94 protein-coding genes, 1 tRNA gene and 1 pseudogene (1 of these 96 only partly in view) are annotated in these 115,343 nt (G+C 43.4%); 46 read left to right on the top strand and 50 right to left on the bottom strand.

Going from position 1 to position 115,343, the window contains the following annotated elements; genetic code table 11:
* From AB8P72_RS08740 to AB8P72_RS08720, 5 genes are all read right to left on the bottom strand, one after another.
* Positions 1-891: the 5' portion of an ABC transporter permease gene (locus AB8P72_RS08740; protein ID WP_068404436.1), read on the bottom strand. 9 nt of this gene lie to the left of the window's left edge; the window shows 891 of its 900 coding nt (coding positions 1-891); it begins with the start codon at positions 889-891; the stop codon falls past the left edge of the window.
* Between the two features lie 341 nt (positions 892-1,232).
* Positions 1,233-2,261: an ABC transporter substrate-binding protein gene (locus tag AB8P72_RS08735; RefSeq protein WP_193029990.1), complete on the bottom strand. Its 1,029-nt coding sequence runs from the start codon at positions 2,259-2,261 to the stop codon at positions 1,233-1,235.
* A 166-nt stretch (positions 2,262-2,427) separates the two neighbouring features.
* On the bottom strand, positions 2,428-3,477 hold the full coding sequence (locus tag AB8P72_RS08730) for an ABC transporter substrate-binding protein (protein WP_193030040.1): 1,050 nt from the start codon (positions 3,475-3,477) through the stop codon (positions 2,428-2,430).
* A gap of 308 nt (positions 3,478-3,785) precedes the next feature.
* Entirely contained in the window at positions 3,786-5,903 is a 2,118-nt protein-coding gene (gene metG / locus AB8P72_RS08725) for a methionine--tRNA ligase (protein WP_197488861.1), read from the bottom strand.
* A 408-nt stretch (positions 5,904-6,311) separates the two neighbouring features.
* Entirely contained in the window at positions 6,312-7,727 is a 1,416-nt protein-coding gene (locus AB8P72_RS08720; protein WP_193029988.1) for a GntP family permease, read from the bottom strand.
* Positions 7,728-8,053: 326 nt separating this feature from the next.
* Between AB8P72_RS08720 and AB8P72_RS08715 the strand changes: the two genes are divergently transcribed.
* The 8 genes from AB8P72_RS08715 to dcd all read left to right on the top strand — a co-directional run bounded on the left by AB8P72_RS08715 (position 8,054) and on the right by dcd (position 15,716).
* Positions 8,054-8,770, top strand: a complete 717-nt coding sequence (locus AB8P72_RS08715) for a CoA transferase subunit A (RefSeq protein WP_193029987.1) — start codon at positions 8,054-8,056, stop codon at positions 8,768-8,770.
* A gap of 68 nt (positions 8,771-8,838) precedes the next feature.
* Positions 8,839-9,468 (top strand): CoA transferase subunit B, encoded by a 630-nt coding sequence (locus AB8P72_RS08710; RefSeq protein WP_193029986.1) that lies wholly within the window; start codon positions 8,839-8,841, stop codon positions 9,466-9,468.
* 67 nt (positions 9,469-9,535) lie between these two features.
* Positions 9,536-10,336: a 3-hydroxybutyrate dehydrogenase gene (locus AB8P72_RS08705; RefSeq protein ID WP_198328682.1), complete on the top strand. Its 801-nt coding sequence runs from the start codon at positions 9,536-9,538 to the stop codon at positions 10,334-10,336.
* 172 nt (positions 10,337-10,508) lie between these two features.
* Positions 10,509-11,861: a magnesium transporter gene (mgtE, locus tag AB8P72_RS08700; protein WP_198328681.1), complete on the top strand. Its 1,353-nt coding sequence runs from the start codon at positions 10,509-10,511 to the stop codon at positions 11,859-11,861.
* Between the two features lie 260 nt (positions 11,862-12,121).
* Positions 12,122-13,345, top strand: a complete 1,224-nt coding sequence (gene apbC / locus AB8P72_RS08695; RefSeq protein ID WP_068404422.1) for an iron-sulfur cluster carrier protein ApbC — start codon at positions 12,122-12,124, stop codon at positions 13,343-13,345.
* Between the two features lie 91 nt (positions 13,346-13,436).
* A complete protein-coding gene (locus AB8P72_RS08690; protein WP_306495179.1) occupies positions 13,437-13,859 on the top strand; it encodes a hypothetical protein in 423 nt (140 codons plus the stop codon).
* Between the two features lie 26 nt (positions 13,860-13,885).
* Positions 13,886-14,989 (top strand): DUF2804 domain-containing protein, encoded by a 1,104-nt coding sequence (locus tag AB8P72_RS08685; RefSeq protein ID WP_369957619.1) that lies wholly within the window; start codon positions 13,886-13,888, stop codon positions 14,987-14,989.
* 151 nt (positions 14,990-15,140) lie between these two features.
* Positions 15,141-15,716 carry a dCTP deaminase gene (gene dcd / locus AB8P72_RS08680; RefSeq protein ID WP_102076576.1) on the top strand — a complete coding sequence of 192 codons (576 nt, stop codon included), beginning with the start codon at positions 15,141-15,143 and terminating at the stop codon, positions 15,714-15,716.
* A gap of 148 nt (positions 15,717-15,864) precedes the next feature.
* On the opposite strand, the gene AB8P72_RS08675 is transcribed toward dcd, so the two are convergent.
* The 7 genes and pseudogenes from AB8P72_RS08675 to AB8P72_RS08645 all read right to left on the bottom strand — a co-directional run bounded on the left by AB8P72_RS08675 (position 15,865) and on the right by AB8P72_RS08645 (position 23,407).
* The gene (locus AB8P72_RS08675) at positions 15,865-16,302 is read right to left on the bottom strand and encodes a ClpXP protease specificity-enhancing factor (protein ID WP_068404415.1); all 438 of its coding nucleotides are present in this window, start codon (positions 16,300-16,302) and stop codon (positions 15,865-15,867) included.
* Between the two features lie 133 nt (positions 16,303-16,435).
* Positions 16,436-17,050, bottom strand: coding sequence for a glutathione S-transferase N-terminal domain-containing protein (locus AB8P72_RS08670; protein ID WP_068404413.1), 615 nt, complete (start codon positions 17,048-17,050; stop codon positions 16,436-16,438).
* A 194-nt stretch (positions 17,051-17,244) separates the two neighbouring features.
* Positions 17,245-17,964: a cytochrome c1 gene (locus AB8P72_RS08665; RefSeq protein ID WP_369957618.1), complete on the bottom strand. Its 720-nt coding sequence runs from the start codon at positions 17,962-17,964 to the stop codon at positions 17,245-17,247.
* On the bottom strand, positions 17,964-19,184 hold the full coding sequence (locus AB8P72_RS08660; RefSeq protein WP_369811263.1) for a cytochrome bc complex cytochrome b subunit: 1,221 nt from the start codon (positions 19,182-19,184) through the stop codon (positions 17,964-17,966). Before AB8P72_RS08660 ends, AB8P72_RS08665 begins: the two co-directional genes overlap by 1 nt.
* Positions 19,185-19,191: 7 nt before the next feature.
* Complete coding sequence (petA, locus tag AB8P72_RS08655; RefSeq protein WP_068404407.1) at positions 19,192-19,776, bottom strand: ubiquinol-cytochrome c reductase iron-sulfur subunit; 585 nt, start codon at positions 19,774-19,776, stop codon at positions 19,192-19,194.
* A 465-nt stretch (positions 19,777-20,241) separates the two neighbouring features.
* A complete protein-coding gene (locus AB8P72_RS08650) occupies positions 20,242-22,191 on the bottom strand; it encodes an ATP-binding cassette domain-containing protein (RefSeq protein ID WP_193029980.1) in 1,950 nt (649 codons plus the stop codon).
* 50 nt (positions 22,192-22,241) lie between these two features.
* Positions 22,242-23,407: pseudogene (locus tag AB8P72_RS08645) on the bottom strand (RNA-guided endonuclease InsQ/TnpB family protein).
* A 217-nt stretch (positions 23,408-23,624) separates the two neighbouring features.
* On the opposite strand from AB8P72_RS08645, the gene AB8P72_RS08640 reads away from it, so the two are divergent.
* The 4 genes from AB8P72_RS08640 (at position 23,625) to AB8P72_RS08625 (ending at position 28,510) form a co-directional block, all read left to right on the top strand.
* A complete protein-coding gene (locus tag AB8P72_RS08640) occupies positions 23,625-23,906 on the top strand; it encodes a SlyX family protein (RefSeq protein WP_193029978.1) in 282 nt (93 codons plus the stop codon).
* Between the two features lie 234 nt (positions 23,907-24,140).
* Positions 24,141-25,604: a hypothetical protein gene (locus AB8P72_RS08635; RefSeq protein ID WP_369957617.1), complete on the top strand. Its 1,464-nt coding sequence runs from the start codon at positions 24,141-24,143 to the stop codon at positions 25,602-25,604.
* Positions 25,605-25,827: 223 nt separating this feature from the next.
* The gene (locus tag AB8P72_RS08630) at positions 25,828-26,709 is read left to right on the top strand and encodes an IS982 family transposase (RefSeq protein ID WP_369957616.1); all 882 of its coding nucleotides are present in this window, start codon (positions 25,828-25,830) and stop codon (positions 26,707-26,709) included.
* Between the two features lie 253 nt (positions 26,710-26,962).
* A complete protein-coding gene (locus AB8P72_RS08625; protein ID WP_193030434.1) occupies positions 26,963-28,510 on the top strand; it encodes an outer membrane protein transport protein in 1,548 nt (515 codons plus the stop codon).
* Positions 28,511-28,704: 194 nt separating this feature from the next.
* On the opposite strand, the gene AB8P72_RS08620 is transcribed toward AB8P72_RS08625, so the two are convergent.
* The 3 genes from AB8P72_RS08620 to AB8P72_RS08610 all read right to left on the bottom strand — a co-directional run bounded on the left by AB8P72_RS08620 (position 28,705) and on the right by AB8P72_RS08610 (position 32,839).
* The gene (locus AB8P72_RS08620; RefSeq protein ID WP_369957615.1) at positions 28,705-29,586 is read right to left on the bottom strand and encodes an IS982 family transposase; all 882 of its coding nucleotides are present in this window, start codon (positions 29,584-29,586) and stop codon (positions 28,705-28,707) included.
* Between the two features lie 353 nt (positions 29,587-29,939).
* Positions 29,940-31,439: a sodium/proline symporter PutP gene (gene putP / locus AB8P72_RS08615; RefSeq protein WP_191692492.1), complete on the bottom strand. Its 1,500-nt coding sequence runs from the start codon at positions 31,437-31,439 to the stop codon at positions 29,940-29,942.
* Positions 31,440-31,966: 527 nt separating this feature from the next.
* Positions 31,967-32,839, bottom strand: coding sequence for a LysR family transcriptional regulator (locus AB8P72_RS08610; RefSeq protein ID WP_068407658.1), 873 nt, complete (start codon positions 32,837-32,839; stop codon positions 31,967-31,969).
* Positions 32,840-33,219: 380 nt separating this feature from the next.
* On the opposite strand from AB8P72_RS08610, the gene leuC reads away from it, so the two are divergent.
* The 5 genes from leuC (at position 33,220) to AB8P72_RS08585 (ending at position 39,061) form a co-directional block, all read left to right on the top strand.
* On the top strand, positions 33,220-34,638 hold the full coding sequence (gene leuC, locus AB8P72_RS08605; RefSeq protein ID WP_193030869.1) for a 3-isopropylmalate dehydratase large subunit: 1,419 nt from the start codon (positions 33,220-33,222) through the stop codon (positions 34,636-34,638).
* A gap of 54 nt (positions 34,639-34,692) precedes the next feature.
* Positions 34,693-35,343 (top strand): 3-isopropylmalate dehydratase small subunit, encoded by a 651-nt coding sequence (gene leuD / locus AB8P72_RS08600; RefSeq protein WP_102077110.1) that lies wholly within the window; start codon positions 34,693-34,695, stop codon positions 35,341-35,343.
* Between the two features lie 157 nt (positions 35,344-35,500).
* On the top strand, positions 35,501-36,259 hold the full coding sequence (locus AB8P72_RS08595) for a hypothetical protein (protein ID WP_102077109.1): 759 nt from the start codon (positions 35,501-35,503) through the stop codon (positions 36,257-36,259).
* Positions 36,260-36,430: 171 nt separating this feature from the next.
* Positions 36,431-37,534 (top strand): 3-isopropylmalate dehydrogenase, encoded by a 1,104-nt coding sequence (gene leuB / locus AB8P72_RS08590; protein WP_102077108.1) that lies wholly within the window; start codon positions 36,431-36,433, stop codon positions 37,532-37,534.
* 423 nt (positions 37,535-37,957) lie between these two features.
* Positions 37,958-39,061, top strand: a complete 1,104-nt coding sequence (locus tag AB8P72_RS08585) for a L,D-transpeptidase family protein (protein WP_102077107.1) — start codon at positions 37,958-37,960, stop codon at positions 39,059-39,061.
* A gap of 231 nt (positions 39,062-39,292) precedes the next feature.
* Here AB8P72_RS08585 and infA read toward each other — a convergent pair whose 3' ends face one another.
* The 8 genes from infA to dinB form a co-directional block, all read right to left on the bottom strand.
* On the bottom strand, positions 39,293-39,514 hold the full coding sequence (infA, locus tag AB8P72_RS08580) for a translation initiation factor IF-1 (RefSeq protein ID WP_021814850.1): 222 nt from the start codon (positions 39,512-39,514) through the stop codon (positions 39,293-39,295).
* A 142-nt stretch (positions 39,515-39,656) separates the two neighbouring features.
* Positions 39,657-40,529, bottom strand: a complete 873-nt coding sequence (gene truA / locus AB8P72_RS08575; protein ID WP_226928824.1) for a tRNA pseudouridine(38-40) synthase TruA — start codon at positions 40,527-40,529, stop codon at positions 39,657-39,659.
* Between the two features lie 37 nt (positions 40,530-40,566).
* Positions 40,567-41,667 carry an asparaginase gene (locus tag AB8P72_RS08570; RefSeq protein WP_198329073.1) on the bottom strand — a complete coding sequence of 367 codons (1,101 nt, stop codon included), beginning with the start codon at positions 41,665-41,667 and terminating at the stop codon, positions 40,567-40,569.
* 147 nt (positions 41,668-41,814) lie between these two features.
* Entirely contained in the window at positions 41,815-43,482 is a 1,668-nt protein-coding gene (locus AB8P72_RS08565; protein ID WP_193030864.1) for a FimV/HubP family polar landmark protein, read from the bottom strand.
* A 57-nt stretch (positions 43,483-43,539) separates the two neighbouring features.
* Positions 43,540-44,928 (bottom strand): peptigoglycan-binding protein LysM, encoded by a 1,389-nt coding sequence (locus tag AB8P72_RS08560; protein ID WP_313493682.1) that lies wholly within the window; start codon positions 44,926-44,928, stop codon positions 43,540-43,542.
* A gap of 22 nt (positions 44,929-44,950) precedes the next feature.
* The gene (locus tag AB8P72_RS08555) at positions 44,951-45,331 is read right to left on the bottom strand and encodes a FimV family protein (RefSeq protein ID WP_369957614.1); all 381 of its coding nucleotides are present in this window, start codon (positions 45,329-45,331) and stop codon (positions 44,951-44,953) included.
* A 112-nt stretch (positions 45,332-45,443) separates the two neighbouring features.
* Positions 45,444-46,706: a tRNA preQ1(34) S-adenosylmethionine ribosyltransferase-isomerase QueA gene (gene queA, locus AB8P72_RS08550; RefSeq protein WP_193030862.1), complete on the bottom strand. Its 1,263-nt coding sequence runs from the start codon at positions 46,704-46,706 to the stop codon at positions 45,444-45,446.
* A 174-nt stretch (positions 46,707-46,880) separates the two neighbouring features.
* Positions 46,881-47,966 carry a DNA polymerase IV gene (gene dinB / locus AB8P72_RS08545; RefSeq protein WP_369957613.1) on the bottom strand — a complete coding sequence of 362 codons (1,086 nt, stop codon included), beginning with the start codon at positions 47,964-47,966 and terminating at the stop codon, positions 46,881-46,883.
* A gap of 378 nt (positions 47,967-48,344) precedes the next feature.
* Between dinB and AB8P72_RS08540 the strand changes: the two genes are divergently transcribed.
* Entirely contained in the window at positions 48,345-49,226 is an 882-nt protein-coding gene (locus AB8P72_RS08540; protein WP_369957612.1) for an IS982 family transposase, read from the top strand.
* A gap of 87 nt (positions 49,227-49,313) precedes the next feature.
* Positions 49,314-49,559 (top strand): hypothetical protein, encoded by a 246-nt coding sequence (locus AB8P72_RS08535; protein ID WP_068405601.1) that lies wholly within the window; start codon positions 49,314-49,316, stop codon positions 49,557-49,559.
* Between the two features lie 83 nt (positions 49,560-49,642).
* Here the strand turns inward: AB8P72_RS08535 and maiA are convergent, their stop codons facing one another.
* Entirely contained in the window at positions 49,643-50,299 is a 657-nt protein-coding gene (gene maiA, locus AB8P72_RS08530) for a maleylacetoacetate isomerase (RefSeq protein ID WP_198328931.1), read from the bottom strand.
* Between the two features lie 87 nt (positions 50,300-50,386).
* Here maiA and AB8P72_RS08525 point away from each other — a divergent pair, with 87 nt between their 5' ends.
* Positions 50,387-51,256, top strand: coding sequence for an IclR family transcriptional regulator (locus tag AB8P72_RS08525; RefSeq protein ID WP_068405595.1), 870 nt, complete (start codon positions 50,387-50,389; stop codon positions 51,254-51,256).
* A 67-nt stretch (positions 51,257-51,323) separates the two neighbouring features.
* Here the strand turns inward: AB8P72_RS08525 and AB8P72_RS08520 are convergent, their stop codons facing one another.
* From AB8P72_RS08520 to AB8P72_RS08505, 4 genes are all read right to left on the bottom strand, one after another.
* Entirely contained in the window at positions 51,324-51,899 is a 576-nt protein-coding gene (locus AB8P72_RS08520; protein WP_068405592.1) for a VOC family protein, read from the bottom strand.
* A gap of 134 nt (positions 51,900-52,033) precedes the next feature.
* On the bottom strand, positions 52,034-53,335 hold the full coding sequence (fahA, locus tag AB8P72_RS08515; protein WP_068405589.1) for a fumarylacetoacetase: 1,302 nt from the start codon (positions 53,333-53,335) through the stop codon (positions 52,034-52,036).
* Between the two features lie 203 nt (positions 53,336-53,538).
* Positions 53,539-54,735, bottom strand: coding sequence for an amino acid aminotransferase (locus AB8P72_RS08510; protein WP_068405586.1), 1,197 nt, complete (start codon positions 54,733-54,735; stop codon positions 53,539-53,541).
* A 177-nt stretch (positions 54,736-54,912) separates the two neighbouring features.
* Positions 54,913-55,842 carry a LysR family transcriptional regulator gene (locus tag AB8P72_RS08505; protein WP_068405582.1) on the bottom strand — a complete coding sequence of 310 codons (930 nt, stop codon included), beginning with the start codon at positions 55,840-55,842 and terminating at the stop codon, positions 54,913-54,915.
* 154 nt (positions 55,843-55,996) lie between these two features.
* On the opposite strand from AB8P72_RS08505, the gene hppD reads away from it, so the two are divergent.
* The 5 genes from hppD to AB8P72_RS08480 all read left to right on the top strand — a co-directional run bounded on the left by hppD (position 55,997) and on the right by AB8P72_RS08480 (position 61,067).
* The gene (gene hppD, locus AB8P72_RS08500; RefSeq protein WP_068405578.1) at positions 55,997-57,109 is read left to right on the top strand and encodes a 4-hydroxyphenylpyruvate dioxygenase; all 1,113 of its coding nucleotides are present in this window, start codon (positions 55,997-55,999) and stop codon (positions 57,107-57,109) included.
* A 158-nt stretch (positions 57,110-57,267) separates the two neighbouring features.
* Entirely contained in the window at positions 57,268-58,206 is a 939-nt protein-coding gene (gene phhA, locus AB8P72_RS08495) for a phenylalanine 4-monooxygenase (protein WP_102077101.1), read from the top strand.
* A gap of 120 nt (positions 58,207-58,326) precedes the next feature.
* Complete coding sequence (locus AB8P72_RS08490; RefSeq protein ID WP_068405575.1) at positions 58,327-58,671, top strand: 4a-hydroxytetrahydrobiopterin dehydratase; 345 nt, start codon at positions 58,327-58,329, stop codon at positions 58,669-58,671.
* 93 nt (positions 58,672-58,764) lie between these two features.
* The gene (gene nhaC / locus AB8P72_RS08485; protein ID WP_193030506.1) at positions 58,765-60,189 is read left to right on the top strand and encodes a Na+/H+ antiporter NhaC; all 1,425 of its coding nucleotides are present in this window, start codon (positions 58,765-58,767) and stop codon (positions 60,187-60,189) included.
* A 179-nt stretch (positions 60,190-60,368) separates the two neighbouring features.
* Positions 60,369-61,067, top strand: a complete 699-nt coding sequence (locus tag AB8P72_RS08480) for a hypothetical protein (RefSeq protein ID WP_068405569.1) — start codon at positions 60,369-60,371, stop codon at positions 61,065-61,067.
* Positions 61,068-61,198: 131 nt separating this feature from the next.
* Here the strand turns inward: AB8P72_RS08480 and AB8P72_RS08475 are convergent.
* Together AB8P72_RS08475 and AB8P72_RS08470 are read right to left on the bottom strand one after the other, a co-directional pair.
* Positions 61,199-61,285: transfer RNA gene (locus AB8P72_RS08475), tRNA-Leu, on the bottom strand.
* Positions 61,286-61,423: 138 nt separating this feature from the next.
* Positions 61,424-62,197: a ferredoxin--NADP reductase gene (locus tag AB8P72_RS08470; protein WP_068405560.1), complete on the bottom strand. Its 774-nt coding sequence runs from the start codon at positions 62,195-62,197 to the stop codon at positions 61,424-61,426.
* A 445-nt stretch (positions 62,198-62,642) separates the two neighbouring features.
* Between AB8P72_RS08470 and AB8P72_RS08465 the strand changes: the two genes are divergently transcribed.
* The 8 genes from AB8P72_RS08465 to gspK all read left to right on the top strand — a co-directional run bounded on the left by AB8P72_RS08465 (position 62,643) and on the right by gspK (position 70,705).
* Positions 62,643-63,518 carry a tRNA (N6-threonylcarbamoyladenosine(37)-N6)-methyltransferase TrmO gene (locus tag AB8P72_RS08465; protein ID WP_102077098.1) on the top strand — a complete coding sequence of 292 codons (876 nt, stop codon included), beginning with the start codon at positions 62,643-62,645 and terminating at the stop codon, positions 63,516-63,518.
* Positions 63,519-63,588: 70 nt separating this feature from the next.
* The gene (locus AB8P72_RS08460) at positions 63,589-65,376 is read left to right on the top strand and encodes a GspE/PulE family protein (RefSeq protein ID WP_198328926.1); all 1,788 of its coding nucleotides are present in this window, start codon (positions 63,589-63,591) and stop codon (positions 65,374-65,376) included.
* A 194-nt stretch (positions 65,377-65,570) separates the two neighbouring features.
* Positions 65,571-66,359, top strand: a complete 789-nt coding sequence (locus AB8P72_RS08455) for a TatD family hydrolase (protein ID WP_102077097.1) — start codon at positions 65,571-65,573, stop codon at positions 66,357-66,359.
* Positions 66,360-66,591: 232 nt separating this feature from the next.
* Positions 66,592-67,275 carry a TetR/AcrR family transcriptional regulator gene (locus AB8P72_RS08450; RefSeq protein WP_068405549.1) on the top strand — a complete coding sequence of 228 codons (684 nt, stop codon included), beginning with the start codon at positions 66,592-66,594 and terminating at the stop codon, positions 67,273-67,275.
* Between the two features lie 203 nt (positions 67,276-67,478).
* Positions 67,479-68,183: a prepilin-type N-terminal cleavage/methylation domain-containing protein gene (locus AB8P72_RS08445; RefSeq protein ID WP_369957611.1), complete on the top strand. Its 705-nt coding sequence runs from the start codon at positions 67,479-67,481 to the stop codon at positions 68,181-68,183.
* A 3-nt stretch (positions 68,184-68,186) separates the two neighbouring features.
* The gene (gene gspI / locus AB8P72_RS08440; protein ID WP_102077094.1) at positions 68,187-68,666 is read left to right on the top strand and encodes a type II secretion system minor pseudopilin GspI; all 480 of its coding nucleotides are present in this window, start codon (positions 68,187-68,189) and stop codon (positions 68,664-68,666) included.
* Positions 68,663-69,559, top strand: a complete 897-nt coding sequence (gspJ, locus tag AB8P72_RS08435; protein ID WP_369957610.1) for a type II secretion system minor pseudopilin GspJ — start codon at positions 68,663-68,665, stop codon at positions 69,557-69,559. The genes gspI and gspJ overlap by 4 nt, the downstream gene beginning before the upstream one ends.
* Before the next feature lie 42 nt (positions 69,560-69,601).
* A complete protein-coding gene (gene gspK / locus AB8P72_RS08430) occupies positions 69,602-70,705 on the top strand; it encodes a type II secretion system minor pseudopilin GspK (protein WP_228706568.1) in 1,104 nt (367 codons plus the stop codon).
* Positions 70,706-70,752: 47 nt separating this feature from the next.
* Here the strand turns inward: gspK and AB8P72_RS08425 are convergent, their stop codons facing one another.
* From AB8P72_RS08425 to ychF, 3 genes are all read right to left on the bottom strand, one after another.
* On the bottom strand, positions 70,753-71,433 hold the full coding sequence (locus AB8P72_RS08425) for a TetR family transcriptional regulator (protein WP_102077092.1): 681 nt from the start codon (positions 71,431-71,433) through the stop codon (positions 70,753-70,755).
* A 177-nt stretch (positions 71,434-71,610) separates the two neighbouring features.
* Positions 71,611-73,074: a deoxyguanosinetriphosphate triphosphohydrolase gene (locus AB8P72_RS08420; RefSeq protein ID WP_198328929.1), complete on the bottom strand. Its 1,464-nt coding sequence runs from the start codon at positions 73,072-73,074 to the stop codon at positions 71,611-71,613.
* A gap of 184 nt (positions 73,075-73,258) precedes the next feature.
* Positions 73,259-74,350: a redox-regulated ATPase YchF gene (gene ychF, locus AB8P72_RS08415; RefSeq protein ID WP_102077091.1), complete on the bottom strand. Its 1,092-nt coding sequence runs from the start codon at positions 74,348-74,350 to the stop codon at positions 73,259-73,261.
* 359 nt (positions 74,351-74,709) lie between these two features.
* On the opposite strand from ychF, the gene AB8P72_RS08410 reads away from it, so the two are divergent.
* The 4 genes from AB8P72_RS08410 (at position 74,710) to AB8P72_RS08395 (ending at position 79,412) form a co-directional block, all read left to right on the top strand.
* Positions 74,710-76,893, top strand: a complete 2,184-nt coding sequence (locus AB8P72_RS08410) for an ATP-dependent helicase (RefSeq protein ID WP_369957609.1) — start codon at positions 74,710-74,712, stop codon at positions 76,891-76,893.
* Positions 76,894-77,125: 232 nt separating this feature from the next.
* On the top strand, positions 77,126-78,373 hold the full coding sequence (locus AB8P72_RS08405) for an NAD(P)/FAD-dependent oxidoreductase (RefSeq protein WP_369957608.1): 1,248 nt from the start codon (positions 77,126-77,128) through the stop codon (positions 78,371-78,373).
* A gap of 101 nt (positions 78,374-78,474) precedes the next feature.
* Positions 78,475-78,813 carry a RidA family protein gene (locus AB8P72_RS08400; RefSeq protein ID WP_333612935.1) on the top strand — a complete coding sequence of 113 codons (339 nt, stop codon included), beginning with the start codon at positions 78,475-78,477 and terminating at the stop codon, positions 78,811-78,813.
* A gap of 176 nt (positions 78,814-78,989) precedes the next feature.
* Positions 78,990-79,412 (top strand): tetratricopeptide repeat protein, encoded by a 423-nt coding sequence (locus AB8P72_RS08395; protein ID WP_369957607.1) that lies wholly within the window; start codon positions 78,990-78,992, stop codon positions 79,410-79,412.
* A 103-nt stretch (positions 79,413-79,515) separates the two neighbouring features.
* Here AB8P72_RS08395 and AB8P72_RS08390 read toward each other — a convergent pair whose 3' ends face one another.
* The 3 genes from AB8P72_RS08390 to AB8P72_RS08380 all read right to left on the bottom strand — a co-directional run bounded on the left by AB8P72_RS08390 (position 79,516) and on the right by AB8P72_RS08380 (position 83,138).
* Entirely contained in the window at positions 79,516-80,340 is an 825-nt protein-coding gene (locus AB8P72_RS08390; protein WP_198328923.1) for an enoyl-CoA hydratase, read from the bottom strand.
* Between the two features lie 226 nt (positions 80,341-80,566).
* A complete protein-coding gene (locus AB8P72_RS08385; protein ID WP_198328922.1) occupies positions 80,567-81,703 on the bottom strand; it encodes a glycerate kinase in 1,137 nt (378 codons plus the stop codon).
* An 82-nt stretch (positions 81,704-81,785) separates the two neighbouring features.
* Entirely contained in the window at positions 81,786-83,138 is a 1,353-nt protein-coding gene (locus AB8P72_RS08380; RefSeq protein WP_369957606.1) for a GntP family permease, read from the bottom strand.
* A 234-nt stretch (positions 83,139-83,372) separates the two neighbouring features.
* Between AB8P72_RS08380 and cobT the strand changes: the two genes are divergently transcribed.
* Together cobT and cobS are read left to right on the top strand one after the other, a co-directional pair.
* The gene (cobT, locus tag AB8P72_RS08375) at positions 83,373-84,440 is read left to right on the top strand and encodes a nicotinate-nucleotide--dimethylbenzimidazole phosphoribosyltransferase (protein WP_369957605.1); all 1,068 of its coding nucleotides are present in this window, start codon (positions 83,373-83,375) and stop codon (positions 84,438-84,440) included.
* A complete protein-coding gene (cobS, locus tag AB8P72_RS08370; RefSeq protein ID WP_369957604.1) occupies positions 84,440-85,339 on the top strand; it encodes an adenosylcobinamide-GDP ribazoletransferase in 900 nt (299 codons plus the stop codon). Before cobT ends, cobS begins: the two co-directional genes overlap by 1 nt.
* A 48-nt stretch (positions 85,340-85,387) precedes the next feature.
* Here cobS and AB8P72_RS08365 read toward each other — a convergent pair whose 3' ends face one another.
* The gene (locus AB8P72_RS08365; protein WP_369957603.1) at positions 85,388-86,269 is read right to left on the bottom strand and encodes an IS982 family transposase; all 882 of its coding nucleotides are present in this window, start codon (positions 86,267-86,269) and stop codon (positions 85,388-85,390) included.
* A 140-nt stretch (positions 86,270-86,409) separates the two neighbouring features.
* Here AB8P72_RS08365 and AB8P72_RS08360 point away from each other — a divergent pair, with 140 nt between their 5' ends.
* On the top strand, positions 86,410-87,006 hold the full coding sequence (locus AB8P72_RS08360; protein WP_369957602.1) for a histidine phosphatase family protein: 597 nt from the start codon (positions 86,410-86,412) through the stop codon (positions 87,004-87,006).
* A gap of 64 nt (positions 87,007-87,070) precedes the next feature.
* On the opposite strand, the gene AB8P72_RS08355 is transcribed toward AB8P72_RS08360, so the two are convergent.
* From AB8P72_RS08355 to ppsA, 6 genes are all read right to left on the bottom strand, one after another.
* The gene (locus AB8P72_RS08355; RefSeq protein ID WP_369957601.1) at positions 87,071-87,295 is read right to left on the bottom strand and encodes a hypothetical protein; all 225 of its coding nucleotides are present in this window, start codon (positions 87,293-87,295) and stop codon (positions 87,071-87,073) included.
* 265 nt (positions 87,296-87,560) lie between these two features.
* Positions 87,561-88,070: a 50S ribosomal protein L9 gene (gene rplI, locus AB8P72_RS08350; RefSeq protein WP_068404825.1), complete on the bottom strand. Its 510-nt coding sequence runs from the start codon at positions 88,068-88,070 to the stop codon at positions 87,561-87,563.
* 25 nt (positions 88,071-88,095) lie between these two features.
* The gene (gene rpsR / locus AB8P72_RS08345) at positions 88,096-88,323 is read right to left on the bottom strand and encodes a 30S ribosomal protein S18 (protein ID WP_068404827.1); all 228 of its coding nucleotides are present in this window, start codon (positions 88,321-88,323) and stop codon (positions 88,096-88,098) included.
* Positions 88,324-88,339: 16 nt separating this feature from the next.
* Positions 88,340-88,738 (bottom strand): 30S ribosomal protein S6, encoded by a 399-nt coding sequence (gene rpsF / locus AB8P72_RS08340; RefSeq protein ID WP_068404828.1) that lies wholly within the window; start codon positions 88,736-88,738, stop codon positions 88,340-88,342.
* Positions 88,739-89,013: 275 nt separating this feature from the next.
* On the bottom strand, positions 89,014-90,000 hold the full coding sequence (locus AB8P72_RS08335) for an RDD family protein (RefSeq protein WP_369957600.1): 987 nt from the start codon (positions 89,998-90,000) through the stop codon (positions 89,014-89,016).
* 153 nt (positions 90,001-90,153) lie between these two features.
* Entirely contained in the window at positions 90,154-92,538 is a 2,385-nt protein-coding gene (gene ppsA / locus AB8P72_RS08330) for a phosphoenolpyruvate synthase (RefSeq protein ID WP_369957599.1), read from the bottom strand.
* A 427-nt stretch (positions 92,539-92,965) separates the two neighbouring features.
* Here ppsA and AB8P72_RS08325 point away from each other — a divergent pair, with 427 nt between their 5' ends.
* Both AB8P72_RS08325 and sthA read left to right on the top strand, forming a co-directional pair.
* Positions 92,966-93,862 (top strand): pyruvate, water dikinase regulatory protein, encoded by an 897-nt coding sequence (locus AB8P72_RS08325; RefSeq protein ID WP_068404832.1) that lies wholly within the window; start codon positions 92,966-92,968, stop codon positions 93,860-93,862.
* Between the two features lie 189 nt (positions 93,863-94,051).
* Positions 94,052-95,695: a Si-specific NAD(P)(+) transhydrogenase gene (gene sthA, locus AB8P72_RS08320; protein WP_068404833.1), complete on the top strand. Its 1,644-nt coding sequence runs from the start codon at positions 94,052-94,054 to the stop codon at positions 95,693-95,695.
* 112 nt (positions 95,696-95,807) lie between these two features.
* On the opposite strand, the gene AB8P72_RS08315 is transcribed toward sthA, so the two are convergent.
* The 4 genes from AB8P72_RS08315 to AB8P72_RS08300 form a co-directional block, all read right to left on the bottom strand.
* A complete protein-coding gene (locus tag AB8P72_RS08315; protein ID WP_227678314.1) occupies positions 95,808-96,968 on the bottom strand; it encodes an ABC transporter permease in 1,161 nt (386 codons plus the stop codon).
* A gap of 71 nt (positions 96,969-97,039) precedes the next feature.
* Positions 97,040-98,389: an ABC transporter permease gene (locus AB8P72_RS08310; protein ID WP_068404835.1), complete on the bottom strand. Its 1,350-nt coding sequence runs from the start codon at positions 98,387-98,389 to the stop codon at positions 97,040-97,042.
* Between the two features lie 3 nt (positions 98,390-98,392).
* Entirely contained in the window at positions 98,393-99,670 is a 1,278-nt protein-coding gene (locus AB8P72_RS08305) for an HlyD family secretion protein (protein ID WP_369957598.1), read from the bottom strand.
* 106 nt (positions 99,671-99,776) lie between these two features.
* A complete protein-coding gene (locus tag AB8P72_RS08300; protein ID WP_102076519.1) occupies positions 99,777-101,528 on the bottom strand; it encodes a TolC family protein in 1,752 nt (583 codons plus the stop codon).
* Positions 101,529-101,852: 324 nt separating this feature from the next.
* Here AB8P72_RS08300 and glpK point away from each other — a divergent pair, with 324 nt between their 5' ends.
* The 4 genes from glpK to AB8P72_RS08280 all read left to right on the top strand — a co-directional run bounded on the left by glpK (position 101,853) and on the right by AB8P72_RS08280 (position 106,791).
* The gene (gene glpK, locus AB8P72_RS08295; RefSeq protein ID WP_369957597.1) at positions 101,853-103,445 is read left to right on the top strand and encodes a glycerol kinase GlpK; all 1,593 of its coding nucleotides are present in this window, start codon (positions 101,853-101,855) and stop codon (positions 103,443-103,445) included.
* Positions 103,446-103,983: 538 nt separating this feature from the next.
* Positions 103,984-104,454: a hypothetical protein gene (locus tag AB8P72_RS08290; protein ID WP_369958286.1), complete on the top strand. Its 471-nt coding sequence runs from the start codon at positions 103,984-103,986 to the stop codon at positions 104,452-104,454.
* Between the two features lie 403 nt (positions 104,455-104,857).
* On the top strand, positions 104,858-105,886 hold the full coding sequence (locus tag AB8P72_RS08285) for an endonuclease/exonuclease/phosphatase family protein (RefSeq protein WP_198329026.1): 1,029 nt from the start codon (positions 104,858-104,860) through the stop codon (positions 105,884-105,886).
* Between the two features lie 212 nt (positions 105,887-106,098).
* Positions 106,099-106,791 carry a TetR/AcrR family transcriptional regulator gene (locus AB8P72_RS08280; RefSeq protein ID WP_102076523.1) on the top strand — a complete coding sequence of 231 codons (693 nt, stop codon included), beginning with the start codon at positions 106,099-106,101 and terminating at the stop codon, positions 106,789-106,791.
* A gap of 87 nt (positions 106,792-106,878) precedes the next feature.
* Here the strand turns inward: AB8P72_RS08280 and AB8P72_RS08275 are convergent, their stop codons facing one another.
* The 3 genes from AB8P72_RS08275 to AB8P72_RS08265 all read right to left on the bottom strand — a co-directional run bounded on the left by AB8P72_RS08275 (position 106,879) and on the right by AB8P72_RS08265 (position 115,273).
* Positions 106,879-107,673, bottom strand: coding sequence for a hypothetical protein (locus tag AB8P72_RS08275; protein WP_198329027.1), 795 nt, complete (start codon positions 107,671-107,673; stop codon positions 106,879-106,881).
* Between the two features lie 144 nt (positions 107,674-107,817).
* A complete protein-coding gene (locus AB8P72_RS08270; protein WP_369957596.1) occupies positions 107,818-113,091 on the bottom strand; it encodes an SdrD B-like domain-containing protein in 5,274 nt (1,757 codons plus the stop codon).
* 127 nt (positions 113,092-113,218) lie between these two features.
* The gene (locus AB8P72_RS08265; RefSeq protein ID WP_369957595.1) at positions 113,219-115,273 is read right to left on the bottom strand and encodes a hypothetical protein; all 2,055 of its coding nucleotides are present in this window, start codon (positions 115,271-115,273) and stop codon (positions 113,219-113,221) included.
* Between the last annotated feature and the right edge of the window lie 70 nt (positions 115,274-115,343).

Raw genomic sequence — 115,343 nt, 5'->3', positions numbered from 1 at the left:
AACTTTACGACTTAAAAATTTATTTTTAGCTTTTGGCAAGACTAAGGCTAATACCACGAGTAGCGCGGTAATCAAGTTCAAATCTTGGGGACCAAATCCGATACTACGTAGCGTACTGCTTGATAGAGCCACTTGAATAAAGAGCTTATAAAGCACCGCACCAACGACCACCGCAAAGGTAATCAGCCAAATACGCTTAGCTGGAATAATGGTCTCGCCGATGATGACCGCTGCTAAACCAATGACAATCGTACCGATACCAATTGAGATATCAGCGCCACCTTGCGTCTGCACAAATAATGCGCCTGCTAACGCAATCAAGCCGTTAGAAATCGCCATACCAATGATGGTCATCCATGAGGTATTGATACCTTGCGCCTGTGCCATGCGTAGGTTTGAGCCAGTCGCCCGCATCGATAAACCCGTTTCGGTACTATAAAACCAGTTTAAAAACAACATGGCCAATAGGACGACGACACCAATAATGAGGCAGCGCATCCAGTAACCATTACCATCACTGACCAAGGTACTAAATACGGTCGTTTCACCTAACAATGGTAAGTTTGGCGCACCCATAATCCGTAGATTGACAGAGTATAAAGCAACCATCACAAGGATACTGGCAAGCAGCTGTAAAATGCCCAGCTTAACGTGTAGCCACGCGGTGACAATACCGGCGACTGACCCTGCTAGCATACCAAAGGCACAAGCAAGCCAAGGATTCACTCCAGCGATGATAGAAATACCCGCGACAGCGCCGCCCAACGGAAAACTACCGTCAGCGGTCAAATCTGGAAAGTCGAGGGTACGAAATGAGATAAGGACGCCAAGCGCCACTAGGCCATAAATCAGACCACTTTCAAGCGCACCAAAAAAAGCAATTAAAGACATAAGAGATCAGTAAGTCATAACCCAGCGTTTAATAAATGATGGCGAGATAATTGAGATAGGCGACATATCGCGCTATCAATCAGCCAACTTTGCTTAAACGACTAAGCGGTGAATTTAACAGATAGAGGTATCTGCAGTTAGGGTCAAGCAAAACCTATTCTTAGAATGCTTGATTATAAGCTTTGCTTATTTACAGCCTTGAAAAAACAAGCCCAGCCTACTGACTGAGAGCTGGGTTTGTCTGCGCTACCTACATAGCCATATCAAAATAGCTATATCCAATTAACCTAGACGATAATTGATAAAAACTATCGTCTAAGAATTAGAGTTAAAAGCGGCAGTTATTCTAACACTACTTTTGCTTTATCGATAACGGCTTGTGGTAGCGTGATGCCTTCGGCTTGCGCATTCTTTGGACTGACATGTAAATCAAGCGATTGCGGCGTATAAACAGGGATTTCGCCTGCTTTTTCACCGTTTAAGATACGCGTAACGATTTTACCGGTTTCGCGGCCCAAATCGTAATAGTTCACTCCTAACGCAGCAACGGCACCGCGTTCAACCGAACTGGTATCAGAGGCAATCAATGGAATCTTACTTTCTTTAGCGATTTGGTACAGTGATTCGTATGCTGAAACCACGTTATTATCCGTTGAGGTATAAATCATATCGACTTTACCTTCAAGGCTACGAGCGGCCATCGCAATATCGTTACTACGCTGCGCAGGCGCTTCGTGAACGTTAATACCAAGCGGGGTCAGATTCTCTTTTAGCGCTTTTAAAACGATGGTTGAGTTTACTTCGCCTGGGCTATAGACATAACCGACGTTTTTTAGACTTGGGATAATTTGACGCATCAAATCGATTTGCGGTGCATAAGGAAGGGCATCAGAGGCGCCAGTAACGTTGGTGCCAGAGCCATCAAGTTTCGGTACCAATTTAGCTGCAACAGGGTCGGTGACCGCTGAGAACACCATAGGAATGCTGCTGGTAGAAGCGGCTACAGACTGAGCCGATGGTGTGGCAATCGCTACGATGACATCTGGTGCATCAGCGACGAATTGTTTGGCAATCTGACCGGCAGTGGCGGTATTACCTTGGGCGCTTTGGAAGTTGATGGTTAAGTTTTCGCCTTCTTTGAAGCCGGCGTCACTTAACTCGTCGATAACGCCTTTACGCACATCATCGAGTGCTGGATGTTCAACGATGGCGGTAATAGCGACCGTTTTCATGACAGCTTTGGCATCGCCGCCCGTTGCAGCGCCGTCAGTGGTGTTGGCATCTTGTGCTGGCTGGTTACAGCCGGTCAAGATAGCGGTGCAAACACCGCCCCATAATAAAGCTTTGGCAAAACGATTTTGATACAACATGGGTCTGACTCCTGAAAATAATAATGTGTCCGTACATTATATAAAAGATAAAAAAGGGTAGCGCTGCCAGCCATTATCCTAGCTGATTGTGTAATCCGTTGTATAGCTGATTATTAATTACCGTCCATTTATTCTTTACTATTGAGTCGCAACTATTTATTAGTGACTATTTACTGACCTTTTGTGCTTCTTTGTCGACATTGATGGCGTTTTTAAGTAAGTCTGCCGATAGGCTAGTACCTTGTTCAGCGGCGTGTTTTGGGCTGACATATAGCGTTAAGGTATTCATCACTTGCGGTGCGATATCTTTGGTCGCTTCACCGTTTAATACCCGATACACCATTTTGCCCGTGGTACGGCCAAAGTCATAATCATTAACCCCAAGTGCCGCCGTCGCACCGCGTCTGACGCTAAACTCATCTGAGGCAATAACTGGGATATCAAGTTCATTAGCCGCATTTGCCATTGCTTCAAAGGCAGAAACCACGTTGTTATCTAATGAGGTATAAATAACCTCTACCTTGCCTGCTAGACTACGAGTCGCCATTGCAACGTCGGTAGGGCGATTGGCAGTAACGCCCAATATCTTAAGCCCACGTGCTGGTGCTGCTTTTTCCAGTTGTTTAAGAACCACCACCGAATTGGCTTCGCCTGGGCTATAAACATAACCAATGGTTTTCACATTAGGGACAATTTTTTGAATATTGTCTAACTGCGGTTCAATAGGTAATTCGCTCGACAAACCAGTCACATTGGTTTGGATAGGCACGTCATTTTCGTCAATTAGCTTGGCTGCCACAGGGTCTGAAATGGCGGTATAAATAACGGGAACAGTTTTAGTCGACGCTACGATTGATTGCGCAGAAGGTGTTGAGATGGCGACGATGGCATCTGGATTGTCACCGGCGAACTGTTTGGCAATTTGCCCAGCCGTTGCGGTATTCCCTTGCGCACTTTGAAAATTAACGGTTAGGTTTTGCCCTTCTGCGTAGCCGTTGTCCGCCAGCTCATCAATAATGCCGCGGCGCATCTCATCTAAAGAAGGATGCTCGACAATTTGCGTGATGGCCAAGGTTTTGGCAGGCTTATCGTTAGTTGCGCTATCATCAGCGTTGACGGCAGGGTCGGTCGCATTATTAGAGCAAGCGGTTAAACCAAGCGCCGCGCTAAAAGCAGCGCCGCACAGGCTAAGGCGTAAAGTAGTGGCAAAGGTCATTTTATTTTGGCTCATAGGTTAAAAATTGCAGGTTACCCGAGTCAATGTTATGTGCATGCTGAGATAACGGGCGAACATAAAGGTAATCAATCCCTTGATGATTACGTCCATATTATGACAGTAATGTAACTTATGGCAATAAGAAAATAAAACGCATTTGTCATTGATTTTATAAAAGTGAATAAAGGCAGATTTTTGTCGATATTTTTATTTTTTGCCCACGCTCTTTTTATTTTGTCACCAATGAATTTTAGGCAAAAAAAAGATGCCACGAAAGCATCTTTTTTATTCTATAAGTACAACCGCATTTAAGCTAACACATCACCAATCACGCAGTTGTCCGGTAAAGTAACCACCGTTAACTGAGTTTTCGGGTTGCCAGTCGATAATACCATGCCTTCTGAGATGCCAAATTTCATCTTACGCGGCGCAAGATTGGTGACGCAAATTACCTTTTTATCCAGCAATTGCTCAGGCTCATAAAACTTACGGATACCGCTAAAGACATTACGCGGTTTGTCTTCGCCAACGTCCAAGGTAAATTGTAAAAGCTTATCCGCACCTTCGACATAATTACAGGCTAAGACGTGTGCCACTTTCATCTCAACTTTGGCAAAGTCTTCAATACCAATATAGTCCGCTTGCCCAGCTTCACTGTCAGTATTAGCCGCTGGTACTGGCTGGGTGTTTACTACTGCTTTTTTATTATCTGAATTATTATCGCTGTTAGCAGTAGGGGCGTCTGCTTGCGCTAACGAGGCCTTTGAATCTTCAACCATTGCCGCAACGTCTTTTTCTTCGATACGCTGCATCAAAGGTTTAAATTTATTGATTTTATGACCAAGTAGCCATTGATTTCGGCTAGCAAAGCTTAAATCATCAATATTTAAGAATTCTTTAGCATTGGCTGTCAGCTCAGGCAATACTGGCGCCAAATAAACCATCAATTGGCGGAAGATATTAATCGCCACCGAGCAGACGTCTTGCACTTCTTTCTCAGTGCCCTCGATTTTGGCAAGCGACCAAGGTTTTTTCTCGTCGATATATTCATTGGCTTTGTCGGCACACTGCATGATTAAGCGCATCGCACGCGAGAACTCACGGTTTTCGTAAGCGGCGGCAATTTCATCACCAGTTTTGGTGATATTTTCTAGTAATTCTGATTCTACGCAATTGTCTGACAGCATACCGTCGTATTTCTTCACGATAAAACCGGCACTACGGCTGGCGATATTGACCACTTTACCCACCAAGTCAGAGTTGACCTTTTGCATAAAGTCTTCTAAATCAAGGTTAATATCTTCAACTTTGTCAGACAGTTTACTGGCGAAATAATAACGCAAGTATTCAGGGTGTAAGTGTTCCGCGTAAGTTTCGGCCTTGATAAAGGTGCCGCGTGACTTACTCATTTTTTCGCCATTGACCATCAAGAAACCGTGGGCAAAAACACCGGTTGGCGTACGGAACTCGCTGCCGGCTAGCATCGCTGGCCAAAATAGCGCATGGAAATAAACGATGTCTTTACCGATGAAATGATACACCTCGGTTTTATGCTCGTTTTCTTGCATCCAATAACGGTCAAAATCAAGCGCTTGGTCGCTACCTTCGCGCTTATCACATAGGTTTTTAAAGCTTGCCATATAGCCAACTGGTGCATCTAGCCAGACATAAAAGTATTTTTCTGGCTCATCGCTTGGTGTATCTGGGATTTGAAAACCAAAATACGGCGCATCACGCGAGATATCCCAGCTGGTCAGACCCGCGTCAAACCATTCTTGCAGTTTATTGGCGACGGAGACTTGCAAGCGATTTTCGCTACGCGTCCAATCTTTTAAGAATTGCTCAAACTCAGGCAAATCAAAGAAATAATGCTTAGAAGTTTTAAGCACGGGCGTCGCATTAGATAGCGTTGAATGCGGATTGATAAGGTCGGTTGCATCATAAGTGGTACCGCATACCTCACAATTATCGCCATATTGGTCAAGCGCGCTGCATTCAGGGCATTCTCCTTTGACAAAACGATCGGCTAAAAACAGCTGCTTTTCAGGGTCAAAAAGCTGCTTGACGTCCTTTGTGCTGATATGTCCGGCGCTATTAAGGCGACGATAAATCAGCTCAGAGAAATGCTTGTTTTCTTCTGAATGGGTGCTGTGATAATTATCAAAGTCAATCAAAAATTTGGCAAAATCGGCTTCATGTGAGGCTTTTACCGAGGCGATTTGCTCTTCTGGGGTGACGCCATTGGCTTCTGCTTTGAGCATAATCGCCGTACCGTGTGCATCATCAGCGCAGACATAGGTGACCTGATGGCCTTGTGCTTTCATCGCACGTACCCAAATGTCGGTCTGAATATATTCTACAAGATGCCCCAAATGGATATAGCCATTGGCGTAGGGCAGCGCACTGGTTACTAAAATCTCACGCACTTTTGTCACCTATATTTTTATATAAACGGGTTGATTTTCAAACGTCTCGAGCACTTTATGAGGAGTCAGCACCGTATTATCAATGCTAAATTATTAACACTTAAAACGTCCAATAACTCTAAAAAAGAGAAGAATTAAAAAAGTGCGCCTATGATACCGTAATTCGGCCGATTTTGTGATATTACCTTGGTAATTAAATCGATGCTAAGACAGTGATTAACTATATTTAGCATTTATATGGTTATTTGTTTGATAGAGGAAATTAGCTTTATTTAAAGTCAGCTATGCTAAAACTAACATAAAAAACCCACCCAGCAATTTGCTAAGTAGGTTTAATGAATAAGTGGATTCGATGAAAGGGTAGATTTCTGTGGTATTTATAGTCCGTTTTTATATTTTAGCTACTTTTTAGAACGAGCCAAACATCGTTCCTAAAATGATAATAACAACCACCGCAATAAGTGGGATTACTATAGTGACCATAGCAACGTTTAGATAAGATTGCTTATGCGTCAAACCACAAATCGCCAGCAAGGTAATGACCGCACCACTATGTGGCAAGGTGTCTAAACCGCCTGCTGCCATCACAGCGACTCGGTGCATCAGCTCTGGGTCAATGCCAGCAGCGACAGCCATTCTCAAATAGTCTTCGCCCAGCGTCGATAGAGCGATACTTAAGCCACCAGAAGATGACCCCGTAATACCAGCCAGCGTGGTCATAGCGACCGCCTCTGAGATAAGTGGGTTGCCAGGGGTTAGGTTTAAGATACTGTCACGAATAATAAGGAAACCTGCTAATGAGGCAATAACTGCGCCATAACCAACTTCCGAGGCCGTATTAAAAATTGGCAACATTGAGTCATAAGTTCCACGGTTAATGGTTTTTTGTAGATTGTTCCAATGTCCAATACGCAGCACAATGAGTACAGTACAAGCAACGACCAATGAGATGATAATTGACCATAACCCAAGTGAACCTGCGATATTTAAGTCCGGAAACTGGGCTTGTAAACCGCTAAAATCCATCGATGGAAAAATAAAGTAAGTTAATAAAGCGTTTAGTGCGATGACCAGCACCAGCGGGATCATAGCAACGGTAAAGGAACTGTGATGCGTGCTCGCCAAATTGGTTTCTACTGTTGCGCTACCAACACCACCCACATCACTTTCATCATGCTGACCATAGCCTTCACCTGCTGCAACGGCTTTTTTGGCTCTTGATTGTAACCACAACCAGCCACAAAAGAACATTATAAGACCGCCTACAATACCCAAAATAGGGGCAGCAAAAACGTTGGTATTGTAATAAGGGATGGGAATTGCATTTTGAATTGCTGGCGTGCCAGGCAATGCAGTCATAGTAAAGGTAAACGAACCTAGCGCAATTGCAGCTGGAATCAAGCGTTTAGGAATATCCGCAGCTTTAAACAAGTCTTTAGCGATCGGATAGATTGCAAATGCCACCACAAATAATGACACACCACCGTAGGTCAAAATAGCGCATACTAAAATAACGGCCAAAATAGCTTTGCTGGCACCGAGCTTTTCGACCACGGTTTTGGCAATCGCTGTTGCCGCACCTGAGTCTGCCATTAAGCGCCCAAATAGTGCCCCGAGTAGGAAGATAGGGAAAAACTTTAGCAAAAATCCACTTAATGCACCCATAAATACATCAGTATAGGCAGGAATGCTGCTTAAGAAATCACCTGAAAGTAATACAGCCAACATCGCCATAATCGGTGCCAAAATCAGCACGGAATAGCCGCGATAAGCAAAGAACATCAATAATAATAAAGTGATAATAATAGCAAATGTGCTAAACATGAAAGCCTCTCCTTAGCCGATGTTAAATAGCGAATAAATAACGTTTGCTACTACGTCATGTACAGGCGATAGTAATATCGCTATTATCAAATAGCCCAAACGTGAAATACCGCTCCCATTTCCTTATGGTTATTCTCTAGTCGCTGTGAGAATAATATGTTAAGTTAGCATAAGAATTTTAAATAAGATATATCGATACGCAGTGTATTGCTTTTAGAATAACTGTGTCTATTGGTTGGTAAGACGAGAGTTGCCATGATGTGAGTTGCATCATGCAGGAAAAATCATTAAATAAAATATAAAAAGTGACTTGCAAGGAGATAAGCATGAGTCAATCAAAAGTATATAGCAGCGCAGCAGAGGCGTTAAAAGGTATCGTTAGTGACGGTCAAACTCTCGCTATTGGAGGGTTCGGTTTGTGCGGTATTCCTGAAGCGCTGATTGAAGCATTACGTGATAGTAGGGTCAAGGAATTAACCTGTATCAGTAATAATGCCGGTGTCGATGATTTTGGTTTGGGCTTACTATTACAAACGCGCCAAATTAAAAAAATGATTTCATCGTACGTAGGTGAAAATAAAGAGTTTGAGCGTCAATACTTATCAGGCGAGCTAGAAGTTGAGCTAACGCCGCAAGGCACGTTAGCGGAAAAACTGCGTTCAGGCGGCGCTGGTATTCCAGCGTTTTATACCGCAACTGGCGTTGGCACACAAGTGGCTGAAGACAAGGAGACGCGCGAGTTTGATGGTCGTACCTATGTGCTTGAGCATACTTTGCGGGCAGATGTGGCACTAATTAAAGCACAAAAGGCTGACAAAGCCGGCAACTTAATTTTTAATAAAACAGCGCGTAACTTTAATCCAGATTGTGCGATGGCGGGTAAAGTTACGGTTGTCGAAGTTGAGGAAATCGTAGAGATTGGGCAGCTAAACCCCGATGAGATTCATCTGCCGGGTATTTTTGTCCAACGTATTGTCTTAAATAATAATCCCGAAAAACGTATTGAAAAAACTACTACCAAAGCAGCCACTACACGCGCTTAAATGAAAGATTATTTAATAGTTTTAATGAAAAAATAACAATAGGCTTTGTAAAAAATAAGGAAATTATCATGGCATGGACAAGAGAGCAGATGGCACAGCGTGCCGCTCAAGAATTAAAAGACGGCTATTATGTTAATTTAGGTATTGGTTTACCGACCCTAGTCGCCAACTATATCCCTGAGGGCGTCGATGTTTGGCTTCAGTCTGAAAACGGTTTACTCGGTATTGGCGAGTTTCCAACCGAAGAAAATGTCGATGCGGATTTAATCAATGCGGGCAAGCAAACCGTAACCACTGAACCCGGTGCCAGCTATTTTAGTAGTTCAGAGTCGTTTGCGATGATCCGCGGCGGTCATGTCAATCTTGCGATATTGGGCGCGATGGAAGTATCCGAAAAAGGCGATTTGGCCAACTGGATGATTCCGAAAAAAATGGTCAAAGGCATGGGCGGCGCGATGGATTTGGTGGCTGGCGTGCAGCGGGTGATTGTGCTGATGGAGCAAGTCAACAAACATGGCGAGCCAAAAATCCTTGCCGACTGTGAGCTGCCACTAACGGGTAAAGGGGTGGTCGACCGTATCATTACCGAGCTTGCCGTATTAGATGTCACTGACAACGGTCTAAAATTGGTTGAGCTGGCAGAAGGCGTAAGTTTTGAGGAGTTACAAGAAAAAACGCCAGTGAGCATTACTCAATAAGCCTGTTTAATAAACAAGCGGGTAATATAGGCATCCAAACAACCTATTTAATAATGGACTATAAAATATGGCGACCACATTACAACAAGATTTGACCGGCAAAGTGGCATTAGTCACTGGCGCTGCAAGCGGCATTGGCCGTGATATCGCTGAAACCTATGCTAAAGCAGGCGCTGCCGTTGGTATTGCTGATATTAATCTGGCAGCCGCACAGCAAACGGTCGATGCTATCGAATCCGCTGGCGGACGTGCGTTAGCGATCGCCATGGATGTGACCTCAGAGGGTGCCGTAAATTCTGGCGTACAGCAATTAGTGGATACCTTTGGTGGTATAGATATTCTTGTATCAAATGCGGGTATTCAAATCATTGACCCGATTCATAAAATGGCGTTTGCTGACTGGAAAAAAATGCTTGCTATTCATTTAGATGGGGCATTTTTAACCACTAAAGCGGCTGTGCAGCATATGTATAAGGCTGACAAAGGCGGTACAGTCATTTATATGGGCTCGGTGCACTCGCATGAAGCGTCATTATTTAAAGCACCGTATGTTACTGCCAAGCACGGACTACTTGGACTGTGCCGGGTGTTGGCAAAAGAAGGCGCTGAACATAATGTACGCGCACATGTCATTTGTCCCGGTTTTGTCAAAACACCATTAGTCGAGAAACAAATCCCGCAACAAGCGGTTGAAAAAGGCATCAGTGAAGAATCTGTGGTAAATGACATTATGTTGGTCAATACCGTTGATAAAGAATTTACCACGGTTGATGATATCGCTCAATTGGCATTATTCTTAGCGGCTTTTCCAAGCAATGTATTTACTGGGCAGTCTATCGTCGCCAGTCATGGTTGGTTTATGAATTAATAGTTTGGTCAATGGATAGATTTGCGGGCTGTTTGCTTGGTTTAAGCATCATTCGCTTGCTAATAAAACCTCAATCCTTTAGCATTTGATTTTATGTTAATTTGAGCCAATAATATTGGCTCTTTTTTATGAGCGCCTGTTGCCCTATTTTGCGCTGCACGGAGTAAAAGCGATGAATAATAAAGACTTGGCGTTGACCTATGCCGAAAAAATAAGCCGTGCTATCGAGCAGCAGCAGTATGAGCAAGCGATTGAAGAGATTCAAAACCTGCGTCCTATCGATATAGCTGATTTATTGGCATTAATTGAACCCAAACTCGCTTGGCAGCTCCTTGCGCATTTGCCCAATCGCTCGACGATATTTGCTTATTTAGACCCAGATAGTCAAGTGGCGCTCGCTTATGTCTTTCCGCGCGCTATTTTAGCCAAGATAGTCGGTGAGATGCCATCTGATGAACGGACTGATTTGTATAAGCGCTTAAGTCAAGACCAACGCGACGTGTTATTACCTGCCTTAGCGCAGGCGAAGCGTGAGGATATTCGCCGTCTATCGGCCTATGAAGAAGGCACAGCTGGTGCCTTGATGAGCTCTGATTATGCGACGTTAGGGGCTGAGATGACTGTCGCCGAAGCCTTGGACGCGCTACGTTTAGAAGCGCCCGATGCCGAAACTATTTATCATGCTTATGTGATTGATGACGCGCGTAAGCTCTTGGGCGTGGTGTCATTAAGGGTGCTTATTTTATCATCGCCTGAGCAGCTGATTAAAGACATCATGGTCAGCTCGGTCATCTCTTCTGATGTCAACGATGATCAAGAAGACGTTGCGAAAACTGTTGCCCGTTATGACTTAATCTCCCTACCCATTACTGATGCCAGTGGGGCGTTGGTTGGTATCGTCACTCATGATGACGCGATGGACGTGGCAAGTGATGAAGCCACGGATGACTTCCATAAGTCAGGCGGTGTCTCGACCATGGTTGGGCGCTTAAAAGACGTCAGTATTACTGTCCTTTACCGTAAGCGGGTTTTTTGGCTGGTGTTTTTAGTATTTGGCAACTTGCTGTCGGGGCTAAGTATTGCTAACTTCGAAGACGTCATTGCGGCAAACTTAGTATTGGTATTTTTCTTACCTTTACTGGTTGATAGTGGCGGTAACGCCGGCTCGCAATCAGCGACTTTAATGGTACGTGCTTTAGCGACGGGTGATGTGGTGATGCGTGATTGGTTTTCACTCCTTGGCCGCGAAGCCTTAGTTGCCCTGCTGCTCGGGGCGACGATGGCCGTTGCCATTGCCCTTATTGGCTATGTGCGCGGTGACGCGACCGTCTCTTTGGTTTTGGCACTAAGTATGCTGTGCGTTGTTATGATTGGTAGTGTCATTGGCATGAGTCTGCCTTTTATACTCAATAAACTCGGTTTTGACCCTGCAACCGCCAGTGCGCCTTTGATTACTTCAATCAGTGATGCCTCGGGTGTACTGATCTATTTATTCATCGCTTCTAAATTTTTACCGATTGGTTAGTTTGTTTAATAAACGGTCATTTACATAAGACCGCTTAAATAAAAAAATAACACCAATTTTGACCCTCATACCTACTGACAGTGTGGTTTTTTTATAGCGCCCATTGAGCTACACTGTATCTATATAAAAGCATTTGGCAAAAGTTTTATGGGCTAAAGTTTTAGCTAAGAGTTTTTTTAAACAATTTTAAACAGTTATTGTTTAAAAAGATTCATCGTTTTTGCCAAATTTAACCATCGATATAGGTAGTAGAGGTAGCTATGTTTAATTTTATAAAAAAAAGAGCATCTTCGAAATCCGAATCTCCGCAGCAACAAGCGGCTCGTGATAGCGCCGTTGATCAAGTGTTGCTCAATTACCATTTGGGTAATAACAGTCTTGCAACTATGGTCACAGGTCTAGAGCGCGATGGCGATGAGCTGACTTTGGATTTGCGTCTGCCGCAAGATAGCGACCCTGAGACCATTCAGCAAGAGCTTGGCAATCTACTGCATCCGCATGGCATCAGAGTGATTCATATGAATGTGCGCCTGCCAGCGCCTGCAAAAGGCGCGGGCTCAAGCCTACCGAAAGCCATGCCAAAAACCACTAACGCGATGGAAAAGCAGACCAAACCCTCTGCAAATACAAATAGCAGCAATCAGGCTGAACCGCCGATTACGAAAGCGGCGCCGACGCAAGCGTCCTTAACGGCGCATCCGCGTATCCGCCATATTATCGTCGTCGCTTCGGGTAAAGGCGGCGTTGGTAAATCAACCACTACCGTTAATATCGCCTTAGCATTACAGAAATTGGGCAATCGGGTTGGCGTGCTAGACGCTGATATTTATGGACCAAGTATGCCGACGATGCTGGGCGTGGACAAAGTCAAACCTGAGCTAGAAAACGAGCAATTTGTACCTATTGAAGCGCATGGTTTGGCAATGCTATCGATTGGTAGCTTGCTCGATGGTGATAATACACCTGTGGCGTGGCGCGGACCAAAAGCCACTGGCGCCTTAATGCAGCTGTATAACCAAACCAATTGGCCGCAGCTCGATTACTTAGTCATCGATATGCCGCCTGGTACTGGCGATATTCAGCTGACATTGGCGCAGCGCATTCCGGTAACGGGTGCGGTGATTGTGACGACGCCGCAGCATATCGCCTTACTTGATGCGCAAAAAGGCATCGAGATGTTTAATAAAACCAATATTCCAGTACTTGGCGTGGTTGAAAATATGGCGCTGCATACCTGTAGCAACTGTAACCATACTGAAGCGATTTTTGGTACGGGTGGCGGCGAAAAAATCGCTGAGCAATACCATGTGCCACTCTTGGGTCAGTTGCCACTTGCTAGCGGTATTCGCGCCCAAGTGGATAAAGGTGAGCCGAGCGTGTTGGCCGATGATGAATTTGCGCCGTATTATCTAAGTATTGCTAAAAATATCGAAGCCAATATCAATAAATTTGCCAAACCAGTTGATGATAAGCGGATTTTCTAATAGTTTTTAATGGCTTCTAAAGTTAGTAAAATAGCCTAAGCATATAAAGTCTTACAATCTAAATGACTTTGAATTTTAAAAAGGAAGTATCGTGAGTCTATCCATTTATCAACGTCATTTAGATACTATCCCCAAGCAATATCAGCTCCTAAAGCTATTTCGTCCGCCGATATACGTGATTGAGCTGTCGAATAATCAAGTAAGCGCGGTTTGCTACTATAAAGATGGCAGTGGCAAACGCTATCAGGTTAATGCAGATTTTAGCAATCGCCGAATGGTGATTGCTGATTTTTTACAAGCAGTACAAGCTATGACTGATTTATTGCTTAAGTTTTCTAGGCATCCGTTTGGCATAAGTTCTTTTGCAGTAGTCAATGTGACAGAAGAACTTATAGATGGTTTGACGATGATAGAGATTAAAGCTATTAGAGAAGCCGTTTGGGCTGCTTCAGGACAAGCGAAGAGAAGAATCGTCAGCAGCATGGTTAGCTACCAAGGACAGGTAGTCTCGTAATGAATTTTGGCTAGGATGCCTTAACCATGAAGCAAAATAATAATCATCAACCTATCGCTAATCACTTGAGAGTAGTTGAGATTGACCAGCTTATTCAAAACGGTCAACCTAACTTAGGCGTTTTTGCTAACGTTAAGCGCATCAACTATCTTGACTATCATAGTTATCTTATCTCGCAAAAAGCGCTGCCAAACTGGCGCAAAGCGCTTAAAGCCAACCAATTTTGTTTTATCCAAATTATCGAGCCGCCTTATCGAGTTTGCCTAGCACTGGCGACGATTAAGCTTGCGACCAGCGCCTTCGTTTATCTTTATCATGATGAAACTAGTGAGCTAGAAGTTTGCGAAGCCTTGCAACCTTTGCCGCGGCAGACCTTATTAGAAGGCGATTGCTATCAAGGTCAAATGGCGTTTACCCATGATAAGCTGACCGTAACATTGGATTTTACGCCTTCGCAGATTAACGTTGTGCTAGATAGTCAAAACCTTGCACTCAATGCAACCTTAGCAAGACAATCACAGCCACTAGCTATCTGTACACCAACGGGCAGACGCGGTTGGACCTTTACCCAAAAAGAGCCGCTGACAGCAATATCTGGACATCTACTTATTAAATCTCATTCAACATCTAATATTACTGTTCCTGATGCTAAAGCCAAGCAAATCGACTTTACTGACACGACTATTGCCAATCTAGATTGGACGCTTGGCTATATGCGCCACAAGACCAATTGGTTTTGGACTTGTATTAATAGCTACTTGCCAGACGGTCGTCATTTTACTCTTAACTTATCGATGGGTGTCAATGAAACCGGCGCCAGTGAAAACGCTTGCTGGCTTGATGGGCAGATAGTGTATTTGCCGCCTGTGATGTTTGTACGTCAAAATTTGGATGCAGCTGCGCAGCATACTTGGCGTATTTATCATCAAAATCTTGGCTGGAGCAAGGTTGATATTGATTTAACCTTTACGCCGATGACTGTCTATAAAAAGACCGATAACTTCGGTGTGCTCGCCAGTATCTTTGAGCAATGGCTTGGTTTGTATAGTGGTGAGATACGGCTAGTAGATGAGGTGATTAAGCTTGATAAGGTAATGGGCTTAGCGGAAGATCATTTTGCTAAATGGTAGCTTATGAGCGCTTATGATGCACTTATAAATAGCAGGTTTAACTTTAAAGTCGTTGCCGCTCTATAAATTGCGCCGTCAATTCCGTATAATCGTCGCTATCAAAATATCATTCATATCATCATCTCGATTTTATATTTGCTAAGGAACAACAATGTCTATCAAGTCTGACCGCTGGATTCGTAAAATGGCCGAAGAACATGGCATGATTGAACCATACGAGCCAGGTCAAGTACGTTTTAATGATGCCGGCGAGCGTTTGGTCAGTTATGGCACCTCAAGCTACGGTTATGATGTACGCTGTGCGCCTGAATTTAAAGTCTTTACCAACGTGCATTCAGTGATTGTAGACCCAAAAAACTTCGATGAAAAAAGCTTCATTGATGTCATCGGTGACGAGTGTATCATTCCGCCAAACTCTTTTGCTTTGGCGCGCACGATGGAGTATTTTCGTATTCCGCGTGATGTATTGACGATTTGTCTTGGTAAATCGACCTATGCACGCTGCGGTATCATCGTCAACGTCACACCACTTGAGCCTGAGTGGGAAGGGCATGTGACGTTGGAATTTAGTAATACCACCAACTTGCCTGCGCGTATTTATGCGGGCGAGGGCGTGGCACAGATGCTGTTTTTTCAAAGCGATGCGGACGACGTTTGTGAGACCAGTTATAAAGACCGCGGCGGTAAATACCAAGGTCAGCGCGGTGTGACACTGCCAAGAACTTAATACTCAAGCACTTAAACGCCAAGAGATTAAGTGTTTTTGAGCCTGTTAGCATTTTGGACTGACCATAAAAAAAGCCAGCATATGGAATATGACTGGCTTTTTTATGGCTAATTCTTTCGGCTATTTTAAAGTCGATTTTTTAACATAATTATTTTAAAACTTTTAACCCTGCTTTATTATCGCGCTTAGGTTTTGGGGCAGCAGTACTTTTCTTGGAGGTAGTCGCTGCGTCTTCTTCAGGGACATAATCATCGTATTCATTAGGGTCAAAAAACATCCCTTGCGAATTTTCTTTGGCATAAATCCCCATTACCGCCGTCAATGGTACCCAAATCTCTTGCGAGACACCGCCGAAGCGCGCACTAAAATGAATATAATCATTTTCCATGCTCATATTACCGGTCGCACGGCTAGCAATGTTGAGCACGATACGTCCGTCTTGGATATGCTCTTTAGGGACTTGGACATTGTCAGCAGTAGCATCTACCATCAGGTATGGGGTGAGCGCATTGTCCTCTATCCATTGATATAGCGCGCGCACCATATAGGGACGTGTTGGGGTAATAGAGGTGGTTTCTTCGCTCATTTTTTGGTTTCCTTATGCATTATTATTAAATACTGTCTCGTTTGCGATAAAGTCGTATTTATAGAAAAATCATTCACTATATCGCTATTCTATATCAGAGTCTATTTTAGGGGAGTCATCAGCGGTTGTCTAATTAACGTACGCTTTTTTGAAAGCTGTCACGTTCAAAGACCCGTTTTTGATAGTCAAATAGGGGGCGGCTGATAGCACGCGGTAGCTCAATGCCCATCTCTTCCAATCTCCATAACAAAGGCGCTAATAGCACGTCGCACCAACCAAACTCGTCGGCCATAAAATAAGGTTTATGAGCAAATAAAGGCGACAAAGTAATCAAGGAGTCGCTTAGCTGCTTTTTCGCCAAGGCTGCTTGCGCTTTGTTAAAACTGTCCGGATGCATCAGCAATCGTTTGCCGAGCACTAACCAATCATGTTGTATACGCCAAGCCAATTGACGAAACTGGGCGCGCTCTTGCGGCGTATCTGGCAATAGTTTATTGGCATGATAACGCTCCTCAAGGTATTCGAAGATAACGTTAATCTCATATAGCGCAATCTCACGCTGTTGCAAAACAGGCAAAGTGTGATAGGGGTTGAGCTCGGTCAAGTCTTCCGGACGCTCAGAATGCAGGCGTGATAAATAATAGGCAAGCTTTTTTTCTTCAAGCAATAGGCGGACCACATGGCTGTTGTAGCCATCGTCAGCGTATAAAATCAGCTGACTACTTGGAATGTCATTCGCATCAATCATGGAAGCCTAATGTATTAATAAAGCCTATTATCGTAAACAATGTCGCTGCGTTTATCAAGGTAGCGTACGTAAACATTGCATATAAGGCGATTTCTTAATAGAAGATTTTATAATTAATGGTCTAATTAGACATAAAAAAGCACTACCGAAGTAGTGCTTATTTTTTAGATTAACTTTGGATCTTTATTGCTTTATTATTTTACGTCTTTCCAGAATTCTTTATTCAATAAGTAAACTGGAATGAGTAGTACTAATAAGAATAAAATCACAAAGAAACCGATTACTTGGCGGTCATGACGTACTGGCTCTGCCATCCACGCCATAAAGTTAACCAAGTCACCAACTTCAGATTCAAACTCTTCTTCACTCAAGGTTTCTTGCATATTATGCAACACATGCGGCATAGCAGCGTTTGCAAGTACTAAGTTGTTCGAGCCCCAAGGACGGCTTGGATCTTCATAGAACGATAGAAGGTAAGTATAAACCCAGTCATCACCGCGTAGTCTTGTTTCAAGTGACAAGTCCGGAGGTGCCGCGCCAAACCATGATGCTTGAACATCAGGGTCGATTTCAGCATTGATATGGTCACCGATTTCATCGGTGGTGACCATCAAATACTTTTCAACCAGCTCAGGCGGTATCTCTAAGTCTTTAGCAATGCGCGAATGACGAACATATTTTGCTGAGTGACATCCAGCGCAGTAGTTCATAAAGATTTTCGCGCCGTTTTGTAGCGAACCCTTATTGGTAAAATCAATAGGAGCTGTACTACAAGCTAAGTGTTCAACCACACCATCAGCATTGGTAAAAGTACCACATCCACCACCTGATGCGCTTGCAGTGCCAGCAGTCAACGTCAACGTCAGCGCGGCGCCTAAGCCTAGACCAGCTAGGGATTTAATTAGCGTGCTCATTAGTGACCTCCGGTAACGCGTTCTGGTGGCTGTTTACACTTCTCAATAGCTGTGTAGAACGGCATCAATAAGAAAAACAAGAAATACAGAATAGTAAAGATACGTGCCAAAATTGTCGCTGTTGGCGTTGCAGGTGTCGCACCCAAGTAGCCTAATACCACAAAGCTGATAGCAAAGATAGTAAGGGCAATCTTAGACAAAATACCTTTATAACGTATCGAGCGTACAGGCGATCTATCAAGCCATGGGATTAAGAATAGGAAGGCAATCGCACCGCCCATTGCAATCACACCACCAAGCTTATTAGGAACCGCACGTAAGATGGCATAAAAAGGTGTGTAGTACCATACTGGTGCAATATGCGCAGGTGTTTTCAGTGAGTTTGCTGCTTCAAAGTTTGGTGGCTCAAGGAAGAAACCGCCGCCTTCTGGGAAGAAGAATACCACTGCAAAGAAACAGATAAAGAAGACCACAATACCAACCATGTCATGCACAGTATAGTACGGATGGAATTCGATACCGTCTAATGGTACGCCATTCTTATCTTTTAGCTTTTTAATATCAATGCCATCAGGATTGTTCGAACCAACGTGATGCAGCGCCACTAAATGCATAAACACTAAGCCGACAAGGACAAGTGGAATAGCAACAACGTGCAAAGCAAAGAAGCGGTTTAAGGTGATACCTGAGATGATATAGTCACCACGTACCCATTCAGCAAGACCATCGCCAATGACAGGTAGAGCTGCAGGTAAGTTTAGAATAACCTGAGCGCCCCAGAATGACATGTTGCCCCAAGGAAGTAGGTAACCGAAGAAACCTTCTGCCATCAATGCGAGGTAAATACCCATACCGATAAGCCAAATAAGCTCACGCGGTTTTTGGTATGAACCATATAGCAAGGCGCGGAACATATGCAGGTATACGACGACGAAGAACGCAGATGCGCCCGTCGAGTGCATATAACGGATGAGCCAGCCTCCTTTGACATCACGCATGATATATTCAACAGACGCAAATGCCCCTTCGGCACTTGGGTTGTACATCATTGTTAGCCAAATACCAGTCACTAGCTGGTTGACCAATACCACCATTGATAACACGCCAAAGAAGTACCAAAAGTTAAAGTTCTTTGGTGCATAGTACTTTGACATATGATATTCATAGGTTTCAGTCGCAGGAAAGCGCGCGTCTACCCAATGCATTAACTTTTTACCCATGCTCATATTAAGCCTCCCCAATCGTCAAGATAGTACCATCCATGCTGTACTCTGGGATTGGTAAGTTAAGCGGTGCAGGGACACCACTATAAACACGACCCGATAAGTCGTATTTAGAGCCATGACATGGGCAGAAAAATCCACCGTACCAGTCATTACCGCCTAAATCAGCTGCGCCCACATCAGGACGGTAGTTTGGTGCGCAGCCTAAATGTGTACAGACGCCTTCTACCACCAAGACTTCTGGTGATAAAGAGCGCTCAGGGTTTTTACAATATTCTGGTTGTAGCGACTCATCTGAATCAGGGTCTGACAGTAATGGCTTCACTGATTCTAAGGTGGTCAGCATCTCTTCAGTGCGCTTGACCACAAAGATAGGTTTGCCCCGATATTTGACGACAATCATCTGTCCTGCTTCGATAGAACCAATATCTTGGGTCACTGCAGCACCTGCAGCCTCGGCTTTTGCGCTCGGAGTCCAAGAACGGACAAAAGGTGTCGCCACAGCAGCTACCCCAGCTGCACCAATGACGGCAGTCGAGGCAATAAGAACTCTACGACGTTGTACGTTAACGCCTTCGGCATGGCTCATTAATACTTCCTCCAGGTGAATGAAATGGGATTATCCCACACTGGGTTTGTGGCTTAGAAAAATGACAATTATCAAGCCACGTTAGCTGTGCCTAATTTTGCTAATTGTTGCTATTCTAAGCTATTTCGGTCATAAAATAAATTATTGTGTTAAAAATAAAGCAGCCTTGAGAAAGCGTACTTCAGTGTTAAACAAGATAATTAGTCTAAAACTGCTTAATTATCAATATTTAACCTACCTTAAAGTACGCTTTTTTATCAACAAGACTATTATGAATAATGACCTTATAATTAATAAGGGTATTCAGCAATAGGGAATGATACTTGAAATCAAGACAATGTTCACTAACTTTCCGCACATTACACGGTTGTAAGTGGTCGTAAGCTATTTATAACCCTTAACTATGTCCAATATAAAGCATGCCTAATATAAAAGTTATAAGGTCATAAATGGCGATACATAGTATTAACTCTCAAGCGTATGCCAGCGCTCAAGCTTAGTCATCATCTCATCTTCGATGACTAATAAACGCTCACTGGCAGCCGTAGCGGCTTCCATATCTTTCGTAAACCATGAACCGTCAGCCAGCCTTTCTTCTAGCTCCGTTTGCTCAGCTTCTAACGCAGCAATTTCTTTTGGCAAATTATCGAGTTCGCGCTGTTCATTGTAGTTGAGCTTTTTGGCAGCGGTATTAGACTTTACCGTGACCGTAGTTTTATTGTTAGCTTTGCTAATAGCAGCATTATCGTTAGACGATTTAGCATTCTTAGCTTTCGCTTCTTCTTCACGGTTTTTTTGTATCAAGTATTCTTGATAGCCACCGACATATTCTTTGACGATGCCATTACCATTTTCATCCGTGTCAAATACCCAAGTAGAGGTAACGACGTTGTCCATAAATGAGCGGTCATGGCTAATCAGCAAGATAGTACCGTTGAAGCTGGCGACCGATTCTTCTAAAAGCTCCAGGGTGGCCATATCCAAGTCATTGGTTGGCTCATCGAGTACCAAAATATTGGCAGGCTTTAATAATTGCTTGGCAAGTAGTACGCGATTACGCTCACCACCTGATAAGGCTTTAACAGGCGTACGCGCACGCTCTGGGGCAAATAAGAAATCTTGCAAATAGCTCATGATATGCGTTTTGCGCCCGCCAACTTCTACGAAGTCAGAACCTTCTGAGACGTTTTGCGCCACGCTGGCTTCTAAATCCAACTGATCACGCAGCTGATCGAAAAAGGCAATTTGTAAATTGGTGCCAAGCTCGACCGTGCCTGTTTTGGTGACTTCATCATCAGACATATCGAGCAGGGCTTTAATCAGCGTGGTTTTACCCGCGCCGTTGGGACCGACGATACCAATTTTGTCACCGCGCATAATCATGGTACTAAAGTTATCGACCAAGACGTTGCCATCATATTCTAGATGCAGGTTCTTAACTTTACAAACTAGCTTGCCGCTTTTCTCGCCTTCACCCATAGTGATATTGACGTTACCGACTTGCTCGCGGCGGCCTTTGCGCTCTTCACGCAGGGCTTTTAGCTCGCGGACACGGCCTTCATTACGGGTACGGCGAGCCTTGATACCTTGGCGAATCCAAACTTCTTCTTGTGCCAATTTTTTATCAAAATTAGCGTTGTTCTTTTCTTCAGCGAGTAGCTGCTGCTCTTTTAATTCTTGATAACGCGCATAACCTTTAGCGCCTTGGGTCACGTCATAGCTGGTCAATTGTCCACGATCAAGCTCAACGATACGGGTGGCGAGCTTATTGACAAATGCTCTATCGTGCGTCACGAACAATAACGTCAGACCTTGCCAGTCGAGTAAAAAGCGCTCCAACCATTCGATGCTTTCAACGTCTAAATGGTTGGTTGGCTCATCGAGTAATAGCACATCAGGCTTAGTGACTAGTGCACGAGCAAGTAGCACACGGCGTTTACGACCGCCAGACAATGAAGACAGGTCAGCTTCAGGATCAAGTCCCATAGTCGTAATTAGACGGGTTGCATCACGCTCTAAATCCCAGCCATGTACTGCATCGATATCGTGTTGCAAGGTTGCCATATGCTCGCAAGCGTCCATATCGCCATTGGCACACATATCGACTTGCTTATTATAGTTAATCAGCAAATTGGCGGTGTGGCGGCTACCGCCCATCACGATGTCTAAGATACGTCCGCTGGTTTCAGGAACGTCTTGCTCTAACATCGCAACACGCATGCTGCTATTTTTGATAATCTCGCCGCTGTCAGGCTGCAATGACCCATTTATCAGTTTAAATAAAGTAGATTTGCCTTCGCCATTACGGCCAATCAAACAAACGCGCTCGCCTGCATTGATTGAAAAATCGATGCCATCGAGAATAGGAGCCACGCCAAATGCCAAGTGAATATCTTTTAAATGTATCAATGCCATAGAATATCTTAAGCTTATATAATAGTGAGGTAAGGGTTGTTGCAAAATTCCTAGCAGTATAACATGCTGCCACCTAACTGTAGTATGCGTAAATGCCTTTTTGACTTCCTCCCCTTCTTAAAAGCGAAGGGGATTCCTACTCAAGACGGCCAAGCCCGACCGCGAGTATGTTTTTTGCTCCATTAACGTCCCGTTGATGGGTCGTTTTACAAGAACGACAGAACCACACTCTTATACCAAGACCCGCTCTACCTTTCGGACTGTCTTGGCGTGAGCCGCAACACGAGCAGGTTTGGGTGCTGTACGCTTCATTCACTTCGATATAGTGGCAACCTGCATGCTTGCATTTGTAATCCAGTTGCCGCTTAATCTCAAACCAACCAGCGTCATAGACAGATTTGGCCAGTTTGCCCTTAGTGAATGATGTTGATTTTATTTTACCAACGACAATTAAGCTATTGGCTTTAACCAGTTTATTAGTAAATTTATGGGTTAAATCTTTTCGGGTATTTTTAATCTTGGCATGAATCGCCTTGACCCGCTTTTTATTCTTGGCCCTTTGAGCAATCGCCAGTTTTTCAGCGTATTGATGCGTGACTTTGGTTTGTAGTTGATCGCCATCACTACTGACTGCGGCATCTTTACAGCCCAAATCAATACCGACTTGACCACTACCACAAGCTGTTTTTGGAAATTCTTTAACGGTGATACAGGCATACCAGTGGCCGCGAGCATCTTGCACCAGCTCACAGGTGTTGATGTTGTATAGGGCTAGGTTATAGCCATCCCATAGGTCAATAGTGAGATTTTTACCCTTAGCGAGGCTTAGCTGAATGGTGGATTTAAGGCTTTTCTTGCCTGATTGATGGGTTGCTAGATATTTTATCGCGGTCTTTTTAAACGGTATCCAACCTAAGTTTCTACGTTTGGCTTTAGGATTGTTGGTACGCCAGTTGAGTTTGGCTTTTTTAAATTGTTTGCGAGATTTAGCGTGAACCTCACTAATAGCTTGTAAGGTCTGGCTGTGTAGATTTAGGTATTCACCAGCCCCTTTGGTGTAGGCTGCTAAATCGTAAGCTGTAAAGAATTTACCCGTGCGTTTGAGATGTTTGAAACTAAGCTCATTGACGTAATTCCAGACAAAATTAACCGACCCTGCTAAGATGTTTAGCTGATTGGTGTGTTTGTCTTTGATGCGTAGTTTGAGCGTTTTCATAGAGTAATTATGTTCTCAATGGGTTTGGTTAACAAGGTGGGTTCAATCTTAGGTGACAACGGTTGACGCCTGATATCCACGCCCTAGAAGTGACGTGGTTTTACGGGGCTTTTTGATAAACACTATTTTATAAAGTCTGTTTTAAATGGTTAGGTCTGAGATTTAATAAAGAAAATAACCATACTATCTATTATTGAGAACTACTATTGAGAAAAATATGAACCAACCAAATTCGATTGAAAAAGACGCGTCTAATCAACAAGCTCAGTTGTCAGATAGCCAAGCAGATTTACAAGCACAGGTCATTGAGTTGCAAATGAACCTCTCTCACCTTGAAGTTACTGTCGAGAGGCTTGATGAGGTTATTACGCGCCAAGATAGAGATATCCAAACCTTGCAGCGCCAACTACAGTTTATCTATAAGCAGGTGCAAAACCAAGATAGGGAGGGCGGTGTAGCGCCTTTTGATGTCATGGCAGATAGACCACCGCATTATTAGTAATAAGTTTTTTTAATTATGGATAACAAACAATTGCACAGCATTTATTATAAGTTTATATGCGAATTTTAGCATAAATATACGGTTTGCCGTCTATTCAGTCATATTGCAGAAATAATGTATTTTTCAGTTGTTTTCATGTAAAAAACACATTAGTATCCTTCACCTTAGATACTGTCTACCTAACAAAGTTCGGTGTAGCGGTAAAACAATGTGGATGTTTGGAGATACATAATGGGCGCATATTTCAATCTAAAGACTCTAACGGTAGCTTTGGCTGCTATTTCTGCAGCTAGTATCGCTAGTGCGGCAGGTCTTGATCGTTCAGGTCAAGATATCACCGCGTTTTTGCAAGATGGTACCTATGCCGAAACCGTTTATACCTATATCGATGCTGATGTTAGTGGTAAAGACTCTTCAGGTAATAAAATTGATGACATCGCAGAAGATTATGACTTTTTCCGTTATGGTGTAAAAACGGATATCAATGACACCTTTAGTATTGGTATCTTATATGATGAACCATTTGGTGCTGCAGCTGACTATCTTGGTAATAACGATTTCGTAGCTCAAGGCAATGTTGATAATTCTACGAAGTATTTAACACAAGGTAAATATACTTCTTTTAATGATCTAAACTCAGACTTTAATAGTGCTCGTAACAATGCAGTAGAAGAAGCTACCAAGGCACAAGGTTTTGCTCAGCAAGCAGGCTTAGCTCAGCAGCAGGGCAACCTTGTTGAAGCGGGTAGATTGGCTGCTTTGGCACAACATGCAAAAGAGAAAGCGACAGGCTATAAAACTGAAGCTGAACAACTTGGCGCACCCTTAAATGCTGTCAAATCTGAGCTAGACAGTAAAGGCGAGGGTACGAATGTCGAGGTACGCACTGAGAGTCTTACAGCAATATTAGGCGCAAAATTTGGTACTAACAAAGAATTCCAAGTGTATGGTGGTCCAGTCGCGCAGCAAGTACAGGCCGATGTCAAGCTTAGAGGACTGGCTTATGGTTTAGCGAACGGTTATACTGCTCATATTAGCTCTGATAAGGATATTGGTTGGTTAGCAGGTATTGCTTACAGCAAACCTGAAATTGCTTTAAAAGCTGCATTGACGTATCGTTCAGAAATTGACCATACCCTTCCTATATATGAACAATATCCAGTAGCAGGAATAAAAAAGGGTGGTGATATTGATATTACCACACCAAAATCTGTAAACTTTGATTTTCAGACTGGTATTAATCCAACAACTTTAGCTACAGCAAAAGTACGTTGGGTGCCCTGGGGAGGTTTTGCCATTGTTCCGCCTGTTTATAATGACGTAAGTAAAAACCTAACTAAAGATGATATAGGTTTGCCTTTAGTTAGTTACGATAAGGATCAATGGCAAGTAGAATTAGGCCTTGCAAAACGTCTAGCACCGAAGTTTGCGGTAAGCGGTACCGTTGGTTGGGATAGTGGCGCAGGCAACCCTGTTACTTCACTCGGTCCAATCGAAGGCTATTATAGCGTTGGTTTAGGTGGTAAATATGATATCACTGAAAACTGGGCAGTATCTGCTGGCGGTAAGTATTTATGGTTCGGTGATGCAGATGGCCAAATCCCAACCAAGCAAGTCGTCAGTAAGTTTGAAAACAATGACGGTTTTGCTCTTGGCGTAAAACTATCTTATCAAGCTAAACAGAACTTTAACTAAGAATTTATGTCTTTATTCTAACTAAAATTATTTTAGTCATATTAAAAACGATCCGTAATGGGTCGTTTTTTTTATGCTTTGGAAGTTCGAAAGCGTTCTCATCTGACAAAGTGGTTATAAGCAAGCATATACTTACCCCACTCTCAACTTCGAAAGTGATTGAAAAAAGAAGAGCACCTCACTAATCTATTGTTTTCGACCAAGAATACAATGGAGTTGTGAGATGCCCATAGACGAATTTATCATCAATATCTATTTAATGGTAGAGCAATATTACAAAATAGTCGTCACCAAACCCTTGCGAAGTGCAGGTTACGCGCCAAAGCTAAGTGATCCTGAGGTTATTTGCATGGAGATGGTCGGTGAATTTTTACACCTTGATCAAGAAAAACAAATTTGGCAATACTTTACCCAGCATTGGCAAGACTGGTTTCCAGCCATCGGCTCATACCCTAACTTCGCAAAGCACTGCGCCAATCTGTGGCAAGTCAAACAGCAGATACAAGATAACGTCAGTCAAATTGAAGGCCGTGACAACATTCATTTTATGGATGGCTTTTGGGTACCCGTCTGTCATTATGGACGCGCTTATCGGCATAAGAATTATCAAGACTTAGCAGCTTTTAGCTACTGTGCCGCTAAGCAAGAGAGATACTATGGCTTTGAAGGCCATTTGCTTGTTAACTTATCGGGCATGATTAAAGGCTTTACCTTTGCTCCTGCCAATGTTGATGAAAGAGCGGTTGCGCCTGATATTACTGACCATATTTATGGTTTGCTCGGTGCTGATAAAGGGTATATCAGCCCTAGTCTGACATCGTACTACAATGTTCAAGGCGTGGATTTACAAACGCCACTCAGAGCCAACATGAAAGAGGATAGACCCAAACCTGTGGTAAGGCGGCTAATGAAAGCCCGCCGTATCGTTGAAACAGTCATTGGTCAGCTATCAGAACGATTTAACATACAAAGAGTGAGAGCAAGAGATTTATGGCATTTGTCTCATCGATTGATTCGTAAAATCCTGTCACACAATCTGTGCTTTGTACTCAACAAAAAACTTGGTAATCCGCCTCTTCAGTTTGAATTGCTTATTTCAAGTTGAGAGTGGGGTATACTTATAAGGGATTAAACCTAATTCGTAAATTTTTTACTGACCTTTATTCGCTAAGTTTGGGCACGAATAACTGAACTAAAGAGTCACTATCTAGAAATAAAGTGTTTTAAGTATTGTTTTAGTGTTAAAAAATCATTACTATTCATTTAGGACGTCGTTTACATAATCTTATATTTTAAGCAACAATGCCGAATATTAGTTATGAAGATGATTTAACAACGAGGATGTTTGGAGATACCCAATGCGCGCTACTTTTCATTTAAAAACTCTAGCTGTAGCAATCGCTACCTTTTCTGTAGCTAGCATGACCAATGCTGCAGGTCTTGATCGATCAGGTCAAGATATAACTGCATTCTTACAAGATGGTACATACGCTGAAGCGGTCTATACCTATATCGATGCCGATGTTAGTGGTGTTGATAATAACGGTAATAAAACTGGTGATATCGCTGAATCTTATGACTTTTTCCGTTACGGGGTAAAAACAGATTTAAATGATAGATTCAGTGTTGGTGTTTTATACGATGAGCCTTTTGGAGCAGCGGCAAGCTACACAGGTGATAATAACTTTACTGGTGTAGCGAATGTTACAGGCGCTGGAGCTATTCAAACAGTGGCTAAAACCTCGGCCGAAAAAACTCAAAATAAAATTAATGCTCTTCAAGGACAGTTAGATAGTACGCAAGACCCAATTGCCAGTCTTATATATCAATCAGGAATCAATGCACTTGAACAGGCTGCTGTTGGATTTGATAGTCTTGAAGAAAGTCCTTCTATTGAAGCATATAACAACTTAATTCAAGCAACTCAGCAATCTATTGCTACTAGTGAGCAAACAATTCAGAATCTCGTAAATCTTGGGCTTTTAACTGGAGATAATCTTGCTGAAGCTCAAGCTTTATTAGAAAGTAACAAAGGGGATTTAGCACAGAGCGAAGCAGCGCGTGACGCAATACAGGACTTGTTAAACATTGACGAGTCCACTAATGTAGAAGTTCGCTCAAATACTCTATCATTAATTGGCGGTATGAAATTCGGTCCTGAAAATCAATTCCAAGTTTATGGCGGACCGGTTGCTCAGCGTTTACAAGCAGATGTAAAGTTAAGAGGTAATGCTTACAAAGGTGCAGCTGGCTATACTGCACATAGTGCGCCTAATCAGGATTATGGTTGGCTAGCAGGTGTATCTTACAGTAAGCCAGAAATTGCTTTAAAAGCAGCCTTGACATATCGTTCAGAAATTGATCACTCTATAGATATGTATGAAGATTTTCCAGCTCTTGCTATTCAAGGGCAGAGTCGTACCGGTGTAAGTAACTTCGAGGTAACTACACCCAAGTCAGTTAACTTCGATTTCCAAACTGGTGTAAACCCGACAACATTAGCTACGGCGAAAATACGCTGGGTACCATGGAGTGATTTCTCAATTAGCCCAACTAAGTATACTCAAGCTTCAAAACTACCGTTAGTTGACTATAGTGATGATCAGTGGCAAGTAGAGCTTGGGTTAGGTAAACGTATAGCTCCAAAGTTTGCGGTTTCAGGTTCCATAGGTTGGGATAGTGGTGCTGGTGATCCAACAACATCACTGGGTCCTATTGAAGGGTATTATAGTGTCGGTCTAGGTGCTAAATATGATGTGACTGAGAATTGGGCAGTATCAGCAGGTGGTAAATACCTATGGTTCGGTGATGCTGAAGGGGCGCTGCCAGATCGCAGTATTGTCTCTAATTTCGAAGACAATGACGGCTTTATCTTAGGCGCTAAGTTATCTTATCAAGCCAAATAGAGATTTAATTTAACCCGTTAATTCATTAATAAAAGAGCGACCCATGATGGGCCGCTCTTTTTATTGATTAAATTTAGATATACCTAAAAGTTATAAATAAAAGCTATTACGTTGATTTTCGAATGATATTTGTATGAAGCCTTGTTACTTAACCCCAGTTCGGGATAAGCCACATTGTAACTTATTGATACTATTTACAATGTGGCTACCTGTCCCTGCTGAGGCATGTTTTTGATGGTGGGTTTATAGGGAAACCAGCAATAAGCAATCAAACCTGACAGCAAGTTTGTGATAAACCCCGTGACACTACGATGGCGTGAGTGTTCGATTTGGCACAAGTTTTTAAGCTCTCCAAACACCGTTTCAATCAAAGAGCGATGATTGAGTAGTGCCTCATCTATAGGCTCAAGCAATTGGAGTTTCATATTACGCCGAAGTTTGGTGATCAACATGGTATCACTGTGTTTTGTGAGCCACTCGTTTAGTGCTTTACTGATATAGCCTCTATCCCCAAACACCTTGCCAAACACAGACGTTGCCATATCCTTAACAGGCACTCTGTCATCGATATTACCCGCAGTGACTTTAACAGATAAAAGCTCGCCCTTATGATTGATAATGGCGTGCAGCTTAAAGCCATAGAACCAGCCCATGCTGCTTTTGCCTCGGGTTGCCATTCTTTCAAAGACTTTATGACGGTAGATACGCTTGTTATGACAAACTGCTATCTTGGTTGAATCAATATAGCTGATACCTGTACAGTCGCCCATCATGCTTTGCAAGTAGGCACATAATGGCATGATACTGCGTGGTATCAGCTCTATAAACCGTGAATAACAGGGCAAGTTTGGAAACTCCCGCTTCATCATGCCAAGCATGTGATGGTAGTAAAAAGACTTAAACTGTCGATACCGCAGTTGATGAAACAGTACCAAGATGGTCATCATCTCTGATACACTTATCTTGCATGCTCTTAGCCGTTGACGGCCCGTTGCGATTAAGTGAGCCTCAAACTCAGGTTTGAATTGCTGATAAAAGTCGTCAATATGGCAGTATAGTTCGGTTAGGTTGTCCATGTAAGAAGTCCTTTTTGCTTAAGTGGTCTTGGTAAACTCACTTTAGCAACTTCGGACTTCTTTTTTTATCTTTTTTTTGAGCGCTTATCCCGAATTGGGGGTTACTTACTGTATAAGTTAAACAAAATCTATAAAAGCTTCTCCAATGAAGTTGTGTCTACTTTAAATTAAAGGTGAACAACTACCAGATTGTGAGGTGTAGAGGAGCGCTTACTCCCGCTTTTTTTACTACGCTAATTGAGGGTATATTGTTGATTAGTATTGAAAGAATATTATAGTATTTGATTAGGAAATAAAAAACCTCGCTAATTATAGCGAGGTTTTTCCATCATACAATAATGGATAAAAAATACTTATTTATTAAGGTTCATTTCCATCTCTTTATACTTCGCAGATACTGACGGTCTTGGACCACCAGTCATGATACTGACAGCAAAGATAGCGATGGTACTCAAGATAAAGCCTGGAACGATAGCGTATAACCAACTGTTTAGTGCCACTCCATTCATCTCGAACGGGCCATAGACCCACAGGATAACGGTCAATGCACCAACCACCATACCGGCGACCGCGCCATTGCGGTTCATGCCGCGCCATGTCAGACTAAAAATAACCAAAGGTCCAAATGCCGCACCAAACCCTGCCCAAGCATTAGAAACTAAGTTCAATACCGAGCTTTCTGGATTAGACGCCAGCAAAATAGCGACAACGGCCACCACAATAACTGAGATACGTCCGACCAATACTTGACGCGCTTCTGGAGCGTCTCTATCAAAGAAAAGCTTATATACGTCTTTGGTCAATGAGCTTGATACCACGAGTAGTTGTGATGATATGGTACTCATAATTGCGGCTAAAATGGCCGCTAATAAGAAACCTGAAACAAGTGGGTGGAACAAAAATTGCGTGAATACCAAAAAGATGGTTTCAGGGTCATCTAGCGTCATCGCCGTTTTTTGCACATAGGCGCGGCCCGCGATACCCGTAACACAAGCACCGATCAGGCTGATAATCATCCAGCTCATACCGATATTACGTGCTGTTGGCACATCTTTCACTGAACGAATCGCCATAAAACGTACGATAATATGCGGCTGACCAAAATAACCAAGGCCCCAAGCGAGTAAGGAGATAATACCTAAAGCTGTCATGCCACTCGTGATATCGAGCATGCTTGGATCGATGGCTCTGATAGCATTGGTCGTTGCGCTTACGCCACCAAGGTCAGTCAAAGCAACGATAGGGACAATCACCATGGCAAAGAGCATGATAATACCTTGCACAAAGTCGGTCATTGATACGGCTAGGAAACCACCAAATAGCGTGTAAGCGACGACGACGCCAGCGGTCACCCACAGACCTGTACTGTAAGAAAGGTTGAGCGAGCTTTCAAAGAGCTTACCGCCACCGACCAAACTTGCGGCGGTATAGACGGTAAAGAATAAGATAATAACCACGGCTGAGATAACCCGCAGTAAATGCGATTTGTCCTCAAAGCGGTTGGCAAAATAATCGGGTAGAGTGATGGCGTTGTCAGCGACTTCAGTATAAACGCGAAGACGCGGTGCCACGATAATGTAGTTTAAAAAAGCACCCAAGGTCAAACCGATGGCAATCCAAGCGCTGACCACACCGTCAGCATACATGGCACCTGGTAGACCAAGGAGTAACCAACCTGACATATCTGATGCACCTGCTGATAAAGCGGTCACGGCAGGGCCTAGGCTACGACCACCGAGCATATAGCCTTCAGTATCATTGGCTTGCTTAAAATAAGCATACACGCCAATCCCAATCATGACTAAGAAATAGGCGCCAAGTGATATCAGCACGCCACTAGAAACTCCGTTCATATAAACTATCCTTAACCAACATAGTTGGCTGTCATTATTTTTAACGAGAAAAATTGAGTCTTACAAGACGCTGCTTAAAAACTCTATCTCAACGTATTTCAAGATAAAAAATCTAAAGACGAAAAAAGCCATTAAGTAGGACATAATGGCTTTTATTCAAAATCTGCTGTTAGTTTTATATGATTGGTGTGGTTATGGGTTGATACCTACAAAGTTGTGATGAAATGCAAACGGCAAACTTGTGTCGCAATCTTATCTTCTCACTCGCATCAAATCATCATTTATAAACATCAGCCGCTTATATAACCAATCATTTAAAACCATCAAACCTACTGCTTACTATCATATATTACTAGAAGTCTTCAATATATGATTATCAGTGAGGTTAAGGTAAAATTATGTTATCTAAACAACGTCAGACGTATTATAACGTATGAGTCACACAAATGCGAACGCGCCTATTTATCGAATAAATATCTTGATTAGCGAATAATTTAAAATCGCTTGCCAATGATTGGATCGATGGTTTAGTCAATCGGAGCAAGCAAATCTAGTAAAGCCGTTACGCTACTAGATTGGGTGAGTTTTGGATTAATGACCACGCCCAAATAGCGCTGCAATTCGATATTATCGGCCATATCGATACGTTCTAAATCTTGACTGATCATGGTTTGCGGCAGTACCGACCAGCCAAGTCCCACAGATACCAACATCCGAATAGATTCTAATGGGTTGGTGCTCATAGTGGCATAAGGCTTTAGATTGTGTTTGGCAAATTCCGCTAAGGTGATTTGGCTAGTAAAGGTATTGGCAGACGGTAAGATAGCAGGGTAGCGCGCCAATTGCTCGAGCGTCACATTGGACTTGGTCGCCAAAGGTGATAACGTACCGGTCATAAAGTAAAGCGGATCTGACCACAAGGTATGATAGGTTAAGCGTTTATCATAAACGGGTGGCAAGGTTAAAAATGCGAGTGACAAATCGCCATCGAGCACGGCTTTATGAGCGGTTTCTGAATCGACAAAATGCACTTCTAGCTGCACTGCAGGATAAGCTTGGATAAAATGCTTGAGTACTGGGGCTAAGTGATGCAAACCAATATGGTGGCTAGTGCCGATAACAAGTTTGCCCGAGACAATATGCTGCGAATGCTGGAGATTGATTTTAAAATTCTCATAATCTTCAAGCCAGCGTTTGGCATGAGGCAACATCTCACTTGCCGCTTGCGTCGGGACAATACCGCGCCCGACGGTATCAAATAGGGTGATGTTAAATTCGTCTTCTAAGTTTTTAATACGTTTACTGACCGCAGGCTGAGTGATAAACAGCTTTTCTGCGGCACCTGAAATGCTGCCTGTTTGCATAACCGTGACAAATGTCGTTAAATTTGTGGTATTCACACCGATGTCCTTAGCTAGTAGCGAGCTATAAATAAAAGTTGGCTGGCCTAATCAAAATGAATTAGAAATAAAAGTTTGTGACTATGTAAAAATCATCAATTATTATTATAGGATTAGCCTGCTATAATCACAAGACATCAAGACGTATTGTGACATATTTATTCTGTTAAGCGCATTTTTGGCAGCGTATTGCTTGTTTTACCAAGCTTGTAGCACTATGAATAGTCATTATTATAAAATATTTGCCTTTATAAAATCTCTGGTTAATTAAATATTAGATGTAAACAGCAACTTAAAGTGCGCCAGCAAATAGATTAAGTCATACCTTCATTAGTAAAGTAATAAGTCATTTAGTCATTAGTAAATAAAAGGATAGCAACATGGCCGGTCAAACGTTATATGACAAACTTTGGAATGCTCACGAAGTCAGCAAGCGTGACGATGGTTCGAGCCTGATTTATATCGACCGCCATTTGCTGCACGAAGTGACAAGTCCGCAAGCCTTTGAAGGTTTAGAGCTTGCCAATCGGGAGCCGTGGCGTCTGTCGGCTAATATCGCAAGCCCCGACCACAACGTGCCAACAGTGTCCAAAGAGCGCTTAGAGGGTGTGTCTGGTATTAAAGACAAAGTATCGCGTCTGCAAGTGCTGACCTTGGATGAAAACTGTAGCAAGTTTGATATTGCTGAATTCACCATTAATGATGCGCGTCAAGGTATTTTGCACGTGGTCGGTCCTGAGCAAGGTTTGGTCTTGCCTGGTATGACGGTGGTTTGTGGTGATTCACATACCGCTACTCATGGCGCCCTTGGCTGCTTAGCGCATGGTATTGGCACCTCAGAAGTTGAGCATGTACTAGCCACCCAGTGTTTGATTCAAAAGAAATCAAAAAACATGCAAATCCGAGTCACCGGTAAGCTTGGCGCTGGCGTGACCTCAAAAGATGTGGTACTTGCTATCATTGCCAAAATTGGCACGGCTGGCGGCACAGGGTACGCCATTGAGTTTGCAGGGCAAGTATTTGAAGACATGAGCATGGAAGGTCGTATGACCGTCTGTAACATGGCAATTGAAGCGGGTGCACGCGTCGGCATGGTGGCGGTCGATGATACGACGATTGACTATGTCAAAGGTCGTCCTTATGCGCCAACCGAGGAGCAGTGGGAGCAAGCCGAAGCTTATTGGCGCACCCTGTATTCAGATAATGATGCGGTATTTGATAGCGTGATTGAGTTGGATGGTAGTGAGATAGCGCCGCAGGTTTCTTGGGGCACCTCACCTGAGATGGTTGTGGATATTACCCAGTCGGTTCCAACGCCTGACCAAGCGGCTGATGAAGCGCAAGAAGAAGGTTGGTTACGCGCTTATACTTATATGGGTTTAGACGCTGGGCAAAAAATTACTGATATTCAGCTTGATCGTATTTTTATTGGCTCATGCACCAACTCACGTATCGAAGATTTACGGGATGCCGCAGCAGTGATTAAAGGCCGTAAGGTTGCTGATAATATTAAAGAAGCGATCGTGGTAGCAGGTTCTGGGCAAGTGAAACTGCAGGCAGAAGCAGAAGGTTTGGATGCCTTATTTACGGATGCAGGTTTTGAATGGCGCGAGCCGGGTTGCTCGATGTGTTTGGCGATGAATGCCGATAAGCTTGAGCCCGGGGAGCATTGTGCCTCAACCTCTAACCGTAACTTTGAGGGTCGTCAGGGGAATGGCGGTCGTACGCATTTGGTCAGCCCAGCGATGGCAGCAGCAGCAGCATTGGCAGGTCACTTTGTCGATGTGCGCACGTTTTAACTTTTGATTCTGTGCTTTATTTATCAATAATAAATATATTTGATAGGAAATCTTATGCAAGCTTATAACACCCAAACGGGTATCGTTTGTCCGCTCGATCGCGCAAACGTCGATACCGACCAAATTATCGCCAAACAGTTTTTAAAGTCTATTAAACGTACCGGTTTTGGCGTCAATCTATTTGACGACTGGCGTTATCTTGACGAAGGCTATCCGGGTCAAGACAGTAGCACTCGCGTGATTAATCCAGATTTCGTCCTAAATCAGCCGCGTTATCAAGGTGCAACCATTTTGCTGGCACGTAGAAACTTTGGCTGTGGCTCAAGCCGTGAGCATGCGCCTTGGGCACTTTCAGAATATGGCTTTCGCACGATTATTGCACCAAGTTTTGCCGATATTTTTTATAACAACTGCTTTAAAAACGGCATGCTCCCAATCGTTTTAGATGAAGCCATTGTCGATACTTTGATGAAAGCGACGCTCGCCAATGAAGGCTATGAATTAACTGCCGATCTTGAGCGCCAAGTGGTCATCACCCCAACCGGAGAAAAGTACGCTTTTGAGGTCGATGAGTTTCGTAAGCATTGTTTGCTCAATGGTCTTGACGATATCGGGCTGACTTTGCAGCAAAGCGATGCTATCAAAGAATATGAGCATAAGATGATGCAAAAAACACCTTGGATATTCAATGAGGTTAGAGCTTAGTCTTTGATAAAAACGCTTCATATGAACATTTTAATCGACATAAAAAAGAGCTCAGCGCTAATACAGCGTTGAGTTATGGGCATTAAGTGGCTAAAATGAATGGCAATCTATTTTTTACCTTATTGTATTTTCTTCCTTATAAATAGTAGACGCCATTATGAATAAAACACGTTTTGCTGTATGGACAGGCACGGCTCTTGCCGCAAGCTTATTATTATCTGGCTGTCAATTGTTGACGGGCTATCAGCAGATAGACTCGGCAGAGAATGCCAAAGCGTGGACAGGCAAAATAAAACCCGTCGCTGGTGAAGTAAATATCGCCTGCGTGGGAACGTATCATTGTGAAATAGCGCGCATTGATCAGACACGCATTATAAGCAGTGAGACTCATGAGCCGATCAATCCCACTATGCTAGTCAAGACACAAGAGGCAAATGGCAAAAGTCGTGCCGGCAATAAGCAGGTCTCCGTGCCCATTGCGATGGATATGACACCGCTGAGCCATAAAAACGCCATTAAAATTGTTCCCTTAACTGCGTCTGCTATGCCTGGGCTTACCAATTATTATGCGCGAGTCACACCTGCGAAGCGCGAAGTGCAGATTAATTTTTATCCAGAAAATAATTTGGGCTACGTTGAGCGTTTTGCGATGATTCACGACTTTATGGAAGAAGGTACGTATCAGCTGCGTGCTTACCAAAAAAAATCTGGCGCAAATTCAGGTAGCTTGTTAGAAACGGCTTCTCCAGAGCCATTGTGTGTCGATCTTTATCAAGGCAACAGCGTAAAGCGCCGTTTTTGTAAAGAGATGGGGGCTGAGCACCAAGGAGAGTTTGTAGAAACTCGTGTGGTTAAGGCAGCGCCCGCTCAAACGCCATCAGCAGCGAAAAATAAAGTGAAAACCAAAGCTGGATAGATAAAGTTAGATACAAGTAATTATTAAATATTGACGATAGACCCTGACTTCTTGCGCAGCCCATTGCCCAAGAAGTCGTTTTTTAACAGGCTATATAAGCCTGCTAGCAATACTATAACTAGCAATACCATAAACAACAACTTACTTCCCCATTTACCCACAAGGATTAATATGGCAACGATTTTAACATTAGCAGGCGATGGCATCGGCCCTGAAATCATGACTCAAGCCATTGATGTGCTAAATGCTGTCAATGATAAGTTCGCTTTAGGTTTGACCCTAGAATCTGGATTAATTGGCGGTGTGGCGGTTGATGCAACGGGTGAACCGCTACCAGAAGAAACGCTTCAACGTGCGCGCGCAGCAGATGCTGTGTTACTAGGTGCTGTGGGTGGTCCTAAATGGGATGCTATCGAACGTAGCAAACGTCCTGAACGTGGTCTGCTGAAAATTCGTAGCGAGCTTGGTTTGTTTGCCAATCTGCGTGTGGCTAAACTTTATCCGCAGCTTGCTAATGCTTCAAGCATCAAGCCTGAAATTATCTCAGGTTTGGACTTGTTAATCGTTCGAGAATTGACTGGCGGTATTTATTTTGGTGAGCCGCGCGGTATTCGTACCCTAGAAAATGGCGAGCAGCAAGGCTATAACACCATGGTTTATAGCACCAGTGAAATTCAGCGTATCGGTAAAGTTGCTTTTGAGTTGGCAAAAACCCGCGCACAAGCAGCCGGTACGCCCGCCAAGGTTTGCTCAATCGATAAAGCCAATGTCTTAGAAGTCACCGAGCTGTGGAAGCAGACGATGATTGAGATGCAGGAAGCGGATTATAATGACGTAGCGTTATCGCATATGTACGCGGACAATGCTTGTATGCAGCTGATTAAAGATCCTAAACAGTTTGATGTCATGGTCACGGGCAACATGTTTGGTGATATTTTATCTGATGAAGCAGCCATGCTGACCGGCTCTATCGGCATGCTGCCATCGGCGAGCCTTGATGAGGCAGGTAAAGGTATGTATGAGCCTTGCCATGGTTCAGCGCCTGATATCGCCGGTCAAGATAAAGCCAATCCATTGGCGACTATTTTATCGGTGGCGATGATGCTGCGTTATACCTTTAAACAAGAAACCGCGGCACAAGCGATTGAGCAAGCGGTCAGTGAAGTGCTTGACGATGGCTTACGTACCATTGATATTCTCGATCGTAGTGAGACGGGGCTTAAACAAGTAGGCTGTAAAGAGATGGGGCAGGCGGTTTTGGCAAAATTGGCCTAATGAATACCGCTTTAATAGAAGCTGATATTTCTACATCCTAATTAGTTCTAAATCATAAGAGTAATATCCCCATAATTTGCTAAGCAAGTTATGGGTTTTTTTATGCCTATACGGCGCATTTATGGAAGGTAACACACTTACTCAAATAGTCGCAAAAAAAGCCTTTTTTTAACACAGCTACCGCAGGATATAGGTTTAATTAACACAAAGCTGTTATATCCTCACACGCCGATCTGTCACTATAAATAGCTCATTAGCCTATTAAAGTAGAGATTGTTTATCTGCACTATTTTTGTCTGACATCATAATAATTTAAAAACCATTAAGCTCTAAATAAAATATTTATAAACAAAGGGTCTTGATAGGCAATTTTTCATTAAATTCTAATAAGAACAATACCAATAAAAATTCTAGGAGTTTTACATGTATCAAGTAACAAAAATTACTAGCGCATTAGCAGCACTGGGTTTATCGGCGGCTTTAGTGATGAGTCCAAGCTTTGCTGCCACTGACCATACTAAAACTGACAATAATAAAGATATTAGCCCAGTAACCAACGGCGTCAGTCAAAAAGTTGCCAGTAATAGTAAAGCAGCGACGTCATTAAATAAGTACTTACCAACGATTAAATATACAACTGAAAATCTGCCAGTGCAGGCGCAAAAGGTAAATAGTGCTACTTGGAAACAAGGAATGAAGAGAGATCGTGATACTACTACCAAGCTGCAAGCTCTATTAAACTGGAACCAAAATGGCGTAGGTGCAGTTGATGGATATTGGGGTAAGAACACCATCAAAGCCATGCAAGCGTTTCAAAAAGCCAATGGCTTGACGGTAACGGATACTTTAAATAACGAGACTTGGCAAGCATTGACTAAAAACGAAAAGCTAACGACGCAGCCAGTATTGGTTCGTTATCAGCTGAGCGAAGATGACGTTAATATCAAAACCACCACCATTCCCGCTGGCGCAGAAGCCAAAGCCAAGCTCGATGGCATGTATTATGAAAGCGTAACGGAAGGCTTAGCAGAAAAGTTCCATATGAGCGAAAAATATCTTAAAGCGCTCAATCCTAATGCTAAATTCAGCGCCGGCGAAACCATTACTGTTTATAACCCGGGCAATCCAAATACCAAATCTGTGAGCCGTGTCGTTGCTGATAAAGCAACCGAAACGTTATATGCTTATGACGATAAAGACAACTTAATTGCTAGCTATCCGACTACTGTGGGCAGTACTGCAACGCCCTCACCAACAGGTACGCATACGGTAGAAGTAAAAGTGCATGAGCCTAACTATACCTATACGGGTGACGATGGCAGTAAGTCTATCATTCCGCCAGGCCCAAACAATCCGGTCGGTTTGGTATGGATAGGGCTGAGTAAGCCTTCTTACGGTATTCATGGCTCGCCAGATCCTGCGCGTATTAGCCGTCAAGCATCGGCTGGCTGTATCCGCCTGACTAACTGGGATGCTTTAGCTCTGTTAGGTGTGATTCAAGATGGTGCCACGGTCGAGTTTAAATAAGAAGTTGTTATGTATAGAATAATTAGACTTTGAAGCCTACTCCTTAAAATGAAGACAAAAAAATACCGCTACAATAGCGGTATTTTTTTATGGTAAAAGCAAAAAACTGATATTAGAACACTAAAATTCGCTAGGTAATAATGAGTAGGTTAGCAATGTCATTATTATTATCAGTTAAACCACTCAAGCATTTACATCAATGCAGTTATAACCATTTTAGGTAATAAAATTTTAGTTTTTACCACGGTAAGTAATGCGACCTTTTGATAGGTCGTAAGGCGTCATCTCAACCTTAACTTTATCGCCAGTTAAAATGCGGATATAGTGTTTACGCATCTTACCTGAAATGTGCGCAATGATTTCGTGTCCGTTTTCTAGGCGAACTTTAAATAACGTATTTGGAAGGGTGTCGATGACTTCGCCTTCAAATTCAATAATATCGTCTTTTGCCATAATTTTTTATCTATCAATCAATTAAAAATAAGACCATATTATACGCAAGTTAGCGGATTAAAGCAATACAGAACCTGATTTTTACTTGACAGCTTGTAAGTGATATGTATGTCTGTTTGTATTAACGATGTTCGCTCATTATTTAATCAGGCAGGTTAAGCCAAACAGGCGTCAAAGGCGCGTGTGGCAATAACTGTTGAAAGCGTTCAGGATAGTAGGCATTGATAAAATACAGGCCGTCACCAGAAGCGGTCGGCGGAGCAATGCTACGGTCTTTTTTGGCTAAAATATCTAAAAAGGCGGCTGGCGGCAACTCATGTCGGCCGATAGCGTAGAGGGTGCCCATCAGATTGCGCACCATATGATGTAAAAACCCATCCGCTTGAATATCAAAAACGATAAACTGCCCATGCGCAAATAGTCTGGCGTGACTGACATGACGCACAGGCTGATTAGATTGACAAGCGGCTGCACGATAGCTACTAAAATCATGAGTACCGGCAATATCAGCCGCCGCTAATTGCATCGCCGCTAAATCTAGCGGCTCATAAATGTGAGTCACTTGATGATTTAAAATAGCAGGGCGCTGGGCTTGATTAAGAGTGATATAGCGATAACGGCGGGCAATAGCGCCAAAGCGCGCATGAAAGTCAGCGGGCATCGGTTGAATCCAGCGCAGAGCAATATCATCGGGTAATAAGCTATTGATGCCGCGTAGCCAGTTATGGGTAGGGCGATAAGCATGAGTGACAAAATGCGCAATCATATTGCTGGCATGGACGCTTGAATCCGTACGCCCCGCTGCCACCACTTCTACTGGCTCATTGGCGACCTTGCTGATAGCGGTTTCTAACGCTTCTTGGACGCCAAGCACTTCTCGTTGTCGTTGCCAACCATGATAATTTGTACCTAAAAACTCGATGGCAATGGCTAAGGTATAAGTTGCTCGGTCTTCAGTTGCGGTTTCAGCTTTAATGTTGTCATTTTTGATATTTTCGGTCTCAGGTATTGTCATGTTAAAGCTTATAGAGTGATAAACAGTGAATAGTTATTTAGCGTTTTTTGATAGTAGTACCGGCCTGATTGACATTATTTAACCAACGCTGACGCCGTCTGGCCGGGGTATCATAACGCACTAATAGCCATAGCAAGCGCGCATAAATTGCGGGAATGGTTAAGCGGCCGCCGGCAATCACGTGATAATCGTATTGCCAACTGCCCGCCGCATAAGTGTCACTAACGCCGCCAAACGGGCATTGACTGGCACATATCAGCATGTGACCTTTTTCATAAGCCAGTTGCAATGTTTCTGCTAAAGCTGGCGAGTAAGGTACATTACCAGAGCCAAAACCTAATAAAATAATGCCACAAGGCGGCTGTGATAATAAGGCGCGCAGCTGATTGTTTAAAACGTCCGTATCATTTGGCAAACAATATAAAGCGTGAACGCGTGCTTGCTCCGCCCGAGCTTCGATAGTGCTGACCAGTGCTTGCTGATCATCTAGCCAATGCTGGCGGCGGGTATCTGATAAGCTTTTGATATAACTATTGGCCGGATATGCCGCTCGTGAGTGACCGGTAAACGCCATAAAGTCATGGCTATGAATTTTTTGCACGGTTTGTGCAGGCCATGATTCGCCGCCAAAGCTAATCTTCACGCCTGACTCACCAGCTGCCGCCAGTTTTAATGCGTCAGTGAGGTTGTCCCAAGCGTCGCTATGGGTATCAATCGTATAAGCATCCAGCACTTCACTATCGAGTAAGGGGCGCATGCTACCCGTAACGACAACGCAAATATCGCTGCCAGCAAAAGCCTCAGCCAAAAAAGCCCCTAAATAACTCAAGGTATCTGTACCAGTAATTAAAACAAAGCGTTTATGGCCTTGTGCATAAGCCGATAATAACAGCCGATAAAAATGAATAAAATCGTGAGGGGTAAGTTGGCTGCTGTCCTTAATCAGACCGTTATTTAACCAAGATACGGGCGCTAGGTGCGTAGCTGCACTGTGTTCAGCCAATAATTGTTGCAGCGTTGGCAAAAAAATATCTGCTGATAATGGCGCTAATGGACGTCCATAACTGCCAAAAGTGCCGCCAGCATAAATGAGTTGAGTAGGTGTGGAGAGTGTTCTTTTCATAGCAGAAGAGGGCATAGTATGGCCACAATCAGAGAGTATTGGAAAAGGTGATGATAATACGAGTAATTTAGCACGTTAAATAGTAGAAAAGCTAACTGCAAAAAAATCAGCAAGTATTCTTATGCTAATAGAATACTTGCTGATGGAAGAAAATGCTACTTTTTATGCAGTGCGATCTAGGAGTGCTTGCGCTTGACTCTGCTGCTCGCTATTACCTTGGTTAATGACCTCAATCAGTAAACGTTTGGCACTATCATATTCGCCCAATTGCACATATTGACTGGCTAAGTCTAAGGTGACTTGATTGCTGTCTAAGGTTTTAACAAAATCAAAGTCCGCGGCAAAACGTGATGAAAAGTCCTCTGTGGCTTCAATCTCAGTCTCAATAGTAGCGTTATCTAGCGTATCAGTGCTATTGATATCACTACTGACATCATAATCGTTTTCAACTTCAACCGGTGTCGTCGCTGTTGGTGCAGCGGATAAAGACTCGAAGTCAAAATCATCATCAATCAAAGTATTGTCATCGAACCTGTCAGTAGTTGGCGCGTTACTTGAGGCTGCTGTCGCATTCGTTTGTAGGTCAGTCGTATCCACATCTTCGAAACTAATCTCGTCGATGACATTGCTTTCCAAAACACGGTTATTCTCTGATGGATGGTCTTCAAGAACAAAGTTGTCAAATTCATCTAAATCATTCAAGCTATCATCAATAACAGCAGAATTTTCATCTGATGATGATTGTACTTCAACTGGTGTGTCGTTATTATCATCTAAAATATCAAGAGATAAAGCAAAATCATCTTCTAATGAGCTGACGTCTGTCATAGACTCATTATTAAGATTCACATTAGCTTCGCTTGTATCAAGCTCTAAGTCTGCTAAGTCTAAGACAAAATCTTCATCATTTAATGTTATTTCATCATCAGCGTTGTTTAAATCATTTTTAGACAAAGAAGTATTAGTTTCCGACGCAGTATTATCCTGTTCTGCTAAGTCGAAGTCAAAATCCAGCTCACTATCGCTATTGTTGTCATTTGCGCCGCTGACCGTCGATGTTGATAAGCTTTCCTCATCGGCAATATCTAGCTCAATGACAGGTGCGGCACTAGTAGCAGCTGGCTCATCAATATCTTGTTCTAAGTCATCTAAACTTAGGTCAAAATCTTGCGCGCTATTATCAAAATCATTAGAAGTTTCTAATGTACTATCTGATCTAGCGGTTAAATCGTTTTTATATTCTTGACGATTAGCTGCTTGTTCGTTAATACTGGGATCAATGGTTGGCTCGTTATTCTCGATTTTGTTCGCTGGTAAATCAAAATCGATACTTTCAAAGCCAGCGTCTTGATTGTTATCAGCTGGCAACGCACGTTCGGCTGCTTGATTTTGTTCTTCAGTCAGCAATGTTTTTAAGTCATCAGCCTGAGCGATACTTTGGGCATCACCATACATTTTAATAGAATCATAGACTCTGCTAAAGTTATCAGACTCATCTATCGTTGCGTATACTGCTAGTAGTTTAAGAGTTAACTGGCTATCATTTGGTTTTTCAGCGAGACCACGATTGAGAGTTTCAATGGCTTTATCATAGCGCTGTTGCTCCATAAAACGCTGTGCTATCTCAATATGATCAAATCGCTTATCACTATTGACATTAGCTTGAGTAGCGGCACCTTTGATAGCGGTATGTTTTGGTAAAGTCGCTGTTCTGTCTGCTTTTATGCTTGACTGTGCTGGTGGTTTTTGCGCTTTGTTTTTGCGCATGACTAAGACTGCTATTAGTACAATACATACCAATCCAGCGATAATATATAGCATATTGTCCATAGTTACTCCTATACCTACGATCATGGTTTCAGCATACGACACTGATCGGCTAGGCAATTATTGATTGCGTAATTTTTCGAGACGAGCTTGTAACTCCGCCAGTTTTTGGTTTTGTAATTGCAGTTTTTTAGTATAGCTGCCAAGCGTATTGTTGGTCTTTGATAAACGCTGCGCTTGGTCTGCGGTACTTTGTCTTGATGACTTAAGAATATCTAACACATCTGTACTAAGCCCATTGCCCGCTGCCACGCCTTTTTTAGTTTTAGTGCCATCGGCGCTACCCTCATAACCAGGAGCGAGCACGGAAAACTGGGCGGCTGGTAATATCTGCGTTTTTTTGGTTACGGGTTTCTCATTTGCTGCTTTAGGGGCAGGTTTTAGCGCAGCAGATTTTTTGGTAGTAGGTGTATTTGCTTGGCTAGGATACTGCTTTTGAGTACTAATGGCTTCTTGCAACTTCTTCTGTGTTGGCATCACGTCATAATTAGGCAGACTTAACTCGGCATTAGCTTTTAGTTGATCGGCGTTTTTATTAATAAAAGCTTTCGGATTTTGTGCTTGAATCTCACTCATCACGGTTTGAACGTCAAGATTGTTTTTTTCTGCGATTTGCTGGGCAATAACCCATAAGTTATCGTTGCGTTGTACCGTATAGGTAATCTTGGAGTTATTATCATTATTCGCTGCGGTATTTACTAAGCCTAAAAAGCCCGTTTTTATAGAAGGCTCAGTTGTCAGGATATTAGGTTTTGATGCGATTTGGTTTGTGGAAGCATTACTATAAGAAACTTCGCTAGACGGTGCCCTGTTTAAAGGCGCGTTCATAATAGTGTTATTGTCAGCATTGCTTTGAGCAGTTATTCTATTGCTATAAGGCGCTACTGTAGTAGATGCAGTGACCATGACGGCATTATTACTAATATCGTTGTTTTTATTATTCTTAAGCAGTATTTGACGAGTAATTTTTACATTTAGAATATCAAAGATTTGCTCACTCATTGGCGCAGTTTTATTTTTGTCTAAAGCACCAGTTGGGTTTGGCGTAGTGTTTGTCTGCATAGTTGCATTTTTATTTATATGGGCTTTATTTATATCGGTATTATTATTCAAACGATTGACAGGAGAAGTCGTTGCGTTATTTTGTGTCATCGTTCTGACTGGCGATAAACTGGTTGCTGTAAGCGCCTGAATATTACTAACTTGAGATGCCGAGGCTTGGCTGCTCGGTAGTTGAATGCTAGGGGCAGAGGTTTCTATAGCTACTGGCTTTGAAGCCAGCAATTGAGTGGGTGGAGTTTTAGAGACAGGTAATAATGGAGGCGGATTGCCTTTTCTCACTGTTAACGGTTGCGCGCTAGTGGGAGAGACAGTCGGTAGATTAAGTTTATTTGCTGCTGTCACACTATTTTTTGAAGGATTGATGGGCAAACTGCCATCAAGTGGCATAAGCAATGTCTTAGGGATAACGCTACGCTGCCCCCCCCCCATCATTAATGGCTAAAACCACATCAGCAAAAGGCTTAGAAACAGGTTTTGTAGTCGTGATAAGAACGCGTCCACTGGTAGCTGAAGTAGGCTGAAAACGAACCGTCATTGAATCAGTAGGAGTCAAACCCATTTGTTGATAAAGGGTAGGGTCAGCTAAACTTGCGGAGAAATCAGGGGTTTGAATGTCAGTAACAACAATACTGGCTGATAAAGGTTCATGCTGAGCTGAGGTAATGACAGTCTTACCCATGGTAGCCGCTTGGGCGTTAGACATAAGTGCGGCATAACTGACTGAATAAAGCAGCGCCATTGATACTGAGCGATGTATCGTAGTCAAGCGATGAGATAAATGACAAGACATGTGCAGCCCTTTAAAAATAAGTATCAACTATGTTGTTATAACAAAATAGCGTTTAGTTTACCAGTTTATTTCACCGTCGTTATAAACAATATATTTATTGTTTGCTTAATGTTTACGCTTGCGCTTTTATTTTTCTATCAAGTAACATGGCGTCGCCGTAGCTAAAAAATCGATATTGGTTATTAATGGCATGTTGGTAAGCTCGTTCAATCGCGGCTTTACCTGCAAATGCAGACACTAACATGAGCAACGTAGACTTTGGCAAATGAAAATTCGTAAGCAGTTTATCTATCACACCAAATCTAAACCCAGGATAAATAAAAATATCAGTATCACCCGCCCAGCTAGAAAGCGCTTGTCCATTGATCGTTGTTTTTTGATAAGCGGTCTCAAGGACGCGGGTCACTGTCGTGCCTATTGCAATCACCTGTTTGCCATTAGCATGGGTTTGGTTGATGAGGTCGGCGGTAACTTGAGGCAGATGAGCGTATTCGCTATGCATGGTGTGATTGAGTAAGTTGTCGGTTTTGACTGGCGCAAACGTACCAGCTCCTACATGCAAGGTAACAAAAGCAGTATGGATACCTTTAGCAGCCAGCTTATTTAGGACGAGTTCATCAAAATGTAAGCTGGCCGTCGGTGCAGCAACGCTGGCAAGTTTGGCTGGGTCATGAAAAACCGTCTGATAACGGGTATTGTCGGTCGCATCGGCGTGGCGCTCAAAGTAGGGCGGAATAGGCAGCTCACCATAACGCTCTAAATCTGGCAAAATCGGCGCTTCAAAAGCTAAGATAAATAAGTTTTCTTGACGACCTATGACCACAGCCTGCATATGACCATCTGCAATTTCTAGCCGTTGCCCAAGCTTAGGTGCTTTACTGGCTTTAACATGACAAAGGGTAATATGCTCTTGGTTAATGCTCTTGCCATCTGTCGTTTCTAGCTGTAAGACTGTGCTATCTAAATCTGAAATGTTAACCAAACGCTCAATCAGCACTTCGATCTTACCGCCCGTATCTTTTTGCCCAAACAAGCGCGCTTTCATGACTTTGGTGTCATTAAAGACAATTAAATCGCCCGCATTTAGCAGATCGGCTAGCTCAGAGAATTGTTTGTCTATAATCTGGCTGTCACTATTTTTTTGCTGATTGGTGGCTAAATATAGTAATTTTGACGCCGAACGCTGCGCTAAAGGATAACGGGCAATTAAGCTGTCAGGCAGTTCATAATCATAATCATCAACACTTAGATATTCTAAAGTTTCAGCATTTTTATCTAGCATCTTATTAGTGTTTTTAACGCTGCTCTTGTCAAGATTTTTTTCAGCAGTATCGGTGCAAGTCGTATCTAAGTTTACAGGTTGAGAATCAGTCATAGTCAGTCTTTCAGTAGATGGAGATTTTGACGTAATTGTAGCAGAAATGCAGATATGAAAGAACGTTTTCCTCAGCTGCTACCGTTCATATTAAAGCTGAAAATAAATTAAATAGCCTAAGCAGTAATTATTAAATACTTAAAATTTATCTTTATCTCTGCAAGTAAAGTGCCATTATTCAAACAGATCTAACTGTGGCAAAATTTGCGTAGCAGGTATCAATGAAGAAAACGTCACCCCGACAAGCCTGATAGGCAGTAAGCGCGGAATATCTAAAAACAGCTTATCAAGCCAGTAATGGGCAGATTCGGCGCTATCAAAAGCGGTAGACAAGGTATGTGAGCGCGTAACTTGGGTAAAGTCAGCGTATTTTATTTTAAGGGTAATGGTATAGGCGATGAGCTGTTTTTTGCGTAACTGATTAAAGGCATCGGTATTTTGCTCATAGATTTGTCTGCGTAGCTCATCATCATGACTCAAATTATCCCTAAAAGTCGTCTCAGAGCCAACCGACTTGTGCATACGCTGCGATTTAACGGGGCGTTCGTCACGGCCATGAGCGATGTCGTGATAAAACTGACCACGCTTGCCAAACTCATTGACCAATAGCGCAGCGGGCGTGCGTCGCAGGTCAGCGCCATTACTGATACCCATCGCATGCAAGCGCCGAGCAGTCGCTTTACCAATGCCATGAAAGCGCTCAATGGGCAACGCGCTAATAAAGGCGTCGGCATCCGCTGGCGTGATAACTGCCGTACCATTAGGTTTGTTAATATCAGAGGCAATCTTGGCGAGCATTTTATTAAACGAAACGCCTGCAGAGGCATTAAGCCCCGTCTGCACTAAAATCTGTGCCCGCAGCCAATTTGCCATTAGCGTGGCTGAGCCTTGATGTACGCTTAATCCTGTCACATCAAGATAGGCTTCATCTAACGATAATGGTTCAACCTGCGGGGTTAAACTATGCATAATGCGGCGAATATCTTGACTGACCGCGCGGTAGACATCAAAACGCGGCTGCACAAATATGACATCTGGGCAACGTTTACGCGCCTCATAACACGACATGGCGGAGCGTACACCAAACTGACGCACCTCATAGCTTGCCGCCGCAACCACGCCGCGACCATTTGGATCCCCACCAACGACTAACGGCTTGCCGCGCAGTTCAGGAAAGTCGCGTTGTTCCACACTGGCATAAAAAGCATCCATATCGATATGAATAATTTTACGAGGGGTAGGTTGAATAAGAGCGGTCATAACCACTATTTTACCTGATTTTATTATGAGTTTTAGCCTCTATTGCTAATAGAAATTATAAAAGACTGAGCTTGATTTTGGGCTCATTATTTTACTTATCCTTGAATAAAGCGCATCTTGTAGAAAAGTATAAATTTATACCGCTCGTCCTTAAATACCTACCGTCTGTCGGGAATATTGCTTTTTTATGTTACAGTTCTGCTACTAAAGTTATACACTAGAGTTTCTAGAAGAAATCGGAAGTTGTTGACTAATTTAACGACCTACGCTGTATTTTTTTAATAAAATAACCCCACTCTCAACTTCGAAAGTGATTGAAAAAAGAAGAGCACCTCACTAATCTATTGTTTTCGACCAAGAATACAATGGAGTTGTGAGATGCCCATAGACGAATTTATCATCAATATCTATTTAATGGTAGAGCAATATTACAAAATAGTCGTCACCAAACCCTTGCGAAGTGCAGGTTACGCGCCAAAGCTAAGTGATCCTGAGGTTATTTGCATGGAGATGGTCGGTGAATTTTTACACCTTGATCAAGACAAACAAATTTGGCAATACTTTTCCCAGCATTGGCAAGCCTGGTTTCCAGCCATCGGCTCATACCCTAACTTCGCAAAGCACTGCGCCAATCTGTGGCAAGTCAAACAGCAGATACAAGATAACGTCAGTCAAATTGAAGGCCGTGACAACATTCATTTTATGGATGGCTTTTGGGTACCCGTCTGTCATTATGGACGCGCTTATCGGCATAAGAATTATCAAGACTTAGCAGCTTTTAGCTACTGTGCCGCTAAGCAAGAGAGGTACTATGGCTTTGAAGGACATTTGCTTGTTAACTTATCGGGCATGATTAAAGGCTTTACCTTTGCTCCTGCCAATGTTGATGAAAGAGCGGTTGCCCCAGAAATCACCACTCATATTCATGGGCTACTTGGCGCTGATAAAGGGTATATCAGCCCTAGTCTGACATCGTACTACGACGCTCAAGGAGTAGATTTACAAACGCCACTCAGAGCCAACATGAAAGAGGATAGACCCAAACCTGTGGTAAGGCGGCTAATGAAAGCCCGCCGTATCGTTGAAACAGTCATTGGTCAGCTATCAGAACGATTTAATATACAAAGGGTACGAGCAAGAGATTTATGGCATTTGTCTCATCGATTGATTCGTAAGATTCTTTCACACAACCTGTGCTTTGTACTCAACAAAAAACTTGGTAATCCGCCTCTTCAGTTTGATTTGCTTATTTCAAGTTGAGAGTGGGGTTAAAATAAAAAGGTGTTAGGGCTAGTATCATTCTTATGGATTGAGTAATGTTAAAGCAAGATAGCCAAGGAGTTTGGTATGAATAATGAGCTAAAAGGGAGCGATTTAACCCGCGCGCTACTTAAACGAGGTAATAAGCGAGTATGGTGTGCGGTCGATGATGAAAGTGATGAGGAGGCGATAAAGGATCAATGTGGTAATGATTTTACCGCCTATATCGTGTCATTTAAAAATGGCTGCTTTTATTGTAGTGGCGGCATGTCATGGCTATGTGCGGTACCTATTAAGATAGTGGCGGTCACGCAAAAAGAGATGAAAATTTGAGCAGTGATATAAATAGAAAGCTATCCCTATTTAATAACCTCTAAATTAAGGGTAGTCCTTTTTTAGAGGTTATTTCTCTAAGGCTAAGCATTTGGTGCATCAGGTTGCTGCATAGGGTCGGCGTCAGAAAAGGCTTTTAGCGTGCGGCAATGGGCGTCAATTTGGACAATATTTGGGTAAGGATTTAAGTCCACTTCAAAGCGCCGCGCCGAAGAAACTTGCGGGACTAAATAACAATCTGCAAAGGTCGGGCTGTCGCCGTAGCAAAATTTCCTGCGGCTATTATCACGACTGTTATCTTGAGCCAAGCGTTTTTCTAACGCAGCAAAACCCTCACTTATCCAGCGATTACACCATTTTATGACCTCAGCTTCATCTACCGACAGCTCATTGCGTAGATATTGTAAAACACGGCGGTTATTAAGCGGATGGATATCACAGCCAATCATTGCGCTTAACGCCCGTACTTGCATACGCCCCGCAGCGTCTTTAGGCAATAATGGATTTTTAGGATAAACCTCTTCTAACCATTCTAAGATAGCGGGACTTTGAAATAACAGCAAATCATCGGCTTGTAAAACAGGCACCAATCCTTGTGGATTAAGCGATAAAAATTCGTTTTTTAATTGTTCATCTTGCGCCAAATTAATCGCAATATAATCATAATCTAAGCCTTTTAGGTTCATCGCGATACGCGTACGGTAAGACGTGCTACTGCGAAAATAGCCATAAAATGTCATCATTATTTATTCCTTTTATTATGTTGTCTTGTTGGGTATATAAATGGGTATAATTATTGATAAAGTAAATAATTAATTGAGCAAAACATGCCCGTATCTGAAAACCTGCCAGACAATCCTACTACCAATAAAAACCAAGGTGGCGTGCAGTCACTTGAGGTTGGATTGTCGGTGTTAGATGTTCTTATCGATCAAAATAAGCCTATGATGTTAAAGGACGTCGCTCAAGCTGTACAGATGCATCCAGCAAAGTGTCATCGCTACTTGGTCAGTCTTATTCGTAAAAATTATGCACGTAAGCTCAGTGATGGGCGTTATGGGCTTGGCGCTCGAGGAAATTCGCTTGGGCATGCGGACTTCAATCAACACAACCTATTAGAGCGCCTGACGCATGTGGCAACAGAGATTAAAGGCACGGTAAACTGTGCGGTTCAAATCGCCAAATGGTTCAGCGAAGGTCCGATTATCATTCAATCGGTTGAGCCTGATAGCCCGATTAGTATCATTACTCGTATCGGTTCACGTATGCCGCTAACGACGTCGGCAACAGGGCAGCTGTTTGCCAGTTATCAGCCAGAAACGATTATTAAGCCATTGGTTATCGCTGAATGGCAGACAAATGATAAAGACATTATCGCAGAGCGATGGCAGAATTTTAACCAGTTGCGCGCCAAAATTCTTACCCAAGGCTATGCCACAGTTACCGGCGATATGTTAATGGGGATTAATGCCATTACCATTCCAGTGCTTGTGCCGCCACTAGAAAGCAATACCTCGACCACTAATCAGCCGCTTAGCAACAATCAACTATCTGCTAATGACAAACCATCTGCTGAAAGCTTGCCATTAGAATATGCCATTACTATCATTGGTACCACCGAGCAGTTACCGATGAGTGAGCAACATAACGTGGTCGAGCAAATACTAGCCATTGCGCGACGCTATCAAATAGCTTAGTCAAAACTTACTATTTAACTTAACTACTGAATAAAATAAGTTTTAACTATTGCATAAATTGACGCTGTTACTCACCAACGGGTGCGACTTCTCTTGCTTCAGCGAGTTCTTCTGCATGTAAAAACTGCGTATGAACGGGCGCACGTTTGGTGCGCGACCATTCATCTAGCATCTCGTGTTTCATCTCTTCCGTAATCATCGAGACTTTTTCTTCTGAGGTACTATCATCGTAGGTAAGTTCCATACGATGGCCATTAGGATCAAAGAAATAGATAGAATGAAAAATACCGTGATTGGTCACGCCGACTACGTCGATGCCATTTTCTTCTAAATGCTTTTTTGCCGCCATTAACGCATCGCGGTCTTTTACCTTCATGGCTAAGTGTTGCACCCAGTTTGGCGTATTGGGGTCAAAACCCATTTCAGGTTGATTGGGCACTTCAAAAAACGCCAAGACATTGCCATTACCGGCATCTAAAAACACATGCATATAAGGGTCAAAGGCTTTGGTCGAGGGAACATGGTCCTCAGCGAATGCTAAGATAAAATCCATATTGAGATATTTTTTATACCATTCAACGGTTTCTTTAGCATCCTTGCAGCGATAGGCCACGTGATGGATTTTTTCAATTTTAAAACTCATATCAAACTCCTTTTGATAAAGCGTCCAACTTAATTGGCTGTCAGCATTTCGCTAAACTAAGTAGTGATAATTGTCTAACAGCCTAAGTAATTTTTTTACGCTTGTCTGATTTGTAATTACTTTATGAAATAGACTTATTTGTCAAAATCAAAGCTAAGCGCCGGCAAGACCTTGCCGCGTACCTCACCAAAGCCAACACGAATGCCGTCTTTTTCGCTATAACCTTTCATAATCACGGTATCGCCATCTTCGATAAAGCTGCGCGTTTCGCCGCCTTTTAAAGTGACGGGTTTGGTGGCATTCCAAGCAATCTCTAACATTGAGCCATAAGAGTCTGGCGTCGGTCCCGAAATCGTCCCTGAACCCATCATGTCACCAACTTCTACTTTACAGCCGGTGATGGTGTGGTGGGTGAGCTGCTGCGCCATGGACCAATACATATATTTAAAGTTGGTTTCACAAACAACGGTTGCTTCATCGCTATTCTCAGGCAACAGCTCGACTGATAAATTGATGTCAAAGCTATTGTTACTGTCTTTTTCATTGAGATAAGCCAGTGGTTTTGGTTCTTGCGTTGGGCATGCAGTCTTAAACGGCGCTAACGCATCCATGGTCACAATCCAAGGTGATACTTCAGAGGCAAAGGTCTTGGCATTAAAGGGGCCTAAAGGTACGTATTCCCATTTTTGAATGTCGCGAGCTGACCAATCGTTGAGTAGCACCATGCCAAAAATGTGATCATTAGCCTCATCTACCGCAATCGGTTGGCCGATGTTATTACCTTTACCGACGACAAAGGCGGTTTCAAGCTCAAAATCAAGGCGCTTACAAGGTGAGAAAATAGGACGTTCGTCAGGATTGGGTTTCAGCTGGCCCGATGGGCGTATTACATCCGTACCACTAACGATGACGGTACTGGCGCGGCCATTATAACCGACGGGCATTTCAGTCCAGTTAGCTAGTAGAGCGTTCTTTGGGTCACGGAACATAGTGCCGACGTTGGTCGCGTGTTCTTTAGATGAGTAAAAATCGGTAAAACCTGGTACGTGAACAGGCAGATGCATGGTGACGTCTGCTTGCTTAAACAGCGCTTTTGCCTGCAAGTCTTTGTTGTCGCGCAGTGTGTCACTATCAGCAGACAATAAGGTTTGAATGGTGCTGCGCGCCTTGGTCCAGTTGCCGCGACCAGAATCAATAAAGGCGTTTAGGGTTGGCTGATCAAAATAGGGGCCGCCTGCCAAACTTAATAAACCTTCTGCTTCGAGTATTGATAAGTCTAATACCTGCTCACCAATAGCAACACCTGCGCGACGGTTGTTGTTACCAGTAGCGTCTTTAGCATCACTAAAAATACCATAAGGCAAGTTGTGAATAGAGAAGTCGGAATCGGCGGCAATATCGATAAATGAGGTGAGGTTTTTGTCAATCGTTGACATGGGAAGCTCCTTGCTAAAGCGTGTATTGAATTACGTTATAATTAACTACTTACGTATAATGTAATTTATAGCCAAATAGATTGCAAGGTTTTTTGTGCAGTGTTTTTTATACATTTTTTTAGAAAGTAGCAGACATAAAAAAAAGGTTGAGTCATGACTCAACCTTTTTAATCACATAGTTTTTCTAAAATTACGCTAGAGAGTTAGTCTTTTAAAACATCAACCATGGCATTGGCAACATAGTCGATATTACTGCTGTTTAAGCCCGCCACACACATACGTGAGTTCGAAACCATGTAGATACCATATTTGCTTTGGAGTTTTTCAACTTGTTCAGGCGTCAGACCGGTAAAGCTAAACATACCGTTTTGCTCAGTTAAATAATCGAAGTCACGGCCGGGGACTTTTTCTTCCAATACTGATTTTAGCTTTAAGCGCATGGCTTTGATACGGTCACGCATGGCATAAACTTCGCCAACCCATTGCTCATGTAGCGCTTCGTCGTTCATGACGATATCGACCACGCGGCCGCCATGTGATGGTGGGCTTGAGTAGATGCGACGCACGGTTGCATTTAGCTGACCAAAGACGCGCTCCGCTTCGTCAGTGCTTGGGCACACGACCGATAGACCGCCGACACGCTCACCGTATAGCGATAAGTTTTTAGAGAATGAGTTACTGACAAATACGGGTAGACCCATCTCGACTGCTTTACGAATCGCGTAAGCGTCGCTGTCCATGTCTTTACCAAAGCCTTGGTAGGCGATGTCCATAAATGGAATCAATTCACGCGCTTTAATGACAGTCAGCGCGGTATCCCACTGTTCACGAGTCAAATCCATACCGGTTGGGTTATGGCAGCAAGGGTGCAGCAAGACAACATCGTTTTTATTCAAAGTTTCAAAAAATGCAATCATTTCATCAAACTTAACACTGCTGGTTGCTTTATCGTAGTACGGATATTTACCGACCTCGACGTCAGAGCCTTCAAAGATAGCAATGTGATTGCCCCACGTTGGGTCGCTGACGTAGCATTTAGATTGTGGGAACCATTCATGGATAAACTCTGCGCCGACTTTTAATGCGCCAGAACCACCGATAGTGGCGATGGTTGCTACCAAACCGTCTTGTAAGATTTGCGCGTCTTTACCAAATAGCAATTCCTGACAACCTTTACGGTGGCCGGGTAAGCCTGCCATTGGCAAGTACGGACGAGGAGAGATAGGATCAGCAATGCGCTGCTCCGCCGTTTTGACACACTCAAGGACAGGCAATTTGCCATCCTCATCATAATAAACGCCAACACCCAAATTGACTTTATCTGGATTGGTGTCAGCGGCAAATTTGTCCATCAATCCTAAAATCGGGTCACCGGCATAATAATCGATACGTTCAAACATTTTTTTTCCTTACAAGGGAGATGAGTTAAGGCGTTAAAAAGCATAAACCAGTTTGGCGATTAACTCAACGTTAGATTCAGCGATACTGATTAATTAACGCGTTTTTTTGTTTATTAGCAAGTTTTTGGACAGATTTTAGCCTTTGCTAAATTGAAGTAATAAGTTCTTGAGTTGCCCTTAAACACGCTGCAAGTCATCAAAGTGGCTGGCAAAGTAAGTTTGCAAAAATTGCTTAAAGGCAATGCTGGCGGGCGATAAAGCGCGTGACGAGCGTTGATAAATAAAGAATCGGCGCATTTTAACCGGCTGTGCCAATGGACGCATTTGCAAACCATTGGCGCTTACCCAATCTATCACCTCTGGCATATAAGGCAAGCACAAGGTAATGCCAAAACCTTGGCGGGTCATCTCAAGGGCGGTCGACATAAAGTTGACTTTGTAGCGCGCCTGCTGAATATGGCTGGCAATTTCCTCATCAAGCTCAGCGGTGACTTGCTCGATAAATGGCCCTTGCAAGGTAATAAGCGGCGTGTCTACTAAATCCTGCCAAATGACTTCTGATTTTTGCGCCAGCGCATGGTTATCTGGCATTACCACACAAAACGGCAGCTGATATAACAAATCGGCGCTGATGTCATCGTCAGGCTCCGTAAAACCACGCTCAGTACCGACGCCCAAATCTACCTCGATGTTTTGAATATGTTCTAAAACATTTTCTGCTGAGCAATCAAGTAAAGACACGCTGATATCTGGATATGCTTTAGCAAATTGAGCAATAACGGCTGGCATGGAGGAGGCAGCAAATTGCGACACCGCAAGTCTGACTTGACCTTGCGCCAAACTTGTCAAGCTACTGGCTTCATTTTCAAATAGCTGCATCTCATTTAAAATACGCCGCGCTTGCGGCAATAAATGATGACCAACGACGGATAATGACAGCTGGCGGGTGGTGCGGTCAAATAGCACGATACCAAGGCTGGACTCCAATTCTTTAATCAAACCACTGACGGCAGATTGGGTCAAATGCATCTGCTCGCTGGCGCGGGTAAAACTGCCATTGTCAGCCACACTGATAAAAGCGCTCAATTGGCGAATACTGATATTCATAAGCAAACCTGATAAATAAATCAAAAAATACGATTAGTCTTATAAATCAAGCTAATCTAATATAAATCACTCGTCAATAGGAATGATTGATGAAACTTATTTTTTGCTAACTTTTAGTGATGTATACCACCAATTGAAATTAAGGATGATGACAATGTCAGAGTTAAAGGCAGATTTATTTGATAACCCAATGGGCTTGCAAGGATTTGATTTCGTTGAGTTTGTCTCACCTGAGCCTGAGCTTGTCGAAACGCTATTTCGCAACCTTGGCTTTACTCATATTGCCAATCACCGCTCAAAAGATGTCGCCTTGTTTCGCCAAGGAGATATCAACCTTATTTTAAACCGTGAGCCAAAAAGCCATGGCAGCTATTTCTTAGGTGAGCATGGCGCCGGCGCTTGTAGCATGGGCTTTCGGGTAAAAAATGCGCAGCAAGCGTATGAGCTAGCTATCGAGAATGGCGCTGAGCCAGTAGACGTGCCAACAGGGGTGATGGAGCTGCGCTTGCCAGCGATTAAAGGTATCGGCGGCTCGCTTATTTATCTCATTGACCGCTTTGGCGATGGTAACTCTATTTATGATATCGATTTTGAATACCTACCGGGCGTCGACAAGCATCCAAAAGGCTTTGGCTTTAAGGTTATCGATCATCTGACGCACAATGTCTACCGTGGTCGCATGGCATACTGGGCCGATTTCTACGAGCGTATCTTTAACTTCCGCGAAATCCGTTATTTTGATATCACTGGTGAGTATACGGGTCTGACCAGTAAAGCGATGACCGCGCCTGATGGCAAAATTCGTATTCCATTAAACGAAGAATCAAAGCAGGGCGGTGGGCAAATTGAAGAGTACTTGATGCAATTTAATGGCGAAGGTATCCAGCATATCGCACTATTGAGTGATGATTTGTTGTCTAGCATCGACAAATTAAGAGACATGGGTATTCCGCTGATGACAGCGCCAAATGATACCTATTACCAAATGTTGGATGAGCGCTTACCAAACCACGGCGAGAATGTCGCTGAACTACAAATGCGCGGCATCTTGTTAGACGGTACCACAGAAGGCGGTACGCCACGCTTATTGCTACAGATTTTCTCTGAAACCATCCTTGGTAGCCCCGTATTCTTCGAATTTATCCAGCGTAAAGGCGATTACGAAGAAGGCTTTGGTGAAGGTAACTTTAAAGCCTTGTTTGAATCCATCGAGCGTGACCAAGTTCGTCGCGGCGCGATTGGTCAGCCAGAAACTGAAACGCCATAGTTTTAGCTTAAACGTTTATAAGTATAATAAATGGGCAGAGCAAAAGGAATTTGTCTTGTCCTTAATCAGCAAAGTACCGCTTGCGATGGTAAATCAAAAATACCTGAGAATTACTGACGACAAGCGACTGTACTAACGCTAATAAAAGGAACACAGGCATGGAACGCCTACAAGCTAACAATACTATTCAAAAATCCCACAGTGCCAAGAGTGTGTCTTCAAATGCTCTCGGCGCTGATGATGCTAGCCATAGCGATTTAACGGCTGAGAAGCAACCTTACCTCTCGCATCAGCCAGACAGTCAGGGTCATATTCACTATAGTGACGATGAAAATGCCATGTGGCAGGCGCTGCTTACACGTCAAGCCAAGCAAATACCCAATCGAGCTTGCTCAGCCTATCTAGAAGGCTTAGAAAAGCTAAATCTGCCATCGACGCATATCCCGCAACTCCACGATATCGACGAAATATTGCAGGCCACCACCGGCTGGCAAACCGCTGCCGTTCCTGCGCTTATCAGCTTTGGTAAGTTTTTTAAACTCTTAGCAAATAAACGCTTTCCGGTAGCGACCTTTATCCGCCGCTTTGAAGACATGGACTATATCGAAGAGCCAGATATCTTTCATGAAATCGTTGGCCATTGTCCGCTGCTGACCCATCCTGCTTTTGCCGCTTTTAATGAGACCTATGGCAAGCTGGGTCTTGATGCCAGTAAAGAAGAAAGGTGGTTTTTGGCACGGCTTTATTGGTTTACCATCGAGTTTGGCTTGGTAGGTAGTCACCCTGACAATCGCCGTATCTATGGCGGCGGTATCTTGAGCTCGCCTTCTGAAACGGTTTATGCGCTTAATGGTAGCGATACGTTGCACCAATCCAACCATCAGCAGCAACCTCAAAATCAGCCAGAACACCGCGCATTTGATTTGCTTGCTGTGCTGCGTACGCCTTATCGCATTGACCATATTCAGCCGATTTATTATGTCATTGATGATTTAGATACGCTGTTCGATATCGTCGATAGCGACATCATGGGCAAGGTCAAACAAGCAATGGCACTTGGTTTGTTTGAACCAACTTATGCACCAAAAAACTCTTAATACATTAAAAAATTTAGCATCGTTAAAATAACGATGTGGTAAAAGTGATGCTGTAAAAACAGTATTAACACGGACGTAACGGTATTAAAAAAATAATAGTTAACTTAAAAGGATATTATCATGACGACATTATCACAAGCCAGCTGTGAAGCCTGCCGTATCGGCGCTCCAACCGTCGACGACACAGAAGCACGCGAGCTATTACAACAAATTCCTGATTGGTCGCTCATCGAAGTCGACGGCATTAAGCAATTACAGCGTCAGTATAAATTCAAAAATTTTGTCACAGCGATGGCATTTGCCAATGAGCTTGCCGACATTGCGGAAGCAGAAGGGCATCATCCGGGTATTTTGGTAGAGTGGGGCAAGGTCACCGTCACTTGGTGGTCACATAGCATTAAAGGTCTGCATCGCAATGATTTTATCATGGCAGCCAAGACCGATAGCCTACTGGGTAAGTCATGAGACTGGCAATAATCTTTGCAACTCATTAAACTTGTCCCACCCAAAACCAACCCTAACGCCAGAATATATATGATGGCACCATAAGGATGTGTTATGCCTCCACAAGTACTTACCGAGCTATCTCCCAAGGTAGCTTTTATTATTGCCAGCGTTGTCATCGCGATTATGGGTGTGACCATGATCGGCTTTGGCTGGGTACCGCATCTGTCATTGATGCTTGCAATCGTTGTTTTATTAGGCCTTGGTATGTATAAAGGTCTAAGCTTTGAGAAGATGCAGGGGCAGATGTCATCGGGCGTTGTCAGTGGTATTGGTGCTATTTATTTACTATTTTTTATTGGTTTGCTGGTCGCCGCGCTGATGATGTCAGGTGCTATTCCTACCATTATGTATTATGGTTTTGATCTCATCTCACCGCAGTATTATTATATTTCGGCTTTTGTTTTGACCTCTATTATTGGTGTCGCTCTAGGCAGTAGCTTGACCACAGCCGCGACACTTGGTGTGGCCTTTATTGGTATGAGTAATGCCTTTGATGCCAACGTTGCTATTGCTGCTGGTGCGGTGGTTTCAGGTGCTTTTTTTGCCGATAAAATGTCGCCGTTGTCAGATACTTGTACGCTTGCCTCTTCTGTCGTCGGCATTGATTTGTTTGAGCATATCCGTAATATGATGTATACCACGGTACCGGCGTGGCTCATCACAGCGGGGCTATTTTGGTATTTCTCTGGCCAGACGGGTACGGGTGATTTGGGTCAAGTGACCTTACTGCAATCACAATTGGTCGATAGCGGCTTAGTCCATGGTTATGCCGTATTACCATTTGTCGTGCTAGTGGTATTAGCACTATGCCGAGTCAATGCCATTTATACCATCATTTGTACAATCGCGACCGCTTTAGTGCTTACTTATCTGCACAGTACGCCAAGTATTGGGCAGCTCGGCGGTTATCTATTTGCTGGTTATACGCCCGCCGAAAATTTAGAGCTGGGTGAAGTGGCGGGTATGATCTCACGTGGCGGTATGCAAAGTATGTTCTTTACTCAGACTATCGTGATATTGGCGTTAAGTTTGGGCGGTTTATTACGTGCTTTGGGTATCTTGCCAGCGTTATTGTTAGGTATTCGAAATATGCTGACAAGCTCAGGACGTGCTATCTTTGCTGCGGCAATGGCGGCTTTAAGCATCAACGTGCTGATCGGTGAGCAATATTTGAGTATCTTATTATCAGGAACTGCGTTTCGTCCGACCTTTGAGCGTTTGAATTTACACCCCAAAAACCTATCGCGTACCATCGAAGACGCGGGCACGGTTATCAATCCATTAGTACCGTGGAGCGTGTGCGGGGTATTTATCAGCCAAGCGTTAGGTGTTCCGGTACTTGAATATTTGCCTTATGCCTTTTTCTGTTATTTATCGCTGCTGCTTACGATACTGTTTGGATTCACAGGTATCACCATCAGTTGTAAAGATGGCTCTAGCATTCGTAAGCAACTAAAAGTACAAATGGCCAATTAGCGAACATTCATTTTGAAAATAAACTGAGATAGTATTGGTTGCATAAAAACCACTCTAAGCAACTTAGAGTGGTTTTTTTTGGTTAATTTGAACGCCTAAACCATATATCTAAAAGTGGCTGAATAAGAGATAATAGAGGACATAGATTTTCGCTTACTTCAATAAAAAGGCAGTCCTGCATGACCCATAATAATCCATATAACCTGATACCCTTGCAACCTACGGGCAGAAATGAGACCAATACCGCCAATACCTATTCACCTGAAGATATGATTACCATTTACGAGCAGCAGTTTCTGACTGAAGTGCCAGAAGACAAGCTCACAGAGTTCTTACCTTTTTTAAAAGCCTTTTATGATATCGACGACCATACCTTAGATGTCAGTGCGGTGATTTTTGATGCGATTGCGGACGCTTGTATTATTTATAATCACAAAGTCAAAGTTGGGCGTTATGAAATATTAGAAGGCTTGGTAAAAGAAGAGATTGCAGAAGATATAAGTGATGAAGAAGGCGCTGAAGAGAAACAAGTACAAGCCTATACCCTAGAGTGTAAGCGTACTTTTTTTATCAATGAGGTGGAAATACCTTATCATTTTAATTTGTTTATCCATGGCGATAATTATTCTACCTTGACGAGAAGAGAGAGCGTGTTAGAGAAAATGTATTGGTTTGTCAGTGATAGCTTTGATGAGCAGTTATTAGATAATCCTGAAGATACTGAGAGCTTGGCGTCTATTAATGAGCAACTGGCAAGTTTGGGTATTCGAGAAATGGATCTGACTACTATTCATCAGCTCGTGGACTATATAGAAGATAACATCATAGATGATGACATGGCAGAAGCGGTTAATAAGCTATTGGATGCAGCCGAGTAGGTGTATGCTGTGGAGTTGAGATAAGACCACGCTAAGCCAATTAGCGTGGTCTTTTTTTGATAGGACAACTAACTTTAAACAGTAAGCCATAAAAAACCCTCGTAATCGATAGATTACGAGGGTTTCGTATATGGTACCGGTGGTCGGACTTGAACCGACACGCTTTTAAAGGCAACGGATTTTGAATCCGTCATGTCTACCAATTCCATCACACCGGCGTGTTAGGTGATAAAGTTTATATACTGCAAACATTATCGAATTGGGCTACAGGGTTAACTCTGTATAGGCTGCGTATTATAGCAGGCTATTTTTAGCCGTCAAGAATTATTTATACTATTTACGATAAAATTTTATTTTTAACCAACGAAGGCGCGTTCAACGGCATAATCCGCTTGCACACCCATACGTGGAGAAACAGTAAGACCAAAGTCGTCTAAAATTGCAGAGATATCCGCATTAAATGGCATACTACCGCAGATAAGTACGCGGTCATCGTCTTTATTCATTGGCGGTAGACCAATATCTTCGAAGAATTTGCCTGATTTCATCAGATCAGTGATACGGCCAGTATTTCTAAACTCTTCGCGGGTAACAGTTGGGTAGTAGATAAACTTCTCGCGGAACTCTTCACCAAAGATTTCATCGTTTGGCAGCTCTTCTTCAAACATTTCACGATAAGCCAAATCCTTCACCTGACGCACGCCGTGTACCAAAATGATTTTGTCAAAACGCTCATAGACTTCAGGATCGCGTGATAAGGCTAAAAAGGGTGCAAGTCCCGTGCCGGTTGATAGCATATATAAATGCTTACCCGGTAATAAATCGTCTAGTACCAAAGTACCCGTTGGTTTTTTGCTGACCAATAACTCATCGCCCACTTTGATATGCTGCAAGCGCGAGGTTAGCGGACCGTCTTGAACTTTAATAGAGAAAAACTCCAAATGCTCTTCGTAGTTGGGGCTGGCAATCGAGTAAGCGCGCAATAGCGGTCTACCATCGACAACGATACCAATCATCGCAAACTCGCCATTACGGAAGCGTAAGCCATCGTCGCGCGTGGTTTTGATGCTAAATAGAGAGTCATTCCAGTGATGAACCTCAGTGACCGTTTCGGTGCGGAGTTTTGACATAAAGCCCTCGTTAGTAAGTGGTAATGTGTATTCGCCCATTAAAAATGGTGGTAAACAAAAATTTTTAAAGTAATAAAAAGTGTGAATAAGATTAAGCGCTTATCAATTATCAGTTCAGGCTAATAAGCAAATGACATGTTAAGCAAATGACACGGATAAAAAACCGTTATTTTAACATTATTATCAGGTTTTATAAGGCGTCAGATTCTAGCAAACAACAGCGCTGCCCGTAAAAGTAAACTTTGCTGCTTGTACTTTATAAACCTGCCCTTTATGAATGCAAGCCATTCTCAATAAATTTCTCGCTCATCATAACAAACTTTAAAATAAAAATCCGCCTAGCTGCCTGTCTGTACCATGATAAAATGGAATATCGTTAGCGAATAATTTTCTATCATTGCCGCATGCCATGTATTATCAGCTATTTACTTTTGGGATTTGATTTATGACTTGTCAGACTTCCGCCGCTATTAACTATCATATATCGCCCATTATTGGTTACCACCGTGCGCCGCTGTCACAAAAGTTTGGCGCACCGAGGCAGCCAAATCTTGTGGTTATGACTAGTGTGATTGAAATGCTCGCGCCGTATGATACGCCAGCGGCATTTGCCGGACTGGAAGATTTTAGCCATATTTGGATCAGTTGGCAGTTTCATCATAACTATTTATATAAAGACAAATTGGATAAACACAAGCATTCACTCAATAATAAGCAGCAAGACAAAAATGATAGTAGTTTTCGTCCTCAGGTGCGTCCGCCGCGTTTGGGTGGCAATCAAAAAACAGGTGTATTTGCCAGCCGCAGTATGTATCGTCCATCTGCGCTAGGGTTGTCTGTGGTCAAACTAAAGCGCATCGAGATTGTCGAAGGACGGGTGTTACTTATTATTAGCGGGGCTGATATGATAGATGGGACGCCGATTATCGATATCAAGCCTTACGTGGCTTATAGTGATGCCTTGCCTGATGCTCAAAGCGGATTTGCGCCTTCGGCACCGCACTTGTTGGACGTGACGATTACCGAATCGGCTTATGAGCAGTTTGGGCAAATTATCGCCATTCAAAGGTTTGCCAATGGTGTAGAAAAAAACGCTAAAGATGAGAAGTTAACGGTTAAAGCGGTCATTTATAATACCCAAAAACAGTTATTGATGTCTGATCTCGATACGATTAAAGCCTTGATAGCGCAAGACCCGCGCCCTGCTTATCGACGTACAGAGACAGAGTCGTCATTTGTTATGCGCTATAAATCGGTTGATGTCAGTTTCCAGTTTCTGGACTCAGGTGAATTGCAGATAATGAATATTGTCACAGTATAATGAAAGTAAACATCGCTGCCGACTAAATGCTCTAAATCTTATAAGAATAAAACTATAAAAGAAGATAACTATGTCTGCTCAAAAATATTCGATCGTGATTGATTTGCGTTGGTGCCTAGACGAGTTGTTGGCAGATAGGGTGATTGATCAACGCGGCTATAACCTTGTCATTACCAGTCGCCGTAACAAGGTGCAGCATCCGCTGATTACGATTAGCGAGTTTGGGCTGCCAAATGGTCACGCGCTTAATAATAATTCTGAGAATAAATTGACGCTGGCGTGGCTCAATCAGTGGCTGGCTGCCAAAGCAGATATGCCGCTGGTGCGTATTGACCCGTTAAAGGTCGATGTACCGGCGGTAACGCAGCTGATGTCGTTTGAATATGCGCGCTCGCAGCACATTTTACCGATTGAAGTGACGCTTGATGAAGTGGTTATTGGTACTGACCAGCCATTTTATACCGACTGGCATGGCAATATTGAAAAGCTTATTAAATCAAAAAGCTATCGCACGGTCTTTATCAATCCTGAACAAATCAATCGCTATCGCCAAGAGTTTTATCAAGTCACGCAAGCGATTGCGGGCGCAAACTCCCTACATAAGCGCGCGGCAGCGGACGTCACCAACGTCGAAGCTTTGTTGCAGCTCGGCGATAATGCCAATCCCGATGCCAATGACCAACATATTGTCAAAGTGGTCGATTGGCTATTGCAATATGCTTTTGAGCAGCGTGCCAGTGATATTCATCTAGAGCCACGCCGCGAAACAGGCAAGGTGCGCTTTCGTATCGATGGGGTGCTGCATAGTGTCTATGAGATGCCGCTTGCCATTATAGTGGCGGTGACCGCCCGTATCAAAATTTTGGGACGGCTCAATGTCGCAGAAAAGCGCAAGCCGCAAGATGGACGCCTAAAAACCCGTACACCCAAAGGCTTAGAGACCGAGCTTCGTCTCTCTACCATGCCGACTGCTTTTGGTGAAAAGCTTGTCATGCGGGTATTTGATCCAGAAGTGCTGGTGCGCTCGTTTGCCCAGCTTGGCCTGTCGGGTAAGCAGCTTGAAACGTGGCATGAGCTGACCGCCCATCCTAATGGGATTATCTTGGTGACGGGTCCGACGGGTTCTGGTAAAACCACCACTTTATATAGTACGCTTAAGCAGCTCGCTACCGAGCAGGTCAATGTCTGTACCATTGAAGATCCTATTGAGATGATTGAGCCCGCTTTTAATCAAATGCAGGTCAATCCTGGGGTTGATTTGCATTTTGCCGATAGTATTCGTTCTTTGATGCGCCAAGACCCAGACATTATTATGGTCGGTGAAATTCGCGATGCTGAGACTGCCAATATGGCAGTGCAAGCGTCTTTGACGGGGTATTTAGTGCTATCAACGTTGCATACCAACGACGCACCAAGCTCTATTACCCGTTTACATGATTTGGGTATTCAGCCATTTTTAACCTCAGCAACGATATTGGGGGTAATGGCACAGCGCTTATTACGGACGTTATGCCCGCATTGTAAGCAAGCCGTTGATGTAAGCACAGATAGCGAGATTGCTATCCAATGGCAAGAATTGGTGCAACCTTGGCGCGCCCCAGTGCCTGCGCAAGTTTATAAGGCGCAGGGCTGTGAGCACTGTCGCCATACGGGTTATCAAGGTCGCGTTGGTCTGTACGAGATTATGCCGTTATCCAATGAGCTAAAAAAATTGGTCGCAGCCGATGCCAATTTGGATACGTTGAAGCAGCAAGCGTACCGCGAAGGCGTGCAGCCGCTACGTTTATCGGGAGCAAAGCGTATTAGCGAAGGGTTAACGACCATAGAAGAGGTGATGCGTGTGGTGCCGCTGCATTAAAGGACGTCTCTAAAATACGCCTCATTCAAAAAAACTATTCTTTAAAAAAATGCTCTGATAAAAAAGCCTTTATATAGACGTTTGTTAAACACGACTTGAAAAGCCGGCTTATCAGAGCAATTAATACTATTACTATTACCAAATCCATATTTTAAGATAATTCTATTTATTGATTTTTATTAACGAGATTGTTTATGTTTACAGATACGCATTGCCATCTAAACCGTTTGGATTTAACCAAGTATGATGGTCAATTGTCCGGCGCGATTGCGGCGATGAAAGAGGCGAATGTTAATCGTGCGATGGCAATTATGTGTGATTTTGCTGAATACGATGAGATTGCCAATATTGTCAGCACTTATAATGACGAGGCGCTAAATCTTGGTATGAGCGTCGGTATTCATCCTTGTGAAGATATTAACGTATTGCAGTCAGCGACAGTTGAGCGCTTGATAGAAACGGCTGATGCTGAGCACGTGTGGGCGATAGGGGAGACGGGGCTGGACTATTACTGGTCGACGGAAAATAAAAAAGAGCAACAAGCCAGCCTTGCGCGTCATATCCATGCCAGCCAACAGCTAAAGAAACCGCTTGTCGTGCATATGCGTGACGCCAAAGAAGATACGCTTGATATCCTAAAAGCAGAAGGCGCTGAACACGGTATTATCCATTGCTTTACTGAAGACTGGGAAACCGCAAAACGCGCATTAGACTTAGGATTTTATATTTCATTCTCAGGTATCGTCAGTTTTAAAAGTGCGCAAATGATTCAAGATGCCGCAAAAAATATGCCCAAAGACAGAATACTTATCGAAACCGATAGCCCGTATTTAGCACCAGTTCCTAAACGTGGCCGGCCTAATGAGCCGGCATACGTGCCATATGTGGCAAGCTATCTTGCCCAACTATATGGCTGTAGTGGCGAGGAAGTCGGCGCATTGACTGCAAAAAACTTTGAAAATTTACTGGCACAGTATCACTAAAATGGTTATGCTATGACCAATCAGTCATTTATAGGCTTGTCTTGTAGTTCTGTGTTGAATGTGTTTTTGATGCTGAACTTAACCCTATGATTATCAATGACTATTTAGCAAACATAAGCATATTGCCTTTGATGGTATTGGCGTAGCCGTTATAAAATTTATAAGCGTACTGCCAATACACTGACAAAAGGGACGGTGGTATGCATGATATTGTCAGTTTTTAGGAGAAATTATGAGTCGTCAGCACCAGTTCAAGGCACGAGAAGAGAATATCTTAGCGATGGCGGAGCAATTGCTACTTGAGTCAGGCGATGGTGATATCACTTTGGACAGTTTGGCAGACCAGCTTGATTTGGCTAAAGGCACCTTATATAAGCATTTCTCCAGTAAAGATGAGCTCTACCTGCGTATTATTATCCGTTATGAAGAGCAATTGTTTGAGATCAATCGTATTGATGACTGTCCATCGGCAGGCGTCGCGCGGATGATTTTCCAGCAACTATTTAATCCGCAAAAAGCCATGCTCCTTAACCAAATCGAAGAGCGTTTGGCGGCATCGGTGACGGGTCTGAATCGCCTGTTCGGTGAGCTTTATGATATACGCCGTCAGCGCATGAAACGTTTGATTGATATTATCAGCGCGTATCTTCAAGAGCAGCACAGTAGTCTAAGTACGCGCGATTATTTGTCCTCGATTTGGGCGATGGGTCAGGGCGGCGCAGGATTATTAAACTCAAGCTTTTATCAGCGCTATTTAGGACGCCGTGATACCTTGCGTTATGCTTTTGTGCAGCAAATGCTTGAGTTGCCAAGCCATTATCCAGCGGCCGATGATGAAGTCATGGATGAAGATATGCAAGAATTGGTAGAGCAAATCGATACTGAATCAGAAGAGCACCGTAATACCAATTACTAGCTTTTTATTCTATTTTAAACGCAGTCAACTATTATTTTATAACGGTCCGTGTTGTTATCTTCTGTATGGCAACACGTTAAATTTATCTTTTAACATGTGTACGAAGTCATAGTTTTTATAACTCGTCATGTCTTTCGTCGTTTGTATACCATTCAATATAGCGTTATTTTTAATAAGGTGACGCCATTCTAGATGACTTCTGTATGTCAAAACCGACTTCCTCTATATCTTCAATCACAGTCTCTCACGCGCACATCCGTATCGGGCAAGCGGGCTTTACCCTTGTAGAAATAGTAGTGGTGGTCGTTATTTTATCTATATTTGCTGGCATGATGAGCTTGTCGGTCGGTAGCAGTGAGTCACGCAAAAACCGCGCCTTTTATGAGCATTTAACAGATTCTCTGAGCTATGTACGACTTTTATCGGCTGAGCGTATGGCGCCTATGGGTCTAAGCTTACAATCCGATAAACAAGGTCAAATGACGCCTGTCATTGTCACGCTATCAAATCCGTATATTGCTTATCAAACTCAAGATTATACGTCTTCTAGAGGCGATAGTACGCCTAAGAACGCCATGGAGCTGTCAGCAGATTTGACGAATATATCAGCTGCTACAGATAAAGTGCCCACACCAAGTTGGGAGGTTGAGCCAGAAGTTAGTCTGCCTGCCTTGCCTATGGGTGTGAGCTTAAGCGTGCAAAGCTTGGATGCGAGTAGTCAGTCAAACGCAGAACAAACGCAAGCGCTGCAGCCGTGGTTTACCGAGCAAAATGTACCGCAAGTACTATGGTTTGGCACAGGTCAGGCCACACCGGTAACAATAGAGGTGCGTCATAATTCGCGTTTGGTGGGCGAGGTGATTACAATTATGCCCGATGGTAGTATGTCGATAGGGCAAGGGCGCTAACTTATGATAGATAATAATAAGGCCGAACATACCTATACAAACCTAAAGCCCGCTCTATCAAAATATGAGCGCGGATTTACCCTGATTGAGGTCATGGTTGCTTTAGCGATTCTAGCCGTCGTTGCCGTTGCCGCGAGCCGTGCGAGTAGTGCGTATTTAAGCTCAGTTGATGTTTTACGTACTCGTACGCTGGCGCAGTTTGTCGCACAAAACGCGGCAGCAGATTTGCGTATTCAAGATACGTGGCTGACGGCCAATAAAACCCAAACTATCAATACCCAAGGTCGTGATTGGCAAGTGACAATGACCGCCACGGACGCCATCACACCTGCATTAAAGCAGGTAAATATCGCTGTTGCGCCCATTATAGATGGACAGGCACGCAGCGCAGTGACGGATATCAACGTGATGTTAAGTAACGCTGAGCAGGAGGTTGGTAGTTTGGATTTGAGCGGTCTAACGCCAGATAGAGGCAATCCATGAAATCAAATCATGGATTTACTTTGCTTGAGCTGATGGTGGCGATGGCGATATTTGCCATGTTAGCGGTGGCTGGCTGGAAAGTATTTGATGGCGTTAACCGTGCGCGTGAACGGGCGCAATTTCATGCGGATAATTTAGCAGTTTTGCAATATGCCTATTTGCAATTACAGCAAGATATGAACCAAATGATTCCTTATCAGGCAGTGGATACGCAGGGTGCTAATTCTTCAATTAATAACGCCTCGTCCAATAACGCCACAACGAATAATACTAATAATAGCAATCAAGAAAACGCACCAGCGCCCGAACCTTTTATGAGTCTAGATGCTGAACGTATCAGCTTTATGCGTTTTGCCGACCCCGACCCACGTTATCAAAGCAGCGCAAGTGTGCAGCATATCGAATACATTTTTGCCGATGAGCGCTTAATTCGCCGTCAATATAACAGTCTTGCTGGTGGCAGTGACAGCATTAGCCTAGATAGTGTATTGCTTGAAGGCGTCACGGCAGGGCGCTGGCAAGCTTATTTACCTGAATTAAGCGCCAAATTTCCCAATAAAGATAGCAGCAGCAATAACAGTACCAGTAATAATACCGTATCAGGGCAGTTGGCGAATTCAGCCAATAAAACGTCTGAGACTATACTGTTACCAAAAGGGATTGCGCTTAACTTTACGTATCAGGATATGCCGATCACTTGGCAATGGGCACTGACGCCGCAGCCAATACCAAATATCAGTACAAATACCAGTCACAAAAACACGCCTAACAATCCTAATGCTAATAGCGGTGATAAAAATAATAACGGCACCAATAACGATAATGCAGCCAATGGCAATGTAGAAAACAATAAATCAGGCAACGCTACTGAAAATGCCCCATTTGGTCAATGATAGAGGCTATTTATGCCAAATAAGCCACGAATAAGGCCAACGATGCCTACAATCTCTATGAAAGCCGATTCACAACGTGGCGTCGCGCTGCTGACTATTTTATTATTGGTGGTTAGTATTACTGTGGTTGCAGGGGCAATGCTTGCCAGCCAAAAGATTGCTATTCGGCGTAGCGGCTTATTGTTTGACCAAAACCAGCTCTTACAAGATATTAATGCAGGTCAGCAATTGGCCGTTACCTTGATTCGTGCTGATGCTAAATTAAATGATACCGATAGCGAGCAGGATATTTGGGCGCAGCCAATACCGCCTTATACGCTAGGCGGACATAGCATCGGCATCGAATTACGCGATGAGGGCAGTCGTTTTAATATTAATAATTTATATCACAATGGCGCCGTTGATAATGCTGCCTTGGCCGTTTTTCAAAGGCTGCTTACACAGCTAAATTTAGAGCCTGATATCGCCGTTGCGGTACTTGATTATCAAGATGCCGACAGCGAAGTCTACCAAGATGGCGGTGATGAAAATGTAGTATATGCTCAGCAGTCCAATCGCGGAGCGGATACAGCTTTACCCAACCAAGCGTTGCTTAGTATCGATCAATTAGCAGAAGTAAAGGGCGTTGATGCGCAAGTATTGGCGACACTGCGTCCCTATATTACGGCGGTACCATATTATTTACCCATTAATATTAATACCGCCAGTCCCGTTTTGCTTGCTGCCTTGGTAGAAGGTGCGAGCAGCCAGCAAATGCAGAGTATCGTTGAGTTGCGAGCAAAACAAGCCTTTAGCTCTGTCGATGATGTTTGGCAACTGCCCGTATTAAGTAGTGTAAAAGCAGAGCCGCGCAAAGCCTTGACGCCATTACTAGCGGTTGATAGCCAAGCCTTTATGGCACTTATTACCGCCTCTGATAATGCGACGGTTGGTCAGGCAAGACAACGCTTTGCGACCGTTATTATTAGCAAAACGGCTGCTGATAGTGAAAAAGAAAATAGCAGTAATAATAACAGTAATGAAAATAGCAATGATGCTAATAACGCTGATGTTAATGCTAAAAACGTTCAAAATTCTGATAATAAAAAGCCCAAAGAGGTGCGTGTGCTAACGCAACGACTTTGGGCTTTTAGGCCAATTTTCTAATGGTTATAGATAATTAGTAATAAATAGCATGCAAAAATTAAGTCTAATTAATCATTTAAACGGGTTTCTTCGGTAGATTTCCAATTATAAGCACCATAAAACAGCATTTGTGCTTGGCGCGTGCAATTATGCAGCATCAGTTGTTTTTTCTTTTCTATCTCTGCCAAGTCGACCTCATCATCATGGTCTTCGGTATAGGTCAGCTCGAGCCAGTCAATAATCCAAGAAAAAAACATATTGACCCCAGCTTCTGCCAACAGTCTACGATCATAAGTATTGATGTGGGTAAACGCCGGCTGTAGCGCTAAGTCTTCTGCTAGGCTTTGACCGTGTTTTTTAATCAGCTCATTGATGGCTTTGCGTACCGCTTCTGAGCCGCCATAACGCTCACTGACTAAGAACTGCCAGTAGCAAGGTTGCTCGCTGACCATATATAAAAACATCTGAATACTTTTAGCGATTTGGCGCTCAAAGCTACGTTTGCGCCCAATTTGCAAGTTTTCACTTAACGTTGCCATCGTACCGCCCAACTCTTCGATGACTAAGGCGCGACCAAGCGACTCCATGTCATCAAAATGGCGATAAAACGCCGTCGGCACCACACCAACCTCGCGCGTGACCTGTCTGAGACTGATTGAGCTAAAAGACTGACCTGTCATACACAAATCGAGCACCGCATTAAAAAAAGCGTGCCGTGTTTGAAGTTTCTTTTGTTCGCGACTACTCATAATATTTCAAAATTACCTGATAGATGTCTATCATACTCATTTCATTGCGAAAATACGAATGAAATAGACGGTTATCGTTGATTGTCCAGTTTTTAGAATTGGTTTTAGACTGAATTTTAAGCTTGGTTTTAAATTAATTCTAGACTTCTTTTTAAACGAGATGCTTAAACATGTTGTTTAAACAATGGTGCCCCAATGCCCTTGTAGCTCTTGCGCCAGTCGATAGGCTTCATGGTCATTCATACCAGTGATAAAATCTAATACATTAAGCATATTATCATAGGTATTATCTGCTAGAGTCCGGCGATGTTCATCGAGATGCGGCTGGAGTAATTTTAGCAAACGCTGCTGCTCAAAGGATATTTGGCTTATCGGCGCATTGGTTTTATTTGCCTCTTTTATCCAGGCGAGTGGCATAAAAGCATCGAGCAGGCGCTGCAAGCATTGATTGGCCATCAGCTCCATGCGCACTTTACTTGGGTGATTAAATATCTTTTCGCGTGCCAATTGCTTAGCTTGGTTGATGCCACTTTGTACGCTCGGCTCACAGTGCGCAAACAAGCTGCCTTGTAGCGTCCCCGCCAACATAGTATCACTATTGGCTACAAAGGCATCGGTGACGGCATTGACCAAACGCATCATTGCCCGTGCCCGCAGCGATGCCAAATGCTGTCTGACTGACACTTGGGTGGGTAGAGCAAGCGTATCAGGGCGCTCACCAATCAGCTCATAAAAAATCGCCGCAACCTCTGCATAGCTTAGCATATTCAAATTGATGCCATCCTCCAAATCTATCAGCGCATAGCAAATATCGTCTGCCGCTTCTAATAAATAGGCTAGCGGATGACGAGCAAAGCCATCGTGCTGCTTTGAATATGGCAAGTTTAACGTTGCTGCCAGCTCCTCTAACTGCGCTGCCTCACTATAAAAGCAGCCAAATTTTTGCATGTTAGTGGTGTGATTGCCTTGGTAAATGCGGTTGTTTTGATCAATAGAGTTGTCTTGATAAACGGGATTGCTATGAGTGGCAAGCCAAGGGTATTTCATAAACGCGCCTAAAGTAGCGCAGGTTAAGCGCATACCACCTAAATCAGGGTGGTGCTCATTTCGGGTTAATATACGAAATCCTTGTGCATTGCCTTCATAAGCCAGTAAATCTAATTGCTCGTTATTATTCAGATTTTGCAAGACTTGCTTACGGTCAGGATGCATAAACCAATCACGAATGGCGTACTCTCCGGCATGACCAAACGGTGGATTGCCAATATCATGGGCAAGGCAAGCTGCTTGGATAATGACGCCGACATCAGCGGGCGCGACACCGTTCGGTAAGCCGCCGCCCAACTTATCATGCAGCTTCTCTGCTGCCATGATACCCAAAGAGCGACCAATACAAGAAACTTCTAGCGAATGTGTTAAGCGCGTATGAATACCAAGCTGGTTGGTCAACGGATGAACTTGGGTCTTTTGATTCAGCTGACGAAAGGAATGTGAAAATACCAGTCTGTCGTAATCTTTATGAAAGGAGGAGCGTGCGCTGTCCTCGGCAGGGGCTTTTTTATGACTGCCTAAACGCTGAGCACTAAATAATTTTGCCCAATGGTCGCTAGAATTCGTGGTTTGATTAACAGAAGCAGTCATCATTTATCGTCCGTTATTTTTATCATTCTATTTTATTTTTGCTTTTAGAGAGGTTAATTACTTTAACGTTATTCCCTTTATTATAATAAAAAAAGCCAGCGTTGAAGCTGGCTTTTGGTTGTTCTCTACTAAGACTGTGTAAACACTCAATCCGCTTGTACTTGTAAATATTAAACGTTGAACGTTAAACGTTAAAACGGAAATGCATCACATCGCCATCTTGCACAATGTAGGTTTTACCTTCTAAACGTGATTTGCCGGCTGCTGCTGCACCTTTTTCGCCGCCATACTCAATAAAGTCGTCATACGCAATGACTTCAGCGCGGATAAAACCCCGTTCAAAGTCGGTATGAATCACACCAGCAGCTTCAGGAGCGGTTGCGCCAACAGCGACTGTCCAAGCGCGGACTTCTTTGACGCCTGCCGTAAAATACGTTTGCATATCAAGCAAATCATAACCGCCGCGAATCACTTGATCAAGACCAGCTTCTTCCATATCCATTTCAGCTAGGAAGTCTTTTTTGTCATCTTCATCAAGCTGAGCAATTTCAGATTCGATTTGATTGCATAGGGCAATGACAATAGAATCTTCGCCAGTGGCATAGTTACGCACTGCATCTAGATATGGATTATTCTCAAAGCCATCCTCGCTCACGTTAGCGATATACATCGTTGGCTTTAAGGTAATCAGACCATAACTTCTGATCAGTTTTTGCTCTTCTTTGTCTAGGTTAGCACCGCGGGCGGCTTTGCCTTCTGCTAATAATGGCTCGATTTTTTTGAACACATCGAGCATGGCCGTCGCATCTTTGTCGCCACCTTTGGCTTTTTTGCTTAAGTTAGTAATAGCTCGCTCAACGGCTTCTAAATCGGCCAATGCCAATTCGGTATTGATGGTTTCGATGTCGTCGATAGGGCTGACGCGGCCGTCAACGTGGACGACGTTGTCATCATCAAAGCAACGTACCACGTGAGCAATCGCATCGGTCTCGCGGATATTAGCCAAGAACTGATTGCCCATACCTTCACCTTTTGAGGCGCCAGCGACCAAACCTGCGATGTCGACGAATTCCATCGTTGTCGGCAATACGCGCTCGGGCTTGACGATATCAGCCAATTTTTTTAGGCGTGGATCTGGCACAGGAACAATACCGGTATTGGGATCTTTGGTACAAAAAGGGAAGTTTTCAGCGGCGATACCCGCTTTGGTCAAGGCGTTAAACAGGGTGGATTTACCCACGTTTGGTAGACCGACGATGCCGCAATTAAAACCCATAACATGCTCTCAATATATTAATAAAATCAGGCAATAACAGACTTGGTATTTAGTCAGTATAAAGCTTGGTAAAATAGGAACTCAAAATTGGGCATATTGTAGCAAATTTCAGCCAAAATGGGTGAGGTTGTTGTGCTTGCTATTTTAATTTTTACGCTCAATCACAATACTTAGTAACCTGTTTAATACCGCGGTTTAATACCATCCTTTAATATCATCGTTTCATATGAGTGTTCGTTATCAATGACCTTCAGCGCCCTGTCTATTATGATAAGCTACTACCTATAAATGATGATGCATGCTGCTGCGCTATCATCAATAGCCAGCACGATAAACCACACCAAAGGCAATTGTTAATAATGACCACCATTTTTGCTACCCACCATTATAATTATCCGCAAAATTTCGTTGACATGAAACCCAAGCTGACGCGGCTTGAGCAGGCGATTAAAAAGCTCGAGGCCAACTTGATAAATGCGGATGCTGAAATATTAGAGAAACGGCTTGCCAGTCATTTAGGGTTACAAGTGGATTACGCTCGTGAGCTGAACCCTAACCAGTTGTTGGCTGCCACGACTATTGAGGGCAAAGTATTGGTCATCGCCGGTGCAGGCTCTGGTAAAACCAAAACCTTGACTTATAGAACCAGCTATCTGATAGAAAATGGCGTCGCGCCAAAAGAGATTTTGCTATTAACCTTTACCCGCAAGGCGGCCAATGAAATTAAAAGTCGCGCTAGAACTTTGCTGGCAAGCCGTCTAGATGATAGTCACATAAATGGTAAGGCGCTAAATGATATCACTAGCGGCACTTTTCACTCATTTTGCAATATGTTATTGCGCCAATATTCTGGGCTACTTGGTATCAATCCGCGCTTTACGATTTTAGATACCGGCGATAGTGAAGATGCGATTGATTTGATTAATAAAGAAAAAAAGTATCCGACCAAAATAACCAATCAGGCGTTTCCGCGCAAAAAAACCTTGCAAAATATCTTTTCAACTTCTAGAAATCGGCGCATTCATATTCGCGACTTAATCGAAAGCAGTTATCCTGATATCGCCGTGCATATTCCAGTTATTGAGCAATTGGCGGTCGACTTTCATGAATATAAGCGTGCCAATCATTTATATGATTTTGATGACATCATCAGCCAAGTGGTGCGCCATCTAAAGCACAATGACACCTTTCGAAAGCTGCTACAACAGCACTATCGTTATGTCATGGTCGATGAATATCAAGACACCAATATTCCGCAAAAAGAGCTGATAGATTTGATTTGTGCGCCGGCGTCGGTATCGCTGATGGTCGTTGGTGATGACAACCAAAGCATCTATGCTTTTCGCGGTGCCAATTATGAAAATATCTTACTATTTGGCGAAAGCTACCCCGAAGCAAAACTGATTAAATTAGAGCAAAATTATCGCAGTACGCCAGCGGTGCTGGATTATATCAATGCTTTATCGGCGCAAATTACGTTGGGCTATCAAAAGCAATTGTACTCGGGCGCATCTATAGAAGGCATCAAGCCAATATTTCGCCGTTTAAGTGATGAAACAAAAGAGGCTAAATATATTGCAGATAAAATTATCGAATTAAAACCAGATTACGATTATGAGGACTTTGCTGTCTTGTGCCGCACATCTTTTCAATCCAACTACGTTCAGCTTGAATTTATGGAACGCAATATTCCCTTTATCGTCGTGGGCGGCATTCGCTTTATTGAGCGGCGTCATATCAAGGACGTTTTAGCCTTTGTCAAAATACTTTATAACCCAAATGATACCATTGCATGGCACCGTATTTTAACCTTGTTTAAAGGGGTAGGGGCAGTAACGGCGACGCGCTTAACCCAAGCGATTAATGCCGATAACAATGTTAATAATAATGTTAACAACAATACTTTTGAGCCGCTATTAGCACCATCATTTGCGAAGAAAAGCCCACAGCTTAAATCATTGCATACGACTTTAACCAAAGCCAGTCAGGCAGAGTCAGTGGAAATAGTGATTGAGCGAATTTTAGCGTTTTATATTCCTGTATTAAAAACGATTGAAGAGAATTGGCGCGAGCGTAGTGAAGATTTTCGTGTGCTTAAAAACCTAGCAACAGAGTACGACAGCCTCGATAAATTCTTAGAAAATCTTGCCCTCGATCCGCCCAATGATTCAGTTGCTACCGCAGGCGAGCCTGAAAAAGACGAAAATAGTAATGATAAAGTTACCATTTCTACCATTCATAGTGCCAAAGGGCTTGAATGGCCAGTGGTATTTGTCAACTCTCTCGTCGATGGTATGACGCCGCACTATCGCTCGCTCAGTGATTTTGAAGAGTTAGAGGAGGAGCGTAAGCTGTTTTATGTTGCTTGTAGCCGTGCTAAGAGCAGATTATTTTTAACTGCGCCCGAGTATTTCTCAAGCTATTCGGGTTACTTTGATAAGCCGTCACGGTTCATCGCTGAGCTACCTGCCGATAAGTTGACGGTCGAGACTGGCAAGAAGCTTTTAGAAACACTAGCAAGTGAGGATCCAATTTGGTGGTGATTGGTTTATTCCTTGCATTTTGATTAGCCAAAATAGGTCTAATTTCTTAATAATTTCTACATTATTCCTATCAGAAATAGCTTTCAATTAAACGCATAACCGAAAGTATTAAATAGCAAAAATATTTCTATGATAAGGGTTTAATCTGATGCGCAATGCGTTACTATTACTCCCTTATCTGTTATTTCTCAACCTTGATATTCTGTATTAAAATCTTAAAAAAGGACGTGTTATGCGCTACGAAGTGATCGTTATCGGTGCAGGTATGGTCGGCACCTCAGCGGCTTGGCATTTACAAAAAAATAACGCCAAAGTTTTACTGTTGGACAAAAAACTACCGGGCTCTGAGACTTCATATGGCAATGCTGGTTTGATTCAGCGCGAGGCGATTCATACTCATCCGTTTCCACGCCAGCTGACTGAAATGATACGCGTATTGCCAAACCAAGGCACTGATATTCGCTATCGAATCCCAGCGATTTTGCGCTATCATCAAGCGTTATTGCAGTATTGGAAATACTCGACGCCAGCTTCAATTAAAAAAATCGAAGCCGAGTGGCAGACACTGATTGAACATTGCACCAGTGAACACCAAACCATGATTGAAGCGTCTGGCGCTGAATATTTGATTAGCCGCAAAGGCTGGTTGCAGTTGCATCGCTCTGAAGAGACGTTTAAAGCAGCTATTGATGCTGCAATCAAAGACCGCGATCAGGGCGTTGAGCACAATGTCTTGACGCTTGACGAATTAAAAGCGATGGAGCCGAGCGCCAATTTTGACGAGTTCGTTGGCGCGATTCATTGGCTAAACTCTTGGCAAGTGTCAAACCCGAGCTTATTGGTGAAATCATACGCAAAAAACTTTCAAGAAATGGGTGGTACCATCAAAGAAAGCGGTGTCAATGAAATCGTCCAAGAAGCAGATGGCTGGAAAGTTGTTACCGACAACGACACTTTTTATAGTGAAAAATTGGTCATTGCTGCTGGGCCTTGGTCTAACGATTTAATCAAACCGCTTGGTTATGATTTGCCGCTGTTCCCAATGCGTGGCTATCATCAGCATTTTAAAGTCACGGAAAAAAACACCATCAACCATAGTATGTTTGATATGGATAAGGGTTTTGTGATGGGTCCGATGCAGCAAGGTATCCGTATCACTACCGGTGCTGAGATGACCACTATGAATGCGCCAAAGAATTTTGGTCAATTAAATACCGTATTAAAACTTGCGCGCAAAATTCTGCCGCTAGAAGATGCCGTCGAGAGTGAAGCGTGGGCGGGCTCACGTCCTTGCATGCCAGATATGAAGCCAGTCATCGGTCCTGCGCCGCAGCACGACAAATTATGGTTTGCCTTTGGTCATAGCCATCAGGGTTTTACCTTAGGACCCATGACTGGTCGTCTGGTAGAGGAGATGATTCATGACAAGCCATTATTGGTTGATATTAAACCCTTTAGCGCTGAGCGTTTTTCTCGCTAACTCCTAGCTAAGCACTGTTTAAAAAAATCTGAACTGTTTATATATTTGACAGTTCAGGTATTTGAAAGAACTGAAACATTAAAAATTAAGGATAATAATTCATGCAAAAGCTGCATAGTAACCAACGTATGAGTCAGATTGTGATTCATAACCAAACCATTTATCTGTCCGGTCAAGTGGGTAATAGCGAAGATGATATAAAAGCTCAAACCTTAACGTGCTTAGAGAAAGTCGAAAAATTACTGCAAGAAGTTGGTAGTGACAAATCAAAGCTGCTATCCGCAACCGTCTGGCTAAAAAGTATGTCAGACTTTGCCGCAATGAATGAAGTGTGGGATAAATGGTTTGAAGGCGTCCAGCCACCAGCGCGTGCATGCGGCGAATCAGCATTGGCTCGTCCTGAGTTATTGGTCGAAATTACCGTTATCGCTGCTGAATAATTACGAGCGTTTAATGACTGAATCTAACTGTGTATCGTAGATGCTAAGATTGAAAGCGATATAAAATAAAAGGGTGTGATTGCTATCACGCCCTTTTCTATGAGCTATTTATATAAATTAGTCTATAATCAACATCATTTAGCGCATTTGACGTGCAACCAACAGGGTCACCCATCATGATTAATACCAAAATATATAAATCCATCTATGTTTTAGCAGAAAAGCTGCTAGAAGCGGACAGTAAGAACGATCAAAAAACCTTTGATGCGCTATATGCGCAGCTAAAAGATTTGTGTAACGAAAATGAAAAAAGCGATAAAGACCATCCTGAACAGTGGGAAACCTTGGCTGACTTTACCGAGGATTTGGATGAAGCGTTAGTTATTTATCAAAAAGCGTTAGATAAAGCCGCGGCCATTAATTCAAAAGACCATTTGGCATCGATCGCTTTTTCTATGGCTGAGCTGCAAATCGAATTGGGCCAAACCGATGCTGCGATCAAAAGTCTGCAAAATGCTAAAATCAGCGCTAATAAAATCGAAGATAGAGAGTTTAAAGTTGAAATAAATGAATTATTGACCAAGCTCTTGGCAGAGTAATTTTAGCTATTGCTATTTGTTATTGAGAAAAGCGTCTTTGATTATTTAAAAAAGCGCGTGTGCCGATATCGGTATTTTATGTTATAAAATGCTGATATTGTTCTTAGTGTCCTGTCCATACGGCAGGACGCTTTTCGATAAAGGCATCAATCCCTTCACTCACATCATCCGCCATCATATTGCAGCTCATCACCTCGCTGGCATACTCATAAGCCTCAGCCAATGTCATATCCAACTGGTTATAGAACATGGTTTTGCCAGTGGTCAAAGCGACTGAGGATTTGGCGGTAATGCTATCTATTAAAGACTGCAAAGTCGTATCTAATTGCTCTGCGCTTGCCACACGGTTGATCAGTCCTTGGTGCAGTGCGGTATGAGCATCGATAAATTCACCGGTGATGAGCATCTCAAATGCTTGCTTGCGAGAGAGGTTGCGACTGACTGCTACTGCAGGGGTGGAACAAAACAGCCCTACGCTGATACCAGAAGTGGCAAATTTGGCATTGTCCGAGGCGACAGCTAAATCACAGGCTGCCACCAACTGACAGCCAGCAGCAGTAGCGATGCCCTCTACTTTAGCTATCACCACTTGTGGCATGCGATTGATGGTCAGCATCATCTGGCTGCACTGTTCAAATAAGGCGCGCTGAAATGCCTTTTCTGGATTGGCGCGCATCTCTTTTAGATTATGACCGGCACAAAAGGCCTTACCGTTTGCGGCAATGACGACCACGCGAATACTGCTATCTTGGACGATGCTGTCTAGCTCTGTTTGCATAGTAGATAACATATCTACTGATAGCGCGTTAAACTGTTTGGGACAATTGAGTGTCAACGTCACAACACTGCCTAAGTTTTCTCTAATAACCAAAGGCTCGTTAGAGTCTATAAAGGAAGGGTGTGATTGAATAGGGTTAAATTTGGTCATTTATCGTCCTTGATAATATGTTTATAAACTTAGCATAAAGTATAAAAGCAATTTAAATTATTGCTCAAATAGTAGCATGCTTAATCAGTTAAGCAATAGCTCAGTGATATGGATACAGCCGATATAAAAATAGCGCTCTTATATGCTAAGAGCGCTATTGACATAAGCCATTATTTTTTCATAAAGTATTGCATTCAAAAGGTAAGCTCACGACAAACGATTATTTTTATTGTATGCTTTGACCCAATTTTATCGCTGCGGCAATATTAGTAGCGGTAATTTCAATATTGTTATAAGCGTTTTTAAAGACATTATCGAGGGAATCTAGCTTTTGGATACTGGGCACAATGACGTCAAACTGGCTAGTCTGAGCGGATTTTAGCCCATCAACACTGCCGCAAATAGCAATCACGGGGGTATGACTCAATTTAGCAATTTGGCTAATACCACCCGCCACTTTGCCCATAGCAGACTGAGCATCAAGCTTGCCTTCACCAGTGATGATCAAGTCTGCATCGGCGATATGCTGTGATAAATTGGCCACTTTTGCCACTGTATCAAAACCTGACTTTAAATCCGCTTGGCAAAAACTCATTAACGCATAGCCCAGTCCACCTGCTGCACCGGCACCTGCTACCTCTTGATGGCCTTGATAGCCATGCTGCTCGCACACATTTACAAAATGCGTTAACGATTTATCTAACTCATGGACTTGCTGCGGGCTAGCGCCTTTTTGAGGACCAAATATGGCACTGGCACCCAATTCACCACATAACGGATTGGTGACATCACAAGCCACCTCAAATACTGTGTTTAAGACGCTTGCATGAAAGCTGGTCGCATCCAATCGTTGCAAGTTAGCAAGTGCGCCGCCGCCTTGGGCTAAGATGTTGTCATTACTATCATGAAACGTCATACCAAGCGCCGTTAACATACCAAGTCCTGCATCATTGGTAGCACTGCCACCAAGACCAATAATAATGCGCTTGACGCCTTCATTTAGAGCATCCTCAATCAATTCGCCGACGCCATAGCTGCTAGCAATGACAGGATTACGCTCTGCTACCGTCAATAGATGTAAGCCACAAGCTTGAGCGACTTCAATGACCGCAGTTGCATCAGGGAGTAATAAATATTTTGCGTTAATCGGTCGCATTAAAGGGTCATGGACAGGCACTTCTTTCCAGCGTCCACCTAACACATAAGACAACACTGCAGAAGTCCCTTCGCCGCCATCCGCCATCGGTAGCAGTTTATAGTCAGCGTCAGGAAACACTTGGCTGAAGCCAGATTGAATAGCGTGGCAGACATCCAGTGCTTCTACACTTTCTTTAAACGAGTCAGGGGCGATTAAAATTTTCATGACTTTCTCTTTAAATGTTTCTTTGAGTCTTTTTTAATTACTTAAATTTTAAAAATTGACTTTCAATAATTTACTTAAGGCGCTAGATAAATACCAAGGTCAATAGCCAAATAAAGATGATGCTGGTCACGCCTTGAATCCCTGTTGCCATAGAGTGGGCTTTGTAAGCCTGCGCCACACTCATACGACTAAACTGGCTAACAATCCAAAAGAAGCTGTCATTAGCATGCGAGACAGTCATCGCGCCTGCACCAATCGCCATCACACAAAATACGCGACCAAGCTCACTATCAAGACCTATTTGACCTAATAATGGGGCGACCATCGCCGAAGTAGTGACCAAAGCAACAGTGGTTGAACCTTGTGCTGTTTTGAGCGCCGCAGAAACGATAAATGGCATAAAAATACCAAGCCCTAGGGCAGATAACGTAGTACCCAAATAATCACCGATCGGCGTGACTTTTAGCATAGCGCCAAACGCTCCCCCAGCACCAGTAATTAAAAGAATAGGCGCTGCGACTACCAAGCCTTGTGAGATGCTGTCACTAATCTGCTGTGTTTTTTGGTCAGTATTAATCAGTAAGAATGATAAAAACAAACCAATTAATAGGGCAGTTAATGGATTGCCAATAAATATGAGAATATCGGTTAGTATGCCACTACCAAATGGTGTGCTGGGTAAATTGGCAACAGACGATAAGCAAATCAATATAATGGGCACAATAATAGGCAAAAATGCCATAGTCGCTGATGGCAGTTTGCTGTAGTCGTCGCGAGTCTTCATATTATCCGGTACGGCAACTGCGTCAAGGGCATCGATATTGTCAGGTGTGGCGTCAAGGAAGCGATTTGACCACAGCCAACCAGCAAGTACCGCAACGGTGGTGACGGCAACACCAACCATGATGACCAAGCCCAAATTTGACTCAAGTCCCAAGTTTCCTGCTGCTGCAATCGGACCGGGTGTTGGCGGTACGAAGGTATGAGTGGCATATAAGCCAGTTGCCAAGGCGATACTCATTGCCACACTTGATACTTTTAAGCGCTCAGCCAAAGACTCTTTTAACGAGTTTAAAATAATATAGCCTGAGTCGCAGAACACGGGTACAGATACGACAGCACCAACGATAGACATGGTCAAAGTCGGGAAGCGTGGTCCCAAAACTTTAATGACGGTTTCCGCCATCACGATGGCGGCACCCGTTTTCTCAAGGATTAGGCCAATGATGGTTCCAAACACAATCACCAGCCCGATATATCCTAAGATACCGCCAAAGCCATCAGAGATAGTTTTTGCGACCGTATTAAGCGGTACTTGATAAAAAAGTGCGACCAGAAAGGCAGATAGTATTAATACTAAAAAAGGATGCCATTTTAACTTCGCAGTGGCAAAAATGATAAAAAGAATGGTCAGCAGCAGCCAAAATACGATCATTACTGTCTCTATATAGTTGTTAATCTCTTATCGCTATTAATGCAACTCACACAGCATTTAGTGAGTTTGGCGTCTAGCTTAACATCAATAGTGATATGAATTTTTAAAGGTGCATATTCTATCGTAAATCTATCCTACTAGGGAGTCTATTCGGCTCTCATTTGATTTTATTCGTGGTAAAGCTGAGATACTCTGCTAGTATGTGGGTTTTGTTTTAATTGTATAAATACGAGGGTGGTTTGCTTGAACACATTTATAGCACCAACGATTGCAAACATAGAAAATAACGAGCTGTACCAACAATTGCAGCAAATCGTTGACCAAAAAACCAAGCCACTGGGCGCCCTTGGACGCTTGGAGACGCTTGCGGTGCATTTGGGCATGATTCAAGGTACGACCACGCCGCAAATTACGCAACCGCAAATTCGGGTATTTGCTGCCGACCATGGCCTAACCAAGCATGGTACCTCAGCATATCCTAGCGCGGTAACGGCGCAGATGGTTTATAATTTTTTGCAAGGCGGTGCTGCTATCAATGTTTTAGCGCGTCAGCATGGTATTGAGCTAAAAGTGGTTGATGCTGGTGTCGATGCCGACTTTGCCAATTCTCCTTTTAAAGACCACGCGCAACTGCTTGATTATAAAGTGCGTCATGGAAGCCGCGACGCCCTTAGCGAGCCTGCCATGACAGCAGAAGAGTGCTTAGCCGCATTAGAAAATGGTATGGACGTAGTCAAGAACATGGCGGGCAATCTATTGATTGTCGGTGAAATGGGGATTGGTAATACATCCGCAGCCAGTTTATTACTGGCAAGATTGGGCGATATACCGCTTGACGAGTGTATCGGTCGCGGCACTGGCCTTGACGATGCAGGATTAAAGCACAAGGTAAGTATTTTAACCCAAGTATTAGTGCGGCACAGTGAAGCGCAAGCACCATTCGACATACTTGCGGCATTAGGCGGGCTTGAGATTGCCATGATGGCAGGAGCGCTAATGCAAGCCGCCAGTGAGCGCCGTATTCTCTTAATCGATGGTTTTATCGCCAGTAGTGCATTATTGGCGGCTGAGCGCTTAGCGCCCGGTGTTGTTCAATATGCTGTCTTTGCTCATCATTCGGTCGAGCCGGGACATACGCATTTATTAAAACTGCTCAATGCTGAGCCGTTACTCAATATGGGTATGCGCCTAGGTGAAGGTAGTGGCGCGGCGCTGGCGTATCCATTATTACAGTCGGCTTGTGCGATTATCAATGAGATGGCAAGTTTTAATGATGCTGGTATCAGTGGACAAAATAGCTAATGTCACAATTATCAAAAAAGCCATCAAAACAACCATTAAATCAGACATTGAATCAACCAAATGCATTACCCCAGTCTTCGTCTAAACCAAGTATTAGTCAATTTATAAAGTATGAATGGCGTTTATTGTTAGTAGCAGTACAGTTTTTAACGCGTCTGCCCGTACCGCAATTTGCCAATTACAATCCGCAGTGGTTGCACCAGAGCAGCCGTCATTTTCCTGGGGTAGGTTTGCTGGTTGGGCTACTTTGCGCGAGCGTATTTTGGCTAGGCAGCCTTTTATTTACGCCTTTGGTGGCGGCAGTGATTAGTACGGCCTTTGGAATTAGGCTCACTGGCGCTTTTCATGAAGATGGACTTGCGGATAGCTGTGATGGTCTAGGTGGTGGTCTGACTCGCGCGCGTACTTTAACCATTATGAAGGATTCGCGCTTAGGGACTTATGGTGTATTAGGATTGGTCTCGGCGTTACTTATCAAAATCAGCTTATTGGCGTCTATGTCTTTATCAGTGGCTATCGTGGCGCTGATTATTGGACATACGCTCTCACGTTTATTATGTATTAGTTTACTGGCGCTATTGCCTTACGGCGGTGAGATTGAGCATGCTAAAGCCAAACCAATGGCGCAGCAGCTGACGCCATTACAAGGATTATTGAGCAGTGGTTGGCTCATATTAGCGGGCTTGCTGGTCGTGCTCCTATTTCCAAATGCCGTGCAACAAATTGGTATTTGGCAATGGTCATTGGCTTTATTACTAGGCATCGTAACGACGGATTATATGCGGCGCTTGTTGCGCAGACGTTTAGATGGTTATACCGGTGATGGGTTAGGTGCCACGCAGCAGTTAAGTGAAATCGCTATTTATATCGGACTTGCTGCTTCGAACCCTTTTATTTAATTTTAACCCCAGTTCGGGATAAGCCACATTGTAACTCATTGATACTATTTACAATGTGGCTACCTGTCCCTGCTGAGGCATGTTTTTGATGGTGGGTTTATAGGGAAACCAGCAATAAGCAATCAAACCTGACAGCAAGTTTGTGATAAACCCCGTGACACTACGATGGCGTGAGTGTTCGATTTGGCACAAGTTTTTAAGCTCTCCAAACACCGTTTCAATCAAAGAGCGATGATTGAGTAGTGCCTCATCTATAGGCTCAAGCAATTGGAGTTTCATATTACGCCGAAGTTTGGTGATCAACATGGTATCACTGTGTTTTGTGAGCCACTCGTTTAGTGCTTTACTGATATAGCCTCTATCCCCAAACACCTTGCCAAACACAGACGTTGCCATATCCTTAACAGGCACTCTGTCATCGATATTACCCGCAGTGACTTTAACAGATAAAAGCTCGCCCTTATGATTGATAATGGCGTGCAGCTTAAAGCCATAGAACCAGCCCATGCTGCTTTTGCCTCGGGTTGCCATTCTTTCAAAGACTTTATGACGGTAGATACGCTTGTTATGACAAACTGCTATCTTGGTTGAATCAATATAGCTGATACCTGTACAGTCGCCCATCATGCTTTGCAAGTAGGCACATAATGGCATGATACTGCGTGGTATCAGCTCTATAAACCGTGAATAACTGGGCAAGTTTGGAAACTCCCGCTTCATCATGCCAAGCATGTGATGGTAGTAAAAAGACTTAAACTGTCGATACCGCAGTTGATGAAACAGTACCAAGATGGTCATCATCTCTGATACACTTATCTTGCATGCTCTTAGCCGTTGACGGCCCGTTGCGATTAAGTGAGCCTCAAACTCAGGTTTGAATTGCTGATAAAAGTCGTCAATATGGCAGTATAGTTCGGTTAGGTTGTCCATGTAAGAAGTCCTTTTTGCTTAAGTGGTCTTGGTAAACTTACTTTAGCAACTTTGGACTTCTTTTTTTATCTTTTTTTGAGCCCTTATCCCGAACTAGGGTTAATTTTAAGCGTATTATTTAAAAAGGATAATGATAGCCAATGGTTTTGTATATTTGGCGCCATCCAAAGCCCATTGCGGCTAATGGCTTTTGTATCGGACAGACTGATATCAGTGTCGATAAACGTAAAGTTAAACGCCTTGCTAATAAAATACAGCGCTTCGTGCGTTTTCATCAATTGCCAAAAGTGATTTGGGTCAGCCCACTACAGCGCTCATTAAAAGTCGGGGAAATACTGGCGCCGCATGGCTTTCAATATCATGTCGCCCCTGAGCTGGCAGAGATTGATTTTGGTAATTGGGACGGTCAGCCTTGGGCGCAAATTCCTAAACAAGAGATTGATGATTGGTGTGATCATTTTACAGATTTTGCCCCTAAGGGCGGCGAGAGTTTACAGCAGTTATTTGAGCGTGTGGAAAACTGGTTAAATGAGATGGCTGCGCAAAATAGGGGTAAAAAACCAGTATTAGCAGTCGGTCATGCGGGCTGGATAAATGCTGCCAGTATGATTGCCGCTCGGCAAGAGGCGCCAAAAATAGCGGCTGATTGGCCACAAGCAGTAAATTATTTACAATGCCGTAAACTAGATTTTCAACCAAAAAAGCTGACTGTTTATAATAGCCAGCTTTTTGAGTAATGATTTTTCTATCTCATTTTTATAATCGTCTATCTTTCCTTCATCAATATAGCAATAAAAACCTCTAATCTATCTTATCAAACCATGCTTTATTGTCTGTAGGGCTCATAGAATCAAAGCTAACATAAATACCCTCATCGTCTAAGGTAGCATACCAATGGTCAGCATTGTTGTCAGTCAAAATCTGGAAATACTTATCATTCACAATTCTACCGACCTTGTAGGTTTCACCTTCTTTATAAAACTCGTTACCTTGGATGCATATTAATTTATCATCAGTGTTTATCATCAGTGTTTATCATATCGTCCCATTTTATCTATGGCTAAATACAGCTAGGATAGCAATAGCACTGAGATTAATGAAGATGACTTTATAAGCAGTATTTTATTATTAGGTATAGGTTATGCAGGTATTTTATTACCATTTATTGCTACACAATACTATTGTAAGTATTAATGAGATAGCACTTAGCAAATTTTAGAAATAAAAAAGCCAGCAACATGACGTTACTGGCTTTCTTAGACGGGTAGTAAGTTTACACTACTACCAAAAATTACTCTTCTGAGTAATCTTCGTTGTCGTCTTCAACTTCTTCAGCGGCATCTTCGTTGTCGCCATCTTCAGAAAGAATGGTTACTAAGATGCTAGCAGTTACGTCATGGTGTAGTTGAATATCAACATTGTATTCGCCCACTTGACGTAGTGTGCCTTCAGGTAGCTTGATTTCAGCACGGTCAACTTCTAGACCTGAGTTAGTCAATGCTTCAGCGATATCGCGAGTACCGATAGAGCCAAATAGCTTGCCTTCGTCACCTGATTTAGCGCGCATGATAACATTAACGTCCGTTAACGCGTCAGCACGTTCTTGAGCAACCGCTACTTCTTTTGCTTCTTCAGCTTCAAGCTCAGCACGGCGTGCTTCGAACTTTTCAATGTTTGCTTTAGTTGCAGGTAGTGCTTTGCCCTGAGGGATAAGAAAGTTGCGTCCGTAACCTGGTTTCACATCGACAGTTTCACCGAGTTTACCAAGGTTGACGATACGCTGTAACAAAATAATTTGCATGAGTCATTCCTAGTTAACGGTTAAATTACTGATGGTTGTCAGTATACGGAAGTAGCGCAAGATAGCGAGCTTGCTTGATAGCAGTGGCTAGCTGACGCTGATATTTAGTAGATGTACCAGTAATGCGGCTTGGTACGATTTTACCATTGTCACTGATGTACTGTTTTAGCAATTCAACATCTTTATAATCGATGTGAGTGATGCCTTCAGCAGTGAAACGGCAGAATTTGCGACGGCGATAGAAACGTGCCATGAGTATTCTCCTTTAATTAGTCTTCACTGTTGTCGTTGTCGTCGTTTTCACGATTGTCTGGACGACGAGTCGTTGCTTTGCGTGCGCGTTTTTCATCGGCATTCTTGGCTAACTGCGACTCTTCAGTGACAGCTTCGTCACGGCGCATAACTAGACTACGAATGATCGCGTCGTTATAACGGAATAATTCTTCAAGTTCAGCCAAAGTCTCACCGTCAGTTTCAACGTTGAAAAGAACGTAGTGAGCTTTGTGAATTTTGTTAATTGGGTAAGCCAATTGACGACGACCCCAATCTTCTAGACGATGGATCGTACCGCCGTTGTCTTGAACCAACTTGATATAGCGTTCAACCATGCCGACCACTTGGTCGCTTTGGTCTGGGTGTACAAGTAACACCAGTTCGTAATGTCGCATTATGACTCCTTACGGATTAGTAGCTATTAACCCTATGTTAATAGCAAGGAGATTTATAAGGTAAGCCCAAATCTTATCGAATTTTGCAAAAACAATAGGGGATAAGCTTAGTTTATAAAGCGCAGTATTATAACAGTACTCAGCCTTTAACACAAAGGTTAATCACTGAGCGTCTGTCAATAAATAATAAAAGACGTAAATATAAATTATTCAATAAAAAAGCAGCGTATAAACGCCACTTTTTCATATAACTTTATAATAAACTTATAAACCCATTATTTTACCTTGGGTTGTTTGACCAATTGGCTATTGTCGGCTTTCACTACTAAGGTTTTAGCTAGTTTGTCATGCCAACCGATGTTTTCAGGACTTTTTGAGGCCATATAATAATGAACAATAATAACCACAAAACCTAAAAAGCTAGTAAATGAGAATAATAAGTTGTAAATAATAAACAGTAGTAGCGTACGCATGCCGATAAGCTTACTAAAAGAAGGCAAGCGGTGGGTGCTTTGGTCAACGACGCGAATACCGGTAATCAGCTTACCAAGTGATTGTCCCCGCAAGGTAATAAATACCAGCTGCAGCGCAAACAAACCAAACACCATCACTTGTGACATCATCAAAGTGCTGCTAGGAATACTTTCCATCAAGGTCATGGAATACTGATACGCGGCATCCATATCTTGGATGTTTTGAAATTTGGTATAGTCCACATCCATTTTGGTTAATGCCATGACCAGCGGTAAAATCGCTAATATATACAGTAAGCCATTTAGCGCAGTCGCTAACACCCGCGACATAATCGGCGCAAGGACGACATTACCGACGACTTTATCTTTAGGCGAGGCGGCTTTGACTGCAGCAGACTTATTCAATGACACATTTTTATTGGGCGTGTATTGACGATTGGTGGTCATGTCCAGCTTGGTATTTTTAGCGTTCTCTGCTGGGCGTTCAGGCTTACCATACAATCTGTCTAGCGATACCGCTTTGTCATCTTTAGAGGTGCTACTAGCAGAATCTTCTGGGAAGATAGTGACGTTATTGATAATAGAGTCATTATGATCTGCCGACACTATAGGGGCAGGACGATAATAAGTCTGATTATTGGTTAAATTACCAACAGGCTGCCACTGATCTAGGCCTTCATGCCACATCAAATCATCTAATACTACTTCACCTGAGGCGAGCATAATATTGAGCTGATCCAACGTGTATGGACCCGCTTGTACGTTATTTCGAGCAAGGAAAATCTGCATAATTGCCTACATAGTTAGTCATATCTTAAGTCACTTTTTCAAGCCACTTTCGCTAATACATTATATTAGGGTCTATTTGAAAAAATCAAATAGACCCTAATGTTAGTATATTAAATGACTCTGTCAATTAACGCTGTGACGTATCGTTACGTCTTATTTCGTTTCTTCGCCAGCTAAGAAGAACCAAGTATCTAACACTGAGTCAGGGTTTAGCGACACTGAGTTGATACCTTGTTCCATGAGCCAAAACGCAAGATCTGGATGATCTGATGGACCTTGACCGCAAATACCAATGTATTTGCCTGCTTTGTTACAAGCTTCAATCGCCATAGATAATAGCTTCTTAACCGCAGGATCACGCTCATCAAATAGATGAGAGACGATACCTGAGTCACGGTCAAGACCTAGCGTTAACTGAGTCAAGTCGTTTGAACCGATTGAGAAACCATCGAAGTGCTCTAGGAAGTCTTCTGCTAATAGCGCGTTGGTTGGTAGCTCACACATCATGATGACGCGCAGACCATTTTCACCACGTTTTAGACCGTTTTTCGCTAGCAACTCGATGACTTCTTTGGCTTCGCCAACGGTACGGACGAATGGAATCATAATCTCAACGTGAGTCAGACCCATCTCATCACGGACGCGTTTCAATGCTTTACACTCAAGCTCGAAGCAGTCACGGAAGTTGTCAGAAACGTAGCGGCTCGCACCACGGAAACCAAGCATTGGGTTTTCTTCTGATGGCTCGTATAATTTACCGCCAAGCAAGTTAGCGTATTCGTTTGATTTAAAATCAGACATACGCACGATAACTGGCTGATCCATAAAGGCAACGGCTAGGGTTGAGATACCTTCGACCAATTTATCAATATAGAAATCAACTGGTGACGCATAACCCGCGATACGCTCATTGATAGCTTGGGCGATTTCACGTGGTAAGCTGTTCATGTTCAGTAGCGCTTTTGGATGCACGCCAATCATACGGTTGATGATGAACTCTAAACGCGCAAGACCAATACCTTCGTTTGGCATTTGGGTAAATGAGAAGGCGCGATCTGGGTTACCAACGTTCATCATCACTTTGAATGCAAGCTCTGGCATAGATTCAACAGAGTTGGTTTGTACTTCAAAATCAATCTGACCTTCATAAATAAAGCCAGTATCACCTTCAGCACAAGAAACCGTCACGTCTTGACCATCAACCAATAATTCAGTGGCATTACCGCAGCCAACGATAGCTGGAACACCAAGCTCACGGGCGATAATAGCCGCGTGACAAGTACGACCACCACGGTTGGTGATAATCGCAGAAGCACGCTTCATGACGGGTTCCCAATCTGGATCGGTCATGTCTGATACTAAGACGTCGCCGTCTTCTACTTTGTCCATCTCGTTTAGGTTGCTAACGATACGTACTTTACCAGCGCCGATGCGTTGACCGATTGAACGACCTTCACATAGGATTTTAGCATCGCCAGTATTGATGATATAACGCTCCATGACGTTGCTGTCTTGGCGGCTCTTAACGGTTTCTGGACGTGCTTGAACAATAAAGATTTCACCGCTGTCGCCGTCTTTTGCCCACTCGATATCCATCGCTTGACCGTAATGCTTTTCAATGGTCATGGCTTGTTTGGCAAGTGAGTTTAGCTCTTCAGTGGTTAAAGAGAACTGCATGCGGTCTTGTTTTTCAACATCGACGGTTTTGACAGACTTAGTGGTGCTGCCTTCATCACCATAAATCATTTTCTTATGCTTGCTGCCTAGATTACGGCGAATGACCGCAGGCTTGCCATTTTCAAGCAATTTTTTGGAGATGTAGAATTCGTCAGGGTTGACCGCACCTTGCACAACCATTTCACCTAGGCCATAGCTTGAGGTGATAAAGACCACTTGATCAAAGCCACTTTCGGTATCTAGGGTGAACATCACGCCAGCAGCGCCAGTTTCTGAACGTACCATGCGCTGTACAGCAGCAGATAGGGCAACGCCTTCGTGCTCAAAACCTTTATGCACACGATAAGAGATGGCGCGGTCATTATATAAAGAGGCGAATACTTCTTTAATGGCAATCAGGACGTTATCAATGCCACGAATGTTCAAGAAAGTTTCTTGTTGACCGGCAAATGACGCATCTGGCAAATCTTCAGCAGTCGCAGAAGAACGTACCGCAACCGCGATGTCTTCGCCGCCACTCATGGTTTCAAACGACTGGCGCACTTCTTGCTCAAGGTCGCTTGGCAGCTCTTGCTCAATAATCCAAGTACGGATTTTTTTACCAGTCTCAGCAAGCTTATTAACATCATTCACATCAAGGGTTTTAAGCTCGTTGTTGATTTTGTCAAGTAAGCCTGTTTCTGTCAAAAAGCGATTGAACGCATTTGAAGTGGTCGCAAAGCCACCTGGAACGCTGACACCCAAATCAGATAAATGGCTGATCATCTCGCCAAGCGAGGCATTCTTGCCGCCAACCATCTCAATGTCATCTTTTCCTAGCTGATCAAGATTGATTACAAGTGCTGTAGATTGCGCTGCCATGATAACTCCAGAAAATAAGGTTATTTAGTAAAGATTATAACGGTCGATTATACCCCTATATTTGGGTAATTTCGATACCTAGAACCAAATAAATCGTCAAAAATATACAAATTGTGGCGTTTGCTACATATTTGCGCGGTCAAAACCCAATATTTGGTTGTTAGAATATAATAAAGAGTAAAATATAACTGGTTTTTAGAGAAAAAATTTGCTGATAAGAAACCTTCCTTTATAGCAATGCTATGGATGCATAAATACTCTTAATAGATATCTTTATTACATCGTGCTTACTAAGTGTACGCCTGTAACATTGATTTCTATTAGACAGCTATTGTGCGTATAATATAGGGCACAAGAAACTAACCGCTACAGATTTTCTGCGCTAAATAAAAGCGCCTATTGAGGTCTTAACCAAGGTGTTCACGTTATGTTTGTAAATAATCCGCCAGAAGCCGCCAAGCCGACCATTCAAAACAAACAAGCGTTGCAAGTAGATAACGACCAAAATATCAGAACGGCGTTTTTTATCTCTGATGGGACGGCGATTACCGCAGAAACCCTTGGACGCGCCATTTTAAGTCAATTTGCCTCTGTGCCTTTTGAAACTCGGGTGTTGCCTTATGTTGATAGCTTAGAGCGCGCCGAAGAAGCGGTCGAACAAATCAATATGGCCTATCAGCGCGACGGTTTGCTACCCTTGGTGTTCGATACGATTGTTAGCCCTGAAATTCGTGAAAAAATTAACTCAGCGCATAGCTGTAATTTGGATATGTATGAAGGGTTAATCGGCCGAGTCGCAGAAGAGACGGGCGTCGAGCCGGACGCGCATTCGGGTCATGCCCACGATAATGTTGATTCTGAAACTTATAAAGAACGTATCGATGCCGTGCATTTTGCGCTAGATAATGATGATGGTGCACGTACTCGTCATTATCATGCAGCAGATATCATTCTTATCGGTGTTTCGCGCTCTGGCAAAACCCCAACCTCACTGTATTTAGCGCTACAATTTGGTATTCGAGCGGCAAACTATCCGTTAACCGAAGAAGATTTAAACGACAATCAATTGCCAAAAGCCTTACGTGAGCATAAGCACAAGTTATTTGGCTTGTTAATCGATACCGATCGCTTAGTAAAAATCCGCCAAGAACGCCGCGCGGGCAGCCGTTATTCTAGCTATCAGCAATGTCAGCAGGAACAGCGCGCCATACAGGGCATTTATATCTCGCAAGGGATTCCGAGTCTTGATGTCTCTGAGATGTCTGTTGAAGAGATTGCCACACGTATCTTGCAGATGACGGGACTTAAACGCCGTATCGGCTAAAGGGATTAAGCAACAGCGTATAACGAATAACGGCTATGGCGATAACGTAACTGTCGCCAATATTGCAAAATATCCTATCAGCACGTATGGTAGGCACGCTTTAGCGCTATGAGTCTAACTTGATCGTTACTTGTAGACATTCATAGCCTAAAAAATACACAGATTTATAAATTAATAAAAGAGGATACGATGGGAAGCAAACCGATAAGCGACGCGACCAATGACACGGGTAAAGACATTCATACCGAGGTGTCTAATAAAGAAAGCGGCCGCGCGCCGAACCCTGAGCATACTGAAGGCAAAACTAAAAAAGCAAAAATTGAGCAAACCCATGAGCAAGTCACTGAAGATATCATGCATCACCCTGACTTGGTCAATCCGCTTGATGATATCCGCATCGATATTAAAACTCCTTTTACTAAAGACTCGCAGCGCATCAAAGGCGATAAGCATAAGTATGAATATGACGCCGTTGTCCTAGGCGCAGGGCCTGCTGGTGAAGCGGCGGCGATGAAGCTGACCAAGGCCGGCAAAAAAGTTGCGGTGATTGATCCGCGTGAACAGGTCGGCGGCAACTCTACTCATGTGGGCACGATTCCAAGTAAAGCCTTGCGTCAATCGGTTTTTAACTTGATTAACTTTCGCCGCGATCCTATGTTTACCAAGGCGATGGAGTATCAGCAAGTACCTCTAAACCGCGTGCTCGCTAATGCGCGCCGCGTCATCCGTAATCAAGTAAGCACCCACACCCGTTTTTATGAGCGCAACCGTATTGATGTGATTCATGGTTGGGCAAGCTTTGTTGATGCGCATACTTTAAGTGTCGAAAAAGACGACGGCGTCTTTGAAACCGTGACCTTTAATAAAGCCATTATTACCGTTGGTAGTCGTCCTTATCGTCCTGATATTTTAGACTTTGACCATCCGCGCGTGTTTGACTCTGATAAAATCTTGCAAATGGATTATGTGGTCAAAAAAATCATCATTTATGGTGCAGGCGTTATCGGTTGTGAGTATGCCTCTATCTTTACTGGTCTTGGCTATAAAGTTGACTTAATTAATAACCAAAATCAATTGCTCAATTATCTAGACAGTGAGATTAGTGATGCCATCGCCCATGACTTTAGACAGTTTGGCGTCTTAATCCGTAGCAATGAAGAAATTGACCACCTTGAAACTCACGATGATTACGTGGTCTTGCATTTAAAAAGTGGCAAGCGTATCAAATCAGATGCCATTCTTTGGTCAAACGGGCGTTCGGGTAACACCGAAGGCTTAAACTTAGAAGCTATTGGGCTGGAAGCCAATAGCCGTGGTCAGTTAAAAGTAGATGATACCTATTGTACCGGCGTCGAAAATATCTATGCTGCTGGTGACGTCATTGGCTGGCCCTCATTGGCATCAGCGGCCTACGACCAAGGGCGCTGTGCGGCGGCGTTTATGGTTGGCGATAGCGATGCCGAGCCAGTATCAAGCGTGCCAACCGGTATCTATACCATCCCTGAGATTTCTTGTATCGGTAAAACTGAGCAAGAGCTGACCGATGAAAAAGTCCCTTATGAAGTCGGGCAGGCGTTCTTTAAACATCTGGCACGGGCGCAAATCATTGGTGAGCGTTCGGGCGTGTTAAAGATTTTGTTCCACCGTGAGACGCTTGAGATTTTAGGTATTCATTGCTATGGCAATCATGCCTCAGAGATTATTCACATTGGTCAGGCGGTCATGAAATGCAACAATACCCTTGAGTATTTTGTGAACACAACCTTTAACTATCCAACGATGGCAGAAGCCTATCGCGTCGCCGCTCTCAATGGTTTAAATCGCGTTTTTTAAACCAAACATCATCAAGTCAGATAAATAAAAAAGCGCCTGCTTCTTGAGTAGGCGCTTTTTTTTGAGGTATTTTTTATAGCATAAATGCCAATACTATCCATATATTTTTATGCTAAACAGCAGTTTTGCTTTGGCTCGTACGCCAGCGGAAAAGTAGCAGTAATAAAAAGTAAAATGCCCACAATCCTGCCAATGCATAAAAGCCAGTTGCGACTTGCGCCACACTCGCGCCCATTTGATTAAGCTGAACAGAGGTATTAATACCAGGCGTCGTCGGTATGACCCAGCGGATGATTTGTAAAAACTCTGGTAATTGATTGGCAGGCCATGGATATCCGCTGACAAAAAACATCGGTAGCGAGCTAAAAATCAAGATTTGCATACTGCGCTCACGCTGACGGAACCAGAGCCCAAACACACAACCAAGCGTGGCGACAGTTGGGCAAAATAGCAACAAAAATAACAAGCTGCCAAGCATGTTTTGACCACGTGGATAATGGTGCAGCTCAAAGGTCCAGCCATAATAAAAGCAGCCGATGATAAAGCTGAACATACTGAGCGCTGCAATACGGCCAAGCCAGCCGCGAATACTGGCGGCATGACGACGCTGCTCATACCAGGTGCCAATTAACATCGCTGTCGACATCAATAGGGTTTGTTGCAGAATAAGAATAGCGACCGCTGGCACCACATAAGCGCCGTAGCCTTCGGTTTGATTATATAAAGGGATGATTCTTAACGGTACCGCTTGGGTATTTGCCGCTGCGGTTGCAGAATACGCCCCTTGCGCCACGCTTTTTTTAATCTCAACGCCCGCTGAAACCGTACTAACCGCCTGCAAAAAACCCATTTGAACGTTTTTATTTAATAGAAAATAACCCCCATTGCCTAATACGCTGACGCTCGCTGCTTTGCCAGATAAGACTTGCTGCTCAAGTCCGCTTGGGATAATCATATATCCAGCGATGTCATCGGACCATATCGCTTCTTGAGCGTCTTGCTCATTTAAAAAACGCTTGGTATCGAGCTGCGGGCTAGCACTGGCATAACGAACGATGGTTTGAGACAGATTGGTATTGTCTTGATCGACAATACCAACGGGCACATGGTTGACCACTTCGGTTGAATACGGCCAAGGATAAAAGAAGCCATAAATAATCGGCGCAATCATGAGCAGTAGTAGCACGCCTTTATCAGAAAAGACGTCTTGGATAGTTTGCAAAAAACTGCCGAAAAAGCTTTGCGCTGGCGAATGACTTTTTGCCTCTAACATAGCACTAGAAGGCTGATTTTTTGTTGCTATGAGGTTTTCTTGAGATAAAGGTTCTTTTGGTGTCATAACCATTAGCGGGCCCCCCAGCGTTCAGGATGTGCGAGCGCGCGCTTGCTCAATAAGGCGGCTAAAAACATAGTAACAATCGTCGCAAGCGTCAGTCCATAGACGATGGGTAATGAGATGGCAACCGGCGCTTGCATTTGTAATTGCGCTATATGCAGCTTAAGGTAATGGGTCAGTGGTAAGGCATCCGACCAATGCTGAGCGTTTTTACTGATGGCGATATAGGGAAATGTTACCCCAGCAAAGGCATAAGAAGGCGCTGAGATAAATCCGGTTGACGATAAACCCATGCGTAACGAAAATGAGGTTAAGGTAAATATCGCACCCAGCCAAAATGACAACATCATTAGCAATACAAGGCCAATATAAGTCGCAATAATGGAGCTGATAGCAACCGCTTGCTGCGGCGCGGCGAGCCATAACGCCAAAACTGACCATAAGCTATAAGCCAGCATGGGCCAAAAGTACTTACCCAATAAACCAAAGAGCAAAACTGATACACTAGCTTTTCTTGGCTTAGGATCTTCAATGAATGTTTGATTATCTTCAGTTAAGACTGAAACGGCCGTGGTCTGACGGTCTTTATTTTGGCTACCTTGAGTCTCATTGTCTTTAATAGTGGTTAAATCAGGCTGACCACCATTAATAAAGTCATACCAAATACCGATTTTCTTATCGCGCAATTCACGCCCAATGGTCGTCGCGCCAATGACCATGGCTAAAATATGCAGCAGTGCTGGGATAACGGTTGATGCTAAAAACTGTTGATAGTCGGTTGCTGCATTAAACAAACTGATGCGTTGAATACCAATGGGCGAGTAAGCAATCGCTGCTTGCGAGGGTGCCATGCCTTTTTTGACCAAACGCTGTATCTCAACGCCTGCCGATAGCGTCCCAATCACCGATTGGACACTGGTTTGGATAATGCCAGAATGAGTACCGTATTGGGCATTTACTTGCAATACAATCGGCGCCGGTTTACTCGATGAGATATTGCGCGAGAAATCCTCTGGAATAATAACCACCGCATAGATATCACGTTGCAGGAGCGCTGCTTCTACTGCTGCTGGCGAGTGATAAAGCTGTCTGACCGTCAGGTTTGGGTTGGCTTCCAAATAACGCACCGCAGTATTGGCAACAGGACCACGATCGTTATCCACGACGCCAATGGGTAAATCGGTGATTTGTATTTGTGAAAAAATCCACCAAATCAAGAGCACGGTCGCAAGCGGTATCCAGACCACCATGCTTAAATCCCACGGATTTTTGGCTAAAAACCGGCGCTCGTAGCCAGCACTACGTATAAAGGCGCCGATTAATCCGCCGCGTTGCCCGTTTTGCTCAGTCAGGCGCATGGTTTACTCTTTGGTCTGATTGGCAAGGGCTGGATTGATATTGACAACCACGCTCATCCCCGAGCGGATACGTCTATCAGGTGCTGATGGTCGCGCTTTAACTTCAAAGGTGCGCACATCAAAGCCATCGTTGTTGTTGGTCGGACGCCAAGTAGCAAAGTCAGATAAGGTTGAGGTTGCATAAACGGTAAACTGCTTGGTATAAGGCTTTTCAGGCGAGGATAAAGCAGGAATCGTACCCATAAAACGCTGCCCTATGGCAAACTGGTTTAAGTGGGTTTCAGTGACGTTAAGTACTACCCATTGATCGTCGGTATTAACCAAAGTTAGGATAGGCACACCTTGCCCAATGACTTCGCCCGCGTTGACGATGACATTATCCACGATACCGGCAATTGGACTTTTTAGATTGGCTTCTTCTTTAGCGACCAGTGCTTCTTCTAGTTGCGCATCGACTTGGGCAACCTGCGCTGTCGCGGCAGACTTGTCTTCGCTGCGAGCGCCTTCTTTTGCCAAATCATATTGCAAGCGCGCCGCTTCTGTCTTATCTTGAGTCGCTAGATATTGCGCATAAGCTTCATCGCGCTTTTGCCGTGCCATCAGACCTTCTTCATAAAGACGATTGACGCGCTGATAAGTATTTTCTGCCAAATCAGACGCCGCTTTATTGGCTTGCCAAGCCGCTTTTGCTTGGGCAATTTCTTGTGGGCGGGCGCCGTTTTCTGCTTTATCAAGCTGGCTTTGCGCCATTTGCTTGCCAGCACGCGCCTGATTGATTTTAGCGTTAATCTCAGGTGAGTCCATTTCAATAAGCTGCTGACCGACCGTTACCGAATCACCTTCTGTGACCATGATTTGTGCAATACGCCCCGGTACTTTTGCAGCAATAGACGTTTGCTGCATTTGCATTTGACCTTGTAAGGTGATGACTTCAGGCTCATTGTGTTGATTGCTTTTATACAAACCATAAGCAATTGCCCCTAATATAAGCAGCACAAGAAGTACCAAAATCGCCTTTTTAATACCGACAGATTTATCCGCGTTTGCAGGCTCGCGTTTATAAGGCGGCACCGCTTGTTCTTGGTCAATATCAGTGCTGTCGATTCTATTAGTGCTATCGACGCTATCAGTATTATCAAAGCCGGATTCAGTCGGTTTAGTACCATTAATCGCATCAGCATCAACGGGCGTTTGCTCATGATGACTGCGGTTTGTTTCAGTAGCTTGGTCTGTAGCAGGTAGTTTGCGTGAGTCGCCTGATTCGTTATTAGATTCAGTCATGACAGTGAGATTCCTAAAGCGATAAAGTCGGTAATAAGCAGAATAGTGTTGGCGTTATTTAATCTTGGCATTTAATCTTATTATTTAATATTTTCTACTGAACTGGCTACTTGTTATATAGGGTTGGTAGACGTATATCAGCGGCGTTCAAGTAAGCATTAAAAGCAAGCGGCGTACCGCAGCTTTGCATCAAGGCGGCAAGCGACTGGACATAAGTATTTGCTGCTTGCGCTTGCTCAGTGCGCGCTTTGAGGTATTGTGTCTGAGCTTGTACCACATCGATGGGCGTATTCACCCCTTCCTGTAGTCCAAGTTGACGTAAGCGCAATACCTCTGCTGCCAAATCCACATTGCTTTGCAAGGCTTGATAGCGTGATTGGGCGTTATTGACATCGTGCCAGTTTTTTTCGACGAGCAATAACAGGTTGTCACTGACTTCTATCTCTGACAAATCTGCTTGGCGTATTTTGGCATTACTAGAAGCTAAAGACGCCTTTTTATCCAGCCCGCCCCAAAGCTTCCAACTTGCTGAGATACCAGCGACCCAACTGGGGTCTTTTTCTACTTGGCTATAGCCATAAAGCATGACGGTAGGTTTGTAGCCGGTATCAGATAGCGCATGTAACTGCTGCGCTTGCGCTCGTTTGGCGGCAACTTTTTGCAAACCTGGATGATTATTCAGTGCTAAGTCTTGAAAGTAATTGACATCAGGCAGAGGACGGCTTGAGACAAATAAAGGCGTGCTGGGTTTGATACGATAATCGGTACGTAAAAGCCGCTGCAATGCCATCATTGCCAGACGCGCATCATTATTAGCGTTGACCGATTCGCTTTTTGCATCGGCAAGCGCCGATTGTGCTTCTAAGCGATCGACACGGGAGATAAAGCCTTCTTCAAAAAGCCGCTGCGCCATATGGTCAACTTGCTGCACCGTATCATAAGCATCGTCACGTAAATAAGCGGCAATAATCGCCAACTGTGCCTTAAAATAACGCTCAACTAAGGTGTTATACAGCTCGTTGGTATCTAGTATGCTATCAGCAACGGCTTCTTGGGTGCGAGCAGTGGAGGCGCCTGTTAATGCCTCTGTGCGTCCAGCGGTATAAATGGGCCATACCACGCCAAGGCCTGCGCCCGTCATTGAACCCGAGCGCTTTAAGTCGTAAGTATCTGGGATACGGTCACCGACCAATTCCCCAAAGTCTGGCAAATTTTCTATGTCTATCGGCGGGTCGATACCATCAATACTACTATTCACATCGTTGATAATACCGTTTTTAATTGACGATAAATCAACATCGGCGTCCAAGTTATAAGCAGTGGCGGAGGCGCGCGCAAATACTAACGGGTGGTCGATGGTTTTTAACGCATCGGTTTCATACTCACTGGCAGCAATCGCGGCTTGATTGGCGGCGATTTTCGGTGAAACTTGCAATAAAATATTTTGTGCTTGCTCAAGACTAAGCAGACTCGATACTTCTAACGGGTAGCTATTGTCAATGCTTTTATGGGTAATAGGATCGATAAGGGTGGTTAAATGAGCGTTTGGCTCAACTTTAACTGGCTGTGTTTCTATCGGCGCGGCTTTATTTTTTATGATGCCTTTTTGCGCAGGGTTTTTATAAGTTTGAGTGTGAGTTATTTGAGTGCCGTTTTCTTGAACACTATTTTTAATACCACTACTGCCTTGCAGGCTGCTTGGCGTATCCGCGTCAACAATTTGCGTCACGACAACGGGCGCTACTTCATTTTGGGACGTGTTAACATCATCATTGGCGTTTGCGGAGTAAGACGCGGCTAAGCCCATGAGCGTAACCGTCATCACCGCAGTAGACAGAGTCGATAAAGCAAGTTTCATAAGTCACATAAGCCATTAATTAGAATGCAAAGTGTTTAAAGCGCAAAATTTCTAGTAGGTAGTCAAATAGGGCAATATTATAGACCATTAATAGAAAGCAAAAATTGGTTATTCATAACAAAGCGTACACTGTAGTGGCACAATGGTGACGGGTCAATGCTCACTATTTGCTTATTTTGCGTTGAATGGTCACCAGTTTTATGTTAAGTGTCTAGCTTCAAGACAGATAATAGCATTATTTACGAATTGGTTTATAAATCAGTGATAAAACCTGATAAAAATTAGCCGATAAAAAATAACATTATATAAAATAGGATGCGAGTAATGGCAGGATATATTTTAGCGCTAGATCAAGGTACGACGTCGAGCCGCGCAATATTGTATGACAACCATGCCCGCCCGATTAAAATGGCCCAGCAGCCGACGACTTTAAAAACTCCGCAGGCAAGTTTTGTTGAGCAAGATGCGCAGCAGATTTGGCAAACGCAGATTAGCTGTGCTCATGATGTGATTAATCAAGCAGGGCTGCTAGCCACCGATGTCACCAGTATAGCGATTACCAATCAGCGTGAGTCTATCGTGATGTGGGATAAGCAAACGGGCAAACCTTTAGCGCCTGCCATTATTTGGCAAGACCGCCGTACTGCCAGCTATTGTAAAACGCTTGCTGCGAAAAGCCCGAGCGCTAAGACGGATAACAGCCATGATGATATGGCCAGTGAGATTCAACGTCTCACAGGCTTGCGTTTGGATCCATATTTTAGCGCCAGTAAAATTGCATGGCTGTTAGAAAACGATCCCAAATTAAGAGTCCGCGCTAATAAAGGCGAAATCGCGGTCGGCACTATAGACAGCTGGCTTATCTATAAATTAACCGGCGGCGAGCATGTCATTGACGTCACCAATGCTTGTCGTACCTTATTATATGATATTCATAAACTGGCATGGTCGGAGGAGCTATGTACCTGCTTTGGGATACCGATGAACATATTGCCCAAGGTACTACCGTCTGATGGCGATTTTGGTAAAACCAAAAAAGGACTGTTTGCTAAACAAATCCCCATTCAGGCGGTATTGGGCGACCAGCAAGCGGCGCTGTTTGGGCAAGGTTGCCTCAATGCAGGCATGGCAAAAAATACCTATGGCACCGGCTGTTTTATGCTGATGAATATTGGTAAAGAGCCGAAACTGAGCGAGCATAAGTTACTGACGACCATTGCTTGGCAACGCAAATCAACGCCAACCCGCCCAGACAATCTATCCTTTGATCAAATTGTGCAGTCTGGCAGACGCTTGCTACAGCCGCCCAAAAGAGAAGTCACTTATGCCTTAGAGGGTAGTGTGTTTATGGCGGGCGCTATCGTGCAGTGGCTGCGTGACAATCTTGGCATGATTCAACAAAGCAGTGAGGTTGAGCATCTAGCGCGGCAAGTAGATAGTAGTGAGGAGGTGGTATTGCTCCCAGCATTTACAGGGCTTGCGGCGCCTTATTGGCGCTCAGATATCAATGCCAGTATTACTGGTATGAGCCGCGGCACAACCAAAGCCCATATTGCGCGCGCGGCTCTCGAGGCCATTGCCTATCAAACTTACGATGTGCTGATTGCCATGCAAAAGGACAGCCCGCATCCTTTGACTGAATTAAGAGTGGATGGCGGTGCGGCGAATAACGACTTGCTCATGCAGTTTCAAGCCGACTTATTAGGCGTACCAGTGCTACGCCCTAAAGACACAGAGATTACCGCTAAAGGTGCAGCATTATTAGCCGGATTAAAAACCGGTCTCTACGATGAGACTACGATACAAGCCTCGTGGCAGATTGACCGCATCTTTGAGCCTGAGATGTCTGCGGATAGGCGTGAACAGCATCTTGATAAGTGGCAAAAAGCGATTGATAGAGCGCTAAAAGTCTTATAAATATTTCAATGAAAATTAAAGTTTTAGTGAATAGACGCTTATAAATTACTCAAAATCCTCTGCTGCCCTATAAAATAGTGATAAAGATACAGGCTGTAACGCAAGGCAATCGTAACTTGGACATAGTTTACATAATCTGTGTATCGGTCGTTATCCATAAGTTCCTATACTTTAGATGAATTAAGCAACACTGCTGATTTATAAAAGTTAATTCTTAACAATTATTTTTATTGGTTAATTCTAATATTACTTAGTTTGTTAAATTTAACGCTTTATAAATGAGTGAACAATAAATCTAATATATAACAAATAATTTAAGGATAATATTATGAATAACGATGGACGTATTACCAACCCTAATAACCGCGTAGTGAATGATGATTATGTTGAAGTGGGCGACAGAGAGCGTATTATCGATGATAACGATCGCCGCTTAGCAGGCACTGACCGTGATATTAATGGCAATAGAGTCGTTGCTCATGAAAATGACAATATCATCAACGACCACGATGCCATCGACCGTACTGCCGTTAAGTACATGTCAAAAGAGAGCAAAGAAGATTTAAACGCTGATCCAATTACAGGTGAGCCAGGTTCACATCCAATCGGTACTGGTATTGGTGGTGTTGGCGGTGCAGCAGCAGGCGCGGCAATTGGTACTATGGCAGGCCCATTAGGCACTTTAATTGGCGGTGCTATTGGTGCTATCGTTGGTGGCGGTGCAGGTCACGCAGCAGCAGAGGCAATTGATCCTACTCGTGAAGAAGCTTACTGGCGCGCAGAACATGCTAATGCTGATTATTACCGTGAAGGTCATGACTTTGACCGCGATTTACATCCAGCCTATGCGGTAGGTTATGCAAATCGCGCCCGTTATCCAGCTGATGCCCGTTTTGAAGATCATGAATCAGACTTAGAGCGCTCATGGCATGAAGTGAAAGGTGAGTCGCGCTTAGAGTGGAACGAAGCACGCCATGCCTCACGTGATGCATGGAATCGTGTATCGTAGTAAAGTGATGAATTGACAGATACTGGCTATAAGTTAGGTTAGTCTTAAAAAATGAAGGATAAGTTGTGCTTTGTTGAACTGATTTTTGTTAAGCATATAAGTTAAGTTTAACTAATCAGGTATTTAATATAAGTAAGCAAAGGATAAGAAAACTTACTCCTTCATTACTAGAGTTAGTTTGATTGTAGAACTGGCTCTGCTAACTCATAAATATAGTCAGTTTTATGTTATTTTAAAGCTTCCAAAAATTACTTTGGAGGCTTTTTTAATGTATATTGTTATATATGAATATATGGTAGTAAAAGGTTATTCTAGAAAATAGTCATTATTAAACAAAGACAATCATCAAAAACAGTTACTCGTAAAAAAGACAATTATCAAAAATAATAATAATAGGTAGTTCATGGTTAATAACGCTGAAGACAATAGCCCTAAGCAGTTTTATATAGCAACGGCCAATTTACTTAATTTTGCTAACCCTAATCGAATTTATTATGAAAACGCGCCAGCTTATAGCGATAACGAATACCAGCATAAGCTGCGCGGCATTACTGACTTACTAGCGAAGGCGCATGCTGATATTATAGCTGTGCAAGAAGTATGGGACAGTCATGCGCTTGAAGCACTAGCAGTAGGGTTAGGATTCAAACCTGAGCATGTGGTTATTCCGCTGGCAAGTAATGATAAGGCCAGTCCTTATACCCAAGGCAAAGGCGCGCAACAGACGCCAGCCGTTGGAATTGTTACACGTTTTGAGCAGTTAGAAAGTACCTTGTTAGAACAGATAGAACCAAAAGCGGTCATCGATATTCCTGATATCGGTCTTTATCAGCGCTTTAATCGTCCGCCGCTTGTATTACGAGTCAATGCCTTTGGACAACCGATTGTGATTGTCACCGCGCATTTAAAAAGCAAACGGGCTTTTTTCCTACGCGATGAAAACGGTCAGTTGCTAGAGGATATGGACGATCCAAATATTCGCGTTCGTGCCAAGCTGCGTAGTTTGTGTATGCGCGCCGCAGAAGCTGCCTCTATTCGTATGTCCATTATTGAGCGCCTGCATCATACGCGTGAGCCACTGATTTTATTAGGTGATATGAACGATGTCACCGGTAGCGTGACCACCCAACTGATGAGCGAGACAGGCGAAGTCAATTATGATAAAAGTATGCGCGATGTCGCGTTATTTGACGCCGCTCGTATTCAAGCACGTTATGGCTGGATGAAAGATGTTGCTTATACCCATATTTATCAGGGTATGCCTGAAGTGATTGATCAGCTGTTTGTTTCAGAAGAGTTTTTACCTGATAGTAAGTTTTCGCTCGGTCAGGTTGAACGAGTTGACTATTTTAATGACCATTTAAAGTGGGATTATGCCGATAGAGTCATCGATCATGGTATTATAAGAGCGAAAATTAAACTTCACAGTTAACCCCGTTTACTTAGTAATTAGTGAGTTATTTTTTAACCTATTCATGTCCCTTGCTTGATAGTGTACAAGCGTTTATCATGCTGCTTCGTTGAGTATAGTAACGGTGCTATTGGCCCAAATTATTGGTTGATAGAAAATAGTCCTTCGATTTAGGACAAATACTATCCAATGAAGACTATATAAAGACAGGGCGTAACCTTAAGAGATTTATGATGATTGAAAATAAAGACGACAAAATTGAAGATGTACTGGTAGATTCTGAGCTGGCAAAGAAGCTGGTACCAAATAAATTCAAATTTACCAGTCAACAAGGCCGCGCACGCCGTCAAAAACTATTGATGGGCGCAAAAAAACTGAGTGAAACTCAAGCGATTAACGACATCACTTTGGCAGCTGTCTGTGAAGAAGCGGGTATTCCCAGAGCTTCTGCTTATCATTTCTTCCCCAATATCGAAGCGATATTTTTAGCACTACGTTTTTTAAATGCTATCGATATTTTAGAAGTCCTTACCACTGTTGAAACCGTTGATTATGACAGATGGCAAGCGTATTTGACCGCGTTGATTGAGCGCTGTGTAAAGATATTTGATGAGGATCAAACCAAAGCCAAATTGATTTATGACACCAATACGCCTGATTTTGAAGGGGACAGCTATGGTGAGCATATGGACAATCAAGTGGTGCAATTGGTTTATAAGCGCTTATCAGAGCGTTATGAGATGCCGAAATTTGAAGATATTCAAGATGTATTATTGATTACCTTTAGCATTATTAATGCCATCTTTACGGTTTCTTATCGCCGTCATCAAAGCATTACTGATAAGTATTTGCAAGAAGCCAATACCGCGTCTATCGCCTATCTGCGCTGCTACTTACCAGAGAAACTACCGCGTAAAAACAGCTAATCTTTATTAGACTTTCCACAAAAAAGCCGACTTGATGTCGGCTTTTTTTTACGCGTCTTTATGAGGGCTTATTAATCGTTTAGTCTTTTAATAAGGTGCTTGATTTTTATTGATTGTCGGTAGCACTTGGCCGTTACAAATGTCATCGCTTGAATCTAAAGGAGCGTATTCTTTATAATAACGCACGATAAGCCCTTCTAAAGCAACGTTCGTTGTTGAGTCGTGGGTATTTACAAAAGCCTCGCGCGCTTGCTCAAGCCAGCGGTCTGCCATCCGAAAGTGACTGTTCGATGATTTTGCGCCGCGCTCACATTGGTCGGTAGCTGCCCATATTAATGAGACTTCGCTAAAGGCGATTTCGCGTGGCGCGCTATTGATACCGCCGCTATCTTTAAGAGCGCTTAACGTTGCCCATAAATCAGGTCGCATGAGCGCAGAAGTAGACGGAATGTCTTCAATAAGTGCAAGCTCTTCAACTTTATCATTTTTTAATGCTTGCAAGATATTTTCTGCCGTTTGGGCAGCTTCTACGCCAGCGTCTGAGCGATTATTCATACTGTTTTTATGATTTGCATAGTTTAGCCAAGCTTGGGCTTTGTAAGCAAAGTATTGTTGTCGCGCGCTCATGTTTTTTTGTTGATAAGTTTGTAATTCGTTCAGCATGCAATCCATAGCACGCTGCTGTGCGCTTTGAGCTTTAGAAGAGGCTAAGGTTTCAGTATCGTTGCTACTAAGACAGTAATCTGCTGCCTTTAAGCTACTCTCCTTTGACGCAGTGTTTGGCGTTGATACACAAGAAACCGTAGAGAATAGCAACGCAGCTAATAACGCCATATATAGAGGTTTTTTATAGGAAACTGCTTGAATGGGAGTGCGAGGCATAAGAATAACCTTATAGTAAGGTAATAATGAGAGATTTGTATGTAAGCGGGTTAGTTATCATAGGATAAAAAATATCGCCCCGTTAATACAAAATTGTCGTAAGCGTGGCTTACGACAATGAGAATAAATGACAACTAAGAGGAATTATAACGTAGAACGGGCGCTGAGCGGCTTATTTTTGCGTGAATCTTGGCGTTTGAATAAGTCTTCGTCAAACTTGAAGCGTAATCTAAAGTAAGCGCCTTCTATCGTCGTATCGTCATAGGCAATATCTTCATCTTCAAAGCCCATAAAGTTGTAGCCAAGCGACAACCAAAGGTTGGTCATCGGGCTATAGCCAACTTCGGCACCAACCAAGTAAGATAAGTCGTCCGCCTGCTTATTCCAATACGTACCTGCTTGTAAACCAACATCCCAGCGCTCGCTGATATCATACAATCCGCGTGCATAAACAGCGTGTGCAGTATTATCGCTGGTAATACCTTGGGCGTCATATTCCGTATATTTACCGGCATAATGACCTGATAGCGTTAATGGACGCGTTGGATGATAGTTACCGCTCCATGACCACATAATGGCATCTTTTTGGTAAGGGTCGTTGCCGGTTGCATTATCATCTAAGCGATATTCAAGCTTGGCAAGCATATCGAGCGTATTGCTATCATAATCGCGGTAAGCGGCGCCTAGCTGAAAACGATTGATGGTACGATGACCATCATCGTAATCGACTTGCGAGTAAATGTCTTTAGCTAATAAGGTAATCTCATCGCTATAGCGATAAGCGGCACCTGCGCTAGCGAGCAGCGTATCGCTGGTCTCGCCCCAGCGTTTTTCTAGCCGCCCTGAGGCTTTATAGTTTTCATTAGCAAGGTATTCAACGCCAACACCGGCTGCAGTTGCGGTACTGTCTTTTTCACCTTCTAACGATTCGACACGCTCAAACAACGTATTAAGCGTTAAACCTTTTTGAACATACCATTTATTCTTTAGGCCAATAGCGGCTTCAGCTTCGCGGGCGCTGATTGCATCACGCATACGGTATTCGCTATAGACTTTGCCGTCTTTCATATAAGTGGCATCAAAGCCGATAACGGTACGTTGGCGCTCTTCAGAATCGTCTAAACCGTAGCTGCCTGACAAGCTATTGATTAAATCATGACGGGCGTATAAACGACCTAAGTTGCCAAGCGCCGTTTCGCCACCGATAGAGGTGGCATTGCGCGAGCTATGCTCGATATCTTGCTCGTATTCGGCAAATACCAATGAGTTGTTCAGCTTGGGCAAACGCGCGGTAAGACGGGCGCGGGCAGTGGTGCCTTCGATGTCTTTTTCAGCACTACTTACACCATTAAGCGCTGATTGGTTAATGATGTCATCATTAAAGATGGTATCGTTAGTAGTATCTAAGACATCGGTTGCCGCTTGGGTATTGCGTGAGGCGGCAGTGGCCTCTTGCTTATAGTAACGTACGCCAATCTCGCCAACAATATTTTGACTTAAACGCTGTTCAATACTGGCTTGGACACCTTGGCGACTGGCTTCGGAGGTATGGTCTTTTGTACGCACACCTTCCAATTTAAGCGCGGTTTTTTTCTTATTTAACGTATGGGTGACTTCAATGCCAGATTCAGTGCGACCAGCCGTTTGCGGCGAAGCACCAGTAACGAAACCTTCGTCGGTATCATTATAATAAGCTTTAGCGCGGGTGTTTTTCTTATCGTCATAGTCAAGCTCGATGCGCAGTGCATCGCCTTCAGTATCTTTACCGTCTAGCTCTTTGGCATTAATCTGATCGCTTGGCTGCGAGTTTGGATTTTCTGCTTTATTTTTGGCATATTCTGCGACCATCTTTAGCTTATCGTTAAATTTAACCACCGTATTGACGCTGGCAAGCTCTTCTTTATTCAGCGGGTCATCACTATTAATATAGCTACCACCGATGGCGATTTTATCGGTCACTTGCTGCTTGGCAGCGATACCGCCAACCCAATATTTCTCGCCGCCTTCGTCGACTTCGACCGTCACGCGTAAGTAGATGGGATTGCCATCGATATCTTGGCTAGCAATCGGTGACTTTAGATATAAGCTACGGCTAATAGGATCGATTTCATAATCAGCAAAACGCGTCAAGGTCTCACGGCGCACGATACGACCCGGGTTATTGGCGTCACGGGTGATGACTTCGATGGTTTCTGAGTTTTCTAATACCGCGTCGAAATCATTGGCAAGCGGGTAGGGACCTGAAATACCTAGACCGCGAGTCTCGTTGACGCGCTGTGAAGTACTGGTTTCAGCGGCAAACGCGGTGATGCGAGTATTATTGTCTTCAAACTGCGCTTTTAAACCCGTTAAGGTACGGTTGTATTGACCAAGTTTGATACCTTCGTCGTTATCGATTTGGGTTTTTAAATCGCCATACATGGCAAATGATCGACCTTTGTCGACGCGTACATAAAGCTTGCTCGTCGATTGGGCGTCGAAACCTTTAGCAGAAGAATCGCCATAGACAGGATAGTATTCACCCGGCTCGATATCACGGAATAGGCGTTCGCCTTTTTTATCGCTATCATAAGCTAGTGTCAGTAGATAATCGCCGCGCACCTTACCTTTTAAGAACATCGCCGCGCGACCCGTTGCTGAATAGTCATCATTGCCAGCGATTTCACGCAGTTCTTGCTCAAAGGCACCTTGGGCATCGGTAATATTGCTGCCATCGAAGTTTTTAAGCGAGATGGCACCCTCAACGATGCCGACAGCGATAAGAGGGCGCAACTGAGCGGTAAACTGTAGCGGAATCACTTGTTTGCTGCTGCCAGTGTTAATGACTAGCTCACCTTTACCCGGTACACTTGGGGCGGTGATAGGTATCAGTAGCTCGCCGCCAGAGACGGTGACTTGAGTGCCAGCTTGATCCTTACTGCTATCGCTAAGATTGATACGACCGATATTGGTGTCAATTGTAATCGGCGTTGAGGCGATATAAGGGTGACCGTCACGGTCTTTTAGGCTAATCACTACTTGATATTCGCTAATGCCGTCTGCGGCGACCAATTGTTTTTGTGTGCGATAATCAATGGCTTGCAAGCTATCGGGCGTCAATACTTTAATGGTCTGCTCAGAGATGACTTTACCATTAATGTCAGTCGCGACACCGCGTAAGATATTACTACCGCGTTTTAAATCGACGGCATAATAATCAAACGCCGTCACCTTTTGCTTTTCTTGCTCAGCGGTTTTACCGATTTGCTCGGCTGATACCGCTTTGCCATTGGTATATAGGGTAAAGTTAGAACCTAGTGGCGCTTGTACTTGCACCATTTGCTTATAGGTACTGAGCTGTTGACCTTCGCTAAGATTAATAAAGGCAACGTCATTGCTAGAAACGTCTTTTAAGTATTCTTCAAGCTCTTTTTCTAGCGGAGGAGCAATAGTCGTCACTGTCATATCGACATGATTTGCAGCTGGCTTGACCATTTCGTTGACGATGGCGGAGTCGCACTGTATGCCGGCATCTAGGACATCGTTAGATTTACAGCCGCTTGCATCGACATTGTCTTTATTGTCGCGGTTATAATCAGGCTCTAACACCAGCTCGGTTTTTACCGCTTGCTCTAGGCTGTCGTTTTTAGCGCTGACAGATTTGCTGCGCGCGACCAGCTCTGCGTTTAGGCGCTCAGTGCTATCGCCCATCCCGCCAACGATAGCAAAGTCTGCACGATGTAGCTCACCATATTTTAAATCAACGAAACGGCTACCCGCATCGCCAGCATTGCGGTTGCTTTGAGTAACCATTTCGGTGGCGTTAGGAATGGTGGTGCGGTCAACTTTTAGGACGTGAGTTTTTGCGCTGACGCCGTAGAAGTTATATTTACCTTCAGGATCGGTGACGACGAAGTTGCCGTTTTCCATATAGATGCGCACGCCTGCAACGCCAAGCTCGCCATCTTCTTTTTGTTGAATGCCGTCGCGGTTGATATCGTGGTAAACCTTCCCAATGATGATGCCGTCAGTGTTCATGACACCGCGCTCAACCTCAATCTTCCATTGGGCTTCTCGTGATACTAGGCTCTGACCTTGTTCAGTAGTAGCAACTGCGGTCGCACGGTTGATGCCGTCACCGCCAAATGCCGATGAGCCAATAAGGACGCGATAAGTAATGTCTTTCGTTTCGCCGGCATTCATATTACCTAAACTTAAAACTTGGTATTTGCCGTCGGTTTTAAACTCAGTCGTTTGGGCTTTATCAATACGTACGCTGCTATCCACATAGGCAAAGCCACGTGGTAGGGCGTCTTTTAGTTGCACATCGTAGGCGGTTGCGGCACCGTTGTTTTTAACATTAATCGTATAGTTAATATAATCGCCAAATGAAGCAGTTTTAACATCGCCTTCTTTAGTGACCTGTAAGCTAGGGTTTTCGTCAACGATGGCAATAGTACTATTGATATCTTCTGTAATTTGCTGTTTTATACCATTTTCATCGACATAAGAATCTAAATTAGCAACTAAATTAGCATCTTGTAGCGTTTGAATGATATCGTCATTAACGGCATTGGCATTATTTTCTGTTAGCACTTCTACACGGAATTTACCGGTATTCATACCAGTTTCGATGGCTTTAACTGAATAGGTATCACCAGTCTTAGAAGAAGTAATGGTTATCCATACTTCATCTCGCACGCTATTTTGGACGTTACATTTAGCACAGCTGGCTTGAAGATAAAGATCTTCGCCAATTTGAGATTTGCTTTTGTAGCCATCCCATGAATACAGCATAAAATCGAGACGTGTTTCAATGATGACAAGCTCATCACTCACTATAGCGGTAATAGAGGGGTCTTCAACAACGACAGCATCAAGCTTAATAATAGCAGTATCATCGGTTGCAGCATTGGCATCAGATAACGCCTGAATGGTAAGCTCAATGCTCTCGCTTTTACCTAAAGTAATTTGAGCGGTTAGATTGTTATCTAACTTAATTTCTTTATCAACACCCTCATCGAAGCGTCCGTTATTATTTAAGTCTTGATAGAGTTTGATGTTCGATAGGCTGCTAGGTACAGTTAAGGTTAAGTCAATAGTCTGGTCACTATAACTGGTATTGGTTAGGACGTTTTTCCAACTCGCGGTTGAACCCGGAGAAACGGTCTTTCTTGGTGTTGAGGTTAAGCTGATGCCGTACTGAGGAAAAGCAGACGACTGAACACCCACTTGGTTAGAAGTGCTACTTAGATTAAAGTTAGTACCATTATTGACAACATAACTGGCGTTAGCGGTGTTTTCGATGAATTGTAGCAGAGGATTAGGTGCGGCAAGCGCAGTATTTGATTGCATAAGAAACATGGCAAGCGTCAACGCAGAGACTTTAGCAGTGTGCAATGGCATGTGTTTAAACGATGTCATTAAATGAGCTGTCATATGTCGCTTATCCAATAAAACAAAATGGGGGAGGTCTATAAGCACCCGTAGATACTTATAGAATGTAAAGTTAAAGGTTTAAATGTGACACTTAGTTTTAACTGATAATAGTAATCTCAAGATAAAGTTATGACTTAGGCAGAGTAATTCCGTTATCAGTTTTTATTTTGACTTTAAACTGCATAGTTCCAGTTGCTTGAGGTGCTAAAGTGGCAACAGTAGTAGTAATCGCGGTTCCACTATCACTTGTTGTACCATTATTAGTAGAGCTTACAGAAGCTGGTACATAGTTAGCCTTGTCTGAGAAATTATCAAATTTGTCTGAGATGATGACATCTGTAATATTAAAACCGACACCAGTTGAAGAGTCGGCATCAGCAGAAGAAGTGTTTTTAGCTTGAACCCTATAAACAATACATTGTCCAGGTAACGCTTCAAGGTCTGTGGTAACGAAAGCTGCGTCAGCAGGAGTAGTATCACAATTTGCATCTATCGCTTGAGTTTTCAGCAGTGTCAAGCCGCGAACCGTTGTTTTATCTGTTACTTTAAGGGGTTGAGGTGCGCCTTCTTTACCTGGAGTTAATGTAATAACTGTGTCTTCAGATGTAGGGCTGGTAGAATCTAATGGTGTAAACAGCGGAGCTTTGACTGACGACACTTTATAGTTAATGGTAACGGTACCATTAGGTTTTATACCACTAGGTAAGGCAGTAGAGAGATCATAAACACCATTAACAGCGGTAATAGTTTTATTCGTTACTGTTGGTGTTGTGGTGTCGTTACCGTTCGGATAATAAGTGACAGTGACGCTATCAGGCTCTATATTAATCGCATCTGGCGTGTTGCCGTCATTATCATCGATAGTAAACCTTAACTCGCCAGCTTTACTGCCCTCAACGTCTTTACCAGTATTAGTAATGACGGTTTCATGGGTCACTTGACCAGCGGTACCTGAAGTCGGGGCAATTTCTCTAAAAGTGGGGCCAGTTAAGCTTAGAGCTCGCTGAATAGTTGCCGCAGATAATGGTAGTGTTGAGTCATCACCCGGATTAGCTGGAGTCTCACCATTAAGGTTATTAATCTGGGCAGTCGTGTAGAACTTAACAACATTTGTTTCCAGATTAATGTCTGTACTATCGACAAGCGTATTCTCAGTGTCAGGATTGTTATCCAAATCATCGGTCACTGTTACGTGGTTAATGGCAGTTTCAGGATTAAGCGCAGCTGTACCTTTTTTAACTTCAAAAGTAATCGTTACTTTTTGACCTACGGGTATATTAATACCAGTAATATTAAAGCCGCTACTATCTTCCTTACCTGCATTATTAGGGTCAATAGTACCTTTAGTAGCTTGCCCCGTAGTTTTGATATTATCTAGTGTTAGTGACTTTGCTATTACTAGTCCATCTGGGAGCAAGTCTGCGATGGCGACTTCAGTAGCATCGGTGTTAAACGAAGTTCTACCATCGTTAGTGATTACTACCTGATAAGTGGCAGTATCCTTAGCAAGGTTATTAAGATCTAGACCGTTAGTAAGGGTTTTAACAATACTAAAGGTAGGGAGCCTAGTGAAAGAGGTATCAGTGTTCACAAGTTTTTTATCGGCACCTAAAATCGTACTAACAGCATCTATTTCTAGTGTTTGAGTTTCCCCGCCTTTGTTACCAGTGGTTTTGGCATTGATAACAAATACAATGTAATGCCCTTTTTCTAGAGGAAACTCTTTGCCACTAGAGGCACCATATTTCGCACCACTTACAGTACGAGCTGTATCTTCAACTCCATTCTGATTATATATTTTATAAGAGACTGTAGAGTTTGCAGTGTCATAACCGGCAGGAGCTGCTGGTGTCGTGATAGCATAGTTATCAGTGCGGTTACCAGTATTAGTCAAAGTATGTGTAAACTCAACAAACCCATTAGGCGCTACTTCTTTTCCAGTGTTAGTGGTAGCAGGAACCAATGAGAAGGATGTTTGCTCTGTTACCGTTATTTTTACTGTGTTAGATTCGACTTCTGGTTGTATCTGACCACTCACATTATAGCTAGCGGTAGCTTTATTAGTAATCTCTACGCTCGTTGATGTTTTAACGGTCTCTACTGCATTAGCAGTCGTACTCATACCGAGCACAGCAGCGACGCCGATGGCTAACAAGCTGTAATTAAAAGTGTTTGATCTCATATGAGACTCCGAAATAGGTAAGGTTTAGAAGTTGGAATTCAAAGGTGATAAATGAAGTGCTTTGATGCGC

The sequence above is a fragment of the Psychrobacter sp. CLB018 genome (assembly GCF_041222815.1).
Taxonomy (GTDB): domain Bacteria; phylum Pseudomonadota; class Gammaproteobacteria; order Pseudomonadales; family Moraxellaceae; genus Psychrobacter; species Psychrobacter faecalis.
The sequence above is the reverse complement of the archived record's forward strand: the minus strand, read 5'-3'. Positions and strand labels throughout refer to the sequence as shown.

Excerpts from the sequence above, each read along its gene's own strand:
- AB8P72_RS08670 (WP_068404413.1), bottom strand. The coding sequence starts at position 17,050 with ATGATTGATGCGAATGACATTCCAAGTAGTCAGCTGATTTTATACGCT.
- AB8P72_RS08520 (WP_068405592.1), bottom strand. The coding sequence starts at position 51,899 with ATGAGTTTTAAAATTGAAAAAATCCATCACGTGGCCTATCGCTGCAAG.
- leuB (WP_102077108.1), top strand. The coding sequence starts at position 36,431 with ATGGCAACGATTTTAACATTAGCAGGCGATGGCATCGGCCCTGAAATC.
- ppsA (WP_369957599.1), bottom strand. The coding sequence starts at position 92,538 with ATGGCAGCGCAATCTACAGCACTTGTAATCAATCTTGATCAGCTAGGA.
- AB8P72_RS08525 (WP_068405595.1), top strand. The coding sequence starts at position 50,387 with ATGCCCGTATCTGAAAACCTGCCAGACAATCCTACTACCAATAAAAAC.
- AB8P72_RS08335 (WP_369957600.1), bottom strand. The coding sequence starts at position 90,000 with ATGCAGATTTTCCTTGCTCGAAATAACGTACAAGCGGGTCCATACACG.
- AB8P72_RS08715 (WP_193029987.1), top strand. The coding sequence starts at position 8,054 with ATGAGTCAATCAAAAGTATATAGCAGCGCAGCAGAGGCGTTAAAAGGT.
- AB8P72_RS08710 (WP_193029986.1), top strand. The coding sequence starts at position 8,839 with ATGGCATGGACAAGAGAGCAGATGGCACAGCGTGCCGCTCAAGAATTA.
- truA (WP_226928824.1), bottom strand. The coding sequence starts at position 40,529 with ATGACAATACCTGAGACCGAAAATATCAAAAATGACAACATTAAAGCT.
- AB8P72_RS08310 (WP_068404835.1), bottom strand. The coding sequence starts at position 98,389 with ATGCGCCTGACTGAGCAAAACGGGCAACGCGGCGGATTAATCGGCGCC.
- AB8P72_RS08650 (WP_193029980.1), bottom strand. The coding sequence starts at position 22,191 with ATGGCATTGATACATTTAAAAGATATTCACTTGGCATTTGGCGTGGCT.
- AB8P72_RS08315 (WP_227678314.1), bottom strand. The coding sequence starts at position 96,968 with ATGTTAGAGGCAAAAAGTCATTCGCCAGCGCAAAGCTTTTTCGGCAGT.
- AB8P72_RS08470 (WP_068405560.1), bottom strand. The coding sequence starts at position 62,197 with ATGTCAAAACTCCGCACCGAAACGGTCACTGAGGTTCATCACTGGAAT.
- AB8P72_RS08625 (WP_193030434.1), top strand. The coding sequence starts at position 26,963 with ATGCGCGCTACTTTTCATTTAAAAACTCTAGCTGTAGCAATCGCTACC.
- AB8P72_RS08390 (WP_198328923.1), bottom strand. The coding sequence starts at position 80,340 with ATGACCAAATTTAACCCTATTCAATCACACCCTTCCTTTATAGACTCT.
- AB8P72_RS08510 (WP_068405586.1), bottom strand. The coding sequence starts at position 54,735 with ATGTTTGAACGTATCGATTATTATGCCGGTGACCCGATTTTAGGATTG.
- dinB (WP_369957613.1), bottom strand. The coding sequence starts at position 47,966 with ATGACCGCTCTTATTCAACCTACCCCTCGTAAAATTATTCATATCGAT.
- AB8P72_RS08455 (WP_102077097.1), top strand. The coding sequence starts at position 65,571 with ATGTTTACAGATACGCATTGCCATCTAAACCGTTTGGATTTAACCAAG.
- gspI (WP_102077094.1), top strand. The coding sequence starts at position 68,187 with ATGATAGATAATAATAAGGCCGAACATACCTATACAAACCTAAAGCCC.
- AB8P72_RS08445 (WP_369957611.1), top strand. The coding sequence starts at position 67,479 with ATGTCAAAACCGACTTCCTCTATATCTTCAATCACAGTCTCTCACGCG.
- AB8P72_RS08640 (WP_193029978.1), top strand. The coding sequence starts at position 23,625 with ATGAACCAACCAAATTCGATTGAAAAAGACGCGTCTAATCAACAAGCT.
- AB8P72_RS08365 (WP_369957603.1), bottom strand. The coding sequence starts at position 86,269 with ATGGACAACCTAACCGAACTATACTGCCATATTGACGACTTTTATCAG.
- AB8P72_RS08560 (WP_313493682.1), bottom strand. The coding sequence starts at position 44,928 with ATGCCACTTGATGGCAGTTTGCCCATCAATCCTTCAAAAAATAGTGTG.
- AB8P72_RS08570 (WP_198329073.1), bottom strand. The coding sequence starts at position 41,667 with ATGCCCTCTTCTGCTATGAAAAGAACACTCTCCACACCTACTCAACTC.
- AB8P72_RS08410 (WP_369957609.1), top strand. The coding sequence starts at position 74,710 with ATGACCACCATTTTTGCTACCCACCATTATAATTATCCGCAAAATTTC.
- queA (WP_193030862.1), bottom strand. The coding sequence starts at position 46,706 with ATGACTGATTCTCAACCTGTAAACTTAGATACGACTTGCACCGATACT.
- AB8P72_RS08540 (WP_369957612.1), top strand. The coding sequence starts at position 48,345 with ATGCCCATAGACGAATTTATCATCAATATCTATTTAATGGTAGAGCAA.
- AB8P72_RS08685 (WP_369957619.1), top strand. The coding sequence starts at position 13,886 with ATGAAGCAAAATAATAATCATCAACCTATCGCTAATCACTTGAGAGTA.
- petA (WP_068404407.1), bottom strand. The coding sequence starts at position 19,776 with ATGAGCCATGCCGAAGGCGTTAACGTACAACGTCGTAGAGTTCTTATT.
- AB8P72_RS08300 (WP_102076519.1), bottom strand. The coding sequence starts at position 101,528 with ATGAAACTTGCTTTATCGACTCTGTCTACTGCGGTGATGACGGTTACG.
- AB8P72_RS08420 (WP_198328929.1), bottom strand. The coding sequence starts at position 73,074 with ATGACTGCTTCTGTTAATCAAACCACGAATTCTAGCGACCATTGGGCA.
- gspK (WP_228706568.1), top strand. The coding sequence starts at position 69,602 with ATGCCTACAATCTCTATGAAAGCCGATTCACAACGTGGCGTCGCGCTG.
- AB8P72_RS08480 (WP_068405569.1), top strand. The coding sequence starts at position 60,369 with ATGACCCATAATAATCCATATAACCTGATACCCTTGCAACCTACGGGC.
- AB8P72_RS08285 (WP_198329026.1), top strand. The coding sequence starts at position 104,858 with ATGGTTAATAACGCTGAAGACAATAGCCCTAAGCAGTTTTATATAGCA.
- leuD (WP_102077110.1), top strand. The coding sequence starts at position 34,693 with ATGCAAGCTTATAACACCCAAACGGGTATCGTTTGTCCGCTCGATCGC.
- AB8P72_RS08385 (WP_198328922.1), bottom strand. The coding sequence starts at position 81,703 with ATGAAAATTTTAATCGCCCCTGACTCGTTTAAAGAAAGTGTAGAAGCA.
- putP (WP_191692492.1), bottom strand. The coding sequence starts at position 31,439 with ATGAACGGAGTTTCTAGTGGCGTGCTGATATCACTTGGCGCCTATTTC.
- AB8P72_RS08325 (WP_068404832.1), top strand. The coding sequence starts at position 92,966 with ATGTTTGTAAATAATCCGCCAGAAGCCGCCAAGCCGACCATTCAAAAC.
- AB8P72_RS08705 (WP_198328682.1), top strand. The coding sequence starts at position 9,536 with ATGGCGACCACATTACAACAAGATTTGACCGGCAAAGTGGCATTAGTC.
- rpsF (WP_068404828.1), bottom strand. The coding sequence starts at position 88,738 with ATGCGACATTACGAACTGGTGTTACTTGTACACCCAGACCAAAGCGAC.
- AB8P72_RS08380 (WP_369957606.1), bottom strand. The coding sequence starts at position 83,138 with ATGATCGTATTTTGGCTGCTGCTGACCATTCTTTTTATCATTTTTGCC.
- AB8P72_RS08280 (WP_102076523.1), top strand. The coding sequence starts at position 106,099 with ATGATTGAAAATAAAGACGACAAAATTGAAGATGTACTGGTAGATTCT.
- AB8P72_RS08305 (WP_369957598.1), bottom strand. The coding sequence starts at position 99,670 with ATGACTGAATCTAATAACGAATCAGGCGACTCACGCAAACTACCTGCT.
- gspJ (WP_369957610.1), top strand. The coding sequence starts at position 68,663 with ATGAAATCAAATCATGGATTTACTTTGCTTGAGCTGATGGTGGCGATG.
- AB8P72_RS08395 (WP_369957607.1), top strand. The coding sequence starts at position 78,990 with ATGATTAATACCAAAATATATAAATCCATCTATGTTTTAGCAGAAAAG.
- AB8P72_RS08595 (WP_102077109.1), top strand. The coding sequence starts at position 35,501 with ATGAATAAAACACGTTTTGCTGTATGGACAGGCACGGCTCTTGCCGCA.
- AB8P72_RS08355 (WP_369957601.1), bottom strand. The coding sequence starts at position 87,295 with ATGATAAACACTGATGATAAATTAATATGCATCCAAGGTAACGAGTTT.
- AB8P72_RS08660 (WP_369811263.1), bottom strand. The coding sequence starts at position 19,184 with ATGGGTAAAAAGTTAATGCATTGGGTAGACGCGCGCTTTCCTGCGACT.
- sthA (WP_068404833.1), top strand. The coding sequence starts at position 94,052 with ATGGGAAGCAAACCGATAAGCGACGCGACCAATGACACGGGTAAAGAC.
- dcd (WP_102076576.1), top strand. The coding sequence starts at position 15,141 with ATGTCTATCAAGTCTGACCGCTGGATTCGTAAAATGGCCGAAGAACAT.
- glpK (WP_369957597.1), top strand. The coding sequence starts at position 101,853 with ATGGCAGGATATATTTTAGCGCTAGATCAAGGTACGACGTCGAGCCGC.
- phhA (WP_102077101.1), top strand. The coding sequence starts at position 57,268 with ATGGAACGCCTACAAGCTAACAATACTATTCAAAAATCCCACAGTGCC.
- AB8P72_RS08290 (WP_369958286.1), top strand. The coding sequence starts at position 103,984 with ATGTCAAAAGAGAGCAAAGAAGATTTAAACGCTGATCCAATTACAGGT.
- AB8P72_RS08620 (WP_369957615.1), bottom strand. The coding sequence starts at position 29,586 with ATGGACAACCTAACCGAACTATACTGCCATATTGACGACTTTTATCAG.
- infA (WP_021814850.1), bottom strand. The coding sequence starts at position 39,514 with ATGGCAAAAGACGATATTATTGAATTTGAAGGCGAAGTCATCGACACC.
- AB8P72_RS08675 (WP_068404415.1), bottom strand. The coding sequence starts at position 16,302 with ATGAGCGAAGAAACCACCTCTATTACCCCAACACGTCCCTATATGGTG.
- AB8P72_RS08585 (WP_102077107.1), top strand. The coding sequence starts at position 37,958 with ATGTATCAAGTAACAAAAATTACTAGCGCATTAGCAGCACTGGGTTTA.
- AB8P72_RS08425 (WP_102077092.1), bottom strand. The coding sequence starts at position 71,433 with ATGAGTAGTCGCGAACAAAAGAAACTTCAAACACGGCACGCTTTTTTT.
- maiA (WP_198328931.1), bottom strand. The coding sequence starts at position 50,299 with ATGACATTTTATGGCTATTTTCGCAGTAGCACGTCTTACCGTACGCGT.
- AB8P72_RS08360 (WP_369957602.1), top strand. The coding sequence starts at position 86,410 with ATGGTTTTGTATATTTGGCGCCATCCAAAGCCCATTGCGGCTAATGGC.
- nhaC (WP_193030506.1), top strand. The coding sequence starts at position 58,765 with ATGCCTCCACAAGTACTTACCGAGCTATCTCCCAAGGTAGCTTTTATT.
- AB8P72_RS08665 (WP_369957618.1), bottom strand. The coding sequence starts at position 17,964 with ATGAGCACGCTAATTAAATCCCTAGCTGGTCTAGGCTTAGGCGCCGCG.
- AB8P72_RS08735 (WP_193029990.1), bottom strand. The coding sequence starts at position 2,261 with ATGTTGTATCAAAATCGTTTTGCCAAAGCTTTATTATGGGGCGGTGTT.
- rplI (WP_068404825.1), bottom strand. The coding sequence starts at position 88,070 with ATGCAAATTATTTTGTTACAGCGTATCGTCAACCTTGGTAAACTCGGT.
- AB8P72_RS08635 (WP_369957617.1), top strand. The coding sequence starts at position 24,141 with ATGGGCGCATATTTCAATCTAAAGACTCTAACGGTAGCTTTGGCTGCT.
- AB8P72_RS08450 (WP_068405549.1), top strand. The coding sequence starts at position 66,592 with ATGAGTCGTCAGCACCAGTTCAAGGCACGAGAAGAGAATATCTTAGCG.
- ychF (WP_102077091.1), bottom strand. The coding sequence starts at position 74,350 with ATGGGTTTTAATTGCGGCATCGTCGGTCTACCAAACGTGGGTAAATCC.
- cobS (WP_369957604.1), top strand. The coding sequence starts at position 84,440 with ATGTCACAATTATCAAAAAAGCCATCAAAACAACCATTAAATCAGACA.
- AB8P72_RS08270 (WP_369957596.1), bottom strand. The coding sequence starts at position 113,091 with ATGACAGCTCATTTAATGACATCGTTTAAACACATGCCATTGCACACT.
- AB8P72_RS08535 (WP_068405601.1), top strand. The coding sequence starts at position 49,314 with ATGAATAATGAGCTAAAAGGGAGCGATTTAACCCGCGCGCTACTTAAA.
- AB8P72_RS08555 (WP_369957614.1), bottom strand. The coding sequence starts at position 45,331 with ATGTCTTGTCATTTATCTCATCGCTTGACTACGATACATCGCTCAGTA.
- AB8P72_RS08265 (WP_369957595.1), bottom strand. The coding sequence starts at position 115,273 with ATGAGATCAAACACTTTTAATTACAGCTTGTTAGCCATCGGCGTCGCT.
- AB8P72_RS08630 (WP_369957616.1), top strand. The coding sequence starts at position 25,828 with ATGCCCATAGACGAATTTATCATCAATATCTATTTAATGGTAGAGCAA.
- AB8P72_RS08565 (WP_193030864.1), bottom strand. The coding sequence starts at position 43,482 with ATGGACAATATGCTATATATTATCGCTGGATTGGTATGTATTGTACTA.
- AB8P72_RS08275 (WP_198329027.1), bottom strand. The coding sequence starts at position 107,673 with ATGCCTCGCACTCCCATTCAAGCAGTTTCCTATAAAAAACCTCTATAT.
- hppD (WP_068405578.1), top strand. The coding sequence starts at position 55,997 with ATGTCAGAGTTAAAGGCAGATTTATTTGATAACCCAATGGGCTTGCAA.
- AB8P72_RS08505 (WP_068405582.1), bottom strand. The coding sequence starts at position 55,842 with ATGAATATCAGTATTCGCCAATTGAGCGCTTTTATCAGTGTGGCTGAC.
- AB8P72_RS08405 (WP_369957608.1), top strand. The coding sequence starts at position 77,126 with ATGCGCTACGAAGTGATCGTTATCGGTGCAGGTATGGTCGGCACCTCA.
- AB8P72_RS08460 (WP_198328926.1), top strand. The coding sequence starts at position 63,589 with ATGTCTGCTCAAAAATATTCGATCGTGATTGATTTGCGTTGGTGCCTA.
- AB8P72_RS08490 (WP_068405575.1), top strand. The coding sequence starts at position 58,327 with ATGACGACATTATCACAAGCCAGCTGTGAAGCCTGCCGTATCGGCGCT.
- leuC (WP_193030869.1), top strand. The coding sequence starts at position 33,220 with ATGGCCGGTCAAACGTTATATGACAAACTTTGGAATGCTCACGAAGTC.
- mgtE (WP_198328681.1), top strand. The coding sequence starts at position 10,509 with ATGAATAATAAAGACTTGGCGTTGACCTATGCCGAAAAAATAAGCCGT.
- AB8P72_RS08730 (WP_193030040.1), bottom strand. The coding sequence starts at position 3,477 with ATGACCTTTGCCACTACTTTACGCCTTAGCCTGTGCGGCGCTGCTTTT.
- rpsR (WP_068404827.1), bottom strand. The coding sequence starts at position 88,323 with ATGGCACGTTTCTATCGCCGTCGCAAATTCTGCCGTTTCACTGCTGAA.
- apbC (WP_068404422.1), top strand. The coding sequence starts at position 12,122 with ATGTTTAATTTTATAAAAAAAAGAGCATCTTCGAAATCCGAATCTCCG.
- fahA (WP_068405589.1), bottom strand. The coding sequence starts at position 53,335 with ATGTCAACGATTGACAAAAACCTCACCTCATTTATCGATATTGCCGCC.
- AB8P72_RS08465 (WP_102077098.1), top strand. The coding sequence starts at position 62,643 with ATGACTTGTCAGACTTCCGCCGCTATTAACTATCATATATCGCCCATT.
- AB8P72_RS08720 (WP_193029988.1), bottom strand. The coding sequence starts at position 7,727 with ATGTTTAGCACATTTGCTATTATTATCACTTTATTATTATTGATGTTC.
- AB8P72_RS08400 (WP_333612935.1), top strand. The coding sequence starts at position 78,475 with ATGCAAAAGCTGCATAGTAACCAACGTATGAGTCAGATTGTGATTCAT.